The organism is Anaerosacchariphilus hominis (genome assembly GCF_014290175.1).
In the GTDB taxonomy this organism is placed as follows: domain Bacteria; phylum Bacillota; class Clostridia; order Lachnospirales; family Lachnospiraceae; genus Laedolimicola; species Laedolimicola hominis.
The window spans coordinates 55,969-171,311 of record NZ_JACOOR010000005.1; the positions used below are offsets into that span (position 1 = coordinate 55,969).

General features: G+C 51.2%; 112 protein-coding genes and 3 pseudogenes (1 of these 115 running past the window's edge). 7 read left to right on the forward strand and 108 right to left on the reverse strand.

The window, feature by feature from the left end:
* The 5 genes from H8S44_RS09530 to H8S44_RS09550 all read right to left on the reverse strand — a co-directional run.
* A protein-coding gene (locus H8S44_RS09530; RefSeq protein ID WP_186873462.1) for an aminopeptidase crosses the window boundary here: on the reverse strand, positions 1 to 932 show its 5' portion. 445 nt of this gene lie to the left of the window's left edge; 932 of the gene's 1,377 nt are visible here — the first part of the coding sequence; the start codon lies at positions 930 to 932; the stop codon falls past the left edge of the window.
* 173 nt (positions 933 to 1,105) lie between these two features.
* Positions 1,106 to 1,861 (reverse strand): ATP-binding protein, encoded by a 756-nt coding sequence (locus H8S44_RS09535; protein ID WP_186873463.1) that lies wholly within the window; start codon positions 1,859 to 1,861, stop codon positions 1,106 to 1,108.
* Positions 1,858 to 2,019: a hypothetical protein gene (locus H8S44_RS09540; protein ID WP_186873464.1), complete on the reverse strand. Its 162-nt coding sequence runs from the start codon at positions 2,017 to 2,019 to the stop codon at positions 1,858 to 1,860. Before H8S44_RS09540 ends, H8S44_RS09535 begins: the two co-directional genes overlap by 4 nt.
* 31 nt (positions 2,020 to 2,050) lie before the next feature.
* Positions 2,051 to 2,728, reverse strand: a complete 678-nt coding sequence (locus tag H8S44_RS09545; protein ID WP_186873465.1) for a DUF3786 domain-containing protein — start codon at positions 2,726 to 2,728, stop codon at positions 2,051 to 2,053.
* 52 nt (positions 2,729 to 2,780) lie between these two features.
* Positions 2,781 to 3,551, reverse strand: coding sequence for an ATP-binding protein (locus H8S44_RS09550; protein WP_186873664.1), 771 nt, complete (start codon positions 3,549 to 3,551; stop codon positions 2,781 to 2,783).
* A 242-nt stretch (positions 3,552 to 3,793) separates the two neighbouring features.
* Here H8S44_RS09550 and H8S44_RS09555 point away from each other — a divergent pair, with 242 nt between their 5' ends.
* Positions 3,794 to 4,381: a TetR/AcrR family transcriptional regulator gene (locus H8S44_RS09555; RefSeq protein WP_186873466.1), complete on the forward strand. Its 588-nt coding sequence runs from the start codon at positions 3,794 to 3,796 to the stop codon at positions 4,379 to 4,381.
* A 59-nt stretch (positions 4,382 to 4,440) separates the two neighbouring features.
* On the opposite strand, the gene H8S44_RS09560 is transcribed toward H8S44_RS09555, so the two are convergent.
* From H8S44_RS09560 to H8S44_RS09575, 4 genes are read right to left on the reverse strand one after another with little or no spacing between them, the layout of a single operon-like run.
* The gene (locus tag H8S44_RS09560) at positions 4,441 to 6,249 is read right to left on the reverse strand and encodes an ABC-F family ATP-binding cassette domain-containing protein (protein ID WP_186873467.1); all 1,809 of its coding nucleotides are present in this window, start codon (positions 6,247 to 6,249) and stop codon (positions 4,441 to 4,443) included.
* A gap of 20 nt (positions 6,250 to 6,269) precedes the next feature.
* Positions 6,270 to 8,327 carry an ATP-dependent DNA helicase RecG gene (gene recG, locus H8S44_RS09565; protein ID WP_186873468.1) on the reverse strand — a complete coding sequence of 686 codons (2,058 nt, stop codon included), beginning with the start codon at positions 8,325 to 8,327 and terminating at the stop codon, positions 6,270 to 6,272.
* Between the two features lie 3 nt (positions 8,328 to 8,330).
* Positions 8,331 to 9,974, reverse strand: a complete 1,644-nt coding sequence (locus H8S44_RS09570; RefSeq protein ID WP_186873469.1) for a DAK2 domain-containing protein — start codon at positions 9,972 to 9,974, stop codon at positions 8,331 to 8,333.
* Between the two features lie 24 nt (positions 9,975 to 9,998).
* Positions 9,999 to 10,355, reverse strand: a complete 357-nt coding sequence (locus H8S44_RS09575) for an Asp23/Gls24 family envelope stress response protein (protein ID WP_186873470.1) — start codon at positions 10,353 to 10,355, stop codon at positions 9,999 to 10,001.
* A 256-nt stretch (positions 10,356 to 10,611) separates the two neighbouring features.
* Between H8S44_RS09575 and rpmB the strand changes: the two genes are divergently transcribed.
* A complete protein-coding gene (gene rpmB, locus H8S44_RS09580) occupies positions 10,612 to 10,797 on the forward strand; it encodes a 50S ribosomal protein L28 (RefSeq protein WP_158362047.1) in 186 nt (61 codons plus the stop codon).
* A gap of 135 nt (positions 10,798 to 10,932) precedes the next feature.
* Here the strand turns inward: rpmB and H8S44_RS09585 are convergent, their stop codons facing one another.
* The 31 genes from H8S44_RS09585 to H8S44_RS09735 form a co-directional block, all read right to left on the reverse strand.
* Complete coding sequence (locus H8S44_RS09585; RefSeq protein ID WP_186873471.1) at positions 10,933 to 11,889, reverse strand: TraX family protein; 957 nt, start codon at positions 11,887 to 11,889, stop codon at positions 10,933 to 10,935.
* A gap of 34 nt (positions 11,890 to 11,923) precedes the next feature.
* Complete coding sequence (locus H8S44_RS09590; protein ID WP_186873472.1) at positions 11,924 to 12,085, reverse strand: hypothetical protein; 162 nt, start codon at positions 12,083 to 12,085, stop codon at positions 11,924 to 11,926.
* A 101-nt stretch (positions 12,086 to 12,186) separates the two neighbouring features.
* A complete protein-coding gene (locus H8S44_RS09595; protein WP_186873473.1) occupies positions 12,187 to 12,612 on the reverse strand; it encodes a GerW family sporulation protein in 426 nt (141 codons plus the stop codon).
* 19 nt (positions 12,613 to 12,631) lie between these two features.
* Positions 12,632 to 13,534: a DUF2953 domain-containing protein gene (locus H8S44_RS09600; protein ID WP_186873474.1), complete on the reverse strand. Its 903-nt coding sequence runs from the start codon at positions 13,532 to 13,534 to the stop codon at positions 12,632 to 12,634.
* Between the two features lie 23 nt (positions 13,535 to 13,557).
* Positions 13,558 to 13,914, reverse strand: coding sequence for a hypothetical protein (locus tag H8S44_RS09605; protein WP_186873475.1), 357 nt, complete (start codon positions 13,912 to 13,914; stop codon positions 13,558 to 13,560).
* Between the two features lie 115 nt (positions 13,915 to 14,029).
* Positions 14,030 to 14,482: an NUDIX hydrolase gene (locus H8S44_RS09610; protein WP_186873476.1), complete on the reverse strand. Its 453-nt coding sequence runs from the start codon at positions 14,480 to 14,482 to the stop codon at positions 14,030 to 14,032.
* Positions 14,483 to 14,552: 70 nt separating this feature from the next.
* Positions 14,553 to 16,034, reverse strand: a complete 1,482-nt coding sequence (locus H8S44_RS09615) for a peptidoglycan D,D-transpeptidase FtsI family protein (RefSeq protein ID WP_330593550.1) — start codon at positions 16,032 to 16,034, stop codon at positions 14,553 to 14,555.
* Complete coding sequence (locus H8S44_RS09620) at positions 15,964 to 17,352, reverse strand: FtsW/RodA/SpoVE family cell cycle protein (protein ID WP_186873477.1); 1,389 nt, start codon at positions 17,350 to 17,352, stop codon at positions 15,964 to 15,966. Before H8S44_RS09620 ends, H8S44_RS09615 begins: the two co-directional genes overlap by 71 nt.
* Before the next feature lie 5 nt (positions 17,353 to 17,357).
* On the reverse strand, positions 17,358 to 19,556 hold the full coding sequence (locus H8S44_RS09625) for a U32 family peptidase (RefSeq protein ID WP_186873478.1): 2,199 nt from the start codon (positions 19,554 to 19,556) through the stop codon (positions 17,358 to 17,360).
* Between the two features lie 60 nt (positions 19,557 to 19,616).
* Positions 19,617 to 20,117, reverse strand: coding sequence for a cell division protein ZapA (zapA, locus tag H8S44_RS09630; RefSeq protein ID WP_186873479.1), 501 nt, complete (start codon positions 20,115 to 20,117; stop codon positions 19,617 to 19,619).
* 27 nt (positions 20,118 to 20,144) lie between these two features.
* Complete coding sequence (ruvB, locus tag H8S44_RS09635) at positions 20,145 to 21,161, reverse strand: Holliday junction branch migration DNA helicase RuvB (protein WP_186873480.1); 1,017 nt, start codon at positions 21,159 to 21,161, stop codon at positions 20,145 to 20,147.
* A gap of 12 nt (positions 21,162 to 21,173) precedes the next feature.
* On the reverse strand, positions 21,174 to 21,797 hold the full coding sequence (gene ruvA / locus H8S44_RS09640; RefSeq protein ID WP_186873481.1) for a Holliday junction branch migration protein RuvA: 624 nt from the start codon (positions 21,795 to 21,797) through the stop codon (positions 21,174 to 21,176).
* Positions 21,798 to 21,830: 33 nt separating this feature from the next.
* A complete protein-coding gene (locus H8S44_RS09645; protein ID WP_186873482.1) occupies positions 21,831 to 22,778 on the reverse strand; it encodes an RnfABCDGE type electron transport complex subunit D in 948 nt (315 codons plus the stop codon).
* Positions 22,779 to 22,790: 12 nt separating this feature from the next.
* A complete protein-coding gene (gene rsxC / locus H8S44_RS09650) occupies positions 22,791 to 24,101 on the reverse strand; it encodes an electron transport complex subunit RsxC (protein ID WP_186873483.1) in 1,311 nt (436 codons plus the stop codon).
* 35 nt (positions 24,102 to 24,136) lie between these two features.
* Positions 24,137 to 25,060 carry a putative ABC transporter permease gene (locus tag H8S44_RS09655; RefSeq protein ID WP_186873484.1) on the reverse strand — a complete coding sequence of 308 codons (924 nt, stop codon included), beginning with the start codon at positions 25,058 to 25,060 and terminating at the stop codon, positions 24,137 to 24,139.
* Between the two features lie 134 nt (positions 25,061 to 25,194).
* Positions 25,195 to 26,313 (reverse strand): 30S ribosomal protein S1, encoded by a 1,119-nt coding sequence (gene rpsA, locus H8S44_RS09660; protein WP_186873485.1) that lies wholly within the window; start codon positions 26,311 to 26,313, stop codon positions 25,195 to 25,197.
* Positions 26,294 to 27,145 (reverse strand): 4-hydroxy-3-methylbut-2-enyl diphosphate reductase, encoded by an 852-nt coding sequence (gene ispH / locus H8S44_RS09665; RefSeq protein ID WP_186873486.1) that lies wholly within the window; start codon positions 27,143 to 27,145, stop codon positions 26,294 to 26,296. Before ispH ends, rpsA begins: the two co-directional genes overlap by 20 nt.
* A gap of 62 nt (positions 27,146 to 27,207) precedes the next feature.
* Positions 27,208 to 27,864: a (d)CMP kinase gene (gene cmk / locus H8S44_RS09670; protein ID WP_186873487.1), complete on the reverse strand. Its 657-nt coding sequence runs from the start codon at positions 27,862 to 27,864 to the stop codon at positions 27,208 to 27,210.
* A gap of 30 nt (positions 27,865 to 27,894) precedes the next feature.
* Positions 27,895 to 29,121 (reverse strand): BaiN/RdsA family NAD(P)/FAD-dependent oxidoreductase, encoded by a 1,227-nt coding sequence (locus H8S44_RS09675; protein WP_186873488.1) that lies wholly within the window; start codon positions 29,119 to 29,121, stop codon positions 27,895 to 27,897.
* Between the two features lie 263 nt (positions 29,122 to 29,384).
* Positions 29,385 to 30,791 (reverse strand): oxaloacetate decarboxylase subunit alpha, encoded by a 1,407-nt coding sequence (locus H8S44_RS09680; RefSeq protein ID WP_186873489.1) that lies wholly within the window; start codon positions 30,789 to 30,791, stop codon positions 29,385 to 29,387.
* 113 nt (positions 30,792 to 30,904) lie between these two features.
* Positions 30,905 to 32,053, reverse strand: coding sequence for a sodium ion-translocating decarboxylase subunit beta (locus H8S44_RS09685; protein WP_178038572.1), 1,149 nt, complete (start codon positions 32,051 to 32,053; stop codon positions 30,905 to 30,907).
* 37 nt (positions 32,054 to 32,090) lie between these two features.
* Entirely contained in the window at positions 32,091 to 32,462 is a 372-nt protein-coding gene (locus tag H8S44_RS09690; RefSeq protein WP_186873490.1) for a biotin/lipoyl-containing protein, read from the reverse strand.
* A 31-nt stretch (positions 32,463 to 32,493) separates the two neighbouring features.
* A complete protein-coding gene (locus tag H8S44_RS09695) occupies positions 32,494 to 33,315 on the reverse strand; it encodes an OadG family protein (RefSeq protein WP_186873491.1) in 822 nt (273 codons plus the stop codon).
* A 14-nt stretch (positions 33,316 to 33,329) separates the two neighbouring features.
* Positions 33,330 to 34,724: an acyl-CoA carboxylase subunit beta gene (locus H8S44_RS09700; RefSeq protein ID WP_186873492.1), complete on the reverse strand. Its 1,395-nt coding sequence runs from the start codon at positions 34,722 to 34,724 to the stop codon at positions 33,330 to 33,332.
* A gap of 206 nt (positions 34,725 to 34,930) precedes the next feature.
* Positions 34,931 to 35,341 carry a CBS domain-containing protein gene (locus H8S44_RS09705; RefSeq protein WP_186873493.1) on the reverse strand — a complete coding sequence of 137 codons (411 nt, stop codon included), beginning with the start codon at positions 35,339 to 35,341 and terminating at the stop codon, positions 34,931 to 34,933.
* A gap of 37 nt (positions 35,342 to 35,378) precedes the next feature.
* Positions 35,379 to 36,911: a cardiolipin synthase gene (gene cls / locus H8S44_RS09710; RefSeq protein WP_186873494.1), complete on the reverse strand. Its 1,533-nt coding sequence runs from the start codon at positions 36,909 to 36,911 to the stop codon at positions 35,379 to 35,381.
* 139 nt (positions 36,912 to 37,050) lie between these two features.
* Positions 37,051 to 38,025: a M15 family metallopeptidase gene (locus tag H8S44_RS09715; protein ID WP_186873495.1), complete on the reverse strand. Its 975-nt coding sequence runs from the start codon at positions 38,023 to 38,025 to the stop codon at positions 37,051 to 37,053.
* Between the two features lie 121 nt (positions 38,026 to 38,146).
* Complete coding sequence (locus H8S44_RS09720) at positions 38,147 to 38,794, reverse strand: ABC-2 transporter permease (RefSeq protein WP_186873496.1); 648 nt, start codon at positions 38,792 to 38,794, stop codon at positions 38,147 to 38,149.
* On the reverse strand, positions 38,791 to 39,663 hold the full coding sequence (locus tag H8S44_RS09725; RefSeq protein ID WP_186873497.1) for an ABC transporter ATP-binding protein: 873 nt from the start codon (positions 39,661 to 39,663) through the stop codon (positions 38,791 to 38,793). The genes H8S44_RS09720 and H8S44_RS09725 overlap by 4 nt, the downstream gene beginning before the upstream one ends.
* Positions 39,664 to 39,665: 2 nt before the next feature.
* Positions 39,666 to 40,040: a GntR family transcriptional regulator gene (locus H8S44_RS09730; protein ID WP_186873498.1), complete on the reverse strand. Its 375-nt coding sequence runs from the start codon at positions 40,038 to 40,040 to the stop codon at positions 39,666 to 39,668.
* 151 nt (positions 40,041 to 40,191) lie between these two features.
* Positions 40,192 to 41,370 (reverse strand): C40 family peptidase, encoded by a 1,179-nt coding sequence (locus H8S44_RS09735; RefSeq protein ID WP_186873499.1) that lies wholly within the window; start codon positions 41,368 to 41,370, stop codon positions 40,192 to 40,194.
* Positions 41,371 to 41,622: 252 nt separating this feature from the next.
* Between H8S44_RS09735 and H8S44_RS09740 the strand changes: the two genes are divergently transcribed.
* Complete coding sequence (locus tag H8S44_RS09740; RefSeq protein ID WP_186873500.1) at positions 41,623 to 41,919, forward strand: ArsR/SmtB family transcription factor; 297 nt, start codon at positions 41,623 to 41,625, stop codon at positions 41,917 to 41,919.
* 21 nt (positions 41,920 to 41,940) lie between these two features.
* Here H8S44_RS09740 and yfcE read toward each other — a convergent pair whose 3' ends face one another.
* The 9 genes from yfcE to aroC all read right to left on the reverse strand — a co-directional run bounded on the left by yfcE (position 41,941) and on the right by aroC (position 50,753).
* Complete coding sequence (gene yfcE / locus H8S44_RS09745) at positions 41,941 to 42,486, reverse strand: phosphodiesterase (RefSeq protein WP_186873501.1); 546 nt, start codon at positions 42,484 to 42,486, stop codon at positions 41,941 to 41,943.
* 115 nt (positions 42,487 to 42,601) lie between these two features.
* Positions 42,602 to 43,069, reverse strand: a complete 468-nt coding sequence (gene smpB / locus H8S44_RS09750; RefSeq protein WP_186873502.1) for an SsrA-binding protein SmpB — start codon at positions 43,067 to 43,069, stop codon at positions 42,602 to 42,604.
* 37 nt (positions 43,070 to 43,106) lie between these two features.
* Complete coding sequence (rnr, locus tag H8S44_RS09755) at positions 43,107 to 45,239, reverse strand: ribonuclease R (protein WP_186873503.1); 2,133 nt, start codon at positions 45,237 to 45,239, stop codon at positions 43,107 to 43,109.
* A gap of 133 nt (positions 45,240 to 45,372) precedes the next feature.
* Entirely contained in the window at positions 45,373 to 45,609 is a 237-nt protein-coding gene (secG, locus tag H8S44_RS09760) for a preprotein translocase subunit SecG (protein ID WP_186873504.1), read from the reverse strand.
* A gap of 2 nt (positions 45,610 to 45,611) precedes the next feature.
* The gene (gene gpmI, locus H8S44_RS09765; protein ID WP_186873505.1) at positions 45,612 to 47,156 is read right to left on the reverse strand and encodes a 2,3-bisphosphoglycerate-independent phosphoglycerate mutase; all 1,545 of its coding nucleotides are present in this window, start codon (positions 47,154 to 47,156) and stop codon (positions 45,612 to 45,614) included.
* Positions 47,149 to 47,451 (reverse strand): preprotein translocase subunit YajC, encoded by a 303-nt coding sequence (yajC, locus tag H8S44_RS09770; RefSeq protein ID WP_186873506.1) that lies wholly within the window; start codon positions 47,449 to 47,451, stop codon positions 47,149 to 47,151. Before yajC ends, gpmI begins: the two co-directional genes overlap by 8 nt.
* Before the next feature lie 124 nt (positions 47,452 to 47,575).
* Positions 47,576 to 48,709: a tRNA guanosine(34) transglycosylase Tgt gene (tgt, locus tag H8S44_RS09775; RefSeq protein ID WP_186873507.1), complete on the reverse strand. Its 1,134-nt coding sequence runs from the start codon at positions 48,707 to 48,709 to the stop codon at positions 47,576 to 47,578.
* A 6-nt stretch (positions 48,710 to 48,715) separates the two neighbouring features.
* Entirely contained in the window at positions 48,716 to 49,651 is a 936-nt protein-coding gene (locus H8S44_RS09780; protein WP_186873508.1) for a ketopantoate reductase family protein, read from the reverse strand.
* A gap of 1 nt (position 49,652) precedes the next feature.
* The gene (gene aroC, locus H8S44_RS09785) at positions 49,653 to 50,753 is read right to left on the reverse strand and encodes a chorismate synthase (protein WP_186873509.1); all 1,101 of its coding nucleotides are present in this window, start codon (positions 50,751 to 50,753) and stop codon (positions 49,653 to 49,655) included.
* A gap of 175 nt (positions 50,754 to 50,928) precedes the next feature.
* Between aroC and H8S44_RS09790 the strand changes: the two genes are divergently transcribed.
* Positions 50,929 to 51,171 carry a YlmC/YmxH family sporulation protein gene (locus H8S44_RS09790; protein WP_186873510.1) on the forward strand — a complete coding sequence of 81 codons (243 nt, stop codon included), beginning with the start codon at positions 50,929 to 50,931 and terminating at the stop codon, positions 51,169 to 51,171.
* 65 nt (positions 51,172 to 51,236) lie between these two features.
* On the opposite strand, the pseudogene H8S44_RS09795 reads toward H8S44_RS09790, so the two are convergent.
* The 4 genes and pseudogenes from H8S44_RS09795 to H8S44_RS09815 form a co-directional block, all read right to left on the reverse strand.
* Positions 51,237 to 53,015: pseudogene (locus tag H8S44_RS09795) on the reverse strand (M56 family metallopeptidase).
* A gap of 2 nt (positions 53,016 to 53,017) precedes the next feature.
* On the reverse strand, positions 53,018 to 53,389 hold the full coding sequence (locus tag H8S44_RS09805; protein ID WP_186873513.1) for a BlaI/MecI/CopY family transcriptional regulator: 372 nt from the start codon (positions 53,387 to 53,389) through the stop codon (positions 53,018 to 53,020).
* A gap of 104 nt (positions 53,390 to 53,493) precedes the next feature.
* Positions 53,494 to 53,991 (reverse strand): CarD family transcriptional regulator, encoded by a 498-nt coding sequence (locus tag H8S44_RS09810; RefSeq protein WP_186873514.1) that lies wholly within the window; start codon positions 53,989 to 53,991, stop codon positions 53,494 to 53,496.
* 258 nt (positions 53,992 to 54,249) lie between these two features.
* Entirely contained in the window at positions 54,250 to 54,897 is a 648-nt protein-coding gene (locus H8S44_RS09815) for a Crp/Fnr family transcriptional regulator (RefSeq protein ID WP_186873515.1), read from the reverse strand.
* Between the two features lie 174 nt (positions 54,898 to 55,071).
* Between H8S44_RS09815 and H8S44_RS09820 the strand changes: the two genes are divergently transcribed.
* Positions 55,072 to 56,862, forward strand: coding sequence for a flavin reductase (locus H8S44_RS09820; RefSeq protein WP_186873516.1), 1,791 nt, complete (start codon positions 55,072 to 55,074; stop codon positions 56,860 to 56,862).
* A gap of 307 nt (positions 56,863 to 57,169) precedes the next feature.
* Here H8S44_RS09820 and tsf read toward each other — a convergent pair whose 3' ends face one another.
* The 16 genes from tsf to H8S44_RS09900 all read right to left on the reverse strand — a co-directional run bounded on the left by tsf (position 57,170) and on the right by H8S44_RS09900 (position 73,892).
* Positions 57,170 to 58,108 (reverse strand): translation elongation factor Ts, encoded by a 939-nt coding sequence (tsf, locus tag H8S44_RS09825; RefSeq protein WP_186873517.1) that lies wholly within the window; start codon positions 58,106 to 58,108, stop codon positions 57,170 to 57,172.
* A gap of 83 nt (positions 58,109 to 58,191) precedes the next feature.
* Entirely contained in the window at positions 58,192 to 58,926 is a 735-nt protein-coding gene (gene rpsB, locus H8S44_RS09830; RefSeq protein WP_186873518.1) for a 30S ribosomal protein S2, read from the reverse strand.
* A gap of 221 nt (positions 58,927 to 59,147) precedes the next feature.
* Positions 59,148 to 60,590: a glycogen synthase GlgA gene (gene glgA / locus H8S44_RS09835; RefSeq protein WP_186873519.1), complete on the reverse strand. Its 1,443-nt coding sequence runs from the start codon at positions 60,588 to 60,590 to the stop codon at positions 59,148 to 59,150.
* Between the two features lie 123 nt (positions 60,591 to 60,713).
* Entirely contained in the window at positions 60,714 to 61,520 is an 807-nt protein-coding gene (gene spo0A, locus H8S44_RS09840; protein WP_186873520.1) for a sporulation transcription factor Spo0A, read from the reverse strand.
* 127 nt (positions 61,521 to 61,647) lie between these two features.
* Positions 61,648 to 62,871, reverse strand: coding sequence for a SpoIVB peptidase (gene spoIVB, locus H8S44_RS09845; RefSeq protein ID WP_186873521.1), 1,224 nt, complete (start codon positions 62,869 to 62,871; stop codon positions 61,648 to 61,650).
* A gap of 256 nt (positions 62,872 to 63,127) precedes the next feature.
* A complete protein-coding gene (gene recN, locus H8S44_RS09850; RefSeq protein ID WP_186873522.1) occupies positions 63,128 to 64,831 on the reverse strand; it encodes a DNA repair protein RecN in 1,704 nt (567 codons plus the stop codon).
* Between the two features lie 10 nt (positions 64,832 to 64,841).
* The gene (locus tag H8S44_RS09855; RefSeq protein WP_186873523.1) at positions 64,842 to 65,291 is read right to left on the reverse strand and encodes an arginine repressor; all 450 of its coding nucleotides are present in this window, start codon (positions 65,289 to 65,291) and stop codon (positions 64,842 to 64,844) included.
* Between the two features lie 15 nt (positions 65,292 to 65,306).
* Positions 65,307 to 66,179 carry an NAD(+)/NADH kinase gene (locus H8S44_RS09860; protein ID WP_186873524.1) on the reverse strand — a complete coding sequence of 291 codons (873 nt, stop codon included), beginning with the start codon at positions 66,177 to 66,179 and terminating at the stop codon, positions 65,307 to 65,309.
* Positions 66,180 to 66,197: 18 nt separating this feature from the next.
* Positions 66,198 to 67,046: a TlyA family RNA methyltransferase gene (locus H8S44_RS09865; RefSeq protein ID WP_186873525.1), complete on the reverse strand. Its 849-nt coding sequence runs from the start codon at positions 67,044 to 67,046 to the stop codon at positions 66,198 to 66,200.
* A gap of 11 nt (positions 67,047 to 67,057) precedes the next feature.
* A complete protein-coding gene (gene dxs / locus H8S44_RS09870) occupies positions 67,058 to 68,926 on the reverse strand; it encodes a 1-deoxy-D-xylulose-5-phosphate synthase (RefSeq protein WP_186873526.1) in 1,869 nt (622 codons plus the stop codon).
* Between the two features lie 15 nt (positions 68,927 to 68,941).
* Positions 68,942 to 69,826: a polyprenyl synthetase family protein gene (locus H8S44_RS09875; RefSeq protein WP_186873527.1), complete on the reverse strand. Its 885-nt coding sequence runs from the start codon at positions 69,824 to 69,826 to the stop codon at positions 68,942 to 68,944.
* Positions 69,816 to 70,028 (reverse strand): exodeoxyribonuclease VII small subunit, encoded by a 213-nt coding sequence (gene xseB / locus H8S44_RS09880; RefSeq protein WP_186873528.1) that lies wholly within the window; start codon positions 70,026 to 70,028, stop codon positions 69,816 to 69,818. Before xseB ends, H8S44_RS09875 begins: the two co-directional genes overlap by 11 nt.
* A 5-nt stretch (positions 70,029 to 70,033) precedes the next feature.
* On the reverse strand, positions 70,034 to 71,242 hold the full coding sequence (gene xseA / locus H8S44_RS09885) for an exodeoxyribonuclease VII large subunit (RefSeq protein WP_186873529.1): 1,209 nt from the start codon (positions 71,240 to 71,242) through the stop codon (positions 70,034 to 70,036).
* Positions 71,239 to 71,643, reverse strand: a complete 405-nt coding sequence (gene nusB / locus H8S44_RS09890; protein WP_186873530.1) for a transcription antitermination factor NusB — start codon at positions 71,641 to 71,643, stop codon at positions 71,239 to 71,241. The genes xseA and nusB overlap by 4 nt, the downstream gene beginning before the upstream one ends.
* A gap of 103 nt (positions 71,644 to 71,746) precedes the next feature.
* Positions 71,747 to 72,136 carry an Asp23/Gls24 family envelope stress response protein gene (locus H8S44_RS09895; RefSeq protein WP_186873531.1) on the reverse strand — a complete coding sequence of 130 codons (390 nt, stop codon included), beginning with the start codon at positions 72,134 to 72,136 and terminating at the stop codon, positions 71,747 to 71,749.
* A 169-nt stretch (positions 72,137 to 72,305) separates the two neighbouring features.
* Positions 72,306 to 73,892, reverse strand: a complete 1,587-nt coding sequence (locus H8S44_RS09900; RefSeq protein WP_186873532.1) for a peptide chain release factor 3 — start codon at positions 73,890 to 73,892, stop codon at positions 72,306 to 72,308.
* 205 nt (positions 73,893 to 74,097) lie between these two features.
* Between H8S44_RS09900 and H8S44_RS09905 the strand changes: the two genes are divergently transcribed.
* Both H8S44_RS09905 and H8S44_RS09910 read left to right on the forward strand, forming a co-directional pair.
* Positions 74,098 to 74,847 carry a GTP pyrophosphokinase gene (locus H8S44_RS09905; RefSeq protein ID WP_243167549.1) on the forward strand — a complete coding sequence of 250 codons (750 nt, stop codon included), beginning with the start codon at positions 74,098 to 74,100 and terminating at the stop codon, positions 74,845 to 74,847.
* A gap of 79 nt (positions 74,848 to 74,926) precedes the next feature.
* Entirely contained in the window at positions 74,927 to 75,163 is a 237-nt protein-coding gene (locus tag H8S44_RS09910; RefSeq protein ID WP_186873534.1) for a hypothetical protein, read from the forward strand.
* Positions 75,164 to 75,292: 129 nt separating this feature from the next.
* Here the strand turns inward: H8S44_RS09910 and H8S44_RS09915 are convergent, their stop codons facing one another.
* The 39 genes and pseudogenes from H8S44_RS09915 to H8S44_RS10105 all read right to left on the reverse strand — a co-directional run bounded on the left by H8S44_RS09915 (position 75,293) and on the right by H8S44_RS10105 (position 114,945).
* The gene (locus H8S44_RS09915; protein WP_186873535.1) at positions 75,293 to 76,948 is read right to left on the reverse strand and encodes a nucleoside kinase; all 1,656 of its coding nucleotides are present in this window, start codon (positions 76,946 to 76,948) and stop codon (positions 75,293 to 75,295) included.
* Between the two features lie 33 nt (positions 76,949 to 76,981).
* Positions 76,982 to 77,752 (reverse strand): Nif3-like dinuclear metal center hexameric protein, encoded by a 771-nt coding sequence (locus tag H8S44_RS09920; protein WP_186873536.1) that lies wholly within the window; start codon positions 77,750 to 77,752, stop codon positions 76,982 to 76,984.
* Entirely contained in the window at positions 77,749 to 78,468 is a 720-nt protein-coding gene (locus tag H8S44_RS09925) for a tRNA (adenine(22)-N(1))-methyltransferase (RefSeq protein WP_186873537.1), read from the reverse strand. Before H8S44_RS09925 ends, H8S44_RS09920 begins: the two co-directional genes overlap by 4 nt.
* Before the next feature lie 37 nt (positions 78,469 to 78,505).
* Entirely contained in the window at positions 78,506 to 79,618 is a 1,113-nt protein-coding gene (gene rpoD, locus H8S44_RS09930) for an RNA polymerase sigma factor RpoD (RefSeq protein ID WP_186873538.1), read from the reverse strand.
* 38 nt (positions 79,619 to 79,656) lie between these two features.
* The gene (dnaG, locus tag H8S44_RS09935; RefSeq protein ID WP_186873539.1) at positions 79,657 to 81,423 is read right to left on the reverse strand and encodes a DNA primase; all 1,767 of its coding nucleotides are present in this window, start codon (positions 81,421 to 81,423) and stop codon (positions 79,657 to 79,659) included.
* A 10-nt stretch (positions 81,424 to 81,433) separates the two neighbouring features.
* Positions 81,434 to 82,441: a deoxyguanosinetriphosphate triphosphohydrolase gene (locus tag H8S44_RS09940; protein ID WP_186873540.1), complete on the reverse strand. Its 1,008-nt coding sequence runs from the start codon at positions 82,439 to 82,441 to the stop codon at positions 81,434 to 81,436.
* A 246-nt stretch (positions 82,442 to 82,687) separates the two neighbouring features.
* Positions 82,688 to 83,218, reverse strand: a pseudogene (locus tag H8S44_RS09945) (DUF5662 family protein); the annotation flags it as partial.
* 1 nt (position 83,219) lies between these two features.
* The gene (locus H8S44_RS09950) at positions 83,220 to 85,130 is read right to left on the reverse strand and encodes an alpha-amylase family glycosyl hydrolase (protein WP_186873541.1); all 1,911 of its coding nucleotides are present in this window, start codon (positions 85,128 to 85,130) and stop codon (positions 83,220 to 83,222) included.
* 111 nt (positions 85,131 to 85,241) lie between these two features.
* The gene (locus tag H8S44_RS09955; RefSeq protein WP_186873542.1) at positions 85,242 to 86,210 is read right to left on the reverse strand and encodes a DUF4349 domain-containing protein; all 969 of its coding nucleotides are present in this window, start codon (positions 86,208 to 86,210) and stop codon (positions 85,242 to 85,244) included.
* A gap of 2 nt (positions 86,211 to 86,212) precedes the next feature.
* Positions 86,213 to 87,103: an immunoglobulin-like domain-containing protein gene (locus tag H8S44_RS09960; protein ID WP_186873543.1), complete on the reverse strand. Its 891-nt coding sequence runs from the start codon at positions 87,101 to 87,103 to the stop codon at positions 86,213 to 86,215.
* On the reverse strand, positions 87,090 to 87,644 hold the full coding sequence (locus H8S44_RS09965; protein WP_186873544.1) for an RNA polymerase sigma factor: 555 nt from the start codon (positions 87,642 to 87,644) through the stop codon (positions 87,090 to 87,092). Before H8S44_RS09965 ends, H8S44_RS09960 begins: the two co-directional genes overlap by 14 nt.
* 215 nt (positions 87,645 to 87,859) lie before the next feature.
* Positions 87,860 to 89,314, reverse strand: coding sequence for an IMP dehydrogenase (gene guaB / locus H8S44_RS09970; RefSeq protein ID WP_186873545.1), 1,455 nt, complete (start codon positions 89,312 to 89,314; stop codon positions 87,860 to 87,862).
* 270 nt (positions 89,315 to 89,584) lie between these two features.
* Positions 89,585 to 90,280, reverse strand: a complete 696-nt coding sequence (locus tag H8S44_RS09975; protein ID WP_186873546.1) for an energy-coupling factor transporter transmembrane component T family protein — start codon at positions 90,278 to 90,280, stop codon at positions 89,585 to 89,587.
* Positions 90,268 to 91,680 carry an ABC transporter ATP-binding protein gene (locus H8S44_RS09980; RefSeq protein ID WP_186873547.1) on the reverse strand — a complete coding sequence of 471 codons (1,413 nt, stop codon included), beginning with the start codon at positions 91,678 to 91,680 and terminating at the stop codon, positions 90,268 to 90,270. Before H8S44_RS09980 ends, H8S44_RS09975 begins: the two co-directional genes overlap by 13 nt.
* Positions 91,677 to 92,558 carry an ABC transporter substrate-binding protein gene (locus H8S44_RS09985; protein ID WP_186873548.1) on the reverse strand — a complete coding sequence of 294 codons (882 nt, stop codon included), beginning with the start codon at positions 92,556 to 92,558 and terminating at the stop codon, positions 91,677 to 91,679. The genes H8S44_RS09980 and H8S44_RS09985 overlap by 4 nt, the downstream gene beginning before the upstream one ends.
* A gap of 2 nt (positions 92,559 to 92,560) precedes the next feature.
* Positions 92,561 to 93,172: an ECF transporter S component gene (locus H8S44_RS09990; protein WP_186873549.1), complete on the reverse strand. Its 612-nt coding sequence runs from the start codon at positions 93,170 to 93,172 to the stop codon at positions 92,561 to 92,563.
* A gap of 287 nt (positions 93,173 to 93,459) precedes the next feature.
* Positions 93,460 to 94,017 carry an alpha/beta hydrolase gene (locus H8S44_RS09995; protein WP_186873550.1) on the reverse strand — a complete coding sequence of 186 codons (558 nt, stop codon included), beginning with the start codon at positions 94,015 to 94,017 and terminating at the stop codon, positions 93,460 to 93,462.
* Between the two features lie 253 nt (positions 94,018 to 94,270).
* A complete protein-coding gene (gene groL, locus H8S44_RS10000) occupies positions 94,271 to 95,893 on the reverse strand; it encodes a chaperonin GroEL (protein WP_186873551.1) in 1,623 nt (540 codons plus the stop codon).
* A gap of 42 nt (positions 95,894 to 95,935) precedes the next feature.
* On the reverse strand, positions 95,936 to 96,220 hold the full coding sequence (locus H8S44_RS10005; RefSeq protein WP_178039274.1) for a co-chaperone GroES: 285 nt from the start codon (positions 96,218 to 96,220) through the stop codon (positions 95,936 to 95,938).
* Between the two features lie 276 nt (positions 96,221 to 96,496).
* On the reverse strand, positions 96,497 to 97,276 hold the full coding sequence (codY, locus tag H8S44_RS10010) for a GTP-sensing pleiotropic transcriptional regulator CodY (RefSeq protein WP_186873552.1): 780 nt from the start codon (positions 97,274 to 97,276) through the stop codon (positions 96,497 to 96,499).
* Between the two features lie 120 nt (positions 97,277 to 97,396).
* Positions 97,397 to 99,469: a type I DNA topoisomerase gene (gene topA / locus H8S44_RS10015; RefSeq protein WP_186873553.1), complete on the reverse strand. Its 2,073-nt coding sequence runs from the start codon at positions 99,467 to 99,469 to the stop codon at positions 97,397 to 97,399.
* Positions 99,470 to 99,513: 44 nt separating this feature from the next.
* Positions 99,514 to 100,593, reverse strand: coding sequence for a DNA-processing protein DprA (dprA, locus tag H8S44_RS10020; RefSeq protein WP_186873554.1), 1,080 nt, complete (start codon positions 100,591 to 100,593; stop codon positions 99,514 to 99,516).
* Between the two features lie 2 nt (positions 100,594 to 100,595).
* A complete protein-coding gene (locus H8S44_RS10025; RefSeq protein WP_186873555.1) occupies positions 100,596 to 102,152 on the reverse strand; it encodes a YifB family Mg chelatase-like AAA ATPase in 1,557 nt (518 codons plus the stop codon).
* A 240-nt stretch (positions 102,153 to 102,392) separates the two neighbouring features.
* Complete coding sequence (locus tag H8S44_RS10030) at positions 102,393 to 104,339, reverse strand: clostripain-related cysteine peptidase (protein ID WP_186873556.1); 1,947 nt, start codon at positions 104,337 to 104,339, stop codon at positions 102,393 to 102,395.
* A complete protein-coding gene (locus tag H8S44_RS10035; RefSeq protein WP_186873557.1) occupies positions 104,336 to 105,154 on the reverse strand; it encodes a DUF4428 domain-containing protein in 819 nt (272 codons plus the stop codon). The genes H8S44_RS10030 and H8S44_RS10035 overlap by 4 nt, the downstream gene beginning before the upstream one ends.
* 10 nt (positions 105,155 to 105,164) lie before the next feature.
* Positions 105,165 to 105,686 carry a LemA family protein gene (locus tag H8S44_RS10040; RefSeq protein WP_186873558.1) on the reverse strand — a complete coding sequence of 174 codons (522 nt, stop codon included), beginning with the start codon at positions 105,684 to 105,686 and terminating at the stop codon, positions 105,165 to 105,167.
* 74 nt (positions 105,687 to 105,760) lie between these two features.
* Positions 105,761 to 106,324, reverse strand: coding sequence for an isomerase (locus H8S44_RS16430; protein WP_243167551.1), 564 nt, complete (start codon positions 106,322 to 106,324; stop codon positions 105,761 to 105,763).
* Between the two features lie 136 nt (positions 106,325 to 106,460).
* Positions 106,461 to 107,195 (reverse strand): LytR/AlgR family response regulator transcription factor, encoded by a 735-nt coding sequence (locus tag H8S44_RS10050; RefSeq protein ID WP_186873559.1) that lies wholly within the window; start codon positions 107,193 to 107,195, stop codon positions 106,461 to 106,463.
* A gap of 63 nt (positions 107,196 to 107,258) precedes the next feature.
* Entirely contained in the window at positions 107,259 to 107,885 is a 627-nt protein-coding gene (gene sigK, locus H8S44_RS10055) for an RNA polymerase sporulation sigma factor SigK (RefSeq protein WP_186873560.1), read from the reverse strand.
* A gap of 132 nt (positions 107,886 to 108,017) precedes the next feature.
* On the reverse strand, positions 108,018 to 108,470 hold the full coding sequence (locus H8S44_RS10060) for a YaiI/YqxD family protein (RefSeq protein ID WP_186873561.1): 453 nt from the start codon (positions 108,468 to 108,470) through the stop codon (positions 108,018 to 108,020).
* 18 nt (positions 108,471 to 108,488) lie between these two features.
* On the reverse strand, positions 108,489 to 108,863 hold the full coding sequence (locus H8S44_RS10065) for a VOC family protein (RefSeq protein WP_186873562.1): 375 nt from the start codon (positions 108,861 to 108,863) through the stop codon (positions 108,489 to 108,491).
* A 66-nt stretch (positions 108,864 to 108,929) separates the two neighbouring features.
* Positions 108,930 to 109,331, reverse strand: a complete 402-nt coding sequence (locus H8S44_RS10070; protein ID WP_186873563.1) for a (deoxy)nucleoside triphosphate pyrophosphohydrolase — start codon at positions 109,329 to 109,331, stop codon at positions 108,930 to 108,932.
* An 11-nt stretch (positions 109,332 to 109,342) separates the two neighbouring features.
* A pseudogene (locus tag H8S44_RS10075) lies at positions 109,343 to 112,325 on the reverse strand (DUF3427 domain-containing protein).
* Positions 112,326 to 112,503: 178 nt separating this feature from the next.
* A complete protein-coding gene (locus H8S44_RS10080; RefSeq protein WP_243167553.1) occupies positions 112,504 to 112,974 on the reverse strand; it encodes an ATP-binding protein in 471 nt (156 codons plus the stop codon).
* A 125-nt stretch (positions 112,975 to 113,099) separates the two neighbouring features.
* Positions 113,100 to 113,627, reverse strand: coding sequence for a hypothetical protein (locus tag H8S44_RS10085; protein WP_186873565.1), 528 nt, complete (start codon positions 113,625 to 113,627; stop codon positions 113,100 to 113,102).
* A 172-nt stretch (positions 113,628 to 113,799) separates the two neighbouring features.
* The gene (locus tag H8S44_RS10090; RefSeq protein WP_186873566.1) at positions 113,800 to 113,997 is read right to left on the reverse strand and encodes a helix-turn-helix domain-containing protein; all 198 of its coding nucleotides are present in this window, start codon (positions 113,995 to 113,997) and stop codon (positions 113,800 to 113,802) included.
* Between the two features lie 183 nt (positions 113,998 to 114,180).
* Positions 114,181 to 114,402 (reverse strand): LytTR family DNA-binding domain-containing protein, encoded by a 222-nt coding sequence (locus tag H8S44_RS10095; protein WP_186873567.1) that lies wholly within the window; start codon positions 114,400 to 114,402, stop codon positions 114,181 to 114,183.
* 17 nt (positions 114,403 to 114,419) lie between these two features.
* Positions 114,420 to 114,599 (reverse strand): hypothetical protein, encoded by a 180-nt coding sequence (locus H8S44_RS10100; RefSeq protein ID WP_186873568.1) that lies wholly within the window; start codon positions 114,597 to 114,599, stop codon positions 114,420 to 114,422.
* Positions 114,600 to 114,702: 103 nt separating this feature from the next.
* Positions 114,703 to 114,945, reverse strand: a complete 243-nt coding sequence (locus tag H8S44_RS10105) for a DUF6718 family protein (RefSeq protein ID WP_158362368.1) — start codon at positions 114,943 to 114,945, stop codon at positions 114,703 to 114,705.
* Positions 114,946 to 115,343 lie beyond the last annotated feature (398 nt).

Here is a 115,343-nt window from a genome sequence, read left to right on the forward strand (position 1 = left end):
AGATCTGTAAAAATGGCGCTCTGCATGCCGGTGGTTCCCTCGCTTCCGATCTCCTCCTTATCTGCCAGAATAACCATAACCGTATGCTGATCGGAAGTCTCGTCCAGGCAGGCTTTCCATGCAGGGTACGCGCAGACACGGTCGTCGTGGCCGTAGCTTCCAAGCAGGGCGCGATCGAAGCCCACATCCTTGGCCTTGAAAGCCGGAACCATGGACAGCTCGGCACTCATGAAATCTGCCTCGGTGATCCCGTATTTATCATTCAGCAGGTGCAGCACATGGTTCTTAACGGTTTTTTCATCGTCCTCAGTCGCTGCCGTGTAAGGAATGTTGCCAAACCAGATGTTCAGCTGCTCGCCCTCGATGGCGTTGCCCAGAGGCTTCTGATTCTGCTTGGCTGCCAGATGAGGAAGCAGATCGCTGATATAAAACACCGGATCGCTCTCGTCCTCACCCACTTTTACCTGCACCGTAGTGCCGTCCTTTAATGCCACCACGCCGTGCAGGGCAAGGGGTATGGCCGCCCACTGATATTTGCGCAGGCCCCCGTAGTAATGGGTCTTGCCCAGAGCCACGCCCTCGGACTCATAGAGGGGAAGCTGCTTCAGATCCAGACGGGGACTGTCGATATGAGAGGCGATGATACGGATGCCGTCCTTCGCGATATTCTCGGTGCCCACCTTGATCAGATACATATTTTTCCCGCGGTTGTTGTAATAAATCTTGTCGCCCGCCTTGAGCCTGCGGCCAAAATCGAAAGCCTCGTAGCCTGCGGCCTTCGCAGCCGCCTCCACATAGGCGCAGCACTCCCGCTCGGTCTTTCCTTCGTCCAGGAACTGCTTATAGCCCTCGGCAAAATCAAAGATCTCAGTCATCAGGGTCTCATCTGCGGTTTCGTAGACATTTGTTCTTTTGTAAGTGAGTGAATCCATGTGTGTTCCTTCTTTCTATCACGATATTGTGCGTATCTATTACTCTGTCTTTGATTTTACCACGTTTGAAACCACATTTCTATCTCTGTTTTTCTCATTACCGTACCTACTGGGCATCAATTTAACCTCCCTTAAATTCACCTAAAAAAAGCCAGAACAAAGATCGGAACTTGTTATATCTGCGTCCTGCAGATCTTCTTTGCTGCCTGATTAAGCTCACTGTTCTCCAAAATCAGCTTTTGGCCAAGCAGCGCTGCCTTTGTGAGTTCTGGCTCTACAGGCAGAACTGCCAGTATCCGCTCAGGATCTCCTATGGCCTGCTCCAGCACCTTCCTGCTTTCCTCGTCCACCTTATTCAATACATAATACACGGGTTTTTGAAGCCTTCCACTCAGCTCTCCTATCTTCACCGCAAGCTTGGCAGACTCATAGGAAGGATCACAGACCATCAGAATCAGATCCACCTCATCATCCAAACCGCGCCCGAAATGCTCAATTCCAGCCTCCATGTCCAGAATAGCGATCTGATTTTCCTCAAGCGTTAATCTGCTGACAAACTGCTTCATCACCGTTCCCATAGCGCAGGCACAGCCCTCGTTCGCCTGATGAATCTTTCCGCTTACCATCAGCTTGATTCCGTTCTTTTCTGTGTAATACCCTTTTGGAATATCACTAAGCTTCCACTGTCCTTCAAAGAATTGATGCGTAAAATTAGATAGCATCATATCCTTCAGAACTTCCTCTTTCCCTCCCAAAAAACCGGTAAATTCCTTTGGATTTTCCATACTGAGATGCCGGTGCAGTCCATAGTTCGATTCGTCAGAATCGATGATCAGAACTTCTTTTCCCGCCGCCGCAAATCTTTCCGCCAGCAGCGATACGATGGTGCTTTTTCCGCTTCCACCCTTTCCACATACAGATATTTTCACTTTGCCACCTCCTCAAGATACAGGGACAGATGTACGTCGCCCGGTATTGCAAAACCGCACTGATCGCAGATGCTTTCTCCCACAGTCTGCCCATCCCGTATAAATACCTCTATCACGCCTCCGCATTTGGGGCAGTCAATCTCTTCAATCGTCGTCATACCGCGTGCTTCCTGGCACGTAGGTAATACATCACTCATTTTCGCACCTGCTTTCTTTCTTTATTTCTCTGCATTTTTTCATATAATCCATCACAATATCCCCCACGTAAGCCACATCCTCTGCGGAAAATGCCGCAGGGAAATTATCCGAAAAAAGGATCTGGGCAGAAGGTGGGAATCCCTCCTCCGGTTCACCCTCCCACAGAATCAGACAGAGCTTCAGATCCTCCAGAAACTCAAACTCATATGCCGCATCTCCTGTCTCCTTTTTGATTCCATGCAGGCTTTCCATGATCCTGCGGAATTCCGGAATCCGGGTTCCGTAATTTCTCGCAAGCCGGAAGATACATCTGCCCTGGAACTGACGGTAATATACCTCACCCCAGGGAAGATCATGGTAGGAAATCATTTTCCCTGAGCTCATCACTGCGTTCCCGTCCAGCAGATACCGGAGCAGCAGAATCTGTGCGTCGATATTTTCTTCCAGCATATAGATACCGTTTCCCTGTTCCTGATAGCGGATCTGAAATTCCGGATGTGTCACCTGATAGAGAACTCCCATAAACCGAATCAGGAATGCCTGCTCCTTTTCGTGAAAGGTAAGGCCGGAGCTTTCGCTTATCACCTTGGGAGAGATCTCCTGATACCGCTTCAGGTAATGACGGTACGGCTGCTGTGTCAGGTTATCCTTTGCGTATTCCAGCTTCATATTTGATACGACCTTTCTTTTTCCTTTCCATTTTTTTGGCTGTTCCTTCCGACTACAGTTCCAGCTTTTCCACAATCTCCTGAAGGGCTTTCCGCACCGGAGAGTCCATGGGAAGCTGTACAATGGGCTTTCCGTCGCAGTCAAAGCGGTAAATCATATCGTCATGAGGCACTACTCCAAGGAGCTCCAGGTTCTGATTTTGTATCTCTTCCAGTGTTCCGGCATCCAGATTCCCCTCCGGAGCCCGGTTGATAATCAGTCCCACCTTCTTTGGCTTAAAATTCAGCTCCTTCATCAAAGCAGCAATCCGTCCGGCTGCCTGCACGCCTCTCCTGGAACAGTCGCTGACTAAAATCGCGATCTCCATCATCGGCAGGAGCCCACGGCTTACATGCTCCATTCCTGCCTCATTGTCCACCACCACATAAGGGTAATGGCTCTGCAGCTTCTGTACCTGCGTCTGAACCAGGCCATTCACAAAGCAGTAGCAGCCTTGCCCCTGGCTGCGCCCCATGACCATCAGATCAAAGTCATCCTCCTCTGTAAGGGCGTCTGCCAGCCGGGCCTCCAGATAATCCTTTTTCGTTACCCCGACGGGAATCTTATACCGGCTGTCCGATCCCGCCCGCTCGATCTCCTCCCGGAGCTCTCCAAGGGTGATGCCCGCCTCCACACCAAGCACCTCATTGAGATTTGAGTTGGCATCCGCATCCACGGCCAGAACCGGCTTCTTCCCGCTCTGGCAGAGATACTGAATCAAAAGGCCGGTAAGCGTGGTCTTTCCCACACCGCCTTTGCCGGCTACTGCAATCACATGTCCCATATCCTCTCCATCCTTTCCTGTGCCAAATCCATATTTTCCTGCGTTCAGCAATTATCCTGCTGCCCTCCTGATACAGGGCGTTCTTTTTATAAACAATATGTTGATTTTCTTTACAAACTGATTATAATAAAAGTATCAGAAAATACAATCATCAATTTAAAGCTGTCTGTAGGTTTCTGAACAGTTTTCCGTATTCTGTTCAGAAGCTCCAATAGAAATCATCGAAAAAGGAGGAAATTCCCATGCCGGAAAAGACACAGAAAGAAGACCGGAGGACGCGTTATACCCGCCAGGTCATAAAGGAAGCATTTTTAACGCTCCTGGAAGAAAAGGAATATCCCAAAATCACAGTCACTGAGATCTGCAGGCTTGCGGAAATCAACCGGGGAACCTTCTATCTCCACTATTATGATACTGCCGATGTGCTGGATGATCTTCTAAGCGAAATTCTGAAAGAAACCACCAGCGTCATCGACCATGTCTTCTGCCCTGCAAGAGCCTCCGGGAACTGCTCCTATCCTTTCTGCGACAGGCTGCACAGCAGCGACCGATATCAGGCGCTTTTTCTCGACGACACCATCTCCGCACAAATCATAGAAAAAATGGCGGAAACGACAAAAGAAGACTATGTGACCTGGCTGATGTCACACAGTCTCCTTACCTTTGAAGAAGCCGAAGCCATTTTTTATTTCCAGATGAACGGCTGCCTGTCCATCAATAAAGTCATGCTGCGCAATCACTGCTCCGACTGGAAAAAGATACAGCGGGCCATCGATCAGTTTATCCGCGCGGGGCTGGAATCATTTCTGATCCGGGATCAGAGGGAATAGTGATCCGCATTTCATCCGATAACGGCGTTTTGTCTGTCAATATTCTCCTTGCCACGCACCTACTGGGCGTCAATTTTTTCCTTCAGCTCCGTCAGATACATCCAGCGCTCCATCTTCTCATCCAGAAGGCTCTGCGTCTCTTCCTTTTCCTTCGTAAGCTCCGTTAAGCGGCTATACTGGCTGGCATGGGCAATCATTTCTTTATCCAGCTCCTCGATCTTCGCTTCCAGCGCAGCGATATCGTCCTCGATGGTATCGAATTCCTTCTGTTCCTTGTAGGTGAATTTCAGCTTCTTCTCACCCTTGTCCCAGGTAGCCTTCTTTTTTCCGCCGGCTTCGGAAGCTCCCGCTGCTTTTACGCTCTTTAAAGCGCCGCCAAAATCCGTCCCTGCTGCGCCATGCTCCCGGGCCAGCGCTTCCATATAGTCGGTATAGCCGCCCTCGTACTGGCGGAAATGACCGTTGCCGTCGAAGGCAAAGATCCGATCCACCACATTGTCCAGGAAATACCGATCGTGGGAAACGAGAATCACGATTCCAATAAAGGAGTTCAGGTAATCCTCCAGAATCGTCAGCGTGGGAATATCCAGCTCGTTGCTGACCTCGTCCATAACCAGCACATTGGGGCCGGTCTGCAGGACGCCCAAGAGATACAGCCGCCGCTTTTCCCCGCCGGAGAGCTTTCCGATGGGCGCGTACTGCATATCCGGTGTAAACAGAAAGCGTTCCAGCATCTGGGACGCCGTGATCCGTCCGTCCCGGGTGGGAATGTACTCGGCAATATCCTTCACATAGTCGATAACCCGCTGATTTTCATCCATTTCCGGCAGCTCCTGGGCGAAATAGCCAAGCTTGATGGTCTCGCCCATCTCCACATCGCCGGAATCCGGCGGGATCTGCCCTGCTATCATTTTCAGCAAAGTAGACTTTCCGCAGCCATTTGGACCAACAAATGCGATAGTCTGATTTTTCAGGAAAATATAGGTAAAATCCTCAACAATCCTTCGGCCTTCGTATTCCTTGGATACGTGGTGCAGCTCAATGGTCTTTTTGCCCATGCGGGTTTCGACCGAATCCAGCTCCACGGTTTTATCAAAGACCGGAGCCCTTCCGGCCTTCAACGCTTCCAGCCGATCCAGTCGCGCCTGCTGCTTGGTGGTCCGGGCCCGACAGCCTCTGGCCGCCCATTCCAGCTCCATGCGGAGAATGCTCTGCCGCTTCCGCTCGGTGGCCAGCTCCATTTCCTCCCGCTTTGCTTTCAGCTCCAGGAAACCGGAATAGTTGGCCTGGTAACTGTAAAGCTTCCCACGGCTGATTTCCAGAATCCGGTTGGTCACCCGATCCAGAAAATAGCGGTCATGGGTTACCAGAATCACGGTTCCCCGGAATTTTCGAAGATAGGTTTCCAGCCAGCGAATCATTTCCTCGTCCAGATGGTTGGTAGGCTCGTCCAGAATCAGAATATCCGCCGGAAGCAGCAGGGTCCGTGCCAGGGCCACCCGTTTCTTCTGCCCGCCGGACAGGGTTTCGATCTGCGCTTCCACATCCGGGATGCCCAGAGTATTCAGCATATTTTTCGCATCGTACTCGGTGACTTCTCCGCCTGCCACACAGGACAGCACCGTCACGCCCTCGGGAAAGGTATTGGCCTGGGATAAAAACGCCAGCTTCATGCCATTCTGCATGATCACCTGACCCTTATCCGGCTCCTCTGTTCCTGCGATAATCCGGAGCAAAGTAGTTTTTCCGGTTCCGTTGATCCCGATGATACCTATCTTCTCATTCTCCTGAATTCCGCAGGAAATATCGTCAAAAATCCATTTATCTCCGTAAAGCTTGCTTACGTGCTCAATGTTTAAAATGTTCATAATACTTCTGTCTTATCTCCTCACAAACTCATCCGCGCCATCCCCGCCAACCGGTACTCCAGAAGCTTCTCTCTAAGCCCCTGATGCTCCTCCAGCTTCAGCTCCGGGTCCAATTTTTCGATCTTCGCGGCTTCCTCACTGGCAGCCTGCAGGATCAACGCGTCTGTAAAAATATCTCCGATCTTAAACTCCAGAATTCCACTCTGCCGGATTCCGAACAGGTCGCCCGGTCCCCGAAGCTTCAGGTCTTCTGAAGCGATATAAAAGCCATCGTTGGATTTATTCAGAATCTCCAGTCGCTTCTTCGTATCCTTGCTGTCAGAACCGCTGACAAAGATACAGTAGGACTGATGCTTTCCACGCCCTACACGTCCTCGCAGCTGATGAAGCTGAGCCAGGCCGAAGCGCTCGGCATTCTCCACCATCATGACGGTGGCGTTTGGCACATTGACTCCCACCTCAATGACTGTCGTGGATACCAGCACCTGGATTTCGCCTGCGGCGAAGCGCTCCATAATATCGTTCTTATCGGCAGCCTTCATTTTCCCGTGCAGATATTCAATGGTGATGCCGCTCGCCAGCTTTTTTTGCAGCTTCTCCGTATAATCCACCACATTTTCAATCTCAATCTCCGGATTTTCCTCCACCATGGGGCAGATGATATACACCTGCCGCCCGGCGGCCACTTCCCGCTCAATAAAGCGATAAGCCTTAGGGCGGTAACTCTCGTCCACCACACAGTTCTTGATGGGCAAACGGTTGGCCGGCAGTTCATCAATGACGGAGATATCCAGATCTCCGTAAATGATAATCGCCAGAGTCCGTGGAATCGGCGTGGCGCTCATAACCAGCACATGGGGATGCAGGCCCTTTCCTGCCAGTGTCTCCCTCTGGCGAACGCCAAACCGGTGCTGCTCGTCCGTCACCACCAGACCCAGATGAGCAAAGTTCACCTTTTCCTGAATCAGCGCATGGGTGCCGATGATAATCTGCGCCTCCCCGCTCTCAATACGGGCGTAGGCCTCCCGCTTCTCCTTTGCCGTCATGGAACCGGTCAACAGCTCCACTCCTGTATCCATGGAAAGCCCGAAAAGCAGCTCCCGGATACTCTCCGCATGCTGTCTCGCCAGCACCTCGGTGGGTGCCATCAGCGCCCCCTGCCAGCCGCTCTCCACTGCGGAAAGCAGCGCAAGCAACGCAATAACCGTCTTACCGGATCCCACGTCTCCCTGCACCAGCCGGTTCATGACCGTCTCTCCCATCAGATCCGCCTGAATCTCATTCCAGACCCGCTTCTGGGCCCCGGTAAGCTCATAAGGCAGGGACGAAAGCAGCTGCTTCACAGCCACTCCCGGATGAATCACACACTCATTGACTGTGTCTTCGGTCTGCTCTTTCATCTGCCGCAGGGCTAAAATAAACAGGAAAAACTCATCAAAGACCAGCCGCTTTCTGGCCAGCAGCAGGTCTTCCCGTTTTACCGGGAAATGAATGGCCCGCAGAGCAAAGTTATATTCCGCTAACTTCTGTTCGTTCCGGATATGCTCCGGTAGGTATTCTGTGTCCAGATCAAGCTGGTCAAAGGCCTGGCGCACCGCCTTTGTTACGGTCTTATTGGACAGGCCACCGGTCAGTCCGTAGATGGGCTGCATGGTATCCAACAGCTTCTCATAGTCCTCCGGCGCGTAAATTTCCGGCTGTTCCATGGTAATCCGGCCTTTTTTCTTCTGCACCCGCCCCCGGAAGATGTAGGTACATCCCGGAAGCAGGCTGTTTCGCAGAAACGGCATATTGAACCAGGAAAGCTGCAGGTGCATGCCGAACTCTTCCAGGGAAACCGTGGTAATATGATACCGGCCCGCCTTTCTGCCATCCGGCGCCCGGTGGATAAAACCGGTCACAGCCTGCACCCGGTCAGTCTCCAGATTAGCAAAGGTCACCGGTTTTTCGTATACGTCATAAGTTCTCGGATAATAAGACAAGAGCTCCCCCACCGTGTCCACTCCGACACGGTGAAAGAGCGCAGCCGTCTTTTCTCCAATGCCCTTCAGGGCTGTCATTGGGGAAGCTGTATTCATTTTCTACTCCACAGAAACTACATAATAGTAAATCGGCTGTCCGCCAAAATGAACTTCGATATCGCAGTCCGGATACAGGTCGCTTAAGTCCTCGCCAAGCTTATCCGCATCCTCTTTCTTCACGTCCTCGCCATAGTAAATACTGATGAGCTCGGAATCCTCGTCGATGAGCTCCTTGAACATGTCAAGGGTGGTCTGCTCCACGTCTTCGCCCACTGCCAGAATAGCGTGATCGCCGATACCCATGATATTGCCCTCTTTGATCTCCTTATCGTCAATGTGGGTGTCGCGGACAGCATAAGTCACCTGACCGGTCTTCACATTGGCCAGCTCCTCGGTCATGCGGGCCTCGTTCTCCTCTGCGGTGGAATCCGGCATGAAGTTGATCATGGCAGTGATTCCCTGGGGAACGGTCTTTGTGGGAATGACGATAATATCCTTATCCTCGCACAGGGCCTTTGCCTGATTTGCCGCCAGGATGATATTCTTATTGTTCGGCAGGATGAAGATATGCTCCGCATTCACCTGGTCAATGGCATTCAGCATGTCCTCCGTACTGGGGTTCATGGTCTGGCCGCCCTCAATGAGGTAGTCCACGCCAAGGCCCTTGAAGATCTCGCCGATGCCGTCGCCGATGGATACGGAGATGAAGCCTATTTTCTTTCTCGGCTCTTCCTTCTTCTGCTGGGCCGCGATCTTGGAAGCGTCTTTGATGAGCTTCTCCTCGTGCTCCTCGCGCATATTGTCGATCTTCAGGCGGGACAGAGAACCGTAGGTCAGCGCTTTTTCGATAGCCTGGCCCGGATGATTCGTATGTACGTGAATCTTTACGATATCCTCGTCAGCCACACACACGATGGAATCACCGATGGACTCCAGAAAGCCCTTGAACTCTGTCTCATCCTTATGATCAAACTTCTGATTCAATACAATAATAAACTCGGTGCAGTAACCGAACTTAATCTCAGCCTCTGTCTCGGCGCTGATCTTCACCGGAGCGGACTTGCTCGGTGTTTCAAAAGTATAGTCCACTTCTTTTCCGAGATAAGCGTCATAAGCGCCTTTCAGGACTTCCACCAGACCCTGTCCGCCGGAATCCACCACGCCTGCTTCTTTCAGAACCGGCAGAAGATCCGGTGTGGTCGCCAGCACACGCTCTGCCTCCTCGATGATTCCGGAGAAGAATACATCCAGCTCTTCTTCCTCCAGGGCCAGCTCCGCAGCCTTTTCAGCCGCACCTCTTGCCACTGTCAGAATCGTTCCTTCCTTGGGCTTCATAACTGCCTTATACGCAGTCTCCACCGCTTTCTGGAAGGCGTTCGCAATAGTCATGGCATCCAGTGTCTCGCAGCTCCGGATACCCTTGGTGAAGCCTCTGAGCAGCTGGGACAGGATAACGCCGGAGTTTCCGCGGGCTCCTCGAAGGGAACCGGAAGAAATCGCCTTTGCTACGGTCTCCATGGTGCGCTCGGACAGGTTATTCACCTCGGAAGCTGCGGACATGATGGTCAACGTCATATTCGTTCCCGTATCGCCGTCCGGAACCGGAAATACATTCAGCTCGTTAATCCACTCTTTTTTTGCTTCCAGATTCTTGGCTCCGGCCAGAAACATCTTTGTGAGCGTGTTTACCTCTATCGTTTTCATAATGACAAAAAACTCCTCCTGAAATTAGTCTATTACCCGTACACCTTCTACAAAGATGTTGATTTTCTCGATGGTCATTCCTGTGAATGCCTCCACCTTGTACTTTACATTGCTGATCAGATTGTCCGATACAGCAGAAATGCTGACGCCATAAGCCACGATGACATGGAAAGAAAGGGTGATCCGGTTGTCGTTGATCTTCACATTGACACCGCGGGTCAGGTTATCCCCCTTCACAAGCTTTACAAGTCCGTCTTTCATATTTACCATGGCCATTCCTACGATACCGAAGCACTCTACCGCTACGGATCCGGCATATCTGGCAATAACCTCCGGGTCAATCATGACAGCGCCCATCTGCGTATTCATAAGTCCCTTCATTATCATTACCTCCACTCTTATTTTTATAAATCTTTTTTCCATCAAAAAATCCTGCGCCCCTATCCTTTCATCTCAAGTGACACAGATATAGTTTATTATAACCTGTTTTTCCCCGAAAAGAAAGCTATTTTTCGTACTTTCTAAAAAATTGTAATATTTTTAAATTAATACTTGCAAAATATAGGGGTTTCTGCTAGAATAACTTATGTTGCGAGCCTATATATAGGTTCACTATCGTTCAAGAGGAGGTGCAAACATGGCAAAGTGTGCAATCTGTGAAAAAGGCGCTCATTTCGGAAACAATGTCAGCCACTCACATAGACGTTCCAACAAAATGTGGAAATCCAATGTTAAGTCTGTAAAGGTTAAGGTGAACGGTGCTGCCAGAAAGATGTATGTATGTACATCCTGTCTGAAGTCCGGAGCAGTTGAGAGAGCTTAAGTTTGAGATTGAAAAATTAGGAGCAGCCTGTGCCGCTCCTTTTTTTGTGTCCGAAAATCCATCTGTAATAATAAAATCCCCCGGCATACACCTCTATGGCACTGCCGGGGATTTTCATTTCTCACCGCTCTTCTTTTATTTCATCAGTACCGCGCCGATAAACCACAGCGCATACAGATGTACCGGATAAAGCACATAATAAAAATACTTCCGAAAGGCCGGGGACAGACCGCCTGCCTTTTTCTTTCTTCTGCTGTTCCGTTCGTTTTTCGCTGCCTTCCGATAGCCCAGGCGCCCATTGCAGGCCAGCACCAGTGGCAGGGCAAAGATCATCATCCACTGAAAATCGTTGTTGAACATATGATAGATATCAAACAGGGGCCGGAAAGACGCTCCCCAGAGCACCAGGCCGGTCATGATCTCCATCAGGGCCACCAGCACGTCATGTCCCACCAGAGAGAACAGACGTCCCCAGAGACCGAAGGCGGAGTTCACAAAGAATATCAGAAAGATGCCCAGATAACCCAGAATCAGGTTCTTCTTATTCTTATCCTCTTTCGTAAAATAGAACAACGCGCCCAGAAGTACATACATCAACGCGCCCTCGCAGGTCAGCGCGCTTCCCAGAACGGCTGTGCCCAGGTTCAGCACCGCATAGGGCACCTCGATGACCTCGTAAAGGCCCGCCCACACACCGGCGATGGCCACCTGATAAAAGATATAGGTGAACCAGATCTTAAACTTCCGACTGGGATGACGATTTGCATATTCCACCACGTCCACCAGAAAGGCAGAAGCAAAAAGTGTCGCGAACATATTGCTGGTGACGGCGGTTACCAGTCCTGTCTTTTCTGCCACAACAGACATGACCAGATTCAGGACCCCCATGGATACGCTGGCGATATACAGCCGTTTATAGTAGGCCTTCCGGTCACTGGTCTTCTCCAGACTCCAGGCCATGCAGTAAAAAAACAGCGGAGCGGACAGCCTTCCTATCCACTGCAGAAATACCGGAGCTCCCGGAATCAGGGCTCCGATATAGTTCAGCACCATGGTAACCAGTGCTATCCGCTTCAATACCGTAACTGACATGTTTCTTTTTCTCCTGTACTTCTAAATCATTCTTCTACTTCTTGCACCGTCCGCCGGAGGAAAAGAGATTATATCCCACCAGCATCAGGGAGAAGGCTGCCAGCGCCCGTACAAACCATCCGTTCACCGGCATAAAAAAGGTCGTAAGGATCCCTACGCCTATCCAGAACATCACAAATCCGAGAAGCTGTCTCATGGCGGCTCCGGCATACGCTTTCTTATTTCAGTCTATGCCGTCCGGCCCCTCTTTGTTCCTACTCCTCTGTTTCTTCTATTCCTGTCTTCTATTCCCGTCTTTTATTTCTGCTCTTTGGCTTCCGTTTTCTCAGGCTCATCTTTCTCGATGACATCCACCGCATCCTGAATAGCGTCTGCCACAGGACTGCTGTCCTTGGAACCGGAGGTAAACTTATTCACAAAATCCGGGACCATATCCAGAATCTTGGTCACCGTATCCTGATTTTTCACGTTCACCAGCTTGGTGACGCCGTTTGAAATCACCAGAATGGCGCTGGGGGAAATCTTCGCTCCCATACCGCCGCCCGCGTTCTGCTTCTTATCTCCCGCGAAAGCGCCCGCGCCCACGCCAAAGGATACGTCCACCAGGGGCAGGATGATGGTATCGCCCACAGTCACCGCGTCTCCCACTACAGTCTTCGTCGTAATAAAGCTGTCCATGCCCTTAAACAGGGACTCCACTGTAGTATCAAATGTATTGTTCATAAGAAAACCTCCTTACTGTTTATCCGTTAAATTTAGCATAGACAAATCGAATATTTTTATCCCAGAAAAGCTTCCATGCGATCTGTACCAGAGTCACCATCCGAAGACGCCCTTCCACAAAGAGCTCTCCCCGAAGCACCGTCTCTTCAAAGTCCGGCGTCACCTGCACGCCTGTTCCGTACAAGGGATAAAAGATAGCTGCTGCGCCCAGAAGCTCTCCGGTCAATGCCGGATCTCCCGTGCCGAAGTATATATCCCCTCGAAGCTTGTTCGGAAGAAGCTTTCCCAGCAGCCGTTTTACCTGGGCCCAGGCCAGGATAAAGGCCGCTTTCGTCCTGTCGTCTCCGGCAAATCGTTTCATTCGTTTTATTTTAACACAGAAGCGGTGTATTGTATATTTAAGATTTCTTAATTTTCCGGCCAGCCGTTTCAGGAAGATCCGGATTGCCAGCAGGAAAATACGGATTCGATTCCAGAGAGACTTTTTTCTCTCCGGTGCTTCCGAATGTTCTGATACTTCCGAATGCTCCGATTCCGGTTTTTCTGCTGTCTTTCGCTCCGGCTGTTTGTCCGGATCCGACCGCGGCCGCGACTGTGGCTGCTGCAGTGTTTCATCTGCCGGAAGCGCTTCTACGGTTTTCTGTTCCACAGCTTCTTCCTCCGCCAGCAGGTCCTTCACGGTAAAGCACAGAATCTTAAGCTTCGCTGAGATACCGTCCCTTTCCAGCTTCACCGGAACCCGCACCAGACGCAAAAGCCAGGACAGCTCCCCTTCCGCCTGAAATCCCTCTTCCTTCCGGACATGCCCCCGATAGCGCACCGGCACCAGAAGAACCAGGGCCAGGATCAGCAGCAAAAGCCCCAGAAGCCCTGCCGCGATCAGCAGTAATATTTTCAAGATAAGCCATAGTACGTGCAGCATCCCGTCTTACCTCTGCTCTTTCCTTATTCTCTGAGCGGTTCCGCCATCGGCCTCTTCTGCCCGCTCTCTTCCGCCTGTCCAAAATACTCCCGTACCCGGAAGCCGCCCGTCTCCCGGTAGATATCCTCTACCATCTGCTGCACCAGCTCCAGGGCCTCGTCGTAGCCGGCAGCGATCCCCACGATATAAGGATTTCTCCGGTAAAAGGCCGGCTGCTTCAGATGAGCCGCATGGAAGATGTCAAACAGATTCTCCGGATTTGATGCCAGGGCGATCAGATAGATGCTCACCATGCCGATTCCCCGGTTGGCTTTCTTTATGATTCTGTCCTTTTTCGCGGCTGTCTTTTCACTCAGGTAAAGATGTTCCGCCCACTGCATTTCAGTCCTCTTTCCTACATTACTTTCTTTTACAAAAATGAGGGTATCGATCAAATGGTTTCCGACACCCTCCCTTTTGTCTTTCCTGCTCTCTGAAAGATAAAAACGCATTTTCCTAAAAATACTTCTTATTTCCCCAGAGATTACTTTTTTTCAGATCCAGATATTCATTATAAGCCTTCTCCAGGATCTGCTTTTCGTTGGAAAACTTCAGCAGATGATAGGCCTCGTGGTACTTATAATATCCCGAATCCACAAAATACTCTTCACGCTGTGGTTTACTGTAATAATTATCCGCCATCATCAGATACCAGTGTACATCTTTCTCCACCGTGTCCTCCGGTACGGTGAAGGAGTACTGGCTCTTCCCGATGTACTTGATAATAGCAGCATCTACGCCTGTTTCCTCGCGCACTTCTCTGACCGCCGTCTCTTTATACTCTTCGCCCGGCTCTACAGTTCCCTTCGGCAGTACCCAGCCCTCGTACCGGTTCTTGTAGTTCTTGTACAAAAGCAGGATCTTGCCCCGAAATATTACCACACCGCCACAACTGGTTGCTTCAATCATTGCATAACCTCCTGTCCTGGTGTGCCTGTAACTGCATCTAGTATACCTCTTTTCACTGCTTTTGACAACCCTAACTTCCCGAGGTAAGGCTGTTATGCCAGGCGCTGAAAATCTTCCGTGCCACGGGTACCGCGTATTCGCTTCCGGATCCCTTCTCTTCGATCAGGACGCAGACTACGATATCCTCCTGCTCCTCTGTATCGGAAAAACCCACAAACCAGGCATGGCTTTTCTTTTTATCGCTGGAATACTCGGCTGTTCCGGTCTTTCCCGCCACCGGAAAGCCCAAATCTGAAAGCTTGCTTCCGGTACCGCTCTCTACCACGGCTTTCATATACTCTGTCAGATTCTGAGCCTCCGCTGCGGTCATCAGGGGGCCATACTCCTCCGGTTCGAAGCTTTTCACCAGGGAACTTTCCGCGTTCTCCACACGTTCCAGAAGATAGGGCTTCATAAGCTTTCCCTCATTGGCTATGGCGGATGCGATCAGGGCCATATGAAGGGGGGATACCAGGGTCTGTCCCTGTCCCACCGCTGTCATCATTTTGTCCGCGGGGACTGCACTGTCATCCAGAGAAAAGGAACTTTTGGAATAGGTCAGTTCAAAGGGCAGCTCCCTGTTGAACATCAGGCTGTCGCAGGCGGCGGACAGGCTGGATGTGTTCAGGCCCAGCCCGATGGACGCAAAGGCCGCGTTGCAGGATTTTGCAAAGGCTTTGGTCAGATCCTCGTCCCCATGGGCCTTTTTATTGTAGCAGTTGATGGTATAATTGCCCTCGGTGAGCTTTCCGTTACAATGAAAAGTGAAATCTGCGTAGGTGGAGGGATTCTCCCTCATATATTCCAGCAATGTGATGATCTTGAAGGTGGATCCGGGCGCATAGAGACCCTGGGCTGCCCGGTTATAGAGGGCACTCTCTGTATCGTCCTCCGACGTCAGGCTGTCCCAATTGGCATTAATCTGCTCCGGATCAAAATCCGGTTTGGATACCATGGCCAGGACTCTGCCAGTCCCGGCCTCCAGCACCACTGCCGCGCCCCGGTTGCTTCCCAGAGCATCCCAGGCGGTTTTCTGCAGGTTTACATCCAGGGTGGTGATCACCTGGTCGCCCTGGTTCTTTTCCTCTTTAATCTCATTTTGGATCCGTTCTACCACCGGCATATCCGAGGTCAGCAGGTAGAAGTTCGCCAGGGTCTCCAGGCCCGTCCTGCCCCGGGTGGAATACCCCACCACATGGGAAAATACATTGCCGAAGGGATAACTGCGGGTCTCTGTCCCGTCCTCGGCGGTCTTCGTCTCCGCCAACACCGTTCCGTCGGAAGCTAGGATCTTTCCCCGGATAATCTTCTCCGCGAAGGCGTCCTGTCTGGCGTTGTAGGGGTTGTTGATCACATCCGGGCTTAAAACTGCCTCAAAGTAGATAAAATATCCGATCATGCAGGTAAACAGACCGATGAACAGATAGGTGATCACCGCCAGCTCATGATTTTTTGCCGATCTGCTTTTTCCTGTTTTTCCTGATTTTTGATTTGGCTGCCCGTTCTTTTTCACTCTGTATCGCCTCGTCTTCCTTCAAAAGATACATTCCCTGTATAATCGCAAACATCATGATACTGGCCGTCAGGGAGCTGCCTCCATAGCTCACCAGCGGCAGGGTCACGCCCGTGGATGGGATAAACCGGATGGCTCCGCCCACGGTCAGAAACACCTGAAAGCCGTAGAGGATTCCCAGCCCCAGAGCCGTGTATTTGTAAAACACATTTTTGATCTGCATGGCAATATTAATAAACATAATAAAGCAGCTCATGCAGATGAGAATCAGGCAGATGGCAAAGATTCCGCCGAATTCCTCAGAAATAGCTGAGAAGATAAAGTCCTGCTCCACCACGGGAATCTTCCCCGGCATCCCCTGATTCAGGCCCATGCCAAGCCAGTGCCCTGTTCCCACCGCAAAGAGAGACTGGGTGATCTGATACCCTTCTTTATCAATGACGCTGAAAGGATCTGTCCAGGCCAGCACCCGCACCCGCACATGGGAGAACAGGTGGTAACCCGCAAAAGCCGCCCCACAGCCTGCTCCCAGGCCGCCCAGAAAGTAAAGAGGCTTTTTCGTGGCCACATAGAAAATCACCAGATAGGCTGTAAAGAATAACAGTGCTCCGCCCAGATCCCGGGATACCACCAGCACCAGCACATGGATACCGGCCATGACGGTAGTGGCCAGAAGCTCCCGAAACTCCGTACTCCGGACCAGTCTGGCTGCGGCGAAAAGCACAAAGCTGATCTTTACAAACTCCGAGGGCTGAAAGCTAAAGCTTCCCAGCACGATGGCCAGCTTTGCTCCTGAAGTGGTCTTTCCGAAAAAGGACACGGCCACCAGAAGTAAAAGGCCCGCGATTCCGTAAAACCAGGACATTTTCTGAAGAAAAGCCCCCTTTCGGATCAACACCGGAATCAGCATGGACAGAGCCAGGGCCACAGCCGCGATCTGAAACTGCCTCACCGCCTTGTCATAGGACAGCCGGGTAAGCATAATAAAACCGACGGCCATGAGAAAGCACATGTGATTCAGTACCAGACGGCTCACCCCCGGATACAGCACCCGGGTAAAAAATACCGCTGCCTGAAGCAGCACAATCTGGAACAGGAAAAACAGCAGCAGCTTTTCCTGTCCCTCCTGCTCCGTCTGCGCCAGCAGCACCACGCAGGCCAGCACCTGAATCAGTACTGTCAGCAGATTCTGAACCCTCCAGCCGTGATTGATTTCCTCCTGATTCTTCTTCCGCAGCACGGAAAAGCTCAGGAAGGTGTACATGGCTATGAAAAGAATAAAAACAAACTTAGACAATTCCACAATTAAACTGGTCATACTACTTACTGAACTCCCCGTTTCAGATGGCCCTTCGTGTAGCTTTCTTCCGTCTTATCCGGCTTTTCTCCCTTACAAAATACCCGGATATACCGTTCCAGCACCCGCCTTGTTTCTTTTCTGTCCTCCCAGGTAAAGCACAGACGTAAAACCGCCGGAGCCAGCCGTTTTATCTCATTTCCACTGTTCAGAAGGGACAGAGGTTCGCTATTGTAAATCACGTTATAGCAGTAACGACAGTAGTTTACTGCCGGAAATTCCTTTTTATACCGATCTGTCAGCATACGCTTTCCTTCCTTCCGATCACAGCCCTCCACGGTCTTGTGAAGGCAGCCCGCCGTGATCATCAGGGGCAGATAGCCGTAAGCGATGAGCTCGCTTGCCCCGCAACCCCGCTCCTTCAGTTCCCGGTCGTTCAGCTCCAGCGGAAGGGTATCATGCTCTACGCCCTGCTCTCTCCAGAACCGGATGGCTTCCTGATTCCAGGCATATAAATTATGATCCGCAATCAGTGGAATCTCCCAGCCGCTCCCTTTCAGGAACTCCAGTTCCTCCAGATTCTTCAGAACCACGCCATCCAGACCTGCCCGCTGAATAAGAGACAGCTTCTCACGGAACAGCTTTGCCGCAGGAGTACGGAAGATGGCCGGCAGTACCAGCATACACTGCTTTCCCTTTTCATGACAGCTCTTCACATCCTCCGAGAGCTGCTCAAATTCCAACCGCTCACTGGTCAGATACACGGCCTGCACCTCCGGGTAATCCAACACCTCCGGCAACAGCTTCTGCTGCTCCAGCTGGACGACCAGCTTCATGCTGCCTGATTCTGACTCTTCCTTTTTACGGGGGCACAGTTCCCGTTCTGTCCGTTCAGACTGTTCAAGGCAGGCTTCCGTCAGCTTCTGCAAGGCCTCCCGGCGCATCCGGTTCAGCTGTCCCACCGGACAAAAGACCTCTCCGTCCATCTGAATTTCAAGCTTTCCAAAGCGGAAGGGCGTATCGCCCGTCTTATTCAGCTGTTTTCGAAAGTCCGCCTCGGTCATGGCCCGGCTCTGGGGCACCTGGCCCGGCTCCCCTTCCACGCTGCACTCCAGCCCCCGGAAGCTTACACTGAGGCTTGAGGGCTCCCTCGTGGAGATATGAAAACTTCCCCGGATTTCTTCCTTTTTATCCTGCTCCAGATACTCCTTTTTCAGACTCTCCAGCAGCTTTTCATAAGCCTGTTTTTCCTGAATGGCCTTCTTTCCCTTTTCCTCAAAATGACTGGGCCGGGTCAGGGACATGAGCTCCCGTCCGTTATGCACCTGATAATAGCCCCTGGAAAAACCTCCCCGGTTATAGAGGGCCCGAAGTTCCTGATAGTCAGCCGGATCCACCCGGTAACCGTCGCTACCCCGCTCCAGGATCTGATCCAGATACTTTCGGTATACCCGCACTACGCCCGCCGTATACTCCGGGCGTTTCATTCTCCCCTCGATCTTCAGGGAGCAGACGCCCGCTTCCAGGATCTCAGGCAAAAGCTCAATGGTACACATATCCCTGGGGCTTAAAAGATACGACTCCTTCGGACTGTTCAGAACCCTCCCCCGATCCTTTAACTGATAAGGAAGACGGCAGGGCTGGGCACACCGGCCACGGTTGCCGCTGCGGCCGCCCAGCATACTGCTGAACAGGCATTGCCCCGAATAGCAGTAACACAGGGCTCCATGGACAAAGCTTTCGATCTCGATATCCACCATTTCATGGATCCGGCGGATCTCCCCCAGGGAAAGCTCCCTGGCCGTTACCACCCGGGTGGCTCCCTGCTTCTTTAAAAGGGCCGCGCCCTCCGCGCCCAGAACGGTCATCTGGGTGCTGGCATGGATGTCCAGATCCGGAAAGTTCTCCCTGATATAGGAAAATACGCCCATATCCTGGACAATCACCGCGTCCAGGCCGCTCTCATAATAGGGCTTCAGATAGCTTCCCAGCTCCTCCATCTCACTGTCCTTCAACAGGGTATTCACAGTCAGATACAGATCGCAGCCGTGGAGATGGGCAAAGCGGATGGCCTCGCACATGCCCTTTTCATCCGCGTTTTCCGCATAGGCTCTGGCCCCGAATCTGCTTCCCCCCATATATACCGCGTCTGCTCCCGCGTTCACCGCAGCCCGCAGGCTCTCAAAGGAGCCGGCCGGAGCCAGCAGCTCTGTCTCATGTCTCATATGTTTCCGCCTTTCTGAAAACAAGAGACGCCGTGCCGTAATCCGTCTGGCGTCTCTTGTCTATTTCTGTGCCTGATTGGCACCGTTTGTATTTCCGTTTCCTGCATTTGTATTTCCCGCAGCCCCATTGCCTGCGTTCGCGTTCTGATTTGTATTCTGGCCGCCGTTCTGATTCTGACGGGCCTGCTTCTGCTGGCGCTGATGCTCCTGCCTGCGGGCCTGCTCCTTCTCCTTCTGCTCCTTTTGCAGATTCTCCAGAGCCAGACGGGCCTCGATGAGATCGTGACGCACACTGTAAAGCTCCCGCTCCTTCTTCTCCAGCTCCGCGGAAAGCTTGTCCGCCTGCCGCTTTGCCTTAAAGAACTCGTCAGCCAGATTCATATTCAGCATCAACTGCTTCTGATCCATGGTCTGCTTCCGGTAGCTGTCCATGTTCTGGAACTCTGTCATTTTATCATTGATGTAAACAGCGATCTGATGAAGGTATTCGGAGCTTTCATATCCGCTGATCTTGTATACTTTTCCGCCTATTACGACTTCCACCGCATTTTTCATAGCCATTTGCGTTCACGTCCTTTTTTCATATTACTATGAGTATACCACAGGTTCCCCTTTCGGCACAACTCCCAGATGATGATATCCCAATTCGGTCACCACCCGGCCTCTGGGGGTCCGGTTGATAAAACCCCGTTTGATAAGATAGGGCTCATACACATCCTCGATGGTACCTGCGTCCTCGCCGATGGCCGCCGCCAGGGTGTCCAATCCCACCGGGCCTCCGGTGAACTTTTCGATCATGGTATTTAGAATTCTGCGATCCGTCTGATCCAGGCCATATCGATCCACCTCCAGCAGATCCAACGCGAAATCTGCAATCTCCTTCGTGATCTTTCCGTCGTATTTAACCTGGGCGAAATCCCGCACCCGCTTCAGAAGCCGGTTGGCCAGACGGGGGGTTCCCCGGGAACGTCTCGCCAGCTCCATGGCTCCCGCAGGCTCGATCTCCACGCCCAGCACCTGGGCAGAACGCTCCACGATGGTCTGCAGTTCTTCCTCCGTATAGAACTCCAGATGATGCACTACACCAAACCGGTCCCGGAGGGGGGCCGTCAGAAGTCCCGCCCGGGTGGTGGCTCCAATGAGGGTGAAATGGGGCAAATCCAGTCGGATGGAACGGGCGGACGCGCCCTTTCCGATGACAATGTCGATGGCAAAGTCCTCCATGGCCGGATACAGCACCTCTTCTACCTGCCGGTTTAATCGGTGAATCTCATCCACAAAGAGTACATCTCCCTCGGACAGATTATTCAGAATCGCGGCGATCTCTCCCGGCTTTTCGATAGCAGGGCCGGAAGTTACCTTCATATGCACGCCCATCTCATTAGCAATGATGCCTGCCAGGGTAGTCTTTCCCAGTCCCGGAGGGCCGTAAAAGAGTACATGATCCAGAGATTCGCCTCTGCCCTTGGCCGCCTCGATATAAACCTTCAGATTCTCCTTGGCTTTTTCCTGTCCGATATATTCTTTCAGTGTCTGCGGACGGAGGCTGTAGTCTGTCCGGATATCCTCTTCCATTGCCTCCGTCGTTATGATACGTTTTCCCATTCTCTTCTTCTCCTAGAAGCTCATATACTTCAATGCTGCTTTCAGGATAGCTTCCACATTCATTCCTTCCGCAGCTTCCACCTTCCGCACTGCTTTCAGAGAATCTGCCGCAGAATATCCAAGGGCAGTCAATGCCTCCACTGCCTCATTTCTGGCATCCGTCAAATCGCTTGCCGGAGCTGTCTCTCTGGTTTGATTTCCCGCAAGCCGCGCTTCAAAGGCCTCCTCCAGGCTCAACTTATCCTTCAGCTCCAGAATCAGCTTCTGGGCTGTCTTATGTCCGATACCAGGCGCTTTGGCAATGGTCTTCGCGTCATCCGCCAGCACCGCAAACCGCAGATCATCCGCAGAGAGCGCCGTCAATACGCCCAGGGCGCCCTTGGGACCGATACCGCTGACGCCCAACAGCAGCTGGAACAGCTTTCGATCCTCCCTGGTAAAAAAACCATACAGCACAAAGGCGTCCTCCCGTACCTGAAGATAGGTGTACAGGCGTACTTCTTCCCCGGCAGGCGGCAACAGATCCAAATCCCGCCCGGAGAGCAGAATCTGATATCCGATACCTCCTGTCTCCAGAACCACCATGCTCTCCTCCGGTTCTACAAATGCCAGCGTCCCCCTGATATATGCTATCATACTGTCTCCTCCGCTTGTGTTTTCCGCCCCGGGCTACCGCCGCTTCTGGGACACCCGGACCATCTTGCGGTATCCGAAGGCCTTCGGAACCGTGAACTCTTCCAGGAAGGGCACCACCAGATTGGCAATCAGGACAGCGTAGATGACGCCTTCCTCCACCTTACAGAGCCGAAAGATTCCGGCCAGGATTCCGATCAGGACTCCATAAAGAATCTGGCCACCCGAGGTAATGGGGGAGGTCACCGTATCTGTAGCCATAAAAAAAGTCACTAGAAAAAAGCCGCCGCCCAGAATCTGGGTCGTAAAGAATAACTGATCCACGCCTCTTCCCGAAAAAAGAAACAGGGTCAGGGTAAAAGCTGCCGTAACCGCAGCCGGAATCCGCAGCCGAATCACACCTGCTCCCAACAGAATCAATGCGCCCACAAGAAGCATCAGCGCGGAAGCCGCTCCGATAGAGCCGTTTGTGCCGCCCCAGAGCATGGAAAAGGGATCCACGGTCTGTCCCTGCAGCAGCTGTCCAAGCAAGGTTTTCGCCCCGTAGGTGCCAAAGCTGTAGTCCTTCATATAGCCCGGAAAGGCCAGCATCAGAACCGCGCAGGCGGAAAGAGCCGGATTCAGACGGTTCTTTCCCAGTCCTCCGATGGGCATCTTAATCACTGCAATGGCGAAAACGCCACCCAGGAACCCCATCCACAGGGGCGCGCCCACCGGAAGCAGCAAGGCCAGCAGCATACCGGTCACCGCCGCGCTTCCGTCCGTTACCGCCAAAGGCCGGTCTGCAAAGGCTTCAAAGGTAAACTCCGTCAATACGCAGGTCACCAGACACACCACCATATGCAGCAGTGCCCGGAATCCGAAGTGAAAGGTGCCAAAAACTGCCGCTGGAAGCAGGGCCAGCAGCACCATACGCATCATGCCGGCCGTAGTCATCGTTCCCTTTACGTGGGGGAACATCCATCTGTATTTCTTCTCTTCCATTTCCGTTCCTTCCTATCGCTTTCCCTGGGTCAAAAGCTTCCGTCGCATGGTCTGAATGGATGGTGCCAGCATTCTTCTGGCCGGACACACAAAGCTGCAGCTCCCGCAGCCCAGGCACTCCATTCCGTTCATATCCCGGAACTCGTCCTGCCTGTCTGCCTCCGCAATATCTGCCAGCTTCGTGGGCAGAAGGCGGATGGGGCAGACTTCCACACAGGCTCCGCACCGGATACAGACCCCCGGCCGCTCCTGATAATTTTTACTCATACACAAGAAGCCTGTGGTGGTCTTCAGAACCGGAACCTGAAGAGTCGGAAGCTCCGTTCCACGCATGGGACCGCCCGAGAGAAACTTCTCCGGCTTCTTTCCGAAGCCCCCGGCCGCTTCCGGAAGCTCTTCAAATAAAGTACCGATGGGCACCAGAAGATTTTTCGGGTTCTTCAGAGCCTTTCCCGTGACAGTCAAAGCCCGCCTGGTCACCGGGCGGCCCAACACCAGGGCCTCGTAAATAGCATGCAGGGTCTCCACATTGAGAATGATGCAGCCTGCGTCCGCCGGCAGCTGCCCGCCGTGGATCTCTGCGCCCGTGCAGGCATAGATCAACATCCGCTCCGCTCCCTGGGGATACTTGGTCTCCAGCACACGCACTTCCATCCGGCTTTCACTGCCGCTGGCCAGCTGTATAGCGGTAATGGCGTCCCGCTTATTGTCCTCAATGGCAAAAACTCCGGTGGCCCGTTCAAAAAGGCTCAATACGATCCGAAGTCCTTCCACCAGCTCCTCCGTACTCTCCAGCATCCGACGGTAATCGCTGGTCATATAGGGTTCGCACTCTGTACCGTTCACAATCACATACCGGATCCGCTTGGCATTCCGGACGCCCAGCTTCACATGGGTGGGGAAACCTGCGCCGCCCATTCCCACGATACCGGCCTCCCGGATCTTCCGTAGCACTTCACCGGGCTCCAGAGTCTGCCAGGGAACCGGCTGTTCCACCGGCATCTGCTCGTAAAGGCCGTCGTTCTCCAGCACCACAGAAAGGAGCTCCCTGCCGGAAGCCGTCATCCGCGGCTCGATGGCGGTCACCGTACCAGAAACTGACGCATGGATCCGGGCTGAGATATCACCGCTGGCTTCCGCCAGAAGCTGTCCCTCCAGAACCCGCTCTCCTACTGCCACCACCGGTACTGCCGTTCCGCCAATATGCTGTCTTAAAGGATACACCAGCTCTCGACCCGGCCGGAATTTTTCCAGTGCCTTTTCTCTTGTAAATCGCTTTCTCTTATGCGGAAATACTCCGCCCTTAAAGGTCACATGTGCCATGACTTTTCACTCCGGTATCTTTTGATTTCTTTTTCTTACTTCTCATACTTCTTTGTTTTTCGTACCGCACGCTCTTTCAGCGCCTGTGCCCGGGACTTCATGTTCGGGTATGCGTTCATGGTACGTCTGGTAAATATATTCCCCATAGCTTTCAGCCGTTCAAGCCGCTTCTGCGCAATGCCGAACCGCTCAGCCAGTTCTGCTACCCGTTTCTCCTGACGTGCCTTAAATTCCTCGGGGGACTCGCCCGCAAAGGCCACCATGGCATCCACCCGTTCCTCAAGGCGTCGCTTCATCTCAGGCAGGTACTCGGGCAGCCGGTAATGGGCCAGGCGGCCTTTGAGCTCCTCCGTACTCTCGTACAGTCTGGTATTCTGAATGTATTCGTAGAGCTCGTCCCGAATCACATCCATATTCCGCAGCTTCTCGCCGATCTGCATGGCATTCATGAAGGACATTCCGAAATCTACCGCGTACAAAAGAGTCACAATCCGCACCAGCAGCACTCCGGTAGCCATGCTGTACAGACTCACGATCCCTTCTACAATGGGCTGGAATACATAGAACAAGATCACCGAAAAGACCCCCCATCCCAGAGATGCGCCCAGACAGATCCTGCCCTGAAAATTATACTTATTCTTGCTGTAATCCCACCAGCTCGTATGGAATATGGTTTCCATCAGAACCGCAGTCACATATTCCAGAATCGTAGGAACGACCACGCCGCCCAAGTATAAAATCAGGATGTTCCCCGAAATGGGTTTCAGAATTAGATATACAATCACAGCTCCAAAGCCATAAATCGTACACAGCGGGCCGGTGACGAAACCGCGGTTTACCAGTTTCTTTTCCTTCACCGAAACATAGCAGCTCTCCCAGAGCCAGCCCAGAAAACTGTAGATATAAAACCAGTTTATGATATGATAAAGGTCTTCTCCGGCAATCTGTACATTCCACATACTGTCTTTCTCCTTCTGTATGAAATCACGTTTGCCTCGCAGATCATTTTTGTCTGAACAAGGCGCGAGGACACGCACGCTCCAGTGCCTGTCCTCCCGTCAACTTATCCTTATGATAACGTTTTCTCTTCTGATTACTCAGCGTCAGCTGCAACTGCGTCGATATCTACGTCAGCCACATCCTCGTCTGCTGCCTGTGCCTCTCCGTTCTGCAGAGCCTTCATGCTCAGAGAAATCTTCTTGTCCTCGCCATTGAAGTCTACAACCTTTGCCTCGATCTCCTGGCCGATGCTCAGTACGTCGGACGGCTTCTCTACGTGCTCTCTGGAAATCTGAGATACGTGAAGCAGTGCGTCTACGCCCGGCTCCAGCTCTACGAATGCGCCAAAGTCAGTCATTCTTGCTACCTTACCGGTAACTACGTTTCCTACTGCATATTTGTCAGCAGCGTACAGCCACGGATTCTGATCCTCAAACTTCAGGCTCAGGGCGATCTTGGTATCGCGGATATCCTTGATCAGGACTGTCAGCTTCTCGCCTACCTTGAATACCTTCTTCGGGTTCTCTACACGTCCCCAGGACATCTCGGAGATGTGAAGCAGGCCGTCTGCTCCGCCCAGGTCTACGAATGCGCCAAAATCGGTTACATTCTTTACAACGCCCTCTACCACATCGCCCACATGGATGCGCTCGAAGAGCTCTTTCTGCTTCTCTGCCTTCTCAGCTACGATAAGCTGCTTACGGTTGCCGATGATGCGTCCGCGGCGCGGATTGAACTCGGTGATTACGAAGCTGATCTCCTGGCCGTCATACTTTGCCAGATTCTTCTCATAAGTATCGGATACCAGGCTGGCCGGGATAAATACTCTGGACTCATCTACGACTACGCTTAAGCCGCCGTCCAGTACCTGGGTAACTGTTGCGGTAAGAACTTCGCCATTCTCGAAAGCTTCCTTCAGACGCTTGCTGCCCTTCTCAGCAGCCAGACGCTTGTAGGTCAGGAGAACCTGTCCCTCGCCGTCGTTTACTTTCAGAACCTTTACTTCCATGGTGTCGCCCACATGAATCACGGTGGTCAGGTCTACCGGGCTGTTGCTGTACTCGTTCTTGGTCAGAATACCGTCGGATTTATAGCCTATGTTCAAGATGGCTTCATCTTCTTTGACATCAATCACAGTGCCTTCGACAACCTCTCCGTTTCTTATTGTTTTCAGTGAATCCTCAAGCATTTGTTCAAAACTTAATTCTGACATGTTTTTGAACCTCCTCAATAATTTTGTTTGGGGTCGAAGCCCCTGCTGTAATACCTACGCAACGGATGGACTGCGATGTCTTCAAATCCAAATCATCAAGTGACTGTATATAGTAAGTATTTTCACATTCTTTTTTACATATTTCAAATAGCTTTTGCGTGTTGGAGCTGTGGCGTCCTCCGATCACTATCATCGCATCTACATCGGATGCGATTTCACGGGCTTCCGCCTGCCGTTCCTCTGTTGCACTGCAAATCGTATTTAAAACAATTATATCATACCCCTTTTTTGAAATAATTTCAACTATATCTTCAAATTTATTGTAGTTAAATGTCGTCTGAGATACGATACACAGCTTTTCTCCCTCGGGCAAAGTAAAATTCTGGGCCTCTTCGACAGATTCCACCACATAGGAAACCTTTTCACACCAGCCCCGGATACCTTCCACCTCAGGATGCTTCGCGTTTCCCACAATCAGGATATGGCGCCCGTTCTGTTCCTCCCGCCGGGCGATTCGGTGAATCTTCTTCACAAAGGGGCAGGTGGCGTCCACCAGATTCACTCCCTGACGCTCCAGCAGGTCATAGACCTCTTTTCCTACGCCGTGAGCCCGGATAATGACCGTTCCTTCAGTCACCTTTTCCAGCTCTTCCCGGGAATTCAACACCTGTACGCCCTTTTCCTCCAAATCCCGGACCACCATCTCGTTATGGACAATGGGGCCGTAGGTATAGATTCTATCCTCTTTCTGTTCCAACTGCTCATAGACTGTATTCACTGCCCGCTGTACGCCGAAGCAGAATCCGGCTGTCTTCGCCAGCTTTACTTCCATTCTGTTTACCTCTTACTTTCTGACATGCCTTTCCAAATGGGCTTCTGATTTCAGGAGCTTATTCAGTGAATCAGATCGGTGATTGTCTGAATTACCTGGTCAATGGTCATATCTGAGGAATCCACATACACGGCATCCTCCGCCTGGCGGAGAGGTGCGAACTCCCGCTCCATATCCCGCTTGTCCCGCTCGATAATATCAGCCTCGATGGCTGCCAGATCGCATGCCTCGCCCTTTGCGGCCAGCTCGTCATAGCGGCGTTTTGCACGACAGGCGCTGGAGGCGGTCAGATAGACCTTCACATTGGCCTTGGGCAACACGTAGGTACCGATATCACGGCCGTCCATGACCACATTCTCCCGCTCAGCCAGGGCCCGCTGGAGCTCTACCAGCTTCAGGCGCACATCCTTATTCACGGAGGACGCGGAGGCCATATTACCTACCTCCTCAGTGCGGAGCAGTCCGGTCACGTTCTCGCCGTTCAGCAGCACCTGCTGTAAGCCCTCCTTGTATACAATGGTAATATCTGCGTCATGACTGGCCGCGCTGATCTTTTCCGGTTCAGCCGCGCTGATGCCCCGGCGCAGCAGATACAGGGCCATGGCCCGGTACATGGCCCCGGTGTCCACATAGATGTAGCCCATTTTCTTTGCCACTGCCTTGGCAATGGTGCTTTTTCCGGCTCCCGCCGGTCCGTCAATCGCTATCTGATAAGTCATAAGCTCCTCCTCGATTCTCAATGATACCGTTTATACCGCATTACCGGCTGCGTAGGCTGTGGACCAGGCAATCTGCAGATTGAAGCCGCCGGTCACCGCGTCCAGATCCAGTACCTCGCCGATAAAGTATAAGCCCTTTACATATTTCGACTCCATGGTGGAAGGATTGATCTCCTTCACTGCCACACCGCCCTTGGTGATAATGGCCTCTTTGTAATCCCGAAGACCTGTCACGGTCATGGGTAAGCTTTTGGTCAGTTTCACAAAGCCCTGCCGTTCTTCCCGGGAGATGTCGTGTACCTTTTTATCCGGCTCGATGTCGCCAAGGGCAATCATCACAGGCGTCAGCTTCGCCGGGAACAGGCTGCCAATCACATTTTTGAAGCTCTTGTTCTGATTTGCGTCAAACTCCCTTAAAATCCGCTGGTCAAGCTGTTCCTCCGAAAGGGCCGGTTTTAAGTCCAGCACTGCCCGAAGCTCCTGCTTGGCTGCCAGGGCTCCCACGTAGCTGCTGGCCGTCAGAACCAACGGTCCGGTGATCCCGAAATGGGTGAACATCATCTCTCCAAACTCCCGGGATACCTCTTTCTTTCCATTATAGATGCGAAGCTCCACATTTTTCAAAGAAAGCCCCTGCAGCTCTTTTACAAAGTCCTCCCGGATATTAAAGGGCGTCAGAGAGGGAATGCAGTCCGTCACCTTATGTCCCGCCTCTTTTGCGAAACGGTAGCCGTCACCGGTGGATCCAGTCACCGGATAGGAAAGGCCTCCGGTGGCTACCATAACTGCGTCGCCATCCACCCGGGTCTGATCCGCCAGGAGCAGGCCCTTTGCCTGTCCGTCTGTGATGAGCAGGTCTCTTACCTCTGTGTTCAAATGTACCTCCACGCCCGCACGCCGCATGCTGCGGCGCAGGGTATCCAGCACATCCGCCGATTTATCTGATAAAGGAAAGACACGGTCGCCCCGCTCAGTTTTGATTTTCAGCCCCTCGTCCTCGAAAAAGGCCATGGCATCCTGATTGGTAAAACCGTAAAAAGCGCTGTATAAAAACCGGCTGTTGGTCCGCACGCTGGCGAAAAGGGTGTCCATGTCGCAGGCGTTGGTCAGGTTACACCGCCCCTTGCCTGTGATGTAAAGCTTCTTGCCCAGTTTCTCATTTTTTTCGTATACGTGAACCTCATGGCCGTTCCGGGCCGCGAAAATGGAAGCCAGCATACCGGCTGCGCCGCCGCCCACGATTAAAACCTTACTCATCCGCAAACTCCTGTTATGATAATTTAAAAATAGAAATTTCCTATTATATAAAAAAGAATGTGCCGTTGGCACATTCTCGCGCCGAGGCGCGGTTGCCTTGGCAACCATCTACCACTGCGCCGAGTGCGCATCTTTGCAAGCTCTGCTTGCTTTTATGGAATAGGGAATTCTATCGGAATTTCCTATTCCATGAAAAACAGCGTCGACGAAACCCGCCAACGCTGTTAGTGTACCACATTTTTGCCGGATCGGCAATCTGTGATTTAAACCGGATATGCTCCATTCTCGGTGTCTGCCACAGTGGCATCCATCTTCTTCTGCTGTGCGTCTCTGTACTTGAAGAAATCGGTAGCTACCTGCGGGAACAGTGCGTAGGTCAGAACGTCCTCCGGCTGCTCCTCGTACTGCTTCATCTCGCTCTCCAGAGTCGGAAGCTCGTTGGGAACCAGGTCTGCCGGACGGCAGGTGATCACCTCGGCGTCGCCGATACACTTCTTCTGAACCTCCGGATTGAAGGGCTTTACTGTCTTTCCGTAGTGTCCGGACAGCAGGTCCTTGGACTCCTTGGTTACCATCTTGTAACGCTCACCGCCTACTACGTTCATAACAGCCTGTGTACCTACAATCTGGGAGGACGGCGTTACCAGCGGGCACTCACCGAAGTCCTTACGTACACGCGGAACCTCCTCCAACACCTCGTAGTACTTGTCGGAAGCACCCAGATCCTTCAGCTGGGAAGTCAGGTTGGACAGCATACCGCCCGGTACCTGATACAGCAGGGTCTTGATATTAACTCCCAGGTTCTTCGGATTCAGCAGGCCGCTCTCCAGAGCCTCGTCGCGCATGGGACGGAAGTAATCCGCAATCTCAGCCAGAAGCTTCTGGTCATAGCCTGTGTCATAGGGTGTGCCCTTAAATGTCTCGACCATAACCTCGGTGGCCGGCTGGGAAGTACCCAGAGCAAAGGGAGACATAGCACAGTCGATGACGTCTACGCCGGCCTCTACTGCCTTTAAGTAGGTCATGGAAGCCACGCCGGAGGTATAGTGTGTATGCAGCTGAATCGGGATCTTAACGGTCTCTTTCAGTGCCTTAACCAGCTCAGTAGCCTTATACGGAAGCAACAGGCCCGCCATATCCTTGATACAGATGGAATTTGCGCCCATCTCCTCGATATTCTTGGCCATGGTGGTCCAGTACTCCAGGGTGTACGCGTCGCCCAGGGTGTAGGACAGCGCTACCTGTGCGTGGCCCTTCTCTTTATTAGCCGCCTTTACTGCGGTCTGCAGATTGCGCAAGTCGTTCAGACAGTCAAAGATACGAATGATATCAATACCATTCGCGATGGACTTCTGTACGAAATACTCTACCACATCGTCGCCATAGGGACGATAGCCCAGGATATTCTGTCCACGGAACAGCATCTGCAGCGGAGTCTTCTTGGCTTTGTCTTTGATTTTACGAAGTCTCTCCCAGGGATCCTCATGCAGGAAACGAAGGGATGCGTCGAAGGTAGCTCCTCCCCAGCACTCCAGGGAATGGTAGCCTACCTGATCCAGTTTTTCCACGATGGGCAGCATCTGCTCTGTGGACATACGTGTAGCGATCAGGGACTGATGCGCGTCACGCAGGATAGTCTCGGTAATCTGTACCGGTTTGATATCTGACATGATATTTCCTCCTATTTTACTAATGAAGTTAAGGTCAAAAAGTCTTTTGCCCCTAACAGGATGCCACAGAATTACTCCCGCTGCTTTGCAGCTCCCGTAATTCTGCAAGTATCCTAAATCCCGAAAATTGCCATAAAGGTTCCGGCTGCTACGGCCGTACCGATAACTCCGGCTACGTTCGGTCCCATGGCATGCATCAGCAGGAAGTTGGTCGGATCTGCTTCCGCTCCTACCTTCTGTGATACACGGGCTGCCATCGGAACTGCGGAAACTCCGGCGGAACCGATCAGCGGGTTAATCTTGCCCTTGCTGAGCACGCACATAAGCTTGCCCAGAAGAACGCCGGCCGCGGTACCGAACGCGAACGCAATCAGACCCAGGGCTACGATCTTCAGTGTGCTGATATTCAGGAATGCCTCTGCGCTGGTGGTTGCTCCTACGGAGGTACCAAGCAGAATAACAACGATGTACATCAGGGCGTTGGACGCTGTATCCATCAGCTGACGTACCACGCCGGACTCGCGGAACAGGTTACCCAGCATCAGGGCACCTACCAGCGGAGCGGTGGTCGGCAGGATCAGGCAGACAACGATGGTTACAATAATCGGGAACAGGATCTTCTCCAGCTTAGATACCGGACGAAGCTGCTCCATCTTAATTTTACGCTCTTTCTCGGTTGTCAGCAGCTTCATGATAGGCGGCTGAATAATCGGAACCAGAGACATATAGGAATAAGCAGCTACCGCAATGGGTCCAAGCAAAGCGGTCTGCTCCAGCTTTCCGGCCAGGAAGATGGAAGTCGGGCCGTCTGCTCCACCGATGATGGAGATAGCCGCTGCCGCCTTGTCGGAAAAGCCCATGAGCATAGCGCCCAGATAAGCTGCGAAAATACCGAACTGAGCTGCCGCTCCCAGAAGGAAGCTCTTCGGATTCGCGATCAGCGGACCGAAGTCGGTCATGGCTCCGACGCCCATGAAGATCAGGGACGGCAGGACAGACCACTCATCCAGTACATAGAAGTAGTACAAAAGTCCGCCTACTCCGTTTGATGTTTCCTCCGGACTTGCGATAATATCCGGATAAATATTTACAAGAAGCATACCAAAAGCGATCGGAACCAGAAGAAGAGGCTCGTACTCTTTTTTGATAGCCAGATACAGGAACACGCATGCCACCAGGACCATGACGTAATTTCCCCAGGTCAGGTTAAAAAACGCGGTCTGATGCATGAGGTTTCCCAGGGTTTCTAAAATGTATCCCATGTCTTAACCTCCGTTGATTTCTCTTAAGGCTATGCCATTAGTTCAGGGATGCCAGTAAATCTCCGGACTCTACAGCCTGGCCTACGCTTACGTTGATGCCTGCTACGGTGCCGTCCTGGGGTGCTACTACCGGGATCTCCATCTTCATTGCCTCAAGAATGATGATGCTGTCACCAGACTTCACTGCCTGTCCGACACTTGCTTCTACCTTCAGTACCTTGCCCGGTACGGAAGCTTTTACTGCTACTGCGCCTGCTGCCGCGGGAGCTGCTGCCTTCGGAGCTGCTGCCGGTGCCGGTGCTGCTGCGGGAGCTGCCGCTGCGGGAGCTGCTGCTACTGCGCCTGCGCCCTTTTCTTCTACGACTACATCATAAGCTACGCCATTTACGGTAATTGTATAATTTTTCATTTCTATGAATCCTCCTAAATATGAGCATGCGCTATGCTTTTTTCCATTTGTTGTTGCTTCTGCGCTTAATGGAACGTACCACAAAGCCATCGGTGGATGTCCCCTCTGCCGCCGCGATAGCCGCAGTAATCACTGCGATCAGCTGCAGATCGTCCGCGGGAGCGGTCTCTGCCGATGCCGCAGGAGCCGGTGCAGGCGCAGGTGCCGCTGCCTTTTCTGCCTCTGCCTTCTTTGCTTTTCCACGATTTTCAAATACGGATACATATCTAAACAGGGAAATGATAAAGGCAAGCAGAATCAGCACTGCGAATACGGAGCCCATACCGATCAGGGTATTCAGAGCCGCCTTCTTGGCAATCTCGCCGGTGCTGTAAATCGGGTCCATGGTTACGGTGGTAACCACATTGTCTTTATTGAACTCCAGGCTCAGACGCATGTCGTGATCCGTAAACGCGTAAACTGCGCTGTAGGTCACATTGCCGTCCTTGTCTGTGGTGCCGCCCTCATATTCCTTTACATCCACGAATTCGCCGAACTCGTCGATGTTGGCGTCATAGGACTTCAGCAGACTTAAATAAGCGTCTGCGGTAAAATCAAACTTCTTTCCGGTTCCGCCGATGTAGGGATACAGATCTACCTGCTGCTCAAAATCATCATAATTCTCTTCCAGATTATTTAACTGAGCATCCAGGGACTCCGCATCATAAGATACCAGCATCTCCACATAGCTGTCAAGCTTTGCCTGATACTCCGCTTCGTTCGGAAGGGTCTCCTTGGAAGAAGCGCAGCCGGTCAGTACGAGAAGTCCCGCCAGGAGCAGCAGAGCCGATAATTTTTTCAAGCTTCGTTTCATACTCTTCACTCCTCTTAGACGGTTCCGTGTTTCTTCGCCGGACGGTCCTCTCTCTTGGTAAATAACATCTCAAAGGCGCCGATGACATACTTTCTGGTGTCCTGGGCCTCGATTACGGTGTCCACATAGCCCCGTGCCGCTGCTGCGTCTACGCTGTCCTGAAGAGCTGCGTACTCTGCAGCCTTCTCCTGCTGGGTAGCAGCGTCTGCGTCTGCGTACATGACCTTTGCTGCCAGGGAAGCATCCATCATGCCCACCTTGGCGTCGCTCCATGCGTATACCAGATCCGCGCCGATTCCCTTGCTGTTCATCACCACATAAGCGCTGCCGTAAGCCTCGCCTGCGATGACATTTACCTTCGGAACGGTAGCGTTCGCGAATGCGTAGGTAAGCTTGGCTGCCGCCTTGCCGATGTTACGCTCGGTACACAGGGAAGCCTTGAAGCCCTTCACATTGGTAATGGTCAGAACCGGGATATTGAAGGCATCGCAGAACTCCACGAACTCAGCAGCCTTCTGGGCGCCTCTCGCGCTCATCTCCTGCTCGCCGTTGGCTACCGCGCCTACGGTCATACCGTTCAGATGGATGAAGCCTGTCACCATATCCTTAGCATAAGCTGCCTTTGTCTCATAGAAAGACTTGCCATCCGCAATGGTTGAAAGGATATAGGCTGCGGAATACTCCACGCCCTGAAGCTCTGCACAAACACGGTTCAGGTCGTCCGCGCAGTCGGAGTAGCAGCCCTCTTCCTCGTTATTGCCCGGAAGCATGCTGACCAGCGCGCGGATCTGAGCCAGGATACCTGCCTCATCTGCCACTGCGTCCACGCTTCCCACTTCTTCTGCCTGGAACGCAGCAGAAGCGCTGTCACACTTCTGGGTGTTATTGCCTGCGATAGCATTGGGAGCGTTCACGAAAAGCTTCGCGTCCTTCTCCTCCATGAATGTGAAATCAGAAAGCCCCGGTACGATAGCCAGTCCGCCGCCGCAGTGACCGAACACTGCCGTGATCTGCGGAACTACGCCGGATGCAAGTGTCTGCTGGGTATAGATCTCTCCGAACGCGTTCAGAGCGTCCACGCCCTCCTGCAGACGAACGCCCGCGCAGTCAATAAGACCGATGATCGGCGCTCCCATTTTACATGCCATCTGGTACAGACGTACAATCTTCTTTGCGTGCATCTCACCCAGGGTTCCGTTCAATACGGAAGCGTCCTGGCTGTACACGTAGACCAGATTACCGTCAATCAGACCGTAACCGGTAACTACTCCGTCAGACGGGCACTTGGACTGCTGCATATTGAAGTCCGTGCTTCTGGCAGTCACCTGTCCGCCGATTTCCACAAAACTGTTCCCGTCAAGCAGGCCCTCAATTCTTCTGCTTGCCGGGCTCTGTGCTGTATTACTCATTTCCAGCCCTCCATATATTTATTTGATGCTTTGTATAAAGTAGCATTGATACAAAACGATATCGGAATCAATTTTAACAAAAATTGGGCTGAGAATCAAGGTGAAATATGTCACAAAATTTCCTTTTTCGCATAAAATTTATAATGGCCGTATAAAAAAAGAGAATAGTCGACACTATTCCCTTTTACAGGATTCCACCCTGTTTGCTATTCAATTTTCGTATAAGCCTTATAGCAGAATTCAATAATATCCTTCCGGGTCACGATTCCGATAAAAATACCCTTATCGTCGATGACCGGCACAAAGTTCTGATTCATGGCCTTGGAAACCAGATCCTCCATATTGGCATTGATGGAGATGGGCTCCACCCGGGTTCTCCGCTTCACCGTCTCCAGGGGAACCTCCTCCGCCTGCTTCAGATCCAGGGAAAACTTATTCTTCAAGGCCCAGAGGAAATCACCCTCGGTGATGGTGCCCTCGTATTCTCCCCTCCGGTTAATGACCGGAATCGCAGTGTAGCCGCTGCGCTCCAGCTTTTCCAGGCCCTGACGCATGGAAAAATCATCGTAAAGGTAGGACACCTCACCCTTCGGTTTCATAAAAAACAAAATATTCATTTGTAAATACCCCTTCCGTCTCCTTTTCTTTCCCCTCTTATAATAATGGTGAAAATACCCGAAGTACCGCGCAGAACAGTTTTCCGAAGAAGCCCTGTCTGGTATCGCTCATATGGATCTCCCGACACTTCTCCATGGTGGCCAGGCTGTCCTTCTTCACATCTGCGATGAGCGGCGTCCGGTAGAAAAAGGTACCGCACTCAAAATGCAGATACAGGCTCCGGTAATCCATATTGATGGTGCCCACCACCGCGCATTCGTCGTCGCATACAAAGGACTTGGCATGCAGGAATCCGGGTGTATATTCGTAGATCCGCACACCGGCCTTTAAAAGCACCGGATAATAGGAACGGGTCAGCTGAAAAATAGTCTTCTTATCCGGAATACCCGGTGTCACGATCCGCACATCCACGCCCCGCTTTGCCGCCAGGCAAAGGGCCGTCTGCATCTCATGATCTACTATCAGATAGGGTGTAAAGATATACACATAATCTCTGGCCCGGTTCAGGATATTCAGGTACACATTCTCACCCAGAAGCTCGTCGTCCAGAGGTGTATCTCCGTAAGGCTGTACAAAGCCTTCTCCCTCGAAGGGCTCCGGGTGCCACACATGGGGCCGGTAGGCCTCAAAGGACTCATCCGTATGCCGGTAGGCGTTCCACATCCGTAGGAACATAACCGTATAGTTCCAGACCGCCTCGCCCTTCAGCATGAAGCCCGTATCCTTCCAGTGGCCAAAACGCACCTTTTCGTTGATATATTCGTCCGCCAGATTCACGCCGCCGCTGAAGGCCGTATGTCCGTCGATAACCGCTATCTTCCGGTGATCCCGGTTATTCATGACCAGCGACCACAGTGGGATAAAGGGATTGAAAGCAAAGCTCTTGATTCCCCTGGACTCCAGAAACAGTGTATAGCCCGCCGGAAGCAGGGATACGCAGCCCAAATCATCATAAATGAACCTCACGTCCACACCGGCCGCCGCCTTTTCCTCCAGAATCTCCCGGATGCTGTTCCACATCTTTCCTTCGCCTACAATGAAGAACTCCATGAAGATAAAGTGTTCTGCCTTCCGAAGTTCCTCCAGGAAAGCCGCAAAGTATTCTTCTCCAATGGGATAATACATTGCGTCCGTATGTTCCCATACGGGATACCCTCCTGTCTCCGACAGATAATAGGACTCTCCGCAGACACCCCGGTCCAGTACGCTGATATTCTTCAGCACCGACGTATCCTGTGTCAGGGCATCCGGCATCCGTTTCCGCTCTGTTTCCATCCGTCTTCGCATGCCCCTGGAGGGACGCTTGTGGCCCACTGCCACATAAAAAAGTCCGCCCAGCAGAGGAACGATCAGAACCAGAATAATCCACGCCATTTTATAAGCCGGATTATCCTCCGTATTGATAATCCACAGAACTGTCAGAAAGCTCAGTACTGTAAAAGCCAGAGAAATCACGGTGGAATATCCGGTCAGCTTTGTGAAAAACACCAGAAACCATCCCAGCTGAACCGCCAGCAGGATTCCGAAAATCACCAGTCTGTTCAATACCTTTTTTAACAGTTTTTTCATCGTGTCCCCCTCTTTCGTCCTATCTATCCTACCATATTTTCCGTCCCTTTCCAACTGCCCGGAGCGCGATTTCACAAAAATTTAAGGACTGTAAAAATGTGGTTTTTACAGCCCCTGTCTCTTTTCTGTTTTATTTCTGTCAGATATTCGACTCTGCCGCCTGCTGTTCTTCCTGATTTGGCGCACTTTCCTGGCCCGGTGCCGCCGTCTGCTCCTCCGGATTCACTGCATTCTCCTGAGCCGGCGCCACCGCTTTTTTCTTCGGTCTCGGCACGTAGTCATAGGTGACTGCCTCTCCCTCAGATACCGGCTTCGCACCCAAATATTCCTCCAGGGTCACGCCCTGCTCGTAAATCTCTTTCGCCGCTTCCTTTCCCACATAACGGAAATGCCAGGGCTCATAAATGATGCCCGTAATATCCGTGCTTCCGTTGGGATAACGCAAGATAAAGCCGTACTCCCAGCTATGGGCCTTCAGCCACTGGAAGCCTCTGGTATTCTCCTGCTTTTCATCCAGCTTCCGGTATTCCGAAGAAACCATATCCAGGGCCAGTCCCAGATGATGCTCACTGGTTCCGGGAACTGCCACCACCTGACCGGCTTTCTCCTTGGCGTCCTCCAGGGAATATCCCTGCCGGAGATAGGAATCTGTCTTTTTCTGATACAGCGAAATCTGCTTGTCCCGATCCCGGTATGAGGACGTCACATAGATGTATACCCCGTCTGCCTTAGAGGCCTGTATCATGGCCCGGAAGTCGTCGTAGGCTCTGGCGTCGATCTGGTGTCCGCTTCCGATGGACTTTAACTCCACCTCATAATCATCGGGAATGGGATGGGTCTTATTTACCAGAATCAGGTTCCAGTCCTCCGGCAGATGCTCTTCCGCATCCTCCGGCTCCGTCTCTTCTTCTGTATCTTCTGCGTCTGTGTCTTCAGCTGTCGTGTCTTCCGTACCTTCCGCTGCTTCCAAAGCCAGCTTCTGCGCTTCTCTCTCCTCCCGGGCGCTCCGTTCTGCATTCTGCGCGTATGCCGTACCGATGACCATACCGGCGCAGAGCACCACGGAAAGGCTGCCCACGTATAACAATGTCCGTCTTTTCTGCCGTCTTGTCATAATCCTTTCGTATCCTCTCCTGACCTTTCTGTTTTGTCCGCTATTCAGTATAAAAGAAAAGAGCCTGATTTACCAGACCCTTTTCCTGAAAACTTTATTAAGATTTTCTGAATCTCTTTCCTTACCATTCCCTATTTTCCATAATCCGGACGGAAATCCGGTAGGAGAAAATCATCCCCAGGAGTGTCAGCACTCCGAACACGGCTACCCCCGTCATAAATTCCCGAGCGCCCAGATTCAACAACCATTGCTTCATATGGTCAATGCTGAACAGCAGTGCAAAGCAGGCAAAAATAATCAGATAAATCGCCACGAATAAAAATCTTGATTTTTCCACGCCAAACTTATAATTGCAGGGCAGCACAACCACTGCTGTCATCAGATAAATACAGCTGATAGAAAGCGTGGAAACCACGACCTCTCCATAGCCTATCTCGGATTTCGCTCCCAGCGCCGCAGTCATGCCAAAACCGCCCAGCACCCCCAACACTGTTATGGCTGCAAAGAGAATCAGCGCGAACAGATATTTTGCCTGCACCAGCTTTTTGGGACTTAACGGAAAGGTCAACGCATATCCGTTAAAATGGGAAACCTCATCCCAGGACGCTGTCGTAATCAGAATCATCAGGCCATATACCAGAAGCAGGCTGGTAAACATGGTTGAATTGTGGACGGCCATTCCCCATGCCATCAGGCATACCATGGAAATCAGATAAACCTTCCCCATCTGCCGCAGTGTATACAAATCCTTTAAAATCAACCCTTTCATTTTATACACCTCTCATTCTCCGGCTTTTCTGCCGTATAAAGCAGAATATCCTCCAGGCTCACCCGATCCACCGCCAGATGCTCGCCCGGCTTCAGTCCTTCCCGGCTTCGCACCAGCACTTCCGTATCAAACCGGCCATGGCGGACACCCACAACCGTCTTCGGATCCAGCTTCGCCGCCACCTCATCACTACACCGCACCAGTGCGTACTGCTCCAGCAAAGTATCCCGATCTTCATACAAAAGAATCCTTCCCTTATGAATCAGCAGAATATAGTCCGCAATCTTCTCTATATCACTGGTAATATGGGAGGAGAAAAATACTGTGTGATGCTCATCCATTACAAACTCCCGGAGCATATCGAGAATCTCCGCACGTACCACCGGATCCAGACCGCTGGTTGCTTCATCCAGAATCAAAAGCCGCGCCTGATGCGACATGGCCACCGCGATAGACAGCTTCATCTTCATTCCTCTGGAATATTCTTTGATCTTCTTTTTCCCCGGAATCCCGAACCGTTCACAAAGTTTGAAAAAAAGTTTCTCCTGCCAGTTTTTAAATATGGCCTTCAGCATCCGGTTCACATCTTCCCGACTGATATGCTCCGGGAAACAGTTTTCATCAAACACTACACCAATCTGTTCCTTCAATGCTTCCTCTCTTGCGCCGTCCGGTTCCCCGAGCAGGGAAATCTCACCATCGTCTCTCTTTATCAGTCCCAAAATAGCCTTCATAGTAGTACTCTTGCCCGCGCCGTTTTCTCCGATGAAACCCACGATACTCCCCTCCGGAACCCGGAAACTCACATTCTCCAACACAAAGTCCGGATACCGTTTTACCAGATTTCGTACCTCAATGGCTCCGTTCATATTCATGCCTCCTCGAATAATAATTTCAAAATGTCCACAAGCTCTGTCTCGTCCATCCCGCACTGTCTGGCCGCGTCCACGGCTGCCTGCAGGTGCCCTTCCACGGCCCTGAGCCGCTCCTCCCGGACAAATTCCTGATCCGCTTCTTTTACGAAGCTTCCTTTTCCCACTATGGTGGTGATAAATCCCTCCCGCTCCAGCTCCTCATAAGCCCGCTTAGTAGTAATCACACTGATCCGAAGCTCCTTGGCCAGCAGCCGCATGGAGGGCAGCGCCTCCCCGGGCTTCAGCGTTCCATTCATAATCTGGCCTTTCAGTTGGGCGGTAATCTGCTCGTAGATGGGCTTTCCGCTGGAATTACTGATAATAATATTCATAGGCCTTCCTTCTCACTCTCTGTTTTATGTTTATATATTGTATATATCACATATACACAATATAGTCAACAATTTTTTTGCTGTGTGAAACAAAAACGACGCCATTTCCTTTCGGAAATGGCGCCGACTGTATCTTTTCACTCTGTATTCTTTAATAGTATCTTCTGACGGATAAAATCGGACGATAGTTAGCTGAACTTACCTTAATCCCCGTCTTGGGTGTGCTGGCATGAACGATCCGTCCACCTCCGATATAAATACCCACATGTCCCCCATAGTAGATGATGTCTCCGGCCTGGGCGTCGGAATAGCTCACAGACTTTCCGGAACGTCCCTGGGCGTCAGACTGACGGGGAATGGAGATCCCGAAATGCTGGTGTACTGCCCAGGTAAAACCGGAGCAGTCCGCGCCGTTGGTCAGGCTGGTGCCGCCGGATACATAGGGATTCCCCACAAACTTCAGTGCGTAGCTGGCAATGGAGGAGCCAGAACCGCCGCCGGATACGGTGGCTGAGGATCCGGAGCTGCTTCCGTTTGACTTGGATCCGGAGGTACTGTTACTCTTCGCAGCAGCCGCCTCCTGCTCCTTCCGTTTCCGCTCCGCTTCCAACTTCTTCAGCTTGGTCTGCTGCTCCTGCAGCTGCTTTTTATAAGTCGCCGCCTGGGACTTGGCTGCCGCCAGCTGGTTATCGTAATCGGCCTGTTCTGCCTTTTTCTGAGCCAGAGCAGACTCGGTCTCGCTCTTCTGTTCCTCATATTCGGCCTGCAAATCTTCCATATCTGCTTTTTCCTGCTCCAGTTCATCCAACAGATCCGCCACTTCCTGCTTAGTCTCCTGGTATTCCAGAACCATCTCCCGGTCCTTGGTCTGGATCTCCTGGGCAAAATCCGCCCGATTCAGAAAATCCGAAAAATTCTCTGCCTGCAAGAACAGGGACAGATAATCCATATCGCCTTCCTCATAGATATACTGAATCCGAAGCTTCATAGCCTCATACTGGGCTTCTTCCTTGGCCTTAGCCTCATCATACTGGGCCTGTGCTTCCTCCACTTCCGCTTCTTTGGCCACGATATCGCTTTCCAGCAGCTCAATATTCAATACCAGATCCACCAGATCCGAATCCAGGGAATCAATCTCGCTGAGAACGCTGCTTCGCTGGCTCTCAATGGACTTCATCTGGGCATTGATCTCATCCAGCTGCTTCTGGGTGGCCTGTTTCTGCTTTTTGATCTCGGACTCTGTGGTCGCCGACGCGGTAATCGGGAAACACAGCACACCCGCCATTAGAAGGGCCGCGGCTTTTCGGCCTGTATATCTGAACTTCTTCATCTGATTCTCTCCATATTCTGTGGTCAATTCGCACAAATATTTTTTCATAAGTACCTTTATTATATCTGGTTTTCTGCTGTATTTCAAGCCGTAGCCCGGAAATTATACGTTCCTTTTTCTTCCATCTTTATATGAATCCGTCACATCATATTCTCATATTATCATACTTTCAAATATCTTCTTGTTTCTTCTTACGCTGTATGCTAAAATAAACTGGAATGTACGGAAAGTACAGGAAAGGAGGCGTCCTATATGAATGAACTGATGCCCGCAGAAGATGAAGTTTATTTTCTTTCGGAATTTTTTAAAGTATTTGCCGATTCCACACGCATTAAAATCCTGTTTGTACTCCGGGATGGAGAGCAGTGCGTCAATGATATCGCCGCAGCCCTGGAGATGTCACAGAGCTCCATTTCCCATCAGCTTCGGGTCCTCAAGCAGAACCGGCTGGTAAAGTTCCGCCGGGACGGGAAGACCATTTACTACTCTCTGGCTGACGCCCATGTGGTGAATATCCTGAGTCAGGGTCTGGAACATATCGAAGAATAGTTCCGTTTCTTTGATCTTCTTTTACTGTGGCTGATATTCCAGCTTTGTATTACCATCCAGATCCTTCCAGATAAATGTTCCATCCTCCAGAATCATATATCCATGCCAGCTGTCCTCCTTGGGAATGGACACGGAGCCGGGGTTCAGATAGGTGTAATTCTCATGCTCTCTGCACACCGGCACATGGGTATGGCCGTGGAGCAGGATATCGCCTTTCTTCAGCATGGGAAGATTTTTCTCATTAAATACATGGCCGTGGGTCGCGAAAATCATCCGTTCATTCAGACAGAGAATGCAGTAGTCCGCCAGGATCGGGAACTCCAGCACCATCTGATCCACCTCGGTGTCGCAGTTTCCCCGCACGCAGAGAATCTCTTCTTTTCTGGGATTCAGCATGGCAATCACCTGCTTGGGCGCATAGTCCTTCGGTAGATCGTTGCGGGGGCCGTGATAGAGAATATCTCCCAGTAAAAGCAGTTTGTCCGCCTGCTCCCTGTCGTACGCTTCCAGCAACTTTTCACAGTAATAAGCAGATCCGTGGATATCGGACGCAATCATCATTTTCATCGTATGTTCCTCCAGCTTTGGGGCTGCACCCGGCAGCCCTTCTCTTGTTTTCGTTCCATTTATCTTAACACAGAATATCCGGTTTTTTCAATCGGTTTCATGAGTGTATTTCCTTCTAATAAAGATTCTTCACCTTAAACTCCTTCTCTGCCTCGCGCCGCTGATCTTTTTTGGCTATATCCTGGCGTTTGTCGTAGAGCTTTTTACCGCGGGCCAGGCCTACCTCGACTTTGACCAGGCTGCCTTTTAAGTAGACCTTTAAGGGAACCATGGTATAGCCCTTTTCGGCCATCTTGGATGCGATCTTTCGTATCTCATATTTGTGCATTAAAAGTTTTCGGGGGCGTAAGGGGTCTTTGTTAAAGATATTTCCCTTCTCATAGGGACTGATGTGCATGCCATAGACCCAGACTTCTTCCTTTTCCACCTTGACGAAGGCCTCTTTGACGCTGCATTTTCCCATGCGGACAGACTTTACTTCTGTACCAGCCAGGGAGATGCCGGTCTCGTAGGTCTCGTCGATGAAATAATCGTGGTATGCCTTCTTGTTATTGGCCACTAATTTGTAATTATCCTTCCCCATATTGTTCTCCTCATCTAACTGTTCAGTACCTGAACAGTTACTCCATATCCTTTTCCGATAATAATTCGTAATCAATGGTTCTGCACAGCCGGTCTGTTCCCTTCACCCGGATGCGTACCCGCTCACCGATATGCCAGATTTTCCCTGTCCGGGCTCCCTGAAGCTCACTTCCGGCCTCGTCGTATTCGTAAAAATCATCCTTCAGGGAATTCACATGAACCAGACCCTCCACCGTATTGTTCAGCTCCACGTACAGGCCGTAAGCCGTCACCCCGGAAATGACACCGTCGAACTGTTCGCCGATATGCTGCTCCATATACTCCACTTTCTTCAGCTTCACGGTCTCTCGCTCTGCCTCCTCGGCCCGCCGCTCCAGTTCGCTGGAACGCTTGGCCACCTCCGGCAGAATAGCCTCATAGTGCACCACCCGGTCACCGTTCAGCCGTCCCCGCAGGTTCTCCTTGATAATCCGGTGAATCTGCAGATCCGGATACCGCCGGATAGGCGATGTAAAATGACAGTAATGGGTGGCCGCCAGTCCGAAATGCCCGGTACAGTCGGTGGCGTACTTGGCCTGCTTCATAGAACGTAAGGTCAGGCGGCTGATCATGGCCTCCTCCGGCGTCCCTGCGATCTTATCCAACAGCTTCTGTACTTCACCCGGGTGGATCTCATCCCCTGCCGTATGCAGACTGTAGCCGAAATTCCGGATAAAAGTGCCCAGACGGCTCATTTTCTCACTGTCCGGCTTCTCATGAATCCGATATACAAAGGGCTGGGCCTGCCAGTAATAGTCCTCGGCCACAGTCTCATTGGCCGCCAGCATGAAATCTTCAATCAGACGGGTAGCCGTATTCCGCTCGTAGGGCCTGATGTCAATGGGATAGCCCTTTTCATCCAGAATCACCTTGGTCTCCGGGAAATCAAAATCAATGGATCCCCGCTTTCTTCTCCGCTTCCGAAGGAGGGCCGATACCTCCGCCATCTCCTTTAACATGGAAACCAGCTCCGGATAGAGCGCCGTCTCCTCCGGGTCATCGTCCAACACCTTCTGGACGCCCGTATAGTTGAGTCTGCGGTTCACGCAGATCACAGTCTCCGCAATGGTATGACCGATAATCCTGCCTTTCCCGTCAATGGTCATGATACAGCTTAAGGCCAGCCGGTCTTCCCCGGCATTCAGGGAACAGATACCGTTGGAAAGGGTACGCGGCAGCATGGGAACCACCCGATCCGCCAGATAGACGCTGGTGCCCCGATCAAGGGCCTCGTGATCCAGAGCGCTGTTCTCCTGCACATAGTTGGTCACGTCAGCGATATGCACACCCAGCACATAGTTATCGCCATCCCTCCGCAGGGAAACCGCATCGTCCAGATCCTTTGCGTCCTCGCCGTCGATGGTGACGCAGACCTCATCCCGGAGATCCAGCCGTCCGGCACGATCCGCTTCGGATACAGGCTTCGCCACCCGCTCTGCCTGGTTCAACACCCGCTCGGGGAATTCCGTGGGGATGCCATAGGCCAGCATAATCGCCAATACCTCGGTGGCCGGATCGTCCGCCTCGCCAAGAATCTGCATAATCTTACCTTCAGGATTCTTCCGTCCTTTTCCATAGTCGGTAATCTCCGCCACCACTTTTTGTCCGCTGACCGCAGGCCCGATTTTCTCCAAAGGAATAAAAATATCGTGATTGATCCGCTGATTATCCGGCACCACAAAGCCGAAATTCTTGCTGCGATCGAAAGTTCCGATAACTTCAGTCAGGCCGTGGGACAGAATCTTCGTGATCACACCCTCTGGCCGCTTTCCTGCGTAGCCCTTGAGCACCACCTCCACCGTATCGCCCAGAAACGCGTCCCCGGCGTCATTTTCTCCGATGAAGATATCCTGCTCCTCGCCTTCTACAGACACAAAGCCGAAGCCTCTGGCATGGCTTGTATACACGCCGACGACCTTTTTAATCTCCGCTTTTCCGTAGCGTCCCCGCTTGGACAGGGAGATTTTCCCTTCGGAAAGAAGCTCGTCCAGAACCCGGTTCAGCTCCTCCCGGTCCTTCTTCTCCACCTGCAGGATAATGGCCAGCTCTTTCTGCTTCATGGGCACGTAACGGGGATCGTTGATAAAATCATATATAATTTTCTTTCGCTCTTCAAATGTCTTGTCTGCCATAGTTCCTCCGGCTCATCTTATAAATCCTGCCAGCATGCCAGCCAGTGCCTGAACTTCTGAACGCATGCCTCATTGCCATAACGCAGAAAGCACCCACGGTCATCCCGGGAGTGCTTTATCTGTCGTAATCATCTTAAAAAATGTTTAAATTCAGTACCAGTGCCAGTACAATAAAGGCAATCGCCAGAATTTTGGTCGCAAGCACAATCTTTCCCTCTGCGGAACGGCTCTTATTCTGCTCCCAGAAAGAATTGCCGCCTGCGATAGCTCCCAGTCCGTTGGATTTACCTTCCTGCATCAGTACCACTACGGTCAACGCGATGCATACCAGCACGAACATGACCATTAAAATCACTCGGATAACTCCCATGCTTATACCTCCTTAACCAGCAGAGACTTGCCGGTCATCTCAGCAGGCTGCTCCATTCCCATCAGCTCGATGAGCGTCGGAATGATATCTGCCAGACAGCCATTTTCTCTTAACCGGTATGCCGGATCTGCGTTCACCAGAATGAACGGAACCGGATTCGTGGTATGTGCTGTCCAGGGCTCGCCTGTCTTATAATCAATCATCATCTCGGCATTGCCGTGGTCTGCGCAGATAAACATCTGGCCGCCAACCTCTTTCACTGCCTCTACTGCGCGTCCCACGCAGCCATCCACAGTCTCGATAGCCTGTACCGCTGCCGGAATCACACCGGTGTGGCCGACCATATCCGGGTTCGCGAAATTGATGATAATCACATCGTACTTATCAGCCTTGATGGCCTCTACCAGCTTGTCGCAGACTGCCGGAGCGCTCATCTCGGGCTGCAGGTCGTAGGTGGCTACCTTCGGGGACTTCACAAGGATACGATCCTCGCCCTTGTTCGGCTCCTCCACGCCGCCGTTAAAGAAGAAGGTCACATGGGCGTACTTCTCAGTCTCAGCGATACGAACCTGAGTCATATCATGAGCTGCCAGATACTCGCCAAAGGTATTGTGAAGCTCTACCTTGTGGAAAGCTACCAGCTTGTTCGGAATGGTGGCGTCATATTCGGTAAAGCATACATAGGTGAGATCCAGACGCTTCTCTCTTGGGAAGCCTGTAAAATCATCACAGCAGAATGCTCTGGAAATCTCTCTTGCCCGGTCCGGACGGAAATTGAAGAAAATCACGGAATCGCCGTCCTGAATGGTAGCTACCGGCTTGCCGTCTTTCTTGACTACGGCCGGAATCACAAACTCATCGTTCACGCCCGCCTCGTAGGATGCCGCAATGGCGCTGACACCGTCGGCTGCCTCATTGCCCTCGCCCTTTGTGAGCGCGTTATAAGCTTTCTCCACGCGATCCCAGCGGTTATCACGGTCCATGGCGTAGTAACGTCCCATAACGGAAGCTACCTCACCAACGCCGATCTCCTGCATCTTATCAGTCAGTTCCTGTACGAAATCTTTTCCGGATGCCGGCGGTGTATCGCGGCCGTCCAGGAAGCAGTGTACATAAACCTTTGTAAGACCGTGGCGCTTTGCCAGCTCCAGCAGTCCGTAAATATGGGTATTGTGGCTGTGTACGCCGCCATCGGACACCAGTCCGAACAGATGCAGCGCGGAGTTCTTTGCTTTCGCGTTCTCCACCGCCTGTACAAGCGCTTCATTTTCAAAGAAGTCTCCATCCTGGATCTCCTTTGTGATACGGGTCAGCTCCTGATATACGATGCGTCCCGCACCCATATTCATATGTCCTACCTCGGAATTTCCCATCTGTCCGTCCGGAAGTCCTACTGCCAGTCCGCTGGCATTTCCCTTTACATAGGGATACTCCTTCATCAGACTATCCATCACCGGAGTCTTCGCCATGGCGATGGCATTTCCCTCCGGATTCTCATTCAGGCCGTAGCCATCCAGAATCATCAATACTGTCGGTTTCTTACTCATTGTTCTTCTCCACCTCTGCGATAGCTGCTTTCTTCATCGGAATTCTGCAGTTGCGGTTGCTTCCGAACTCTACGATTACGTCATCCTCGGTAATGTCGATGAGAACTCCATAAAATCCGCTGGTGGTTACCACCACATCGCCCACTTCCATGGTAGAAAGCATGGCATTCACACGCTTCTGCTCCTTCTTCTGCGGGCGGATAGCCGCGAAATAGAAAAATGCTCCGATTACTACTAAATAAAGAACCACCGTGGTCCAACCCATAGCCGTACTGCCTGTTGCAAGTAAATTCATTTTCATTCCTCCTGGATTCTAACGCTGCAGATCCCGGAACTGCTCCGTTCTTCTGCGCACTTCTATTATACTAGCATACTTCCCGATCTGCGGTCAAGTACTCCTGACCCATTTTATACTTATTTTATACGTTTCCGCTCATCATGCCGTCCAGCTTCCGCTTCTTGTAAGCCTGGTATTGTCCCGCGTCGATGGCGTCGCGGATCTCGGTCATCATGGTGTTATAGAAATACAGGTTGTGAAGGACGCACAGACGCATACCCAGCATCTCCTTGGCCTTCAGCAAATGCCGGATATAGGCTCTGCTGTAACGGCGGCAGGCCGGACACTGGCAGCCCTCCTCGATGGGACGGTCATCCAGCTCGTATTTGGCATTGAACAGATTGATCTTGCCCTGATTGGTGTAAAGGTGGCCGTGACGGCCGTTCCGGCTGGGATAAACACAGTCAAAGAAGTCCACGCCCCGATCCACGGCCTCCAAAATATTGGCCGGTGTGCCTACACCCATCAGGTACGTTGGCTTGTTCTCGGGAAGATACGGCGTCACCGCCTCGATGATCCGGTACATATCCTCATGGGTCTCTCCCACAGCCAGACCGCCGATGGCATAGCCGTCCAGATCAAGCTCGGAAATCTGTTTTGCATGTTCGATTCGGATATCCTCGTAAATAGCGCCTTGGTTGATGCCAAAGAGCAGCTGATTTTTATTAATGGTATCCGGCAGGCTGTTCAGACGCTGCATTTCCGCCTTACAGCGGCCCAGCCACCGGGTGGTACGGGCCACGGACTTCTCCACATAGTCCTTATCTGCCAGAGCAGGAGCACACTCGTCAAAGGCCATGGCAATGGTGGAGGCCAGATTGGACTGAATCTGCATGCTCTCCTCCGGACCCATAAAAATCTTTCTTCCATCGATATGGGAGTTGAAATACACGCCCTCTTCCTTTATTTTGCGTAAGGAAGCCAGGGAAAATACCTGAAATCCGCCGGAATCTGTCAGAATTGGCTTGTCCCAGGACATAAATTTGTGAAGGCCTCCCAGCTTCTTTACCACCTCATCACCCGGGCGCACATGCAGGTGATAGGTGTTGGAAAGCTCGATCTGGGTCCCGATCTGCTCCAGATCGGAGGTAGCCACCGCGCCCTTGATGGCCGCTACGGTTCCCACGTTCATGAATACCGGTGTCTGCACGGTTCCGTGAACCGTGGTAAATTCAGCCCGCTTGGCGTGGCCGTCTTTTTTCAATATCTTATACATTTATAATTACAATCCTCTCTTTTTTAATTCTTCGATTATTTTATGATACATGGGCATATCCACATGGTACTCCGCCGCCATATCTTCCACTGCGTATACCAGACCGCGGATCTCCGAAGCATGTCCTTTGGCGATATCCCGCTGCATGGAGGTTCCTGCCTCCGGGCTTAAGTCATCCAAAATCTGCAGATTTCGTTTCACCACATCCTCCTGAAACTTCAGTCCCATGGCCAGTCCCAGCTTTTCCAGCTCCCGATCCATGGCAATGAAGGTCTCCCGGGGTTCTCCCTGCTGTTGGAAGACTCCTGCCTGAGCGTGGAAGTATTCCCCGGCCGCCGCCATGGGACTGGTGTACATGAACTTCTGGAAGGTATCCCGTTTCACCTCATCCGTGTAAGCGCCATCGATTCCGGCTCCGTCCAGATCTGCTTTGGTCTGCGCCAGCTTTTCAAGGGTGGCTTCACCGGCCGTCTGTCCCGGTCTGAGGCCGTAGACCACCCGGAAGATATCGCCGCCATGGGTGAGCTCACCCGGCGCGGAAGCGGTGGCCGCCACATAGATGCAGCCGTCCGTCACAGTCATGCGGGGCAGCGCTCTCTGCATTCGTTCTCCGGTGCCGTAAATATTGAGAATGGGTATCACTACCGTGCCTTTGTCACCTACCCGATCCGCCAGGGCGATGGCGTCCTCCAGGGAATAATCCTTCACACAGACAAAGATTACATCTGGTGTCTCCATATATTCCTCCATGGTCATAGCCTTAATGGGAAATACACGGAAATCCCCTTTAGCCGTCCCCTTCATGGTGATTCCCTTTTCCCGGAAGGCTGCAAGCTGCGCTCCCCGAGCCAGAAAAGTCACATCCTGTCCGGCCTGTGCCAGAAAAGCCCCGATACTTCCGCCGGTGGCTCCCGAACCTGCGATTACATACTTCTGTCTCATCTTATCGTCCCCATATTTTTTTTACATTGTCCATTTTCGCGCTCATGCCTGCGAACAGGGCATCCACCAGGGTCAATGCCGTCATAGCCTCCACCACGACCACCGCTCTTGGCACAATCACCGGATCGTGACGGCCATGGATACTCAGTTCCCTGTTTTCTCCGGTCTTGCTGACCGTATGCTGAACCGCAGCCACAGAGGGCGTAGGTTTTATGGCCGCCCGAAATACAAGATCGCTTCCGTCGCTGATGCCACCCAGAACGCCGCCTGCATGATTGGTCTCTTTTTCGATGCCATTTCCACGGTTCACAAAGGCATCGTTATTCTCAGTTCCTCTCGCTCTGGCTGCCCGAAAGCCGTCTCCGATCTCAAAACCCTTCACAGCTCCGATGGACAGGATGGCCTTTGCCAGATTCGCGTCCAGCTTCTCAAAACAGGGATCTCCCGCTCCTGCTGGCATACCGGTTACCACGCATTCGATGACACCGCCCACAGAATTCTGTTCTTCCATGCACTGTTTCGTATAGGCAGCCGCCTTCTCCGCCGCTTCGGCGTCCGGCATGGAAAAGGCGTTCTTACCAATCTCCTCCCGGTCAAACCGGCTGTCGTCGATCTCCACCGGTCCGATGGACCGGGTATAGGTACAAATGGTGATTCCCAGCTCCTTCAGAATCTTGGCCGCCACTGCTCCGGCCGCCACCCGGCCGATGGTTTCCCGTCCCGAGGAGCGTCCGCCGCCCCGATAATCCCGGAAACCGTACTTGCAGTCATAGGTATAATCCGCATGTCCCGGCCGATAGCAGGACGCGATCTCACTGTAGTCCTGGGAGCGCTGTGAGGTATTCCGCACCAGAATGGAAATGGGCGTACCCGTAGTCTTTCCTTCAAAAACGCCCGAAAGAATCTCCGCTTCGTCGCCCTCCTTCCGGCTCGTGGTATACCTGGACTGTCCCGGTTTTCTCCGATCCAGATATGCCTGAATATCCCCTTCCTCCAGGGGCAGTCCTGCCGGACAGCCGTCGATGACCACGCCCAGACCTTTTCCATGGGATTCTCCCCAGGTGGAAATAGAGAACTGCTTTCCGAATATTGAACCTGCCATATGCTTTCCTCTTTTCTCTTTCTGTTCCCGCGCCTGTACCGGCACTTTTATCTGAAGCTTTTCTATCTGAAATTCTCCTGTCTATCATACCGAACTTCTGCCCGTTCGTCAAATAGTTTCACCCTTTCCCCTTTCCCGCATATTCTGATCTCAAGAGAAGCTTCCGAGGTTTCCCATGACTTTCTGTGAACTCCGCGAAAAGGATGTGATAAACATCCGCGATTGCAAGCGTCTGGGCTGCGTCTGTGACCTGACCTTTGACTGTAAAAACGGCTGCATCCTGTCTTTGATGGTCTCCTCCGGGGAAAAGCTCTGGGGAATCTTCGGAAAGGAACAGGAATGCGAAATTCCTTGGTGTAAAATCCGTCAGATCGGGCCGGATATCATTCTGGTGGACCTGGATGAACGGCAGAAATAACGCGTTTGTCAAAAGGAGCCGGCGCCACCTGCGCCGACTCCTTTCTCCATAACTTTATCCGTTTTTTATGGAAACTCGATCTCCTTTGGCACCCAAATCCGGCTGCCCTCCGTGAGACCCGGCTGGGTCATCCGCACCCGGACAGTTCCGTCTTTGAACTGATAATTCACCCACACGTCGCTGCCCTCCGCACTCTCAGTGGTGCCAACACCTCCAGAAACATGAAGAGTGGTCTCCAGCGCCTTCACCGGAGTGGAAAATGCCTCCCCATAATAGGAAGCGTAAGAACCTGCGCTGTCATTCCGGACCAGATAAGAGGCAAAGGATTCCCCCATTTCACCTGACGCGTTCAGATAATCCGGCTGCCACATACGGTAGGCCTCTTCAAACTCCTCGCTGCTGGTGATCACATCAAAGTACCGGACCTGCCATTCGGTGACCTGATAGATATCCCCGTTCTTTTTCAGGGTAATGTAGTCCTTCCGGGACCACCACAGCGGATCACTGGTCATGGACGGATAGGTGATCTCTGCCTTCGCTGTTCCATCCCCAAAGCTTACGCTGATCCGGGGACTATCTGCCGTAAAGGGACTGGACACGCCCATGGTCTTCGTTCCATCCTCCAGGATCTGAATCCCCAGATCGTCCCGGCTCTGAAGGGTGGGGCTTAAAAGCTCCCAGACCGTATCCGCGTCCCGGTCTGCCGAAGCCTTTGCAAAGGTCTCTACCACCTGAAACGCCTGTTCCACCTCCCCATTCAGGCTGAGATTTTCCCCGGACAGAATGGAGACTTCATCACTTCCGCTCTCTCCGCTACCCAGGGTTCCCGCCAGGAAAATAGAGGTAGGTCCGTCCGCTCCGCCAATGATGTCCGTCCTGGACGGATTGGACAGGCAGGACCAGAAGACGCCTATTACTAAAGCCACTGCTGCCCCAATGATCTCTGCCTTCGTTTTTACCCGGTAACGAAGGATATTCTTAATACGGGCCTTGATGGAATTTTCTCCGAAGGCCACCGGCGTGCCGGTCAGAAAACCGCCCGGAGCAGAAAGCTTCAGAAGAAAGGTGCTGTAATTCTTCTTTTCTCCCACTCCCAGCCGCTCCAGCACCTGCTCGTCGCAGGCCATCTCCATATCCCGGGTCAAAAGCGCAAAGGCCAGCCACAGCAACGGATTGAACCAGTGCATCACGCAGACGCATCAGGTCACCAGCTTTACTCTGGAATCCTGCCGCCGCTTGTGGTTCCGCTCATGCTCCAGAACCAGGATTCTCTCTTCCCCGGAAAGCCCAATGGGAAGATAAATTCGAGGCCGGAAAAAGCCCAGCAGAAAGGCCGAACCAATCCGGTCGGACTCATAGACGTCCTCCTCCGTCCACACGGCAAGCGCCGTTTTCCGGCGAAGACTCAGCCAGGAAAGAAAGCCGAAGGCCAAAAGCGCCAAAACACCCGCAAGCCACAGGCTGAACAGAAGGGGCACGATCCCGGATACTCCGCTACCGGCAGCTACTGTCCCGATTCCGGCCTCTCCTCCTTCGGAGGCTATGCCGCCCAGCCCCGCACGCTGCAGAACTGCTGCCAGTCTGGCAGACTGATATCCGGCCAGGGTAAAGGTCATTCTGCTCCCTTCTGCATGAAATCCGGGCAGTCCGTCCAGCAGCCCATAAAGGCTGAATGCGGAATGAAAGGATACGGGACACACGGCCCGGATAAAAACCGGCAGCCATAGAAATGTCAGATACCGCTTCGGCAGACGGCCGCACACCGTCCGCACCACCAGAACCAGAAGCATCGCCAGGGAAGCGGCCATAGTCAGATTTCCAAGTAAAATCAGCCAGGCATTCATGCTTACCCCTCCTCTTCTTCCTGATAGGAGTCAATCAGCTTTTTCAATTCCTCTGCCTCTTTCCGGCTGAGCTTTTTCTCTCCCAGAAAGGCCGTCACAAAGCCCGGCAGGGAATGGTCAAACCACCGTTCCACCACCGCCTGGCTCTCATATCGCTGCACGTCCTCTTTTTTCACCAGGGCCGTCACCCTGGAATCCTCATTTTTCAGAATTCCACGTTCACAAAGCTTCCGAAGCACCGTGTAGGTGGTGGACTTTTTCCAGCCCAACCTCGGCAGGCAGGCCTTGTACAGTTCCGTGGAGGTCAGCGGCTCCAGCTCCCAGACGATCTCAAGCAGACGGTATTCCGCATCATACAGCTTCAGTTCTTCCATACTCCGTTCCCCTTTTCCTGTGTCTATGATCTTATGGTTTTTGACAGATTTATTGCATTAAACCGGTTTATTTAAATAAACCATATCATAGAAAGGGAACCCTGTCAATTCATTTTTTCCATAATATATGCTTTTACTTCTTCCTTGGGCATATCAAAGGCCACGGCCAGTTCTGCGTAGAGATGATCCTCCGCCGCATGGAAATAGCGCTCATCCACCGTAGTGGCCCGCTTTCCCTGGGCCATGCGCTGCCGTCCCCGCTGATAAGAAGTCTTAATGATCCGGACCCACTCTCCAGGATCGCAGCTGCGGATGGCCTCCTTGTACTGTTTTTCCCGCTCCTTATCATTCTTTTCCCATAGCTCTTCGATCTCCGGAATCTTCTTTACCAGGGCGTCGGCTTCCTTCTTTGTCATAACCCGCCGTATTTTCGTCTTTTCATTGTCCACCGGCGTAAAAATGGTACTTCCGTTCTGGAAACAGGGGCGCAGTACATAATACATCCGATCCTCCGCAGCTCCCTTCATATTCAGAGCCGTGATCTCCTCTACCCTGCACACTCCTGTGGTTCCATACACCACATAACCGCCTTTTTCAAACATTGCGAACCTCCTTTTCTGTCAGCTCCGGAACCTCCGGCGCGTTCTTTTGTTCTCTCCCGTATCGGGTTATCCGATTACTCGAAAAAACCCGCAGCGCTGGAAGCGAAACGGGTTTCATCGGGTTACTATAGCATTATAATAACAGAAAATTTAGTTATTTTCTAACAGTTTTTATTTTATTGCATGTTTTTCGTGATTTTGCACGATAGCTGATGGACTATATTTGTGGAAAAATTCCATAAAATTGGGGCTTCTGGCCTATCGCTCTCCTATTTTCAGGGTAATATTCCGCCCTTTTTTCTTCAGGATCCCCTCCTGTTCCAGATTCTTCAGTTCCCGGGTCATGGCGCTCCGATCTACACTCAGGAATCCGGCCAGCTCCGTGTAGGACATGGGAAGCCGGATCTCCCTGCTCTGCCGTTCCTCTGAAAGGCTTTCCAGATAGGCCAGCAGTTTTTTCCGGGTGGTGGTCCTGGACAGCACATAGATTCTCTGCACCTGCTGTCTGGACTGCAAGGCTATCATCTGGAGGAGATTGCTGACCATCTGGCTGTGATGATGGCAGGCGTTTTCACACCGTTTGATCACATGCGCATAATCAATGAACATGACTCTGGTGGTCTCCTCGGCCTTCACATAATAATTCTGGGACTCTGTCGGGAGCAGAAAGGGTTCTCCGAATACGGCGTCTTTTCTCAGCTCATCAATCAGGTACTGATTCCCCTCCTCGTCACAATAATACAGCACCGCGCGTCCGGACAGAATCAGTCCGATTTTATTCATGGAGCTTGCGTATTCAAAAATCGTTTCGTTATTCTGAAAGCAGGCCTCCCTTGCCTGAAAGCAGACCCGCATACGTTCCTGTTCCTCCGGAAGAATATCTGTAAAAAGTGAAATTGTGGGCATACTATGTTCTCCTCTTCTGTATCACCGATGGATGTTTCTTTTATTATAATACGAACTTTTTTTCAATAAAAGTGTTTTTTGTGACTTTTGCAACAGAATTATTTTTCCTTGTGTGTTACTATTTTAACAAGCAAAATAGAACTGCCAAACTACCCAGAAATCGGAGGAAACACTATGAAAATCACAGATACCATCAAATATGTAGGCGTAAACGACCATCAGGTGGACCTTTTCGAAGGCCAGTATCAGGTTCCGAACGGCATGTCCTATAACTCCTATGTGATCCTGGATGAAAAAATCGCGGTCATGGATACGGTGGACGCCAACTTCACCCATCAGTGGCTGGACAATATCCAGCAGGTTCTGGAAAACCGGAAACCGGATTACCTGATCGTTCAGCACATGGAGCCGGACCACGCTGCCAACATCGCCAATTTCCTGAAGGTATATCCGGACACTACCGTAGTCGCTACTGCAAAGGCTTTCAACATGATCGGCAACTTCTTTGAACTGGATCTGGATGGTCAGAAGATCGAAATGGGAAATGGCGGCACCCTTTCCCTGGGCTATCATCAGCTCACCTTCGTATTTGCTCCCATGGTACACTGGCCGGAGGTCATGGTGACCTATGACAGCACCGATAAGGTTCTCTTCTCCGCTGACGGTTTCGGCAAATTCGGCGCTTTGGATGTAAACGAGCCCTGGGACGATGAGGCAAGAAGATATTTTATCGGAATCGTAGGAAAATACGGCGTACAGGTGCAGAACCTTCTGAAGGTGGCCGCTACCCTGGATATCCAGACCATCTGCCCCCTGCACGGACCGGTTCTCACCGAGGATCTGGGACATTATATCGGCCTTTATGATACCTGGTCTTCCTATAAGCCTGAAGATGACGGCATCGTAATCGCTTACACCTCTGTATACGGGCACACTAAAACCGCAGTTTCCATCCTGGCTGACGAGCTGAGATCCAAGGGCTGCCCGAAGGTGGTAGTCTACGATCTGGCAAGGGATGATATGTCCCAGGCTCTCAGCGACGCATTCCGCTATTCCAAACTGATTCTTGCAACTACCACTTACAACGCAAGCATCTATCCGTTCATGAATGACTTTATCACCCGCCTGGTTGAACACAACTACCAGAACCGTACCGTAGGTCTCATTGAAAATGGTACCTGGGCGCCTCTGGCTGCGAAAATCATGAAAGAAATGATGGACAAGTGTAAGAAAATCAACTGGCTGAAGAATTCCGTACACATCTGGTCCGCAGTGAAGGACGAAAACCGCAAGCAGATCGAAGCCATGACCGATGAGCTTTGCAAGGAATATATTGCCAAAGACAACTCTCTTGCAAATAAGAACGATATGACCGCCCTCTTCCGCATCGGATACGGCCTCTATGTGGTAACCTCCAACGACGGCAAGAAGGACAACGGCCTGATCGTCAATACGGTCACCCAGCTGACTGACAATCCCTACCGCGTGGCTGTGAATATCAACAAGGCAAATTATTCCCACCATGTGATTCAGCAGACCGGCGTTCTGAACGTGAACTGCCTGTCCGTGGACGCGCCGTTCTCTGTCTTCCAGCAGTTCGGCTTCCAGTCCGGAAGAACTGTAGACAAGTTCGCCGGTGAAAAGGTCAACCGTTCCGGAAACGGCCTCATCTTCCTGGATAAGTACATCAACGCGTTCATGTCCCTGAAGGTGGAGCAGTATGTGGATCTGGGCACTCACGGTATGTTCATCTGCAGCGTAACCGAAGCCCGCGTCATCAACGACCGGGACACCATGAGCTACACCTACTACCAGCAGAATGTAAAACCCCAGCCGGAAACCGCCGGCAAGAAAGGCTTCGTATGCAAGGTCTGCGGCTACATCTACGAGGGCGACGAACTCCCCGCAGATATTATCTGCCCGCTGTGCAAGCATGGGGCGGTGGATTTTGAGCCGATTCAGTAGGGGTTTTGAAAAATCAGTTTTTGCAATTACGAAAAGATACGGCAGAGCTTTCAGGTTCTGTCGTATCTTTTCATTTTTCCAGATTTAAGCCGCTGTTGTAACTGATTTTTCCATGGTTAAAATACCGTATGACGATGAAATTACAAAAAAGAAAGGCACAGCCAAAGCCACACCTTTCTTCTGTATACATAGAATAGTCAAATCTGCAAAATCCGAACTCCGCAAAGTGATGTGTGTGCATTAGGTACTTTACGGAATCGCTCTTTTCAGATCTTTATAGCATGTATTTTATAAAATCTTCAGAGGATTACATTCCCATCTGCTTTGCAACCTCTGCTGCAAAGTCCTCATTCTTCTTCTCCATGCCTTCGCCGGTCTCGAAACGAACGAACTTCTTGATGGTGATGTTTGCGTTATTCTCTTTTGCTACCTGAGCTACATACTTGGCTACGGACTGCTTTCCATCCTCTGCCTTTACATATACCTGGTCAAGCAGGCAGATCTCTTTGAGCTCCTTGTTGATACGGCCCTGGATCATGCCCTGGATAACCTTCTCCGGCTTCTGGGACTCCTTCGGGTCGTTCTGAATCTGAGCCATCAGGATAGCCTTCTCTTTCTCGATGTACTCCGGCTCTACCTCAGCGTCGCTGGTGTACAGCGGCTTCAGAGCTGCAGCCTGCATAGCTACATTCTTAGCCATCTCACGGATAGCGTCGTTGATAACGTCTGTCTCAACGTCTACCAGAACGCCGATCTTTCCGCCTGCATGGATATAGGAAGCAACGAAGCCGTTCTCCTCCTCTACCTGTGCGAAACGACGGATGTTCATATTCTCGCCGATAACAGCGATCTGGGAAGCAAGTGCCTCCTTTACAGTCAGAGTCGGGTCTTTCTCCCACTTCTCTGCCAGGAACTCGTCAATATCTTTTGCAGTAGTCTTAACAGCCTGAGCTGCTACATCTGCTACGTAGGACTGGAACTTCTCGTTCTTTGCAACGAAGTCAGTCTCAGCGTTTACCTCTACAACAACAGCCTTGTGGTCGTCGTTTACCAGGCAGGTATCTACGATACCCTCAGCTGCGATACGGCCAGCCTTCTTCTGTGCGCTTGCAAGGCCTTTCTCTCTCAGCCAGTCAACAGCTGCGTCCATATTTCCCTCGGTAGCTGTCAGGGCCTTCTTGCAGTCCATCATACCAGCGCCGGTCATTTCTCTTAACTCTTTTACCATTCCTGCTGTGATTGCCATTTTTCATCCCTCCAAATTCGTTTGTGTAAGCCGCGTGTGTCAAAACTGACACACGCGGATAAAGCTCTTACTTTCAGACTAACTTAAGCCTCTACGGTCTCCTCAGTCTCAGCTTCCTCTGCAACTTCCTCAGCTGCTCCCTGGTTAGCCTCAACGACAGCGTCTGCCATCTTGGAAACGATCAGCTTTACGGCTCTGATAGCGTCATCATTGCCCGGGATTACATAGTCCAGCTCTTCCGGATCACAGTTGGTATCAGCGATTCCGATAAGCGGAATACCCAGTGTATGTGCTTCCTGTACGCAGATTCTCTCTTTCTTCGGATCTACTACGAAGATCGCATCCGGGATTCTCTTCATATCCTTGATACCGCCAAGGTTCTTCTCAAGCTTCTCCCACTCTTTCTTCAGTGCGATAACTTCCTTCTTCGGCAGTACCTCAAAGGTTCCGTCCTCAGACATCTTCTCGATAGCCTTCAGACGAGCGATTCTGCTCTGGATGGTCTTGAAGTTGGTCAGCATACCGCCGAGCCAACGCTCATTTACATAGTACATACCGCAACGCTCTGCCTCAACCTTGATAGCGTCCTGAGCCTGCTTCTTGGTACCTACGAACAGGATGCTTCCGCCCTGTGCAGCGATATCAAATACTGCCTTGTAAGCCTCATCTACCTTTCCTACAGACTTCTGCAGGTCGATGATGTAGATGCCGTTACGCTCTGTGTAGATGTACGGAGCCATCTTGGGGTTCCAGCGTCTTGTCTGATGTCCGAAATGAACACCTGCTTCCAGTAACTGCTTCATTGAAATTACACTCATGTTTCTTTCCTCCATTTGGTTGTTCTTCCGCGAGTTTCTTCACCGTGAAATACCGGTTCACATGTGAGCCAGGCACCTTTCCCGGTTCCGCCCGCGTGTTTTTTCGCTAACTTTGAAAGTATAGCATAAGAAAAGGGCTTTGACAAGCCCTTTTCCCATTATTCATTCCTAAAAATTTGTAATTTTCTTACGGAGCCAGACATCCAGCCTACTCCGTTAAATTACCCGGCCAGCCAGTTATACAGCTCCTCATAACGCTTTGCCGAGCTGTTCCAGGAAAAGTCCTTCGCCATGGCGCGGTCGATGATCTTGTTCCACTCCCGCTTCTTATCATAGTAGATATGCTCTGCGTACCGGATGGTATGCAGCATCTCATGGGCGTTATAATTCGTGAAGCTGAATCCGGTACCCTTGCTCTCATATTCATTGTAAGGCTCCACCGTATCCTTCAGGCCTCCGGTCTCCCGCACAATGGGCACGGTTCCGTAACGGAGGCTCATGAGCTGGCTTAAGCCGCAGGGCTCAAACTGGGACGGCATCAGAAAAGCGTCGCAGGAAGCGTATACCTTATGGGACATGGCCTCGGAGTAGAAGATATTCGCCGATACCTTGCCCTGATACTTCCATGCAAAATGGCGGAACATGTTCTCATACCGCTCCTCGCCGGTACCCAGAGCCACGATCTGTACCTCGTCCTGGCACAGCTCGTCCATCACGTAGGCGATCAGGTCGAAGCCCTTCTGGTCTGTCAGGCGGGATACGATACCGATCATCATCTTCTTCGGATCCACATTCAGTCCCAACTCCTGCTGCAGTGCTGTCTTATTCTTAATCTTTTCTTTCCGGAAGTTGACTGCATTGTAATTCCGGACAATGTACTTGTCTGTCTCCGGATCATACTCCTTGTAGTCGATTCCGTTTACGATACCTCTGAGGGAATTGGCGCGCGCACGCATCAGTCCGTCCAGATGCTCTCCGTAGTAAGGCATCTTAATCTCTTCCGCATAGGTATCACTTACGGTGGTCACCGCGTCCGCATATACGATGCCGCCCTTTAAGTAGTTGGCGTCTCCGTACGCCTCCAGCTTATCCGGTGTAAAGTAAGACGCATCCAGTCCTGTAATATCTTTCACTGTCTTCATGTCCCAGATACCCTGGAACTTCAGGTTATGTATGGTCATAACCGTCTTGATTCCCTGGAAGAACGGATTATTCTGGAAGGAATCCTTCAGAAATACCGGAACAAGTCCTGTCTGCCAGTCGTGACAGTGGATGATATCCGGCCGGAAATCCAGGGACGGCAAAGCCGAAATGGCTGCCTTTGAAAAGAATGCGAATTTTTCAATATCCTCGTAAATATTGCCATAGGGCTTGGGCCCTGCAAAATAGTATTCGTTGTCAATGAAGTAAAACTTCACGCCGTCGTATTCCAGCTCCAGGATCCCCACATACTGGCTACGCCATGCCAGATTCATATAGAAATGGGTCACATACTTCATTTGATCGCGCCATTCCTGCTTGATGCACAGATACTTGGGAACCATTACACGGATATCATATTCCTCTTTGTCAAAATACTTTGGCAGAGAACCTACTACGTCGGCCAGTCCTCCTGTCTTGATAAACGGGACTGCTTCCGAAGCAACAAACAAAATTTTCTTCACTGTATTTCCTCCCCGGTCTTCGTAATAATAATTTATATCTATTATAGCGCATTTTCAGAGGATTTGAAAGCAAAATTTGTGCATTTTCTCCATTCCCTTACTTTTTCCAAAGAGACTTATGTTTCAGGACACTTTTGCCTTATATTCCAGCCTGATCCGGTCCGCCACCAGGGCAATGAACTCGGAATTGGTGGGCTTTCCCTTTCCGTTGCTGACTGTGTAACCAAAAAGCGCGTCGATAGTATCCATCTTTCCGCGGCTCCATGCTACTTCGATGGCATGACGGATGGCACGCTCCACTCTGCTGGGTGTGGTCTCATGATGCTTGGCGATGGTCGGATACAGGATTTTGGTGACGGAATTCAACATCTCCATATCCTTCACGGACATCATAATGGCATCCCGGAGATACTGATAGCCCTTGATGTGGGCCGGAACACCGATTTCGTGAATCATATTAGTCACATCTGTTTCCAGGTCATGTTCCGCATAGGCAGGTTTCAGCTTTACCGTACCGCTGCTCCCTCTGCTTCCGTTACAGACCTTTTCACCCCGATCCCGAATGCTCCTCAGTCTGCCCAGCAGCATCTCGTTATTAAAAGGCTTCATCATGTAATAATTGGCACCCAGGGCAAAGGCATCTTCGGTGACATTTTCCTGCCCGATGGCGGAAATCACGATAAAGACAGGCTTCTTTTCCAGGGCATTGTCCGCTTTCAGCTTCTCCATGACGCCCAACCCGTCCATTCCAGGCATAATCAGGTCCAGGAGAACTACATCCGGAGTGTTCTTTTCGATCAGTTTCACAGCCTCCTCCCCATTTCCGGCTGTTCCGACGATTTCCATCTCTTTTTCTCCCTGTATTAAAGTATTCAGAAGTTCTACCATTCGTTCATTATCGTCCGCAATAACCACGCTTAACTTTTCCATATGCACCCTCCTGTCACTTTCCTGTCTGCCTTTTCTTTTGTACCAATTATATTCCATTGTTTCCCATATCTCAATTCTTTTTCTCTGTCATTTTTGTATATTATTGTGCATTTTTCGACATTTCCTTCTAACGTATCAACTGTTCCAACATATTTTCGATGAAAATGCCGAAGCCTTTTGCAGAATCCTGCACAAAAACATGGGTAACCGCGCCGATTATTTTGCCATTTTGTAGAATCGGGCTGCCGCTCATACCCTGGACGATGCCGCCTGCCGTCCTTAAAAGCTCCGGATCCGTCACCCGCAGCACCATTCCCTTATTTACATCCCGCTCCTTCCGGTAGATTTCGATAATTTCTGCCCGGTAATCCCGGATTTCACCACTCATGCCGCTTCTTATCCAGGCCTCCCCCAATTCCACCTCCTGCCGGTACCCCACCTGCAGTGCTTCAGTCCCTGCCCTGTCCTTCAGCCGTTCCGTACAGGTACCGAAGATTCCCGCCACCGTATTTTTCTCCAGGTTTCCGCACAGAAGCTGCTTCCTGTAGCGGATGAGCCCGGTCAGCTGCCCCGGATCGCCGGTTCTGCCCCGCCGGATGCCCACAATCTCCGTATCATAGAGATTTCCCTCGGACATTTCAAGCAGGGTTCCCGTATCCGCGTCCGCAATGCCGTGGCCCAGGGCGCCAAAGCTTCCTTCCTTTGTCAGAAAGGTGAGGGTTCCGATGCCCTGGGTATTGTCCCGGACCCAGATCCCAAGCTTATAGGTACCGTCCGGGGCTTCCACCGCTTTCACCTGAACCTTCCGTTCTTCTCCTTCACGCTCCAGCCCCAGAAGAACCGGTTTTTCTCCTGTCTCCTGCACCCTTTGGATCAGATCCTCCTTTTCCGTTACTGTCTTTCCGTTCACACTGCAGATATAATCGCCGCCCTCCACGATTCCCGTCGCCGGCTCATGGTTCAGGCCGTCCGCTCCTTCCACAGCTCCGGTTCCCACCGCCAGAACGCCCCGGGTCTCCATATAGATTCCCACCGGCATACCGCCTGGAATCAGCTCCATTGGATCCCGGACCGTCACCTGGACTTCCTTCAAGGGGATCACGCCCAGATATCTGTATTGTATGCTATAGCTCCCCTCCTGTCCGCCTGACACAGAGACCTCTTCCACTGCCGGAGTACGGGTCTCCGTCACAAAAATGCTGCCGGTTCCGGGCCCCTTTTCTCCCCGGGTCTGCACATAGGCATCCGGGATCTGTTCTTTTGCTTCCCCATATCCCAGAGCCAAAAGCCCTGCCAGGCACAACGCCAGAATCCCGGTGAGCACCAGCCGGTATTTTTTTCTTATCTCCATGCTTTCACATCCTTCGCTGTCATGAAAAAGAATGTGCCAATGGCACATTCTCGCGCCGAGGCGCGGTTGCCTTAGCAACCATCTACCACTGCGCCGAGTGCGCATCTTTGCAAGCTCTGCTTGCTTTTATGGAATAAGGAATTCCATCGGAATTTCCTATTCCATGAAAAAAGGATCCAGATTTTAAATCTGAATCCTCTTCTTGTCTGTACACTTAGTATGTGAAATTTCTTTTGTATCAGTCTGCCAGTTTCTTCTACCCTTGTTTTCCTGTCTGTTCCTGGCTTTTGCAGTTCTCTGCCAGTTTTTTCATTTCTTCCGCATTTTTTACAACGGCGTCTGTAATCTCCGCACCGCCCAGAATCCGGGCCAGCTCCTGCACACTTTCCTCCCGGCTCAGACGCCGCACTGCCGTATGAGTTTCGCACTGTTCCACATGCTTTTCGATACGGTAATGGCTGTCTGCCATGGCCGCGATCTGGGCCAGATGGGTAATGCAGATCACCTGTCTGGTCTTTCCCATAAGCATCATCTTCTCCGACACCTTCTGGGCCGTTCGTCCACTGATTCCCACATCGATTTCGTCAAAAATCACCGTTTCGATCTCGTCCCGATCCGCCAGAACTGTCTTAATAGCCAACATAATTCTCGAAAGCTCTCCACCGGATGCCACCTTCATCAGCGGCCGCAAAGGTTCTCCCGGATTCGTGGATATCCGGAACTCCACGTCATCCTTTCCCTGGGCCGTGTACTCAGAAAGCTCCTCGAAGTGCATCTCAAACTCCGCATTCAGAAAGTTCAGATCCACCAGATGGCTCCGGATTTTTCCGCAGAGATCTCCAGCCGCCTTTTTCCGGATCGTTGTAACGGTTCCGCATAACTTCGCAAGCTCCTTTTCTGTCTCCGTCAGACGTTTTTCCAGTCCCGCCACATATTCGTCATAGTTTTTCAAAAGCTCCAGGCGCTCCTGCTGCTTTTTCTCATAGGCCAGGACCTCGTCCAGAGTCTTTCCATACCGGGCCTTCAGATAGTTCAGCTGATTCAGGCGCTCTTCTGTCTCCGCGAACTCCGCCTCTTCAAACTCCAGCCCGGAACGGTACTCAGACAGATCCCGGTTAAAATCATTCAGAAGGCCGTCCAGCTCTGTGAGCTGCTCCACCAGAGCGCTCAACTCCCCATCACAGGAGGCTGCTCCCTGCAGCTCCCGGAGAGCTCTTCCCAGGCTGCTGCCGGCTCCTTCCGCCTCCTCATATCCGGTCAGAGCGTAGGCCGTTGCCACCGCCTCCGCGATTCTCCGGGCATTGATCATCTTCTGATACCGCTGCTCCAGACGCTCGTCCTCTCCCGGCTCCACTCCCGCCTTTTCGATCTCGTCAACCTCAAACTCCAGCAGGGAAATCTCCCGCAATCTGGCATCCTCGTCGGTACGGGCCTCCGAAAGCTCCTTCTTCAGATCTTTCCAACGCCTGTATGTCTCCCCGAGTTCCTTTTTCACGCTCTTCAGTTCTCCGGCTCCAAAGGCGTCCAGAATCTCCAGATGCTTCTTTTTCTGAAGCAGAGACTGATGCTCATGCTGACCGTGTACGTCGATGAGCAGGGATGAGACCTCCTTCAGCCTGGCCAGGGTTACCGTCTCACCATTGATTTTATTTACACTTCTTCCGTCCATAAGCTTTCTGGAAATGATAACCTGTCCCTCCTCGGGAAACACATCCAACTGCTTCAGACGCTCTGCCAGTTTCTCTTCCTCTGCCGTAAACACCAGCTCCGCCAGGGCGTAATCCGCCCCGGGGCGCAGCATTTCCCTTGAAAACTTTCCCCCAAGGGCCAGATTCACCGAACCAATCACCAGGGATTTTCCGGCTCCGGTCTCTCCAGTCAGAATATTTAATCCTTCTGTAAATTCAATTTCTGTCTCACGGATCAGCGCGAGATTTTTTACATGCAGATGTGTAAGCATAGTTTTCCTTTCAACCGTTCAATGCCTTGCGAAGCTTCTCCATGACCAGCATGGTATCGTCCACAGAACGTACTGCACAGAAAATGGTATCGTCTCCTGCGATACAGCCTACGATCTCCGTCCAGTGCAGGCCATCCAGGGCCGCCGCTGCCGCCATGGCCATACCGGCCACGGTCTTAATGACCAGGATATTCTGGGCCATGTCCATGGAAACGAAACTTTCCCTGAGAATGCCGATATACTTTCCGCTCAGCTGACCGCCGGGCCCCGGCACCACCACGTAACGCTGTTTGCCCTCCACAGTCATCTTCGTCAGTTTCAGCTCCCGGATATCCCTGGACACCGTAGCCTGGGTCACCCGGAATCCGGCCTCGTTCAACCGTCCTGCCAGCTCCTCCTGGGTCTCGATGGCATACTGATTTATCAATTCAATGATCTTTGCATGCCGTTCTATCTTCATGTTCTGTCCTCCTGCCTAGTTGCCCCGCATTTTGTCACGCAGGACCTCCAGAAAACTGACCCTGCTGATTTTCAGAATATTCACCGTTTTTTCCGACTTCTGTATCTCCACGTAATCCCCTGTGGCCACCGGAACCTGCACTTCTCCGTCAAAAGTGACAAAGGCTTCCTCCCGGTGATTTCTGCGCCCCGCTCCGGCCCGGATGGTCACCCGGTCGCCGCCGGACAGCACAATACTTCTGGCCGTCAGCGTATGGGGACAGATGGGCGTTACCACGATCATGGACGCCATGGGGGACACGATGGGACCGCCTGCCGACAGGCTGTAACCCGTGGAACCGGTGGGTGTGGAAACGATCATTCCGTCTGCCGAATATCGGTTCAGCTTTTCCCCGTTTACCTCCACCTCATAGTCGATGATACGCAGAGCTCCCGCCCGGTTTACTACGATATCATTCAGGGCCAGATTCCGTACCGGATCTCCGTCTGCCCGGTGTACGGTTCCCTCCAGAAGCATCCGGGGTTCTATGGTATAGTTGTCCAGAATCAGGCTATCCAAGGCCTCGGAGATGCCGGACTTCTCGATCTCTGCCAGGAAACCTAAGGTTCCCAGATTCACGCCCAGCAGGGGAATATTCCGGTTCACCGTGTCCCGTGCCGCCTGAATCAGGGTACCGTCTCCCCCCAGCACCAGAATACATTCTGTTCCCTCCGGAATCAGCTCCGCGTCTGTATACCGGTAGTTTCCCCTGCCCGGTACCTCGTCCTTCTTCTGATATTCCCGCACCGTACACTCGCAGCCCCGGGATTTCAGATACTGGTAAATCTGATCTGTGGTCTCCAGATTTTTATCTTTCTCGCTGTTGGTAATCACATAGAATCGATTCATCCCTCTTGTTCCGTCCCTTTATTTTTCTTTATCCAGAGTTCCATGGGCCTCTTCCACGATCTGCTTCGGATCGATGGAATCCGGAAGATGAGTCCGCATCTCCTCCCAGTCGGGAAGCTCCTCTGTGGTTCCCCGGTCTGTCTTCTGCAGCCAGGTCAGATACTCGATATTCCCTTCAGGTCCCTTGATGGGAGAGAACTCCAGGGCCAGAATATCAAAACCGATGGACCAGGCGTAGGTCAAAACCATCTGAATGACCTCCAGATGGGTACTTTTTTCCCGCACCACGCCCTTTTTACCTACCTTTTCCCGGCCCGCTTCAAACTGGGGCTTGATGAGAGCCACCACCTCGCCGTCATCGCTTAAAAGCTCCCGCACCGGAAGCAGTACTTTGGTCAGAGAAATAAAAGCCACGTCAATGGACGCGAACTGGGGCCGCTCTTCGATCTGATCCGGAGTCAGATAACGAATGTTGGTCTTCTCCATAGCTACCACTCTGGGGTCGCTTCGCAGCTTCCAGTCCAACTGATTGGTCCCCACATCCACGGCGTAGACCTTGACCGCGCCATTCTGAAGCATGCAGTCCGTGAAGCCACCGGTGGAGGATCCCACATCCATACAGATCTTTCCTTCCAGTCCCAGGTCAAAATGTGCCACAGCCTTCTCCAGCTTCAGGCCGCCCCGGCTCACATACCGAAGCTTCTGTCCGTGAATCTCGATGGGGGCTGCCTCGTCAAACACGGAACCGGCCTTGTCCTCTCTCTGACCCTTCACAAAGACCTTTCCCTCCATGATAATAGCTTTCGCTTTTTCTCTGGACTCCGCCAGTCCTCTGCTCACCAGAAGCACATCCAGACGTACTTTCATATCTTTTCTCCTTACATCTGCCCGATATAGGCCGTAATAATCTGTTTTGCAATGGTCTCCGCATCCAGGCCCACTTCTTTATAAAGCAGAGCCACGTTACCATGCTCCACATACTCGTCCGGAAGGGCGATATTCAGAACCGTCATATCCAGCTTCCGGTCGTTCACATACTCCAGCACATGATCGCCGAAGCCTCCGCTCCGTACATTCTCCTCCAGGGTCACCAGAATCCGGTGCTGCTTTGCCATCTCTTCCACCATCTGCTCATCCAGAGGCTTCACGAAACGGGCGTTGACAAGCGTACAGTTATAACCCGTATCCTTCAGGATATTCCGCACCTGCTCCGCCGTCTTCACCATGCTGCCCACTGCCAGCAAAGCGATATCCGCCTCCTCATACAGCATTTCACTCTTTCCGTACTCTATGGGTGCCCGGAACTCCTGCAGGCCGTCGTAGGCCTCGCCTCTGGGATACCGCAGGGCAGCGGGTCCCTCATAGTTCACCGCAAACTTCAGCATATCTGAAAGCTCCCATTTATTCTTCGGAGCCATAATGGTCATATTCGGGATGCTGGACAGATAGGACAGGTCAAAGATGCCCTGATGGGTCTCTCCGTCGCTTCCCACCAGCCCTGCCCGGTCGATGGCAAATACCACATGGAGATTTTGAATACAGACATCGTGAAGCACCTGATCGTAGGCCCGCTGCAGGAAAGAAGAATACACTGCCACTACCGGCTTCATACCGCCTGCAGCCAGTCCCGCCGCAAAGGTCACCGCGTGCTGCTCGGCGATTCCCACGTCAAAGAACCGTTCCGGGAACATATTCTTAAAGCGCTTCAGGCCGGTCCCATCGGGCATAGCCGCTGTAATAGCCACCACTTTCTCGTCCCGGTCACCCAGCTTTCGCATAACCGTGGAAAAAATATCTGTGTAATTCGCTTTGGCCCGTCTGCTCTTGGGCAGACCCGTTTCGATGACAAAGGGCTCCGCCCCATGGAACCGGGAAGGATGACGCTCTGCCGGCTCATAGCCTTTGCCCTTCTTGGTACAGACATGGATAAGTACTGCATGGCGCACCCGCTTGGCCTCCTTGAAAGTCCGGATGAGCTGATCAATATTATGACCGTCCACCGGGCCCAGGTACGTGATGCCCATATCCTCAAAGAACATTCCCGGAATCACCAACTGCTTCAGGCCGCTCTTGGTCTTCTTCAGCTGCCGCACGATGCCGTCGCCGTATACCGGAATCTTCTCCAGGGTGCTCTGCAGGCCCTCTTTAAAGTTATTATATCCCTCCGCGGAACGCATACCATTCAGGTACTGGGACAGACCGCCCACATTCTCCGCGATGGACATCTGGTTATCATTCAGAACGATAATAAAATTACTCTTTAACTGGGAGGCATTATTCAAGGCCTCAAAGGCCATGCCGCCGGTCATGGAACCGTCGCCGATAACGGAAATCACGCTCTGGCTTCCCCCTGTCAGTTCCCGTGCCTTCACCAGACCGATGCCCGCAGAAATGGAGGTAGAGCTGTGTCCCGTATCAAAGCAGTCGCAGTCGCTCTCCTTGCGCTTGGGGAATCCGCTCATACCGCCGTATTTGCGCAGTTCATCAAAGCCTGCCTTTCTTCCTGTCAAAAGCTTATGGGTGTAGGACTGGTGTCCCACGTCCCAGACCACTTGATCCTGCGGGAAGTCAAAGGCCAGGTGCATGGCCATGGTCAGCTCCACCACGCCCAAATTCGACGCCAGATGCCCTCCCGTCACGCTTATCTTTTCAATCAGGAAATCCCGTATCTCCTGCGCCAGCGGCTCCCACTCACTTTTATCCAGTTTCTTTATATCATTGACCTGATTGATTCTCTCCAGCAGCATGTACTCACCTCTGTTTTATTTTTCTCTCGTAATCAGCATCCGGATGAGTTCCTCCAGGAACTCGTTCTTTTTCCTCAGGGAAGTCAGGGTGCGGATGGCCCTCTCGGAGATCTCCTTCACGTCTTCCCTCGCCTTATCCAGACCCTCTAGGGTCACATAGGTGGTTTTATGGTTCTTATCGTCACTGTGAACGGGCTTTCCCAGCACCTCCAGGGTACTGGTCACATCCAGAATATCGTCCTGGATCTGGAACGCCAATCCCACATCTCCGGCTACGCTCTCGATGGCCGAAGTCTCTTCCTCCGTGGCTCCCGCCAGCACTGCGCCCACAGTCATGGCCGCCTCGATGAGGGCGCTGGTCTTCAGTCGGTAGATAAAGTCCAGCTTCTCCCGGGACAGGGGCTGTCCCTCGGACTCCACATCCACCACCTGACCGCCGATCATACCGTAGATGCCCGCCTTCCGGGACAGGATCTGCAGGGCCTTTGCCGTGCGCCCGCTGGTCTCCAGGTCAAATGCTCCTGCCGCCGTCTCAAAGGCCAGATTCAGAAGAGCGTCTCCCGCCAGAATGCCCATAGCCTCTCCGTACACCGCATGAGTGGTCTTTTTGCCCCGGCGGTACTCATCATTGTCCATGGCTGGCAGGTCATCATGTACCAGCGAATAGGTATGTATCATTTCCATAGCCGCCATAAAGGGCTCCACGACCTTTCCCTCTCCGCCGAACATCCGGTAGGTCTCTTGCATCAGAAGGGGCCGCAGGCGCTTTCCTCCGGCTGTGATACTATAGTTCACCGCTTCCAGAACTGTCTTCTGAAAGCCGGTCTCTTCCGGCAGATAAGTCTGCAGAAGCGCTTCGATCTCTGCTGTCTTTTTCTGAAGTTCTTCTTTAAAATTCATCCAGCGTTCCCTCCTCATTCATGACCATCATCTTTTTCTCTACTCTGTCCAGCTTCTCGCTGCAATATTTCAAAAGCTTCACGCCCTCCGCATAGATAGCGAAAGACTCCTCCAGGGGCACATCCCGGTCCGCCAGCTTCTCCAGCATCCCGTCCAACTCCGCAAAGGCTTCCTCCAATGTCGTCTCTTTTTCCTCTGCCATACCGCTTATCCTCTCTCGACTTTCTCCCGCTTCTCCACCACCGCCGTGTAGATACCATCAGTCACATGGATCCGAAGCATTTCTCCTTCCGCCGCCTGGTCGATACCCGTCACGGCTTTTCCGTCCGGGCCCTCCGTGTAGGAATAGCCCTGCTGCAGCTTCAGAAGCGGCGACAAGCCGTGCATTCTCTCGATGTAGAGATTCAGGCTGTTTCTCCGGTCAGAGAACTTCTGCTCCATGGCCTGCTCCATCCGGTTCTGTAGCTCACTGTGACGCATCCGCTTCTCGTAGAGCTGCGTCCGGGGACTGATCTGCTGTACACGTCCCTTCAGCACTGCCAGCCGCCGATAGTACTCCTCCATCCGATGCCTGAATACTGCATCCATCTGCTTCCGGTACGTGGACATCCGCTCCAACAGTTCCCGGATGTCTGTCACCGCCAGCTCTGCCGCCGCAGAAGGAGTCGGCGCTCTTAAGTCTGCCACATAGTCTGCGATGGTAGTATCTGTCTCATGTCCCACTGCAGAGATCACGGGTGTCCTGCAGTCGAAGATGGCCCGGGCCACCTTTTCCTCGTTAAAGGCCCACAGATCCTCCATGGAACCTCCTCCACGGCCCACAATCAGTACGTCCAGGCCCATCTCATCCAGGGCCTGAATTCCCCTTACGATACTGTCCGCCGCGCCCTCTCCCTGTACCAGAGCCGGGTAGAGAATCAGCTGCACATAAGGGTTTCGCCTGAGGGCGATATTCCGGATATCCTGTACCGCCGCCCCGGTAGGCGCTGTGACGATCCCCAGTTTTCTCACATAAAAGGGAATGGGCTGCTTGTACTCCTGTGCAAACATTCCCATTTCTTCCAGTTCGTTCTTCAGTTTTTCAAAGGCCTCGTAAAGCTGGCCCACGCCATCCTGCAGAATCTCCCTGGCATAGAGCTGGTAGCTTCCGCTTCGCTCATAGACGCTGACGCTTCCCAGCACAATGACCCGCTGACCATCCCGCATTCGGAATCCCAGGCCCGCTCTCTGACCCGCGAACATGACGCAGGACAAGGCCCCGCTTTCGTCCTTCAGGGAAAAATACAGGTGTCCCGAGCTGTGATACTTACAGTTGGACACCTCGCCCTTCACATAGACCCGGTTCAGCAGGAAATCCTGGTTGAACATATTTTTGATGTACGTATTGACCTGTCCTACGGTGTAGACATGTTTCATTCTGCTTTTCCTATTTTACCCAGAATACCATTGATAAATACCGGAGACTCGTCTCCGCCAAACTTCTTGGACAGCTCCACAGCCTCGTTGACTGCCACGCCCACAGGCACATCCTCGTCGTACTTCATCTCGTAGACCGCCAGCCGCAGAATGGTCAGATCCGCCTTTCCCATCCGGGAGACCTTCCATCCCTCTGCCGCCTCGCCCAGAAGAGCGTCGATCTCCGGCAGTTTTTCTATAATATGCGCATACTTCTGCTTGATATAATCCCGATCCTTGTCTTCGATCTCTCCCAGATTCTCAAAAAACAGGCGTACCTGCTCCTGCATCTCCTCCGGGCTGTTGAATTCCACGCGGAACAGCAGTTCAAAAATATGCTCTCTCAACTCTCGTCTTTTCATCTTCTTCCGTCCTGACTTCTTTCCTTTTTCTTTTCAGACTTTCTGTGAAAAGGGAGCCGCTGCCTGCAGCCGCTCCCTTCCTAATCTGCACCACTTATCTGTACTACTTATCCTCTTTGCCCATGTTGACATTGACAATACGGATATTTACCATGGATACTTCCAGACCGGTCATATTCTCAATGGCGCTCTTTACGCGATCCTGTACTTTCTCGGATACCTTCATGATGCTGTATCCATAATCAATATTCAGGGCCAGATCCACGTCTACGTTCTCCTCGGTCACCAGTACCTTCACGCCCTTGGACAGGTTCTTCACACCCAGCTTTCCGATGAGCTCATTAGTGATATTTCCCGCCATGGAAGCAACGCCTTCCACCTCAGTGGCCGCAAGGCCTGCGATGGTAGCCACGACCTCGTCCGCGATCTGCACTTCTCCCAGCTGTCCGTCCGCATGAATCATGTGAACGCCTCTCTTCTCTTCCTTCGCCATATCTGAAACCTCCTGTTATTCTCTGGTTTTCCGCCGTTTCCGGCGGCTGACATTTCTATAAGATTTTCTTTAAAATACTGTATCTATTTTATCACACTTTCCCGCAGGTTGACAAGTATACAAGTCCATCTGTCATAGCTTTTTCCTGTTTCCTGCGGCCCTCTGCCTTTTAACGGCCGAACTCGGAGAGCTTCAGGCCCGGATTTCGCTCCAGGGTCATGCCCACGCTCCAGGCATTGGCCCAGATAAGCAGCGGTCTGCCTTTCAGATCCTTGATCTTCTTCATGTCGGAAGTACCCACCAGCTTGCTCATATCGATATCCTCGTTCTCAATCCAGCGGATATGTTCGTAGGGCAGCGGCTCCAGACGGATATCCACGTTATACTCGTTCTCCAGACGGTACTTCAGCACGTCGAACTGCAGGACGCCCACCACGCCCACGATGATCTCTTCCATACCGGTATTGAACTCCTGGAAGATCTGAATGGCGCCCTCCTGGGCAATCTGCTCGATACCCTTGACGAACTGCTTCCGCTTCATGGTATCCATCTGACGCACACGGGCGAAATGCTCCGGCGCGAAAGTGGGAATTCCTTCGTACTTAATCTGCTTGCCCGGCATACATAAGGTATCTCCGATGGAGAAGATGCCCGGGTCGAATACACCGATGATATCGCCTGCGTAGGCCTCGTCCACAATCTTCCGGTCCTGGGCCATGATCTGCTGGGGCTGGGACAGGCGCTGCTTTCTGCCGCCCTGTACATGAAAGACCTCCATACCGGCCGTGAACTTGCCGGAGCAGATACGGATAAAAGCGATACGGTCCCGATGGGCCTTATTCATATTCGCCTGAATCTTGAATACAAAGGCAGAAAATTCCTCTTCCATGGGATCGATGACACCTACGTCCGCTTTACGGGGCAGCGGGGATGTGGTCATCTGAAGGAAATGGCGCAGAAAAGTCTCCACACCAAAGTTCGTCAGAGCCGATCCGAAGAATACCGGAGAAAGCTTTCCCTGGCTGACCAGTTCCTGATCAAACTCCGCGCTGGCCCCGTCCAAAAGCTCGATATCGTCCATGAGCTTCTCCTTCTGACCCGGATCCAGGATACTGTCGATCTGGGGATCGTTGATGGACAGATCCAGCTCCTCACCTTCCTTGGTTCCTTTCTCCGTATCGGAGAACAAAAGCACCTTCTCCGTATTCCGGTCGTAGACACCCTTGAAGGCCTTGCCGGATCCGATGGGCCAGTTCACCGGACAGGTGGCGATACCCAACTCGTTCTCGATGTCGTCCAGAAGCTCGAAGATATCCATGGCATCCCGGTCCATCTTGTTAATGAAGGTAAAAATCGGGATATGGCGCATGGCGCAGACCTTGAAAAGCTTCCGGGTCTGGGCCTCCACACCCTTGCTTCCGTCGATGACCATAACCGCGGAATCCGCCGCCATCAGGGTACGGTAGGTATCCTCGGAGAAGTCCTGATGTCCCGGGGTATCCAGAATATTGATGCAGTAGCCGTCGTAATTAAACTGCAGAACAGAAGAAGTAACGGAAATACCTCGTTCTTTCTCGATCTCCATCCAGTCGGATACCGCGTGACGGGCCGTAGCCTTTCCCTTTACAGAACCGGCCAGATTGATCGCTCCGCCGTAGAGCAGGAACTTCTCGGTCAGAGTGGTTTTACCTGCGTCCGGATGGGAAATGATTGCGAAGGTTCTTCTTCTTTTGATTTCATCTACATAATTTGCCATAAATTCATTCTTCCTTATCTTGTACATGTATAAACTAACGATGGAAAAGCCCCTTCCGAAGTATTTCCGGAAATGGGCATAACTAATATCCAGTATACACATTTTCCGGACTTTTGCAAGCCTCTTCCATTTTTCTCCCATCTGTGTTATAATCTTAACAATAAAAGTTCTCAACAATACAAACTGACACAGGATGGTGGCTCCTATGGAAAACGAATTACAGAAAACATTTCTCGATACTACGGATATTCCCGATATACAGACCTATTTTGTCAACCAGGCCTTTGAATTCCAGGAACTGATGATGATGTACAGCTGTGCCATCCGCGAGATGCGGACCAAGCTGGAAGTGCTGAACGACGAACTGAGTATCCACCACAAGCGCAATCCCATCGAATTCATCACTTCCCGGGTGAAGAAGCCCTTAAGCATCGTGGAAAAGCTGCACCGCTACGGCGTGCCGGTCAGCGTGGAATCCGTGGAACAGAATCTGAACGACGTGGCAGGCGTCCGGGTCATCTGCTCGTTCATCGACGATATCTATACCGTAGCGGATATGTTGCTGCGCCAGGATGATATTACCCTGATCAAAAAGAAGGATTACATCGAGCATCCCAAGGACAACGGCTACCGCAGCCTGCACCTCATCGTGGAGATTCCCGTCTTTTTCTCCAATCAGAAGAAAAATATCCGGGTGGAGGTTCAGATTCGCACCATCGCCATGGACTTCTGGGCCAGTGTGGATCATCAGCTGAAATATAAGCAGGATATCGACGACCTGGAAAACGCGGACGAACTCTCTGAAGAGCTGCGGAACTGCGCCGATATCATCGCCCAGACCGACCGTCGGATGCAGGCCATCAAGGACAAGATCTATTCGGGTAATGTGATACCCCAGACCAACATGGAGAAACTGAAAAAGCTGACGATTCCCCTGAACACCCGGGAACTGTAGGATATGGAAAACACCCGAAACCTGTTATAATAACTGCTGTGCCACACACATTTGATATGAACCAAAAGGAGAATCATCTATGAATCCGATGCAGCTTTTAAAAATGAAATCCGCCTGGGACCGTTTCCGGGCCGCACACCCCAAGTTTCCCCTGTTTCTGAATTCTGTCATGCAGGACGGCATTCGGGAGGGAACCATTCTGGAGTTTACGGTCACCGAACCGGACGGCAGGCGCTATTGCTCCAATCTGAAAATCAGCCAGGAGGATCTGGCACTCTTTCAGGAACTGAAAGAACTGACCCAACAGTCCCGCTGAGATAATTGCATCTATTACGCGGAAAAACATAGCGAAACCGCCGCAGGCTTTCACCTTGCGGCGGTTTCTCATTTATCCCTATTTTCTTATTTCCAATTCCCGCCGGTCTCAAACAGCTTTCCCCCTGCTTTACAGCTGGAAGCAGCCACCTCCGATGAATTCCCGTACCAGGGAATTATCAGGGATGTTTGTGCTGTCTACGCCCAAGAAGTAGTCCAGAAATTTCAGGAGACGCTTGGCTTCCAGGTATTCGGGGGCTTCCCGGTCGATGCCGAATAGCAGGGGCTCGGCGTACTGTTTCAGGACGGAGAGCTCGTAGATCAGGGCAGAATTGAAGACCACGTCAGCTTCTTCCTGGTATGGGAAGATGTTCTCCTCTTCTCCTCTCCGGACGGAGGGCCACATGGAGATGGTGCGGGCAGCGCTGGCTCCACGGGTCCGGGCGTCACGAACCATCCGGCGGATCAGGCGGCCGTCGGTGGTAGGGATCCGGTTGTGCTCATCCACATTTAACTGGGTCAGGGCGCTGATATAGATCTTAAACTTACTCTCCCGGGGCAGACTATGGGACAGCTTATCATTCAGACAGTGGATGCCCTCGATAACCAGGATGTCCTCCTCGCCCATGGTGAGGTAATCGCCGTTGTACTCTTTTTTTCCGGTCTTGAAGTTAAAGTAGGGAAGCTCCACGGTCTTTCCCTCCAGGAGCTCGCGCATCTGCCGGTTAAAGAGTTCCACGTCCATGGCTTCCAGACACTCGAAGTTGTAATCGCCGTTCTCGTCCCGGGGCGTCATCTCCCTCTCCACGAAGTAATTATCCACGGAAATGGGATGGGGTCTTAAGCCCGCCGCCGACAGCTGAATGGACAGTCTCCGGGAAAATGTGGTCTTTCCCGAGGAGGAGGGGCCGGCGATCATAATGAACTTTTTGCTGTGGTCCGCCGCAATCCGGCTGGCCATCTCTGCCAGCTTCCGCTCCTGCAGAGCCTCCTGGGTCATGATCAGCTGCTGCAGTTTCCCCTGGGCGATGCAGTCATTCAGATCACCCACCGTGGAGATTCCAAGCAGATCGCCCCATTTGGCTGATTCCTTCATGACCTGGAATACCTTGTTCTGGGGCGCGAAGGGCGGAACCTTTTCCGGCTCTGCCGTGGTAGGAAACTGGAGCACAAAGCCCTCGTCATAGGGGTACAGCTCAAAATACTTCAGGTATCCCGTATCCGGCACCATATAGCCATAATAATAGTCCTCGAATTCTCCGATGCTGTAGATATTCACCCGGGAAGCCCGGCGATACCGGAACAGCTTCTCCTTGTCAAACATCTTATGGTTGTGGAAGATGCGAAGGGCCTTATCTGTGGCCACATTCTTTTTTTCTATCACAGTCTTTCGGGCCACATACTCTTCCATCTGCCTCTTCACCGCCCCAAGGAAGGCTTCGTCCACCGTTACATTTCCCTGTACTGTACAGTAATAACCGTTACTTAGGGAATAATTCACCTGGGCTCTAATGACATTCTCATGGCCTGCCACCCGGTACACCGCCTTCATCAGCAACATGGTCAGACTGCGCCGGTATGCCTGGGCTCCCACCATATCCGCCGTGGTATAGAACACCAGCTCCGCGTCCTCGTAAAGCTTTTTATTCAGCTCCCGCAGTCTTTTATTCACCGATACCAGTACAATATCATGGGCATAGTCCTTTTGCAGCTCTGCCGCTATCTCGCCGTACCGGATCCCTTCCGGATATTCATACACCTTTCCGTTGATCGTCGCTTTTACCATATACTCCGTTCCTCCTTCCCATTCCCTTTAGGCTTACAGCACTTCAAAGGGCTGCGCAATGGGTGCCGTATAAATCCGGAGCCCCGGAAAACGCTCCTTTAAAAAGCGCTCCATGTCTCCGATATAAATATGTTCGATGCCATAGTGGCCTGCGTCAATAATGGAAAGTCCGCAGTCGGCCATATCGATCCCCGTATGATGATCGATATCTCCGGTAATCAGCACCTCCGCGCCCTTACTTCTGGCAGGCTCCGCCATGCTCTTTCCGGATCCGGGGGAAATAGCAGCACGCTCCACCTGCCGATTCAGATCGCCGAAGACCTTTACATTAGGCAGGCCAAACCGTTCCTTCACAAACTCCGCGCACTCCCGCAGGGTCATGGGACAGGACAGACGTCCTACCCGGCCGATGCCTTCTCCCTCCAGCACCTCTTCCAGTACTTCTCTCTCCCGCAGCTCGATCCGATCCGCTGCCAACTCTGCCATGCCCATCACATCGTAATTGGTGTGCATGGCATAGTAGGAAATGTCGTCCCGAATCAGACGGATCAGCCGTTCTCCCACATAATCATCGGTGGTCACAGAACAGATCCTTCCGAAAATCATGGGGTGATGGGTCAGAAGCAGCTGCGCGCCGCACTCGGCCGCCGCGTCCACCACCTGATCCGTGGCGTCCAGAGCGATGTAGACCGTATCCACCTCCCTTTCCCGGCTGCCGGCCAGCAGTCCCGGATTGTCCCAGTCGCAGGCATATTTCAGCGGATACCGCTGCTCGATGGCCTCGATAATCTCCTGACAGTTCATAGGCTTCCTCCATTCTGTCTCTTTTCCAGGCAGGTCCGCACCTTCTGTAAAAGCGCCAGTTCCTGCTCTACTTCTCTTTTCCGTTCCCGGATCCGCTCCTCGTCCCCTTCCGGAAGACCGGCGCAGATACTTTCATTGACCCGGATCCGCTTTTCCAGAAACTCCAGAAGTACCTGTGGGGACTCCTGAAGCTCCGTTTTTCCGAACCGGTATTCCTCTTCGCTGCAGGACTCCGGTGCTTCCGCAGGAACTGCCCGGAACATGGGATAATACTTTCCGTCCTCCTGAAGGATGTCCTCCCGGACTATCTGCCAGCCGTTTTCCCGAAGGAACCGGCGCACCTCTCCGATCTCCGACTGGGGCTGCAGAATCAGTTCCTTTACCCCCGGCAAAGCATGGGCGCCTTCCCGCAGAATCCGGATGGTCAGCGGACCGCCCATCCCTGCGATGAGGATGGTATCGGCTTCTCCGGCCCGCAGGGCTGTCAGGCCGTCAGACAGTCTCGTCTCGATCTGTCCTTCCATACCGGCTTCCCGGATGTGGGCCTTCGCCCGCTCCAGGGGGCCCTGGTTCACATCCATGGCAATGGCCCTTTGGATCCGCTTCTGCCCGCAAAGACAAAGGGGAACATATCCATGATCTGTTCCCACATCTGCCAGCCGGCTGCCCTCTGTGACCATATCTGCCAGTCGGTTCAGTCGTCTTGATATATTCATTCTTTTCTCCGTATCTTCTTCCGTTCCTGTATCCGGCTTAGTCCAGATAATCCTTCAGCTTCCGGCTGCGGCTGGGGTGACGCAGCTTTCTGAGGGCCTTGGCCTCGATCTGACGGATACGCTCACGGGTGACATTAAACTCTTTTCCCACTTCCTCCAGGGTACGGGCCCGTCCGTCATCCAGGCCGAAGCGCAGGCGCAGTACCTTCTGCTCCCGATCGGTCAGGGTGCTTAAAACCTCTACCAGCTGTTCCTTTAACAGGGTAAAGGCAGCGGCGTCCGCCGGCACGGGGACATTGTCATCCTGAATGAAGTCGCCCAGGTGGCTGTCCTCTTCCTCACCGATGGGTGTCTCCAGGGATACGGGCTCCTGGGAGATCTTCAGGATCTCACGGACACGCTCCACCGGAAGCTTCATCTCCTCGGCGATCTCCTCCGGAGTAGGTTCGCGGCCCAGCTCCTGGAGCAGCTGACGTGATACCCGGATTAGCTTGTTGATGGTCTCCACCATGTGTACCGGGATACGGATGGTTCTGGCCTGGTCGGCGATGGCTCTGGTGATGGCCTGACGGATCCACCAGGTAGCGTAAGTACTGAACTTATAGCCCTTCCGGTAATCAAACTTCTCCACGGCCTTGATAAGACCCAGATTTCCCTCCTGAATCAGATCCAGGAACAGCATACCGCGGCCCACATAGCGCTTTGCGATGCTGACCACCAGACGGAGGTTCGCCTCTGCCAGACGCTTTTTGGCGTCCTCGTCGCCCTCTTCCATCCGCTTCGCCAGCTCGATCTCCTCGTCCGCGCTCAGAAGGGGAACCTTACCAATCTCCTTTAAGTACATCCGGACCGGATCCTCAATGCTTACACCGTCCGGCACGGACAGATCGATCTGTTCCACATCCACGTCGTCGTCATCCTCTGCCAGAAGCAGGGCGTCGTCGGGCTCGTCCCCGTCGCCTGTAATGCGGAGTACGTCGATATTATTTGCTTCCAGATAGTCCAGAACCTTCTCCATGTGTTCCGGATCCAGCTCAAATTCTGCGAAGAAATCGCTGATCTCCTGATACTCCAGAATATTCTTTTTCTTCTTGGCCATTACCAGAATCTCTTTTAACTTCTCCTCAAACTTTGCTGCGTTTTCGTCCATCTTCTTCCATCCTTCCATAACTTGTTAGTATTTTATCCTTAATCCAGTGAAATATGCAGTTTCTCCAGTTCCCGCCGACTCTGTATCAGCTTCTGCAGCCCCTCCATATCTGTGGGAGCAAGCTCTTTTCCTTTCCGGTTCAGGGATTCCTGCCGGATCTTGTATATGGTTTCCTGCAGTGCTTTTTCTGTTTCCTCTTTGGTCTCTATCTGCTTTAAAGTAGCGTTGAATACGGCCGCCGCCTCCCGTTGCTCCTCCGTGTTCTCAAAGCGGCTTAAGATCCCGGCCGGATTCAGCTTTCCCTGCTCCTGCTGCTCATACAGTATCCCGGCAATCTGTCGGTACAGAGGCACCGTAAAGTCCTCCGGCTCAATATATCTTCGGATCACCCGGAAATAATTCTCCCCGGCGATCATCCAAGTGAGCAGAAGCTTCTGGGAAGCCGCCGTTCCCTCGTCCTTTTCCTTCCGGTTCGAGGACACGTCCCGGGGTCTGGGCGCAGGAGCCTGTCCGCCCAGGACCAGTCCCAGCTGGTTCACCTTTCTTCTCAGGGCCTCATACCCGGTTCCGTACCGTGCCGCCACGGCCTCGATGTAATTATTCCGTTCGATTTCATCGGAAAATCCCAAAAGCTTTTTGGCTGTCTCATCAAAAAAGGCAGTCTTCTGGGCCGGATCCTTCAGATTATACTTCCGCTCCAGAACCTCCACTTCAAATAAAAAGCTGCTCTGGGCTTCGTCCATCCGCTGCTGAAAGGCTTCCCTTCCCATATTTTTGATAAATTCATCGGGATCCTTGTAAGGCTTCATATTGATGACCCGCATGGTCAACCCCGCTTCCTTCAGAATGGGAATGGCCCGTAGGGCCGCCTTGGTTCCGGCCTCGTCGCTGTCGTAGGTGACCAGCACCTCGTCCGCGTAGCGCTTCATCAGAATGGCCTGCTGGGTGGTCAGTGCCGTTCCCAGAGAAGCCACCGCCTGGCTGAAGCCTGCCTGATGGAGGGCAATCACATCCATATAACCCTCGCAGATGATCAGATTCCCCTTCCGGGAGCTTCTGGCGAAATTCAGGCCGTACAGGTTCCGGCTCTTGTCGAAGATCTTCGTCTCCGGCGAGTTCAGGTACTTGGGTTTGGCGTCTCCCATAACCCGGCCGCCGAAGCCAATGACCCGATGATTGGCATCCATGATCGGAAACATGACCCGGTTCCAGAACTTATCGTAGACGCCGCTCCGCTCGTCCATGCTGAACAGGCCCGACTCCTTTAAAAGGGCGTCCGAATACCCCTCATGCTTCAAATACTGGTACAGCTCCCGGCTCTGCTGTCCGGAATAGCCCAAACCGAACTTCTGGATGGTCTCGTCGCTGAGTTCCCGGCCCCGCAGGTACTCGTAGCCCACCCGGCCCTTGGGCTGACGCAGCTGATAGTAATAATACTTCGCCGCTTTTTTCTGAATCTCCAGCAGCCGGCTCTTCAGATCCGCCTGCTGCCTGGCCTCCTCGGAGTACTCCACCTCCGGCAGATCTACGCCGCAGCGATCCGCCAGGGTCTTCACCGCCTCCGGGAAGGTAAAATTCTCGTATTCCATTAAAAACGTAAACACATTTCCGCCGGCACCGCAGCCAAAGCAGTAATACATCTGCTTGCCCGGCGACACGGAAAAGGAGGGCGACTTCTCACTGTGGAAGGGGCAGAGCCCGAAATAGCTGGATCCCTTCCTCTGAAGCCGTACATACCCTGAAATCACATCTACGATGTCATTTCTGGAACGTACCTCCTCTATCAGATCTTCTGAATAATACATCTATTTTCACCTATGCGTTCCATGCTTTCGGAACAAAGTACTCTTCAAACTTGTAAATGGCATACTGGTCTGTCATGCCGGATATGTAATCGCACACCACAATTTCCAGGGGATCCCGGCCGCTGGCCAGCATGGCCTTGAATTCTTCAGACAGCTCCTCCGGATGGTCCATATAATAGGTAAACAGGCCTTCCAGCATATTTCGTGCCTTGACCTCCTCCCCTTTGGCAATGGGATTTGTGTATACATGATTGAACATGAAGTTTCTCAGGGCGTGCATACCCTCCTCCACCTCTTCGGACATACGGATATCCGGCTGCTCCATACTCTGGCCGATGATATCGTGTACCAGGGTATTCAGCCGCTCCCGGGTACTGCCGCCCAGCACCTGCCGGTAGGACAGGGGAATATCCTCCTCTTTCAGAATCCCGGCCCGGATGGCGTCGTCGATATCGTGGTTGATATAGGCGATCTTATCGGAAAAACGCACCAGCTTTCCCTCCAGGGTAGAGGGACTGCCGCTGGTCCGGTGGTTCAGGATGCCGTCCCGCACCTCCCAGGTGAGATTCAGGCCCTTTCCGCTCTTCTCCAGCTTCTCCACCACCCGGACGCTCTGCTTATAATGGGCAAAGCCGCTGCTGCAGAGATCATTTAGCACACGCTCTCCCGCATGTCCGAAGGGCGTGTGTCCCAGGTCGTGTCCCAGTGCAATGGCCTCCGTCAGATCCTCGTTCAGCCGCAGAGCCTTCGCCATGGTCCTCGCTATCTGGGAAACCTCCAGGGTATGGGTCAGCCTGGTCCGGTAATGATCGCCCCGGGGCGTCAGAAATACCTGGGTCTTGTGCTTCAGCCTCCGAAAGGACTTACAGTGAAGGATCCGATCCCGGTCTCTCTGGTATACCGGCCGGATATCACAGGGTGGCTCGTACCGGTCCCGTCCTCTGGAATCTCTGCTTAAGGATGCGTGAGGGCTTAAATATACGCTTTCCCACTGTTCCGTGCTTTCCCGAATCGTCATGCTTCCTCCTTCCGACGCGTCTGCGTCACTGCTATCGAAGCCTTCCGGTTTTCCTTTTCAGTTTCCTCTATAGTATATAATTCCGCGTATTTCTTGGATTTCCTCTTTTTTATGAAAATTTCTCTCCACAAAAGCTCTTTACGAAGGCTTCTGCGCTTCTTTCCGAATGACTTCCAGCTCCCGATCCGTCCGATAGGTTCCATCCCCCGTCAGCTGCCAGGGTCTGGGCGGAATCTTCGGATATTCCTTCTTTCCCACGATCTCCTTTCGGATATAGGCGAATACCGCTTCCTCTCCCTGCTGGTCCAACAGGTGCAGAAGATGCTCAAGCAAAGCCCGGGTCTCATCATGAATCATATAGGAATCCTTTCCCTTTTCATAATATGACAGGGGCTCATGCTGGGTATAGTTTTTTCCGTTATAAATCTTCGATGCCGCCATCCGATCCATCATCATCTCCGCCACGTACCGGTTGGGCATCTTCATACCGGTCATTCCCTTGACCGGCCCCAGGCTGTAATCAATCCAGTATTCATAGTGATGCTTGTTCCTGCCCTTATGGTGGAGCCAGGCCGCCGAATAACCCTTTTCCTCCCGTTCTGCGTTGTTGGGACTGCGGTAGCCCTGATAGTACTTACACCCAGGCAGAAACTCCGTGGGCGTATATTTTGACATATCATGCAGCAATCCCTGCCGGTAGAGCCCTATCTTAAAGCAGTGACGCATCACCATGATTTTATGTTCTGTAATCGTACAAAAATGCTTCCAAGCCTTCATGTCACTTCTCAACCTGCCTGTTTTTCATTTCCTTTTTGCCCCGCAGTACCAGAATGGTCCTACCCGGGACCGTCACGGTCCGCTGATCCTCCAGAGAACGCTCCTCTCCGTCGCTGCAGATACCGGCTGCTCCCTCTACGCCACTGTCGATGGCTACACTCCAGACCCGTCTGTCCGGAAGGCCCGGCAGTGCGAACTCATGGGGAATCCAGTGCATATTGCAGGCCACATAGAAGGAATCATCCTGCTGCAGTCCTTCGGAATTCGCCGCCACATATTCCCCTGCGTAAAGGATGCCCACACTCCGGCTGTAGTTCTCAAAATCGCCGAACCAGGCCCGCTTCCCATGATAAGACACATCCGGATATCCGCAGGACAGGTAATCGGTCTGGCACAGCTCCTTTTTCTGCCGGAAGACCGGATGGGCCGCCCGGAAGGCGATGAGCTTCTCCACGTATTCCGGCAGAAACTCCCAGGCCTTTCCCGGCTTCCAGTTGATCCAGGACAGCTCATTGTCCTGACAGTATACGTTATTATTGCCTGACTGGGAATTCCCCCGCTCGTCGCCGCCGTAGATCAGGGGCGTGCCCTGACTTAAGAGCAGCAAAAGGAAAGCGTTCCGCAGCTGTCTGGCCCGCAGGGCCACTGTCTTTTTCTTCCGGCTGGGGCCTTCCTCACCGCAGTTCCAGCTGTAATTATAATCCGTACCGTCCCGGTTCTTTTCTCCATTGGCCTCATTATGTTTCTCGTCATAGGAGACCGTGTCCATCAGGGTAAAGCCATTGTGTCCCGCCAGATAGTTCATCACCGCGCAGCGATCCGGATTTCTTCTGGCCCGCCAGATAAAGGAAGCCAGTTCTCCCTCGTCGCCCTTCAGGAACCTTCTGGCGCCCTGCAAAAAGGCGTCGTGATACTCCGCCAGATTCCGGAAAGCCGGCGTATATCGTTCCTCGTAGATCTCATCCAGGCCGAAGCTCTCGGTCATTATCTTCGTATGGCTCAGAAGGGGTTCCTGGGCCAGGGCCTCCACCGGCGTCCCATCCCGGTTCACATGGATGCCGTCGATGTGGTACTCCAGCACCCAGTAACGGATACAGTCCAACACCAGAGCTGTCCGGATTCCTTTGGGAAAATAGAATTCCAGAATCAGTTCGATTTCATTTTTATGGAGCTGCTTCACCAGATCCTTCAGCTCCCGCACCGGGTCGCCGGAGGCCGCATAGGAGGCCTTGGGCGCAAAGTAGTACCCGGTCCCGTAGCCCCAGTAGTTCATCCGTTCTTTCTCGTTTCCGAACAGGACCCGTAAAGGAGGCCGCTTTTCATCCCAGTCCTCCACTTCGGCAAACTCATAGACCGGCATCAGCTCCAACTGATTGATTCCCAGCTTTTTCAGATAAGGAATTTTCTCCGCTACTCCCCGAAAGGTTCCCTTGGCCCGCACACCTGAAGAGCCATGGCGGGTGAATCCCCGTACATGGGTGCTGTAGGCCACAATCTCCTCATAGGGAAGCTGCAGCTGTCGGTCTCCCTCCCAGTCGTAGGAGCCGTTCACGATACAGCCGCGGATACTGCCCTCTCCGCTCACGGGCACGCCCCACTGCTCCCGGCCTGCGATCCGATGGGCATAAGGGTCGGTCACCACCTGTCCGTCCACCAGATAATTGTATTCATACGCTTCCATAGGAAGCTTCCCGATCTCCACGGAACGCAGATCTCCATATTGCGACGAGCTTCCCATGGGGATGGACGCTGCCACCTCCCGGCTTCCCTTTTCATACAGCAAAAGACTGCAGCGCTTTCCGTCCGGCACTGCCACCGTAAAACAGATATCCTCCCCCTGCCTTGTGATGCCGGGCCGGTGATACTCTCCTATCTTAACCTGATACTGAAACCCTTCGTTATATTCTTTCATCGCTGTCCTTTCTGTCCGTAAAAAGCCGATATTAATTTTATTATAACAGATTTTTTCAGAATAGGAAAGTATGAAAACGGGGAAGCTGCCTCGCTTCCCCGCTCTTATCTTTTACTGTTTCCCCGGTTCTTCCCCGTCTTTTCCGGACTTTTTACGAAACAGGGGCTGATGCTTCAGGATTTTTCCCGCCAGCTTTATTACAAGGAAGGCTGCCGCCGCCAGAAGTACCAGATAGGGCAGGGATGCAATCAGCCAGATGGAAAAGTTTCGGAGGCCCTGTCCGATATCATAGAAATTATCGGAAAGACGGCTTTTCACCTCTTCCAGATAGCTCTGCTTTACAGCGCCCGAAGACTCCCGTTCCACCTCCCGGATATCCACGTTCACGGTACTGTAGTCCACCTGATTGTCGTAGGTACGCAGGGTGGATTCGTAACTTTGCAGCTCGTAGCGGATTTCGGACAGGCGGGTTTCGATTTTGATGATATCTTCCATGTTCCCGGCCTGCTCCATGAGAATAAGCAGACGCTCCTGTTCGGTCTCCAGAGCCTTTTTGTGGCTTTCCGTGTCTACATACTGCAGTGTAATATCATCGACGCTCTCGCTTTTGCTGGTCACATTACCCAGACCGCTGACCGTGGTGACAAAGGTGTCCAGCTTATCGACAGGGATCCGAAGGCACAGCCAGGCGGAACGGTTACCGCTTCCGTAGTAGCTGTTACCGTCCACCTCAGATCTCTCCGTGTAACCTCCACTCTCGGTGACTTTGTCCTGGATACCGGAAAGCAATGCGTCAAACTCTTTTGTCTCCATGCTCAGGGTAACGGTTTTGATCAGCTTCTGACTGGTGCTCGTGGGTGTCTCGATGCCGGAAGTGTCTGTGGCTTCCTCCGCATAGCTGTCCTCCGTCTCATACTCTCCATAGCCGCCGTAGTCCGCCGCTGCCGCATTGGAAGCCGTATCCATCACAGACGCTTCCGTTGCCATATTCTTACTGCTTCCGCCGCAGCCCGCCGCCAGGGACATGGCTGCCAGCAGTACCGCAGCCAGAATCTTTGTCATTTCCGCTTTCTTTTTCATACTCATTCCTCCAGGGCTTCTTCCAGTCCCTGTTCCACGCTCTCAAACCGGAACTGCGCGCTGTAGGGGACACCGTCCACATAGGTCAGTACACGGTACTGCTCTGCGTCATAATCCAGAGCATAATCCGCGAAAGACAGCTCCTCGTCCTGGGCCATTCCCGGCTCCAGCACCACCGTCGTATCCTGCTGTCCCACCGGCTCCTGCCGTCTGGGTACCACATACCAGGCTCCGTCCACCTGCACCTGCAGCTCCATATTCGCGTTATAGGAAATGGCTGCTTCGCCCATATTGCCGATTGTGACCTTGACCTCTTCCGCGTCCCGGGTCAGCACCGGGCAGGATACCAGGGTCTTCACCGTGTCGGTCTCTCCCGATACCTCCTGCTCTGAAGCCAGATCGATGGATTGCCCTGCAAAGGAAACCTGTTCCGGAACTTTCGCCGTCTCCCGTTCTCCGGTCCCTCCGTCAGCGGCACTGTCCTCTGCGCTCTCTTCAGCCATGACCGCCGTATCCTCGGCCATATCTGCCGCCGCAGTCTCCACCTGCGCCGTGCTGTCCACGCCTGAGGCTCTATGCAGAGCCAGATATCCGCCCGTCAGGATGCCTCCGGCCATCAGAATCACCAGGATACAGGCTGCGATCTTATTGAAACCGTATGTAAACTCTCTGCTGGAAATCCGGCGGTGCTGCCGCCGTCCCCTGGTAGCGCACATCTCCTGCATGGACTGCTCGAACTCCCCGGAAAACCGATGCTTCCGGGCAATCTCGCCCTCCGGAGGAATGAAGCTCAGCTGCTCTTCCATACAGGCCTGCAATACCTCTGTCAGCAGCTCCTCCTGCCGTGCCTTCTCCTCTTCGGTCTCCCGAAACGTGTACTTATCGTCCGCCACGGCCTGCCACCTCCTTTTTCAGCATTTCCTGCAGCTTCTTTCGGGCCCGGTAGTACCGGACGTTCACCAGCTTCGGAGAAATATCAAGCAGTTCGCCGATCTCCCTGTCCGAAAGCTGATGGACATACTTGTACTCAAAAATCACCCGATAGCTCTCGTCCAGCTCCAGCACGCAGGAAATCAAGGCATTGTAGTTCTCCCGGCTGATATAATCTCCCAGCACGTCCTGCTTCGGATCCGGCAGTTCGTATTCCGACTCCTCCATGGACTGCTCCGGCTTTCGTTTCCGGAGGATATCGATGGCCTTGCTCTTCACAATCGTCATCAGAAACTTACGGGTCGCCGGACTCTCCACATCCCCTACCTTATCCAGATGCCGGGTCAGCGCCAGAAAAGTCTCCTGCACTGCGTCCTCCGCCATCTGCGCGTCCTCCAGAAGCTGGTTGGCCACATACCAGCAAAAATGCCGGTACTGCTCGTACACTTCCGTAAATTTATCCTTTTCCTCTTCTGTATCCAGCACTGATAAGTATAAAAGCATGCGTAGGGTCTCCCTCCCCGTCATTTTATCGTTACATATATCATAACGCATTCCGGTTACATTTTACTACATAAAAAACTTAATATTTTATGAATCTATTCCGAAATTTTTGAAAACATATTTTTGAAAACACCTATTCAGGAACCAAAAGAAGCCGACATTCTGCATGCCGGCTTCTTTCTATAAGCATTTTATCTATAAGAATCCTTTTGTCTTTACTCTTCTACGCTGTAGTTGGGAGCCTCTTTTGTGATGTGGATATCGTGGGGATGGCTCTCCTTCAGGGATGCGGCGGAAATCTTGATGAAGCGTCCCTTCTCCTTCAGATCCTCGATGGTCGGTGTGCCGCACAGACCCATACCGGAACGGAGACCGCCCAGCAGCTGGAAGATGGTATCCTCTACGGTTCCCTTGTAAGCCACACGGCCCTCTACGCCCTCGGGAACCAGCTTCTTTGCTCCCTCCTGGAAATAGCGATCCTTGCTGCCGTTCTCCATGGCAGAGATGGAACCCATACCACGGTATACCTTATACTTTCTGCCCTGGAACAGCTCGAAATCGCCGGGAGCCTCATCGCAGCCTGCGAAGATGCTTCCCATCATGCAGACGTTCGCGCCTGCGGCGATGGACTTGGTCACGTCTCCGGAGTACTTGATACCGCCGTCAGCGATAACCGGAATGCCGTACTCCTTTGCCACCTCATAGCAGTCCATGATAGCGGAAATCTGCGGTACGCCGATACCGGATACCACACGGGTGGTACAAATGGAGCCCGGTCCGATACCGACCTTCACTGCGTCCGCGCCTGCCTCGATCAGGTCTCTGGCTGCTTCGCCGGTGGCGATATTGCCTGCGATCAGCGGCAGATCCGGATATGCTTCCTTGATCATTTTCAGGCAGCGGATGACATTTGCGGAATGTCCGTGGGAGGAATCCAGCACAATCACGTCTACCTGAGCCTTTACCAGAGCCTCTACACGCTCCAGTACATTGCTTGTAATGCCCACACCTGCACCGCAGAGCAGACGGCCCTTGGCATCCTTTGCGGAATTCGGGTACTTAATCTGCTTCTCGATATCCTTAATGGTGATTAAGCCCTTCAGGTTAAAGTCGTCGTCCACGATGGGCAGCTTCTCTTTTCTTGCCTTGGCCAGGATAGCCTTGGCCTCGTCCAGAGTGATGCCCTCCTTCGCGGTAACCAGTCCCTCGGAGGTCATGGACTCTTTGATTTTCTTGGAAAAATCTGTCTCGAACTTCAGGTCACGATTGGTAATGATACCTACCAGCTTTCTGCCCTCGGTAATCGGAACGCCGGAAATGCGGAACTTGGCCATCAGCTCATTGGCGTCTGCCAGCGTATGCTCCGGAGACAAATAAAAGGGATCGGTGATAACGCCATTCTCGGAACGCTTTACCTTGTCAACTTCCTCCGCCTGATGCTCAATAGACATATTCTTATGGATAATTCCGATACCACCCTGTCTTGCCATAGCGATAGCCATGCGATGCTCCGTAACGGTATCCATGCTGGCGCTCATCATCGGAATGTTCAGCTTGATGGTCTTTGTCAGATGTGTGCTCAGATCCACCTGATTCGGAATCACCTCGGAATAGGACGGTACCAGAAGTACGTCGTCAAAGGTAATGCTTTCTCCAATAATCTTACCCATTTTATTCTCTCCTCTCAAGTCTTTGTAGTCAATTCTTTTGTCACCGCAAAAAGCGGTTATTAATATCCTATCTTAACGAAAAGATTCTGAATTGTCAATACATTACAATCGAAAAGGAGCCGAAAAAAGGGTACAAAAAAAGCTGTCGAAAAACAGCTTTTTTTGACTCATAACTTTTTTTAATCAGTGAACAGAACTTCTTCCGATAAATGCCCTGTTTTCTATACATTCGTCTTCCAGAGACGCACAGGCCATGGTTTCACTGGCTGTTTATATGGAAAAGACACAGACCAGAGCCACACAGAAAATCAGAAACAGCCAGTCTCTGGCATGCACCCGCACTTCCATATATTCTGTCCGTTTCTCTTCACCCGAAAAGCCCTTGGACTCCATGGCAATGGCGAGTTCCTCGGACCAACGCACAGACTTTACCAGCAGTGGTTTCATCAACGCCGGAGATACCGGAAAAACGGAGAGCCCTCTGGCCCGAAAGGCCGCCCGGGTCCTTTTATACTCCTGCACTGCCTGTGGGAAAACGCCCCATGCCGCCAGAAGACCGTAGGCCCAGACCTGGGGCAGATGGAACTGCTTTTCAAAGGACTTGACCATCAAAATCCGATCCGTGGTCAGAGTAAACAAAAAACCCACACCTGCATAGGCCAGTACCCGGCTGGCCTGGGCGACGCCGTTCCACACCTGGGAATTGCTGACCAGAAAGTCCGCAGCCGCCACAGGCATGGAGGCATCCGCCGAAAACCGATAGCCCGTAAAGAACATACCCACAGCCGCCAAAAGAATAGGCAGCATCAGCAGTCCCAGAGTTTTCGGCTTCACCCTGGAGATCAGCAGCGCAGCCATACAGAGAGCGAACACCGCCAGGTTCAGCACCGGATTGTATCGGAAAGCCAGTACAAAGGTCACGCACAGAAGCGTCACAAACTTCATGGCCGGATTCAACGTACGCATAAGCCACCTCCCTTCAGTTCCAGGATCTGATCCGCATAATCCTTCGCCAACTGCCGGTCATGAGTGGAAAAAATCAGAGCTACGCCGTGCTCTCTGGCCTGCCGGCACAGGGCGTCCATGATAGCCGCCGTATTGTTTCGATCCTGAGCGTAAGTGGGTTCATCGCAGACCAACGCCTTACAGGGATAGGCCATCAGGGCCGCCACGCCCAGACGACGCTGCTGTCCCTGACTCAGCATATAAGGGGAAATATCCCGGTAACGCCAGAGCTTAATCCCCCGAAGAATTTCTTCCGTCTTTGCTTCCGCATCCGGCTGTCCCTTCAGCCCCACCAGAATTTCCTCCCGTACCGTATCACTCACAAACTGATCCTGGGGATTCTGAGTCACAAAGCCAACCTTTCCCAGCTCCTTTTTCCGGAGCTTCCGAAGCTCCCGGTTTTCCAGAAGGGCCTGGCCTCCATAGGAATACAGACCGGACAGAGCTCCAAAGAGGCTGCTCTTTCCACAGCCGCTCTCACCCACGATGGCGTAGATGCAGCCGGAACGGAAGTCTGCGTTCACATCCGTAAAAATGGGATTATTTTCATGCTTCACTGCCAGATGCCGAAGCTTTAGCACTACTTCACCGGGCTTCGCCGCAGGCAGCTCCGGTTCGTATGCCTCTCCCGGCACGATGACACCAAGCTCCTTTAACAGTGCTCCGTCCAGAGTGCTCACATCCATGACCTCCGGCCGCAACACACCATTTTCCATGACCCGCACCTGATCGGCGATGCCCAGCCAGTTCTCCAGCCGGTGGTCCACCGCCAGAATACCGATACCCTTCGTTCGGTTCAGCTCCTTTAATTTTCCGGCAATCATCCGAGCCGAAGCGTCGTCAATATTGGCGAAAGGCTCGTCCAGCAGAAGCCACTTGGGAGACAGCAGGGTCATGCAGGCCAGCATGACCTTCTGGCGTTCGCCGCCGGACAGACTGTGAAGGGTTCGTTTCTTCAAATGGGAAATTTCACAAAAGGCCAGGGCCTCCTCCACCTGAGTCATCATTTTCTCCCGGGGTGTACAGAGATTCTCCAGGCAGAACAAAAGCTCGTGCTCCACCGTATCCATGCAGAACTGCAGCTCCGGGTTCTGAAACATCATCCCCACCAGATGACAGCGCTTCGAGGGCGTCAGACTGTCCGGACGGACTCCCTCTACGCTGACCGTACCGGAGCGCCGGATCCCGGCGCTGTGAGGATAGATGCCAGCTGCCAGGTAAAGCAGGGTAGATTTTCCACACCCGGAAGAGCCGGTGAGAATGGTAATCTCACCGGCATCAAATTCCGCGCTCAAATCGCAGAGGATATCCTTTCTATCCTCAAAATAGGTAAATTTCAGATGTTCAATTCGGATACTCATGCTTCAAAATACTCGTTGGTAAATTCTCTTTCGGTTCTTCCGGAAATCACGCCGCACTCCACCAGGAAGTCTGCCATCCGGTTCCATCTCTCGTCGCTGATTCTGCCCCAGCGTCCTTCCTTGTCAAGCAGGATCGGAGCCAGATGCTTCTGGCTGCGGATCAGCAGAGACTCGGTAGCGTCTGCAGGCAACATGTCGCGCACTTCCATCACAGTCTTCTCCGGATGGGCTGCCACCTCTCGGTATGCCCGATCCAGAACCTTCAGGAAACGACGCACTGCGTCCGGCTTATCACGAAGGACTTTCTCGGAAGCTGCCATGGCCGGCGCGCAAAAATCAAAGATGGGATCCACGTCGCCCAGGTTAAAGTAGTTGATCTCTTTTCCTGCCTCCAGAAGCACCTGATTCTCCCAGTTCTCGTATACCCAGGTGGCGTCTGCCACATTTCCCAATGTGGCTACGATATCTCCCACATCCAGATTCACCAGGTTAATCTTATCGTAATCGCCGCCGTCAGCTTCTACCACGCGGCGAATTGCTGCATGGAACCAGGCCGGAGTCCAGTGGGTCAGGCGCTTGCCCTCCAGCTCTCTGGGACGGGTAATACCTGCTTCTTTCAGGGACACGATGCCGGAATCACATTTCTGAGTCATGACCGCGATACCGGTCAGGTTGATGCCCCGCTCCCGGCACTCCAGCATGGCGATCTCCGGTCCGCAGACAAAATCCGCGCCGTGAAGCTCCATCTCACCGTGTACCTCACCGAAGATCTCCACATCTAAATCTGCCTCTTTGAACCAGCCGCGCTTCTGGGCCAGCAGGTAACCTGTGTGATTAGTATTCGGGAACCAGTCCAGAACAACCTTTAACTTATCCATCTTTAGTCCTCCTCATCATATACCTTGCCGGTCTTCGCTTTCGCTCCGATGGCATAACTCTTTACCACACCGGTCTTAGCCAGGCCGTCGCCTGCCAGCTTGCAGATGACGCCGGAGAATACGATGGCGCTCACGAAACGGACTGCCAGCTGGGCGATGAGAAGACTCGGATCCAGTGCGATATAGTTCAGATAGTAGAGCTCATAGCAGAAAATAAAGGTAGCGGAAAATACACTTGCCAGGGACATGCTTGCCAGATCCCACTTTTTATAACGGAACAGAGCGAAGGCAAGCTCGGCTCCGGCACCCTGAATCAGTCCGGTCAGTACCACGGTCACGCCTCCGGAGTTACCCATCAACAGTTCTACCACAGAAGCCAGCACCTCGGTTACCAGCGCTACGCCCGGCTTGCGGATAATGTAGGCAGCCAGAGTGGCAGCCATGAACCATACGCCGTAAATGATTTCAAAGGCAAAGTTGGAAAGTCCGGTGGGGGCAAGGACGGTGGAAAGTACTACGCCTCCGTCGAAGATCACCAGATAAATCGCTGAAAATACAACTCCCAGAATCGCCATCATAATGATGTCCTTCAATTCCCATTTCTTTGTTGTCATGTTACATTTCCTCCTAATAGTAAGTTTTAAACTGTGCCGCAAGAGGTTTTTCGCAAATAAAAACACCCGGTTTTCGCCGGGCGGATTTATCGCATATCATTTACAAATCTACTCCCTACAATGGCATTATCCAACAGGTTCATCGGGTCATGGACAGGTTCAGTCCAAATCTCAGCCAGCTTCCGCCAGCACCCCATTTGCTTGTTGTTCAGTTTTCTACAAGAGTATACCATGCTTCTTTTTAGGATGCAAGCATCCATTCTTCTTTCCTTTTATATATTTATATATTACATTTCCAGCAGATACTTTTTTGTCTGTGTCATGATATTCCTAATATTTTCCAAATCTTTTATGGTGTCTCCCGTTTCCATAGAATGGTTAGCTCCTTCTGTCAGATACAACTTAATCCCCCTATCCTTGCATTTTTGACAGATAACTTTCGTATCTGCCCAGGAATCCCCGGTTCCATGAAACACAATTCCCATGGTACCGATCGCTTCAAAAGATGCCTCCACCGGCGTATAATAGATTTGTCTGGCAGGAATAGCATTTTGCTTTGCATATGCTGCGGCAACCGCCGTTCCAAGGCTCTTGGAAATGAATACAATATCATTGTAACTGCTCCATGGCACATTACTCAGTTGTTCCGTTACATCTTCCAGGGCCTGTATAAAGGCCTGACGCATTTTCGTCCCATCGCCCTTTACTCCGGAGGGCAGGGAACCATAGTGAATCTCCCGAATTTCATAATCCATTTCCCGTACCAGCTTTCTACTATAATAAAGTAGCGGCTTATCGCAATGATAACCGATACCCGGGAACAGGACTGCCAGTTTATTTATCATGGGAATACTCCTTTTCTTTGGGATTTTTTAGGAAGTTTTATTTAGGATATAGCATGGGAAGAGGAATGTCACGGGAAGGGGCTAGGCCCAAGTCAAAAAGCAAATACCCCGCGGCAGGTTAAATGCTACCGCGGGGTGCCTGTTTTTCTTCCTTGGACTTATATTCGAAAACCACTTACGTGGTTTTCTCATTAACACATCAGATGAAACCAAATGCCCAGCTATGCCGGTCGCTTGGTTTCCTGCTGATGTGTTACATCATTCCGCCCATGCCGCCGCCTGCGGGCATTGCGGGTGTTTCTTCCTTAATGTTTGCTACACAGCTCTCTGTGGTAAGGAACGTAGATGCTACGCTGGTTGCGTTCTGCAGAGCACTTCTTGTTACCTTTGCGGGGTCAAGAATACCTGCGTCTACCATGTTCACATACTCTTCATTCAGTGCGTCAAAACCGACTCCCGGATCGCTCTCTCTTACCTTGTTGATGATAACTGCGCCTTCCAGTCCTGCATTGGCAGAGATATGGAACAGCGGAGCCTCCAGTGCCTTCAGGATAACCTTTACACCGGTCTTCTCATCGCCCTCTGTGGTATCAAGCAGCTTCGCTACCTGCTTGGTTGCGTGGATATATGCGGATCCGCCGCCTGCAATGATACCTTCCTCTACAGCCGCCTTAGTGGCTGCCAGAGCATCCTCCATACGAAGCTTTGCTTCCTTCATCTCTGTCTCGGTTGCAGCGCCTACACGGATAACCGCTACGCCGCCTGCCAGCTTGGCAAGTCTCTCCTGCAGCTTCTCACGGTCGAAATCAGACTTGGTCTCTTCGATCTGCGCGCGAATCTGAGCGATACGCTGCTGGATATCTTCCTTGGAGCCTGCGCCCTCTGCGATGATGGTGTTCTCTTTCTGAATCTTCACAGACTTTGCAGTACCCAGATCTTCAAGCTTCGCATCCTTCAACTCACGTCCCAGCTCCTCGGAGATGACGTTTGCGCCTGTCAGGATTGCGATATCACGCAGCATCTCTTTTCTTCTGTCGCCATAGCCCGGTGCCTTTACACCAACTACCGTGAAGGTTCCACGCAGCTTATTCATAACCAGAGTAGTCAGAGCCTCGCCCTCGATATCCTCTGCGATAATCAGAAGCTTTCTGCCGCACTGTACGATCTGCTCCAGCAGCGGAAGAATCTCCTGAGTTGTGGAAATCTTCTTATCTGTAATCAGGATATACGGATTATCCAGATTTGCTTCCATCTTTTCCATGTCTGTTGCCATGTAAGCGGAAATATATCCTCTGTCGAACTGCATACCTTCTACCAGATCCAGCTCGGTCTTCATGGTCTTGGACTCCTCAATAGTGATAACGCCGTCGTTGGTAACCTTCTCCATAGCGTCTGCAACCATGTTGCCAACTTCCTCATTTCCGGAAGAAACAGCTGCTACTCTTGCGATCTGATGCTTTCCGGTTACCGGGCTGCTCATCTCCTTAATAGCCTCTACTGCGGCGTCTGTCGCCTTCTTCATACCCTTTCTCAAAACGATCGGGTTCGCTCCTGCTGCCAGATTCTTCATACCTTCATGAATCATAGCCTGTGCCAGAACTGTTGCTGTAGTTGTACCGTCACCAGCTACATCATTGGTCTTGGTCGCTACTTCTCTTACCAGCTGGGCACCCATGTTCTCAAACGGATCCTCAAGCTCGATCTCTTTTGCAATGGTAACACCATCGTTGGTAATGAGGGGCGCGCCGTACTGCTTATCCAGTACTACGTTTCTTCCCTTCGGTCCGATGGTTACTCTTACGGTATTTGCAAGCTTATCTACACCGGCTTCCAGTGCTTTTCTGGCGTCTACGCCATATTTGATTTCCTTAGCCATTTTTAATTCCTCCAGTTTCTTTCTCAAAAATAATTATTATTCTTATTCTACAATCGCAAGAATGTCATTCTGCTTTACAATCATATATTCTTCGTCGCCGAGCTTTACTTCATTTCCGGCATACTTGGAATAGATTACCTTGTCGCCCACCTTTACGTGCATGGTAACTTCTTTTCCATCTACCATTCCACCAGGACCTACTGCTACGACCTCAGCCTGCTGGGGCTTCTCCTGGGACTTGCTTGCCAGAATAATTCCGGATGCGGTAGTCTCCTCTGCTTCAAACTGCTTCAGTACAACTCTGTCTCCCAACGGTACTAATTTCATTTCTATTCCTCCTTGGATCTTGTTCTTATCCTTTTTATTATTAGCACTCACTCACTACGAGTGCTAACTTACGGTTATTATATTAATGCTTTCCCGAAACTTTGTCAACCGCTTTTTTGGATTTTATGGATTTTTTAGAAAATGGGAAAAAGTCCTGCAATGTAGGCTTCTTCGCCTGCTACAGGTCGCAAAAACGACATCTTTCCTGGCACATAAAAACAGTGCAGAAATCTGACGCTTTTCGCCTTTTTCTGCACTGTAATTTCCCTTTGTAAATTATTTGGACTCTTTCTTCAGCTTCGCCAGCTCATCAAATACCACATCGTTCACTACCTTGATATAGGTTCCCTTCATTCCCGAGGACCGGGACTCGATGACGCCTGCGCTCTCAAACTTCCGGAGGGCGTTGACAATAACAGAACGGGTGATGCCCACACTGTCGGCGATCCGGCTGGCCACCAGAATGCCCTCGTTGCCCTTCAGTTCATCGAAGATATGGGTGATGGCTTCCAGCTCGGAGAAGGACAGAGTTCCGATGGCAGACTTCACAATCTGCACCTTGCGCTTTTCTTCTTCGTTCTCTTCATTGACAGAACGCATCATCTCCAGGCCTACCACCGTGGTTCCGTACTCGCTCAGTATGATATCGTCGATATCGTACTGTTCCTTATACTTGTACAGGAACAGGGTTCCCAGACGCTCGCCCGCGATATCAATAGGAGTAATGATCGCCTGATAATCCCGGACATTCTCCGATACAAAGCCAAGAGTCTGCAGATTCACATTCTCCTTGGTGGAAAGGATGCTTAAGAGCCGCTCGTTCAGCGCTTCATCAATGTGAGCGCCCACTTCATCCACAATCAGCTCATGGATCTCCTCGACACCTTCACAGTGACTGATTCCCAGAACCTTTCCCTTCTTACTGATTACCAGGATATTTGAATTTAAGATTTCGGTCAATACCTCACAGATGTCATTGAATACCACTTTGCTGGAGCTGTTGTTATGCAGCAGCTTGTTAATCTTTCTTGTTTTATCTAATAATTGTACGCTCACTCTATTCCCTCCGTTGTATCTCTCTGTCCTTCATCGTAGCACAAGATTTCACATTTTTCAATCCTATTTTCTGAAAAATTCTGAATATTTTGTCAACATCCGGACAGACGGCATGCGCTGCTATTCATCCTTCTTTTTCGGCATCACATAACCGCAGGTCTCATTGGCGCAGACCAGCTTATTTCCCTTTTCCACCATGTAGCTTCCGCAGGACGGGCACTTCTGTGCGGACGGCTTCTGCCAGGACATGAAATCGCACTCCGGATTATTCTCACAGCCGTAGTACTTCCGGCCCTTCTTGGTTCTGCGGAGAACAACATCCTTGCCGCACTTGGGGCAGGGCACGCCGATCTTCTCCAGATAAGGCTTGGTATTGCGGCACTCCGGGAAACCCGGGCAGGCCAGGAAACGTCCGTGGGGACCATACTTGATCACCATGTGCCGTCCGCATTCCTCGCAGACCACGTCCGTGACCTCGTCCTCAATCTTCACCTGCTCCAGTTCCTTCTGGGCAGCCTCCACTGCTTTTTCCAAATCCGGATAGAAGTTCTCCACCACGGTCTTCCAGTTGACGGTTCCCTCCTCCACGCAGTCCAGCAATCCTTCCATATTCGCGGTAAAGTCTGTGGCCACGATACTCGGAAAGGCCTTTTTCATCATATTGTTGACCACCTCTCCCAGCTCGGTCAGGTAGAGATTCTTGCTCTCCTTGGACACATAGCGCCGGGCAATGATGGTAGTGATCGTAGGCGCGTAGGTACTGGGGCGTCCGATACCCAGTTCCTCCAGGGTCTTCACCAGCGCTGCCTCGGTATAATGGGCCGGGGGCTGGGTAAAGTGCTGCTTGCTCTCGAACTCCTTCAGTTTCAGGACCGTATCGGTACTCAGTCCCTTTAACAGTCTGCTGTCACCCTCTTTTTCATCCTCCTGCACATAGACCGACATAAATCCGTCAAAGGTCACCCGGGAGGCGGACATGGTAAACCGGTAATCTCCTCCGTCGATCTTCACGGATGAGGTTTCATAGACCGCGTCAGCCATCTGGCTGGCCGCGAACCGCTTCCAGATCAGCTGATAAAGCCGGAACTGTTCTCTGGTCAGGGAATCCTTCAGGGCTGCCGGCGTCCTGGACAGGTCCGTGGGACGAATCGCCTCATGGGCGTCCTGAATCTTCTTTCCGCTGTTCTTCTGGTTCTGTCCCGCAGACACATAGTTCTCTCCGTAAGTAGAAGCGATATAGTCGTGGGCCGCCTTTGCCGCCTCCTCCGATACACGGGTGGAGTCCGTACGCAGGTAGGAAATGACACCCACCGTGCCGCTTCCCTTGATATCCACGCCCTCATACAGCTGCTGTGCCACGCTCATGGTCTTCTGGGTGGAGAAGTTCAGAGTCTTGGAAGCCTCCTGCTGCAGCGTACTGGTGGTAAAGGGCAAGGGAGCCTTTTTGACTCTCTCTCCTGTCTTCACCTCGGTAACTTTGTAGGATACTCCCTCCAGCGCTTTCTGGATCTGCTCCATCTCCTCTTTGGATTTGATGGTCAGCTTTTTGCTTTTAGTTCCGTAAAAATGTGCCTGCAGAGGTTTCTTGCTTCCCTCTGTGAGGAAGTCCGCATCCAGAGTCCAGTACTCCTCCGGAACAAAAGCATTGATCTCTTCCTCCCGATCCGCAATGAGACGCAGAGCCACGGACTGTACCCGTCCGGCGCTTAAGCCTCTCTTTACCTTCGCCCAGAGAATAGGGCTGATCCGGTATCCCACCATACGATCCAGCATCCGGCGGGCCTGCTGGGCATTCACCAGATCCATATCGATCTCCCGGGCGTTCTTCAGGGACTCTTTCACCGCGCTCTTGGTAATCTCGTTAAAGGTGATCCGGTACATTTTCTTTGGGTCCAGATTCAGCGCCTGGGACAGATGCCAGGAAATCGCCTCTCCTTCCCGGTCAGGGTCGGTTGCGAGATAGACTTTGTCCGCTTTCTTCGCTTCCTTTCTCAGCTTGGCCAGAATATCTCCCTTGCCGCGAATGGTAATATATTTGGGCTCGTAGTCGTGCTCCGCGTCAAAACCCAGCTGACTTTTCGGCATATCCCGCACATGTCCCTGGGACGCCATTACCTCGTAGTTGGAACCCAGGAACTTTTTAATGGTCTTTACCTTTGCCGGAGACTCCACGATAACCAGATTCTTTGCCATATCTGCTTCCTCTTTCTTTAAAATTCCACTGCCCGGATCTTTTCTCAAGTCCGGGTATAATAATTCTTATATACTTCTTTCGCATGCCCCTTTATCTGAAGTCCCGACAGTACACGGAGTACCTCTCCGGGAGCCAGACCTGTCTCCCCGCAGATCGTCTCCAGATTTTGGGCCTGTAAACGTAGACAACTATACACCAAATTTTCAGACCTTTCAAGCGAAATTTTATTTTTTTTCTTTTTCTTTCCCTGAATTCCCGGTAAAATATGGAGTTCTTCCAGCAACTGTTCCGGGGAAAGGGCGATTCCGGCCCCCTGCTGAATCAGCCGGTTGCAGCCCTCGCTTAAGGCGCTTCCCACCGGGCCCGGCAGGGCGTAGACCTCTTTTCCCTGCTCCAGACCATAATCCGCGGTAATCAGGGAGCCGCTTTTCTGCCGCGCTTCTATTATAAGTACCATATCCGAAAGCCCGCTTAATATACGATTCCGCAGAGGAAAATAATGGCGCAGGGGCCGGACACCCGGCGGAGCCTCCGACAGAATTCCTCCCCGCTGCTCCAGCTCCATATAGATATCCCGATTGGACTCGGGATAACAGATATCCACACCTCCGGCCAATACCCCGAAGCTTGCGCCACCCGCCTCCAGAGCTCCCCGATGAGCCGCTCCATCCACGCCCCTTGCCATACCGCTGATGATCTGCACCCCGGCTCCGGCCAGTTCCCTGGCGAACCATCGGGCCCCGTTACTTCCATAGGCGGTACAGTCCCGGGCTCCCACCAGGGCTGCGGCCGGTTTTTCCTCTTCCGGCAGCTCTCCCCTGAAAAAGAGGCCGCAGGGCGCATCCGTAAGATTCCGAAGCTTCTTCGGATACTCCGGATGCTCAAAGCTCACAAAACGGATGTCCTGTCTCTTTAACCGCTCCTGTTCCCATTCAAAGCTCCAGGATGCCCTGCTCCCACAGAGGGAGGCGATACAGCCTTCTTTTCCCGGAAAGGCTTTCTGAAGCTCCTCTTCCTTCCGCAGATACACCTCCCCCGGGCTCCCATACATTTTTACCAGTCTATGCGCCAGTCCCGGATCATAAAACAGGCTGCTGCAAAGCCACTGCCAGTAAGCCTCCATACTCACACCTCCCTCATCCAGTCGTTCCGGTTGGGCGGCCGGTATCCCAGAGCCTCCAGAATATGAGGCTCTCGGATCCGCTCCGACTGTTCCAGATCCGCGATGGTCCGCGCCACCCGGATAGTCCTGTGATAGCCCCGGGCGCTCAGCTTCAGCCGTTCGTAGGCATCCTCCAGAAGTTTCCGCTCCTTTTCTTCCAGTACACAGTATCGTTCCATATCTCCAAACCCCAGCCTGGCATTGACGCAATCCGCCATTCCCTTTTTCTCACAACGTTCCTTTTGCATCTGACGGGCAGCTTCCACCCGCTTCCGGATGTTCTCGGAACTTTCACTGCTTCCCCTTCCCTGAAGCTCCCGGCAGGAGAGCTTCGGCACTTCCACACAGATATCAATGCGATCCAGTAGGGGCTGCGAGATCTTTTCCAGATACCGCAAAATCTCCCGGGGCGTACACCGGCACCGGTTCCGATCCGGGAAATATCCGCAGGCGCAGGGATTCATAGCCGCCACCAGCATAAAGTCCGCCGGAAAGGTATAGGTTCCGGCTGTCCGGGAAATACAGACTTTCTGTTCCTCCAACGGCTGACGCAAAATCTCCAGGGCAGTCCTGCGAAACTCCGGTAATTCGTCAAGGAACAAAATTCCGCCGGAACTTAAGGAGATCTGACCGGGCTTCGGGATCTTTCCTCCTCCGGCCAGAGCTTCCGCTGTGGTGGTATGGTGAGGTGCCCGAAAGGGTCGTTCCGTCAGAAGTGCCTGCTTTTCCGGCAAAAGTCCAGCCACACTGTAGATTCTGGTCAGCTCCAGGCATTCCTCCAGACTTAAGGACGGCAGGATACCCGGGATTCGTCTGGCGATCATGGTCTTTCCGGAGCCGGACGGTCCGATCATCAGAAAGTTGTGCATACCCGCCGCGGCCACCTCCGCGGCCCGTCGGACAGCAGCCTGGCCGTGTATCTGAGAGAAATCATCGGCCCCTTCTGCGCTCATGCTTCTCTTTTCCCGCCATAGTTTCTCCCGATCCACCCATGTGACCCTGGCTTTCTCCGGATGGCGCAGAATCTCCATCAGTTCCTGCAAATCCGCTACACCGATGACCTCGATCTGATCCAGCACCGCTCCCTCTCCCGCGTTCACAGTCGGAACGATACAGCGCCGGATCCCCTTTCTTTTGGCCATCTCCACCAGGGGCAGCACTCCTGAGATCCCAAGCACCTGACCGCTCAGGCTCAGTTCACCTGCTATCATCAGCCTCGCCAGCCCTTCTGTCGGAATCCTTTCCGTGGCACCCAATACCGCGGCGGCCACAGCCAGGTCGTAGCGGGAACCGGCCTTTTTCACAGCTGCAGGCGCCAGATTCACTGTAATCCGCTTGGGCGGCAGAGGACAGCCGTTATTCCGAAGTGCTGTCCGCACCCGATCCGCTGCCTCCCGTACCTCCGAGGCCAGATAGCCCACCATCTGAAAACCCGGCATGCCCTCGCTCACGTCGGCCTCCACCCGCACCGGATAAGCATCCATGCCGCCAAGCCCCGCTGATAATACCTTACAGAACAAAAAAATTCCTCCTCTTCTCTCTGTTCAACACGTTTGGAAAATCCCGGGGAATCCCGGAATGAGATATCATGAAATGATATCATAAGATAAGGAAAGCATACTCCATTTTCCAGGAAAAATCAGTTGTTTTATGGTTTTTTTATACTTTTCATCATTCTTCACAGAAAAGGCCGTGCCGCAGACCCCGGAAAGGTCTGCGGCACGGCCGCTCTGTATCTTATTCTGTTTTCCTCTTCTGTCCTAATAAACCGTGGCGGTAATCGTGCCTCCGGCACAGTCGAAGAAAACTGCATCGGAATAGGCATAGTTGTCCATGGCATCCCGCATCTCATATACCATACTGTAGGAACCGTCAGGAAGCTCCATCTCATCAAAGGACGTATCCGCTGTCACTGTGAAAGTCTCCGCCGTATAGGCCTCGAAATCCTCATCGCCGGTGGCGCTGGCCATATACCAGATGGTGGTAAGTTCGTCGCCCTCCTCCAGAAGCCGCAGCTCCTTGTCTGCCATACCGGTCTCATCAATGCCCTGACGGGCTCCCAGGATGCTCCAGCCCTCGGTTTCGAAGTCATAGACTACCTGCAGGTTATAGGGATCGCCATTGATAAGCACCGGCACCGCATAGAGATTATAGTCCTCACTCTCGTAACTCAGCTCCATATAAGCCAAATTGCCGTCGATGCTGCCCCAGACTTCCCGGAAGTTATCGTAGAAGACACCGTTGTCCCAGTCGGCCTCCATGTCATTGTCGGTTCCAAGTAAAAGCATCAGATCATTTTCCTCATCCACATAATAGAGAGAAAAACCGATTCCCGCCAGAATGTCATTGGCCTCCGGTCCCAGTGTCAGATAGGATACTCCATCATCGTTCACATCCAGAGCCTTGCCGTCCCAGTCCACAGACAGGAGATTCTGCACCTTGGGCAGCTGGTCCAGATTCAGATCCGCGATATACTCCATACCGGAATCGTCCAGCTCTCCGGTCAGTTCATAGGCGTAAAAATATTTGAAGGCAGTGCCTGCTCCCACACCTGCGTAACCGTTGAAATCGTCCACATCGCCATTGTAGGAATAATAACAGGAAAGGCCGGTGGCTTCTGTCCGGTACTGGCCGCCCACCTGATAGAGTACACAGTCATCCAGAGCGTCCAGGACCTCCTGGGCCGATCCCAGCATGCCGGAACTCAGTCGGGCCATATGTCCCAGATCCACCATGTTTGTATACCCCTGCTCCTTGGTATTGCCACCATAATTTTCGCTCTGCACCGCCGCCCGGGCAAACTGGGAGAAAAAGGCCGGATCCTCGCAGGCTGCAGACAGAGCCTCGGCGCCAAAAATCTCATAGGCATCCAACAGAGGGCCTACCTTGGTCAGATCCGTCAGGGACAGGGTCGTATTATCCTGAGTTCCCACTTCCTCGCAACCTGCATAATAAGCGTCGCAGATCACCTTACCCAGTTCTTCCCCGTCCATGGAGGGATCCTCTGCCAGAGCTCCCATCCACCGGGAATAATACCAGCCGTTGGCCGGCTCCGTTTCTTCGGAAGCCACCAGATAATGAGCCAGATCAGAAAAGGCATTGGCCACATCCACGGTAGCCATCAGACAGGTGTCAAAGCCCACCAGTTCCAGAGGCTGAGCTGTTTCAGAAGGAGCCCATACGCTGGAGAACGCTGCGTACATCTCATCCAGAGTCAGGGAATCATACCCATATAATTCATCAAAGGAAGCTCCTGATACGGAACCGCCTCCGTGATTCCAGAATACCACCGCTGTTTTCTCCGCCGGATAATTCTCTTTGGCAAAACTTAAGAAATCTGCCAAAGTCTCTGCCTCTCCCATACTGGCCGAAGGCTGCTCGTCCACCAGGTTCAGGCCCTCGCTGTTATAAATCCAGCGCTGCAGCTTGGAGGAATCCACCACATCATTTTGCCATTCCTTCGCTCCGCCGGTCTCGATGACCACATTCACATTCTCCGGAAGCTGTACCTCCATCAGCTCTGCCAAATCGCCGGTGGCGAATCCTCCGCCGGTCTCCAGATCGCTTCCGCAGAGATACCAGTAGACGGACCAGGCAGCTTCATCCGCCGCAGCAGTACCGGTCTGCGTTTCTTGCTCTCCACCGCAGGCGCACAGCGATGCCGCCAGAACACCGGACAGAAACAGGGCTATCCATTTTTTCTTCATACCCATTCCTCCTTTGCCGACGGATTCATCAGCTTCATCAGCTTCTTGGCCATAGTATGAAACTTCTTCTCTTTCTTCTCATACTTTTCCAGATATTCTTCTACACTGGGTTGATCCCGGTCAAAGGACGGGCCATCCACCTCCCAGTGCACTTTTTCCCAATAAGGATGCTGGAACTTGATATCCACTTTAAAACGGCGCACCGGCGCCTTGGCATCAAAGGTGGGCCGATCCAGCGTAGTCAGCCGATTGCTGTTAGTTCCCGCTACAGGTGGCAGGACACTGCTGCCCCTGCTCTGATGGTTCTCCCGCATCTCCTGACGCTGCAGCATCCAGTCAAACTCCTGTCTCTGCATCATGAACTGTTCGATCAGCTGAGACATGGCCCGGGCTTTCTCCGGCGTATCACTCTCATGACACTTGAGAGCTGACTTGCCGCTGGCATAGATAGCGGTACTGTCCTCCTTGATACAGAAGGACTTAATCTCGGCAGCCGTGAATACCAACGCGTTCTCATCGTCCCGGATACGAAGCAGCTTATGATCAGTATCCAGAAGCAGGCTCCCTCCACCGAAGCCAAAATCATACCGCCAGGTCTCCGTAAACTGATTCCGATACATCAGGTTCTCATCATAAAAGATCAGATATTTCCGAAAAGCATCTAATGTCATCTGATTCACTGCGCCGTCCGGCAGATATATTTTCTTATCGCATTCCTTGCAGATAGGCATATCCTCTATCTTCGTGGGAAGCAGACGCGGAGTCGGGTTTCCGCAGATCGGACATACCTTTTTATGATTACTAAATAATCCCATGATGTTCCTCCTATCCTTTTCTTTCCAGATAAGCTCTTTTGGGAAACCGCAGAAGCCCCGCAGCCACATTCGCCGGGAATCGGCTGATGGCCTGATTGTATCTGGATACCGTATCATTATAAATCAGTCCGCTGGTGTGCAGCATCCGCTCATAGCTTTCTGCCGCGGCCCGATATTTTTCATAATTCTGTTCGTTCTGTACTGCCGGATATCGCTCTGCAGTCTCCATAAGTACCTTCCAGACTTTTGTGAGCACTGCATCCTGCTCTGCTGCCTCTTCCGGTTCCGTCTCCGCTGTGATGGTGCGTCTTTTTTCCCGTACACAGCTCACCAGTTCTCGCATATTCCTGTCATAATGCCGGGTCATCTCCACCAACGCTACCACCGCATCGTACCGAGAGGAAATCTGGATCCCGATCTGCCCCATAGCATTCTTGACATTTTCGTCTAGGGCGCTCAGCTTCCGCTGCTCTGAAATCAGCCAGACCGCCAGCAAAATCAGCAGCAAAAGAATGATAATTCCTGTTTTCATATCTTTCCATGCCCTGTTATTAAAAACGGCGGCTGCGGACCTACGCCGCATCCGCCTGGATTCTGATTTCCGTTTTACTGCATAAAGTACAGTCCATTATATCCGGTAGAATCGGACAAAGCAATCATCACAACGCTGCCGTCATCCTGCTGTGCAAATGCACAGTAATACTTCAGCTCTGTACCATTATTATCGAAGTATACACCATAACCTGTGCTGTCCTGCTCATAGGTTCCATCCAATTCTCCGCCGCCCTGAACCATTTTTGCAGTGCCATCTTCGTTGAATACAAAATCAAGCTGTCCGCCATACTGCTCCAGAGACGCTGCAATCTCTTCATCCGTCAGCTCGTTTCCATCAATGCAACCGCCTGTGAAGCTCCAGGTCGTACCGGCTACCTCTACCGGCTCAGTCATCATATCAATGCTCCAGAGAGGGCCGTCATCGCCTTCTGCGAACTCTGTCTCAGCCTCTGCTGTATCCTCCGTGTCATCAGCCACCTCTTCCGTGTCCTCGGTCTCCGTGGTCTCCTCCGTAGCTGTGGTATCAGTCTCTGCAGCGTCGTCAGAGCCTCCGCAGGCTGCCAGGGACATCACCATCATGGTACCTAAAATCAGTGCTAATACTTTCTTTTTCATAACAAATTCTCCTTTGTGTGATTTTTGCGGTTTCCCCGCTTGCTGACTTCAGTGTACCCGAGTTTATGCAAAAAAGGGGCGATTCGACATGAATCGCCCCAAATCTGCGGTAAATCTTCCTGTTTTCAGTCACTCCCTACAGAACCACCTGTTCTCTGTCAAATACATACTCCAGATACCGGTTCTTGATATCGGAATATTTTCCATGGGGAATGGGAATCTCCTTCTGATTCTGCATCCGAATGCTTTTTGAGGAAAGGGTCCGGATATAGTCCATATTCACCAGATAGGAACGGTGCGGTCGCAGAAAGTTCGCGTAAACGGAAAGCTGTTCTTTCAGATCGTCCAGCTTTCCCATGCTCTCCAGAACCCGGCCGTCTTCCATATAAAACTGCAGCGTCCGGCCCATAACCTCGCAGTACATCAGTTTCTCCAGCTCAATCCGCGAAATTCCCTCCCGACAGCGCATGATAAGACTTCTCTGCTCCGCCTTTTTGCATTCAGCTATCACCGAATCCATCAGACGGTAAAAGCTCTCCTGCCAGATGGGCTTCAGCTGATAAAAGTATGCGCCCACAGTGTAGGACTCCACTGCGTACTCCGGCGAGGATGTGAGAAAAATGATCTTGACTGCCGTATCAATGTCCCGGATCTCTCTTGCTGCGTCCATACCGTTCTGGCCCGGCATCAGCACATCCAGAAACAGAATATCAAACCGAACTCCCTTTTCCAGCTCTGCCAGCAGATCCAGCGAACTCTGAAATGCCGCGTACTCGATCTCCCGGTTTTTCTCCACCCGATACCGGTCCACCAGAACCTGCAGTTCTTTCAACACGTTCAAATCATCATCGCAAAATCCTATTTTCAGCATGACCGGCTCCTCCTCTCCCGCACTCTTTTCCCATTATAAACGGCAGTTCCCGGATAAATCAAGCTATTCCTGTAAAAAATGCTCCCGTAGCTTCTGCAGGGCGGTTTTTTCGATCCGACTGATATAAGAACGGGATATTCCGAGCATCTGAGCAATCTCCCTCTGGGTGTATTCCTTTCTATTATAAAGGCCATACCGCATGATCAGCACCGTCCGCTCCCGCTCGGTCAGCACCTCGCCAAGCAGGGCGTAAAGCTTTCTGCTGTCTTCCTTCAGGCAGAACCGGCTGAAGGCGTCCCGTTCCCCACTTTCCATTATATCCAGCAGATGGATTTCGTTTCCTTCTTTATCCGTACCTATGGGGTCATAATAGGAGGTTTCCCGGGCGGTTTTCTTTTTGGAGCGAAAGTACATCAGGAGTTCATTCTCCACACACCGGGCCGCATAGGTGGCAAGTCTTGACCCCTTGGTGTTGTCAAATGTGGTTACGGCCTTGATGAGGCCGATGGTACCGATGGATATCAGGTCTTCGGTCTCCTCGCCTGAGCCCTGATATTTCTTTACAATATGGGCTACCAGCCGCAGATTGTGCTCCACCAGAATATCGCGCGCGTGCCCGTCGCCCTCTTTTAGCCTCTGCAAGTAATACTGCTCCTCTTCTGCCTCTAATGGTTGCGGAAACGTCTTCAAAAAAGGCACCTCACGGGCGGATTTATCTTATCTTATGATAAATCCGACTGTGAAGTGCCTTTCCCAGTTGATTTGGGCCAGTACGATTTATTTTCTCTGATAAATTAGCCCCATCAAGGTTATTCCACTTTTCTATCTTCCATTCTGTATCATCCGTAAAAGTTTTTCAAAAGACTGGGCAAAGCGTATATCATCATCTTCTGTACGCTTTCTCGGTCCTTTCAGATGATTCTTATGAGAACTTCGTCTTGCCTTCTTATTCAGGTGCCGCTCCATAAGCAACTGATCGATATTTTCGTTCGTATACCACTTACCGGATTGGTGAATAGCATACGCACCTTTTCCAAGAGCCATAGCAGCTACCCCATAGTCCTGCGATACTACAACATCACCCTTATGGCAAATGCTAATCAGCTTATAATCTACGGCATCTGCTCCTGCTCCGACAACAATTACTTCACTATAATCAGAAATCAGCACATGGTTCGTATCACACAGCAATGTGGTTGATATGTTGTATTTCTCTGCTATTTTCTCTACAATGCCTACTACCGGACACGCATCTGCATCCACAAATATCTGCATCCCTTGCCCTCAATTCTGTCATTCTTTGTAATCCACAGGTGTTCGAACCTCAATCAGATTTCCCGATGGATCATAAAATCTTACAAGCTTCTGTCCGCCCTCCAGCTCCATTAATTCTGTAACATAAGTTACAACCTCTCGGCCAGTCTCCAGTTTCTTTATGATACCCTCTATATCGTGATCTACAAAATAAAGTTCCGTCCTATTATTATATGGTACGGTATGTAGTTTTGTACTGTCGTACCATACATCCGCGTCCTGCAATACCAGTCCCTCAGACATAATTACATTGCCTTCCAGTCTTGTAACCACACGCAGTCCAAACAGTTCCTCATAAAATTTTATAGACTCTTCGATATCGTCCACAATAATCAAAACATTTTTCAAACTCATGAATTATGCCCTTTTCACTTTTTGAAGCTGCGTCGTAATGACAGCTGTGAAGTACTCCTACCATACCTATAGATTCATTTGCACTTTTTCAAGCAACAATACATCTGCTGGAAGCCAATTTACGCAGCAAAGTGATTCTTTGTTTAACCACCGCGCAGCTTCATGTTCTTTCAACACAAGATCTCCCCTGCAGATTTCACACCAAAAGCATTCCATCGAAAGATGAAAGTCCGGATAATCGAACTCAATTGTATCAATCAAATCACCTACGGCTATTTCTGTGTCAAGTTCTTCCAGGATTTCACGTTTTAATGCTTCTTGCGGTGTCTCGCCAGATTCAATTTTTCCACCAGGAAATTCCCAGCCCCCTTTGAAATCTCCATATCCACGTTGTGTAGCAAAAATAATCGGTTCTCCATCTTCATTAACAGCTTTTATTACAGCTGCCACAACTTTTATCGTCCTCATATATCCTCCACTTAAGAATTCACGATATATTCATAAATATCTTCCCGTACCGGGACATCAAGTATCCACTCTATTTCCACTGCTGTTTTTTGGGTATTAGCCATTGTAATTTCTTTTACGCTTCCACTTGCTGTCATATGTCCCAGATAATAAAATTCTTTCGAAATCTTATCGTCCTTATTTTTTCTTACAAAAAGCTCCACTTGAATACCTCGTTCCTTTGCTTTCAAGAAATTCTGCACATCTTCCGACTGTAAACTTCTTCCTGATTTTGAAATAGCAATCAAACGATCCCGAAATCCTGGTACAAAATGATCTTCATATTTTGTAGTATCGCTAATATTCTCGGCCTTATCATAATTGATGAACACTGGAAATGTCTTTGTCTTTTTATCAAACTTATATCCGCCAATATTTAATGGCACTTCGTTCTGCTCCCAGTTAAGCAGGCGACAGACATCTTCATAGGTATATTTCTGATATAAAACCAAATCTGTCCGATCATATGTCTTTATATAATTTCTTTCATATCGGCGAATGCCAAATTCAACTAATTCTTGAAGGACCTCATAAAACTCATTATGTTCCATCATCTGCATAAATGTCTTTGTCGGTTTATAATCTGTTCCTTCTTTCTCAATAAATACACATTGAGAATAAGTCTTCTTACTTGCTCCGGCAGGGAACTCATTTGTCATAACATTTATAATGTTTTCTCTCTGATTCTGACCAATAGCTTTTCCATACCCCTTCATATCTTCCAAAAGACCTGCAAATAAGCCAGACTTTGATAATCCGTGAGCATACGCCATCATTCTTTTCAACATCTGAAGCTCTTGAATTCTTTTTCCACTTGCCAGCTTTTTTGAAACGAACTCTATAACCTTTTCTTCGTCCTCCGACAAACGAATGTTATATTCTTTCTCATATTTTACCAGGAACTTATAGTATGAGCCAAGATTGTTGTTATCAAAAATACGAATGACATCCATTTCACCGTAGTCATCAAAATCACACAGCCTGGGAATTCGTCCGAGCTTGTTCTTTAGATTTGTGTAGTTCTCTCGGATAAGCTTTATATCGCTAAAGTTTGCATTATCTACAGACGCAAATATTTTCTTTCTACTAATCTCATCAAAATGTATGGTAGACGCACCAGGAATTACTCTTCCACCCTCCATGACATATCTGCGAATATTATCTTTATTATAGGTTCTGTCCCCTGATAATGCGATTGGAATCATAAAATTATTGTTGTAATTTCCGATAAAATCAAGAATTACTACATATTCTTTTCCGTATGCTTTTCTGAGTCCTCGTCCCAACTGCTGGATAAACACAATCGGGGATTGTGTTGGTCTAAGCATAATAACCTGATTTACTTCTACAATATCAACACCTTCGTTTAAGATTTCGACAGAAAAAATATAATCCAACGGCTCATTATCTTCTGTTGCATCTTCTTCATTCATGGCAAGTCTCTCAAACGCAGCCTGTCTATCCTGTTCAGAAGCACTGCCATTCAACGCAATCGTTCTGAACTTCCGACCTGTGGAAGGATTCATCGTGTGATTAAATTTATTTGCTAATTCTTCCGATTCCTTAATACTGCTACAGAAAATCAGCCCTTTCACCTTATCCCCACTATATCCATAATAGTCAGCCTGATTGATAATATGCTTTACCCTTTCATCACTGGTCAGCATAGTAAAATCTCTTCTGACCCCTTTTTCATCTCCGATAATTTCCAAATCGGTAATGCCAAAATAGTGGAATGTACAAAGAAGATTCTCCTCCATCGCCTGTTGTAATCGAATTTCGTATGCAATTTGATAGTTGAATAGCTCGTAAACATTTCTTCCTTCTATGCTATCATCTCTTTTATCCGGAGTAGCTGTCATTCCCAGCCAAAGTTTTGGAGTAAAATGATTCATCACTTTCTGATATGTATCTGCCGGAACATGGTGGGCTTCATCTAATACAATACAATCGAATGTATCTTTTTTATACTGAAGCAAATGTTCATCTCGATTCAATGTCTGTACTGTCGCAAACACATAATCTGCGTCATATTCATGGTATCCGGCACCGACCAGTCCCATTGAAACGGACCTGGCAAATACTTTTTCATAAGACTTCTTTGTCTGTCTTGCCAGCTGGCCGCGATGAACCAAGAACAGTACTCGTTTAAACCCAAGTTCTCTCATTGCAAATGCAGACGCATAGGTCTTCCCCGTACCAGTCGCAGAAATCAAAAGTGCTCTATCCTCACCAGCCTCCAGAATTTTTCTCAAATTCGTAATAAACCCCACCTGCATACTGTTTGGCTGCAGTTTATATTTTTCAATTGAAATGATTTCTTCCTGTTTTGCAATCTCACGCTGGTGCTTGATGATCTCATATTGCTCGCTATACTTCTCATAGAACTCATCAAACGATAATGCATAGTTTGAATTCCATAATTCATTGAATTCAGCAATAATTTCCTGCGCTATTTCTCCCTGTTCTGTTGAAATTAACTTTGTATTCCACTCTCTATTACTCGTAAGTGCTGCGCTTGTGATATTAGAACTGCCAATAATAATACGATAAATTTCTTCCTTCTTGAAAATATAACCCTTTGTGTGAAATCCTTCCTTAGCAGCTTCTACATCATACATTTTAAGTGTGATATTGGATAATTCGTTGAGTTTTTTCAAAGCTCTAGGCTCACTGAAATTCAAATAATTGGTTGTAAGAATTTCACCTTCAATATTTCTCTCCTCAAGCTCTTTCAATGTTTGAAGAAGAGGGGTAATACCATTCATCGTAATAAATGCTACGCTTATCTGGAAACTATCACATGCCAAAAGTTCGTCCTCAATAGACGAAAATACTTTCTTTCCTGCTTTATGATTATTGGATACAAATTCTGGTCTATATATTGTTTGAAACAACGGAACCGTCGATGTATGCTGTTTCAAATCCTAATCGTACTTCATCAATCTTCCCCATATCTCTTTCTCCATTATTTTTCTTCAATCCCCTGCTACTAGTATATTCTTTTCCCCACTCACTTTCAAATGTTTTTATCATAACAAACCTTTTTGATTCGCTATCTTCGGAAAAAGTAAGGGAACAGGCCAGATAGACTTGTTCCCTTAAAACCACTATTAATTATTCGTTTCTTTTGTCACATATTTTCCTGCATTCCTGCCTCTACCATTTCCCTAAGAATCACTCTGGCACGCCTTTGCTTTACTTGCAACAATATTTCCGCCTGATGTGATGTTATTTTTCCATTTTCTTTTATATATTCAAGTACCTTTGTTTGTTGCTTTCTCATGATTTTGTTATCTGCACTTCTTATCGGCACTCTCACATTGTTATCGGCACTTTTTATTTCCTGTTTATCTGCTACAAAATCATAAGAATATTCATCATTCAAAGGCACAATAGTCTTAAACACATCACCCTCTATAAATTCCGGTTCCTGCCCTGAATAATATTTACTATACTTAAATAAATTATGTACGCCAGAACCAAGTTGATCGGCATAACCAATATTTCTGAAAAATGCCGCTATAATCGGATTTTTAGGATTGGGTTCTATATTATCTGCTGTAATAAAGCCTTCCCTGGTTGCCCTGTTTGCATTTTCCACATACATATGCTCTTTTTCAATTACAAATTTTGCAGTATAACATTGAGATTCTTATGCTTTTTTCGTTGACATTTAATACTGTTCAATGTATCATATAATCAAGAAATGGGTTTGTTACCGTACGGCTATTGCTCAAGCGGGGTGCTCGTTTCTTTTTTTATGTTCACCAAGTCATACAGATATAAATATCCGTCTGCAGCATGTCGTATCAACATTTCTATCCTGAATATATTAAATCGTTCAAGTTCTCCAGTATCATTGTTATATACTGGGAGTGCAAACCTTGTCGTAAACCTATACCAGCCAAACTTTGCATCAACATTATGCTTTCCTTTAAAGTTTTCCTGCCATCGTCTATTCGTAGCACATTGAAGAAGCATAGGAATTCCCTGGGTAGCATTAGCCTTTGCTTTCGCATTCGCTCCATATAATCTTTTGGTATCTACAGATCCTTTTAATTCTCCTGGAAAATCTGAACCAATATAGACTTGATCCGAGGTTTCGACTACTTCATAGCAATTTCCTATGTATTCTTTTAAATACTGCTCAACTTCTTCCCAATTGATATTCCTCTTCCCTTTAAAACGAATATCACTGATCACAACAATTTTCTTTCCATCCAAATCTGATATTACGCTTATTTTCTTATCCACTAAATACTCTCCTTTCCAACTTGACGCATTGCGTTATGCTTATGGTAAAAAAATATACAAAAAATACTATGATAACTGATAACCCTTCCTTGAACTAATTCTTGGACTGGAAATCATCTTATCTTGAACTAAATATAATTATTTCCAGTCCAACAAATCATCAGTACCACCTTTAAATATCTTCACTTTTGATTCGACGCTCTATTTCCGCTCTGTATTTCAACAATCGCAGTAAATAATCCGGAAGCTCTCTTTTCTCTGCTTCCCAATCCTGAATCGTTCGATATGGAATACCATAGTAATCGCTGAACTCACGTCTGTTCATTCCCATTTTTTCTCTTAGCTCTTTTACTTCTTTTCCTCTACTCATCTTCTTTATTCCACCATTATTTAACGCATTGCGTTATCTAATGATAAGTCATTGCGAGTCAGTTTGTCAATCACCTTCTTTATCAAATTTTATTGCCCACAATAGAAAAGACAGATCCGAACCCCTTGTAAATCAAGGCTTTTCGTCCTGTCATTAATATAACCCATACTCCCGTTGCAGAAATTAAGTTTCTTTTCTATATGGTTTACTGATATTTAAATTTTCTCCATTTAGCATTTTTACCATTTCATAAGAATATTCACTTACATTTGACGGATTGATAATATAGGATTGATGAATCATCAAAAAATCAGCTGGAAGATTTTCTGCGATGCTCTTTAGCTTTCCATAAAATTCTTCTTTTCCATCTTTCTTTACAATGATTATTTTCTTATCCATACTCATAAGATAAGCAATATCTTTTAACGGAACCCTAAAAACAGAATTTCCTTTTTGAAATTCAAATCATTTTGTATACTTTCGCCGGGATACCATACCTCAATTTCGACTTTCATCCCTAGCTCTTTTGAAAGCCCGTAAATCCGCTCTTCCAAAACAGGACATAAAATCTTGTCGTCATCACAAATTCCAATCTTATACATGGTCATGTCCTTTCAAAGGTTTTTATCATAACAACCCTTTTTGATTCGGTATCTTCGGAAAAGTAAGGGAACAGGCCAGGTAGGCTTGTTCCCTTACTTTTTCTTATGCAACATTCAGTTTTGAAACCCGATCGATATATTCCTTCATATCCTCTATATATTCATATGGTGCATACTCTGGATAAATATCCGGCGAATCCAGTACTACTATCTGCACCCCTTCTGCTCGAATCGCTTCCAATGTTCCCGGCAGACATCTTGCCTCATTCGGTGTCTTGCAACTGTAGGCTATGCAACCCTGCTTGTCAAAAATCTTTGCAATTACATAGATTTTTTTATCTCCCATTCTACTCACCTCTCAATTTTTTCAACTGTTCTACAAACTCCTCTTCATTCTGTATCATACCTGCCTTATAACTCTGATACATCATTCTTCCAATTTCAGCGGTATCATACTTATAGATGTACCGATGGCTCCATACATTAAACCGGAAATCATCACCGCACCAAAGCTGTATCTCTATCGGTCATCCATGCGTAACCGAAACCCCAACACATCATATGCAGTAATAAATCTCGTACAAATAGAACATAAAATTTAAAAAGCATCACGCCCCAATTTTCAATTACAAGGTAATCTTACCACAGTTATAAGAATTTTTTAACAGAGTCTAATTCTGCCAGGCGCAGGCTTTGGCGTTTGCCATGATTTTCTTATCCATTCTCCTGCCCGTAATCCTCCTT

Coding starts and splice junctions, on each gene's coding strand:
- H8S44_RS09540 (WP_186873464.1), bottom strand. CDS start 2,019: ATGACGACGATTGAAGAGATTGACTGCCCCAAATGCGGAGGCGTGATA.
- H8S44_RS09545 (WP_186873465.1), bottom strand. CDS start 2,728: ATGAAGCTGGAATACGCAAAGGATAACCTGACACAGCAGCCGTACCGT.
- H8S44_RS09550 (WP_186873664.1), bottom strand. CDS start 3,551: ATGGGACATGTGATTGCAGTAGCCGGCAAAGGCGGTGTGGGAAAGACC.
- H8S44_RS09555 (WP_186873466.1), top strand. CDS start 3,794: ATGCCGGAAAAGACACAGAAAGAAGACCGGAGGACGCGTTATACCCGC.
- H8S44_RS09560 (WP_186873467.1), bottom strand. CDS start 6,249: ATGAACATTTTAAACATTGAGCACGTAAGCAAGCTTTACGGAGATAAA.
- recG (WP_186873468.1), bottom strand. CDS start 8,327: ATGAATACAGCTTCCCCAATGACAGCCCTGAAGGGCATTGGAGAAAAG.
- H8S44_RS09570 (WP_186873469.1), bottom strand. CDS start 9,974: ATGAAAACGATAGAGGTAAACACGCTCACAAAGATGTTTCTGGCCGGA.
- H8S44_RS09575 (WP_186873470.1), bottom strand. CDS start 10,355: ATGAAGGGACTTATGAATACGCAGATGGGCGCTGTCATGATTGACCCG.
- rpmB (WP_158362047.1), top strand. CDS start 10,612: ATGGCAAAGTGTGCAATCTGTGAAAAAGGCGCTCATTTCGGAAACAAT.
- H8S44_RS09585 (WP_186873471.1), bottom strand. CDS start 11,889: ATGTCAGTTACGGTATTGAAGCGGATAGCACTGGTTACCATGGTGCTG.
- H8S44_RS09590 (WP_186873472.1), bottom strand. CDS start 12,085: ATGAGACAGCTTCTCGGATTTGTGATGTTCTGGATAGGCGTAGGGATC.
- H8S44_RS09595 (WP_186873473.1), bottom strand. CDS start 12,612: ATGAACAATACATTTGATACTACAGTGGAGTCCCTGTTTAAGGGCATG.
- H8S44_RS09600 (WP_186873474.1), bottom strand. CDS start 13,534: ATGCTGCACGTACTATGGCTTATCTTGAAAATATTACTGCTGATCGCG.
- H8S44_RS09605 (WP_186873475.1), bottom strand. CDS start 13,914: ATGCAGTGGGCGGAACATCTTTACCTGAGTGAAAAGACAGCCGCGAAA.
- H8S44_RS09610 (WP_186873476.1), bottom strand. CDS start 14,482: ATGATTGAAGCAACCAGTTGTGGCGGTGTGGTAATATTTCGGGGCAAG.
- H8S44_RS09620 (WP_186873477.1), bottom strand. CDS start 17,352: ATGACCAGTTTAATTGTGGAATTGTCTAAGTTTGTTTTTATTCTTTTC.
- H8S44_RS09625 (WP_186873478.1), bottom strand. CDS start 19,556: ATGAGACATGAGACAGAGCTGCTGGCTCCGGCCGGCTCCTTTGAGAGC.
- zapA (WP_186873479.1), bottom strand. CDS start 20,117: ATGGCTATGAAAAATGCGGTGGAAGTCGTAATAGGCGGAAAAGTATAC.
- ruvB (WP_186873480.1), bottom strand. CDS start 21,161: ATGGGAAAACGTATCATAACGACGGAGGCAATGGAAGAGGATATCCGG.
- ruvA (WP_186873481.1), bottom strand. CDS start 21,797: ATGATAGCATATATCAGGGGGACGCTGGCATTTGTAGAACCGGAGGAG.
- H8S44_RS09645 (WP_186873482.1), bottom strand. CDS start 22,778: ATGGAAGAGAAGAAATACAGATGGATGTTCCCCCACGTAAAGGGAACG.
- rsxC (WP_186873483.1), bottom strand. CDS start 24,101: ATGGCACATGTGACCTTTAAGGGCGGAGTATTTCCGCATAAGAGAAAG.
- H8S44_RS09655 (WP_186873484.1), bottom strand. CDS start 25,060: ATGTGGAATGTACAGATTGCCGGAGAAGACCTTTATCATATCATAAAC.
- rpsA (WP_186873485.1), bottom strand. CDS start 26,313: ATGTCAGAATTAAGTTTTGAACAAATGCTTGAGGATTCACTGAAAACA.
- ispH (WP_186873486.1), bottom strand. CDS start 27,145: ATGGAAGTAAAGCTGGCGAAGACAGCCGGATTCTGCTTCGGCGTACAG.
- cmk (WP_186873487.1), bottom strand. CDS start 27,864: ATGACTTATCAGATAGCGATTGACGGACCGGCGGGAGCCGGAAAAAGC.
- H8S44_RS09675 (WP_186873488.1), bottom strand. CDS start 29,121: ATGAGTAAGGTTTTAATCGTGGGCGGCGGCGCAGCCGGTATGCTGGCT.
- H8S44_RS09680 (WP_186873489.1), bottom strand. CDS start 30,791: ATGTCAGATATCAAACCGGTACAGATTACCGAGACTATCCTGCGTGAC.
- H8S44_RS09685 (WP_178038572.1), bottom strand. CDS start 32,053: ATGGGATACATTTTAGAAACCCTGGGAAACCTCATGCATCAGACCGCG.
- H8S44_RS09690 (WP_186873490.1), bottom strand. CDS start 32,462: ATGAAAAATTATACAATTACCGTAAATGGCGTAGCTTATGATGTAGTC.
- H8S44_RS09695 (WP_186873491.1), bottom strand. CDS start 33,315: ATGAAACGAAGCTTGAAAAAATTATCGGCTCTGCTGCTCCTGGCGGGA.
- H8S44_RS09700 (WP_186873492.1), bottom strand. CDS start 34,724: ATGAGTAATACAGCACAGAGCCCGGCAAGCAGAAGAATTGAGGGCCTG.
- H8S44_RS09705 (WP_186873493.1), bottom strand. CDS start 35,341: ATGAATATTTTGTTTTTTATGAAACCGAAGGGTGAGGTGTCCTACCTT.
- cls (WP_186873494.1), bottom strand. CDS start 36,911: ATGAAAAAACTGTTAAAAAAGGTATTGAACAGACTGGTGATTTTCGGA.
- H8S44_RS09715 (WP_186873495.1), bottom strand. CDS start 38,025: ATGACAAGACGGCAGAAAAGACGGACATTGTTATACGTGGGCAGCCTT.
- H8S44_RS09720 (WP_186873496.1), bottom strand. CDS start 38,794: ATGAAAGGGTTGATTTTAAAGGATTTGTATACACTGCGGCAGATGGGG.
- H8S44_RS09725 (WP_186873497.1), bottom strand. CDS start 39,663: ATGAACGGAGCCATTGAGGTACGAAATCTGGTAAAACGGTATCCGGAC.
- H8S44_RS09730 (WP_186873498.1), bottom strand. CDS start 40,040: ATGAATATTATTATCAGTAATTCCAGCGGAAAGCCCATCTACGAGCAG.
- H8S44_RS09735 (WP_186873499.1), bottom strand. CDS start 41,370: ATGAAGAAGTTCAGATATACAGGCCGAAAAGCCGCGGCCCTTCTAATG.
- H8S44_RS09740 (WP_186873500.1), top strand. CDS start 41,623: ATGAATGAACTGATGCCCGCAGAAGATGAAGTTTATTTTCTTTCGGAA.
- yfcE (WP_186873501.1), bottom strand. CDS start 42,486: ATGAAAATGATGATTGCGTCCGATATCCACGGATCTGCTTATTACTGT.
- smpB (WP_186873502.1), bottom strand. CDS start 43,069: ATGGGGAAGGATAATTACAAATTAGTGGCCAATAACAAGAAGGCATAC.
- rnr (WP_186873503.1), bottom strand. CDS start 45,239: ATGGCAGACAAGACATTTGAAGAGCGAAAGAAAATTATATATGATTTT.
- secG (WP_186873504.1), bottom strand. CDS start 45,609: ATGGGAGTTATCCGAGTGATTTTAATGGTCATGTTCGTGCTGGTATGC.
- gpmI (WP_186873505.1), bottom strand. CDS start 47,156: ATGAGTAAGAAACCGACAGTATTGATGATTCTGGATGGCTACGGCCTG.
- yajC (WP_186873506.1), bottom strand. CDS start 47,451: ATGAATTTACTTGCAACAGGCAGTACGGCTATGGGTTGGACCACGGTG.
- tgt (WP_186873507.1), bottom strand. CDS start 48,709: ATGTATAAGATATTGAAAAAAGACGGCCACGCCAAGCGGGCTGAATTT.
- H8S44_RS09780 (WP_186873508.1), bottom strand. CDS start 49,651: ATGAGACAGAAGTATGTAATCGCAGGTTCGGGAGCCACCGGCGGAAGT.
- aroC (WP_186873509.1), bottom strand. CDS start 50,753: ATGGCAGGTTCAATATTCGGAAAGCAGTTCTCTATTTCCACCTGGGGA.
- H8S44_RS09790 (WP_186873510.1), top strand. CDS start 50,929: ATGACTTTCTGTGAACTCCGCGAAAAGGATGTGATAAACATCCGCGAT.
- H8S44_RS09805 (WP_186873513.1), bottom strand. CDS start 53,389: ATGGAAGAACTGAAGCTGTATGATGCGGAATACCGTCTGCTTGAGATC.
- H8S44_RS09810 (WP_186873514.1), bottom strand. CDS start 53,991: ATGTTTGAAAAAGGCGGTTATGTGGTGTATGGAACCACAGGAGTGTGC.
- H8S44_RS09815 (WP_186873515.1), bottom strand. CDS start 54,897: ATGCCCACAATTTCACTTTTTACAGATATTCTTCCGGAGGAACAGGAA.
- H8S44_RS09820 (WP_186873516.1), top strand. CDS start 55,072: ATGAAAATCACAGATACCATCAAATATGTAGGCGTAAACGACCATCAG.
- tsf (WP_186873517.1), bottom strand. CDS start 58,108: ATGGCAATCACAGCAGGAATGGTAAAAGAGTTAAGAGAAATGACCGGC.
- rpsB (WP_186873518.1), bottom strand. CDS start 58,926: ATGAGTGTAATTTCAATGAAGCAGTTACTGGAAGCAGGTGTTCATTTC.
- spo0A (WP_186873520.1), bottom strand. CDS start 61,520: ATGGAAAAGTTAAGCGTGGTTATTGCGGACGATAATGAACGAATGGTA.
- spoIVB (WP_186873521.1), bottom strand. CDS start 62,871: ATGGAGATAAGAAAAAAATACCGGCTGGTGCTCACCGGGATTCTGGCG.
- recN (WP_186873522.1), bottom strand. CDS start 64,831: ATGCTTACACATCTGCATGTAAAAAATCTCGCGCTGATCCGTGAGACA.
- H8S44_RS09855 (WP_186873523.1), bottom strand. CDS start 65,291: ATGAAGATAGAACGGCATGCAAAGATCATTGAATTGATAAATCAGTAT.
- H8S44_RS09860 (WP_186873524.1), bottom strand. CDS start 66,179: ATGAATCGATTCTATGTGATTACCAACAGCGAGAAAGATAAAAATCTG.
- H8S44_RS09865 (WP_186873525.1), bottom strand. CDS start 67,046: ATGAAAGTACGTCTGGATGTGCTTCTGGTGAGCAGAGGACTGGCGGAG.
- dxs (WP_186873526.1), bottom strand. CDS start 68,926: ATGCTGCTGGAGAGAATCAATCAGGTCAATGATATAAAGAAACTGGAT.
- H8S44_RS09875 (WP_186873527.1), bottom strand. CDS start 69,826: ATGAATTTTAAAGAAGAACTTCAGAAAAAGACAGCAGAGATCGAAGCG.
- xseB (WP_186873528.1), bottom strand. CDS start 70,028: ATGGCAGAGGAAAAAGAGACGACATTGGAGGAAGCCTTTGCGGAGTTG.
- xseA (WP_186873529.1), bottom strand. CDS start 71,242: ATGAAACATGTCTACACCGTAGGACAGGTCAATACGTACATCAAAAAT.
- nusB (WP_186873530.1), bottom strand. CDS start 71,643: ATGAAAAGACGAGAGTTGAGAGAGCATATTTTTGAACTGCTGTTCCGC.
- H8S44_RS09895 (WP_186873531.1), bottom strand. CDS start 72,136: ATGGCGAAGGAAGAGAAGAGAGGCGTTCACATGATTCATGCGGACGGA.
- H8S44_RS09900 (WP_186873532.1), bottom strand. CDS start 73,892: ATGGCAAATTATGTAGATGAAATCAAAAGAAGAAGAACCTTCGCAATC.
- H8S44_RS09905 (WP_243167549.1), top strand. CDS start 74,098: ATGGAAAACGAATTACAGAAAACATTTCTCGATACTACGGATATTCCC.
- H8S44_RS09910 (WP_186873534.1), top strand. CDS start 74,927: ATGAATCCGATGCAGCTTTTAAAAATGAAATCCGCCTGGGACCGTTTC.
- H8S44_RS09915 (WP_186873535.1), bottom strand. CDS start 76,948: ATGGTAAAAGCGACGATCAACGGAAAGGTGTATGAATATCCGGAAGGG.
- H8S44_RS09920 (WP_186873536.1), bottom strand. CDS start 77,752: ATGAACTGTCAGGAGATTATCGAGGCCATCGAGCAGCGGTATCCGCTG.
- H8S44_RS09925 (WP_186873537.1), bottom strand. CDS start 78,468: ATGAATATATCAAGACGACTGAACCGACTGGCAGATATGGTCACAGAG.
- rpoD (WP_186873538.1), bottom strand. CDS start 79,618: ATGGACGAAAACGCAGCAAAGTTTGAGGAGAAGTTAAAAGAGATTCTG.
- dnaG (WP_186873539.1), bottom strand. CDS start 81,423: ATGTATTATTCAGAAGATCTGATAGAGGAGGTACGTTCCAGAAATGAC.
- H8S44_RS09940 (WP_186873540.1), bottom strand. CDS start 82,441: ATGACGATTCGGGAAAGCACGGAACAGTGGGAAAGCGTATATTTAAGC.
- H8S44_RS09950 (WP_186873541.1), bottom strand. CDS start 85,130: ATGAAAGAATATAACGAAGGGTTTCAGTATCAGGTTAAGATAGGAGAG.
- H8S44_RS09955 (WP_186873542.1), bottom strand. CDS start 86,210: ATGAAAAAGAAAGCGGAAATGACAAAGATTCTGGCTGCGGTACTGCTG.
- H8S44_RS09965 (WP_186873544.1), bottom strand. CDS start 87,644: ATGCTTTTATACTTATCAGTGCTGGATACAGAAGAGGAAAAGGATAAA.
- guaB (WP_186873545.1), bottom strand. CDS start 89,314: ATGGGTAAGATTATTGGAGAAAGCATTACCTTTGACGACGTACTTCTG.
- H8S44_RS09975 (WP_186873546.1), bottom strand. CDS start 90,280: ATGCGTACGTTGAATCCGGCCATGAAGTTTGTGACGCTTCTGTGCGTG.
- H8S44_RS09980 (WP_186873547.1), bottom strand. CDS start 91,680: ATGAGTATCCGAATTGAACATCTGAAATTTACCTATTTTGAGGATAGA.
- H8S44_RS09985 (WP_186873548.1), bottom strand. CDS start 92,558: ATGGATAAGTTAAAGGTTGTTCTGGACTGGTTCCCGAATACTAATCAC.
- H8S44_RS09990 (WP_186873549.1), bottom strand. CDS start 93,172: ATGACAACAAAGAAATGGGAATTGAAGGACATCATTATGATGGCGATT.
- H8S44_RS09995 (WP_186873550.1), bottom strand. CDS start 94,017: ATGATAAATAAACTGGCAGTCCTGTTCCCGGGTATCGGTTATCATTGC.
- groL (WP_186873551.1), bottom strand. CDS start 95,893: ATGGCTAAGGAAATCAAATATGGCGTAGACGCCAGAAAAGCACTGGAA.
- H8S44_RS10005 (WP_178039274.1), bottom strand. CDS start 96,220: ATGAAATTAGTACCGTTGGGAGACAGAGTTGTACTGAAGCAGTTTGAA.
- topA (WP_186873553.1), bottom strand. CDS start 99,469: ATGGCAAAGAATCTGGTTATCGTGGAGTCTCCGGCAAAGGTAAAGACC.
- dprA (WP_186873554.1), bottom strand. CDS start 100,593: ATGGAGGCTTACTGGCAGTGGCTTTGCAGCAGCCTGTTTTATGATCCG.
- H8S44_RS10030 (WP_186873556.1), bottom strand. CDS start 104,339: ATGAAGAAAAAATGGATAGCCCTGTTTCTGTCCGGTGTTCTGGCGGCA.
- H8S44_RS10035 (WP_186873557.1), bottom strand. CDS start 105,154: ATGGGATTATTTAGTAATCATAAAAAGGTATGTCCGATCTGCGGAAAC.
- H8S44_RS10040 (WP_186873558.1), bottom strand. CDS start 105,686: ATGAAAACAGGAATTATCATTCTTTTGCTGCTGATTTTGCTGGCGGTC.
- H8S44_RS16430 (WP_243167551.1), bottom strand. CDS start 106,324: ATGAAAAAGAAAGTATTAGCACTGATTTTAGGTACCATGATGGTGATG.
- H8S44_RS10050 (WP_186873559.1), bottom strand. CDS start 107,195: ATGCTGAAAATAGGATTTTGCGATGATGATTTGAACGTGTTGAAAGAA.
- H8S44_RS10060 (WP_186873561.1), bottom strand. CDS start 108,470: ATGCAGATATTTGTGGATGCAGATGCGTGTCCGGTAGTAGGCATTGTA.
- H8S44_RS10065 (WP_186873562.1), bottom strand. CDS start 108,863: ATGAGTTTGAAAAATGTTTTGATTATTGTGGACGATATCGAAGAGTCT.
- H8S44_RS10070 (WP_186873563.1), bottom strand. CDS start 109,331: ATGAGGACGATAAAAGTTGTGGCAGCTGTAATAAAAGCTGTTAATGAA.
- H8S44_RS10090 (WP_186873566.1), bottom strand. CDS start 113,997: ATGAGTAGAGGAAAAGAAGTAAAAGAGCTAAGAGAAAAAATGGGAATG.
- H8S44_RS10095 (WP_186873567.1), bottom strand. CDS start 114,402: ATGAGTATGGATAAGAAAATAATCATTGTAAAGAAAGATGGAAAAGAA.
- H8S44_RS10100 (WP_186873568.1), bottom strand. CDS start 114,599: ATGTATAAGATTGGAATTTGTGATGACGACAAGATTTTATGTCCTGTT.
- H8S44_RS10105 (WP_158362368.1), bottom strand. CDS start 114,945: ATGGGAGATAAAAAAATCTATGTAATTGCAAAGATTTTTGACAAGCAG.